Below are 109030 nucleotides of genomic sequence, written 5' to 3'. Positions count from 1 at the left end.
GGGTCGCGAGGCCGGGAAAGGTCGCGAGGCCCGGGAAGGTCGCGGGGGCCGGGGGAAGGCCGCCGGGCCGTCCGGGGTCGGGGACTCGCTGTGGGGGCATCCCCGATGGTCAGGGTTGTGGGGGTGGGAAGGGTGGGGTTGGGGGTTGGGGGGTGGGAGGGGGGCGGGGCTGCGAGAATGGGCGGGTGCGCGTACTCGTTATTGGTTCCGGAGGGCGGGAGCACGCCCTCTGCCGTTCGCTAGGGCTGGATCCGCAGGTCGCCGAGGTGCATTGCGCGCCGGGCAATCCCGGCATCGGGCAGGTCGCCGAGCTGCATCCCGTCGATCCGGTCGATCCGGGGGCGGTCGCCGGGCTGGCGAAGCGGCTGGGGGTGGATCTCGTGGTCGTGGGGCCGGAGGCGCCGCTGGTCGCGGGGGTGGCCGACGCGGTGCGGGAGGCGGGCATCGCCTGTTTCGGCCCGTCCCGGCAGGCGGCCATGATCGAGGGGTCCAAGGCGTTCGCCAAGGAGATCATGCGGGCCGCGGGGGTGCCGACGGCGGAGGCGCGGGTGTGCGAGGCCGCCGACGCGGCCGAGGCGGCGTGCGCCGAGTTCGGCGCCCCGTACGTGGTCAAGGACGACGGGCTGGCGGCCGGCAAGGGGGTCGTGGTCACCGACGACCGGGAGGCGGCGTTGCGGCACGCGCGGGCGTGCGGCCGGGTGGTGATCGAGGAGTATCTCGACGGGCCGGAGGTGTCGCTGTTCGCGCTCTGCGACGGCAGCACGGCGGTGGCGCTCCAGCCGGCTCAGGACTTCAAGCGGGCCTACGACGGCGACGCGGGCCCCAACACGGGCGGGATGGGCGCCTACACCCCGCTGCCGTGGGTCCCCGAGGGCCTGACCGAGCAGGTGATGCGGGAGGTCGTGCACCCGACGATCGCGGAGCTGGGCCGGCGCGGGATGCCCTACCAGGGGGTGCTCTACGTGGGGCTGGCGCTGACCGCCAAGGGGCCGAAGGTGGTGGAGTTCAACGCCCGGTTCGGCGACCCGGAGACGCAGGTGGTGCTCGACCGGCTGGAGACGCCGCTGGGCGGGCTGCTGATGGCGTGCGCGACGGGTGAGCTGGGTCCTGACCCGGTGTTCAGGCCGGGTTCGGCGGTGACGGTGGTGGTGGCCGCCGAGGGCTACCCCGTCGCCCCGGTCAAGGGCGACGCGATCACCGGTGTGGAGCCCACGGACGACGCCTACGTGCTGCACGCGGGCACGACGCTGGCCGACGGCGAGCTGGTCTCCGCCGGCGGCCGGGTGCTCAACGTCGTCGGCACCGGCCCCGACCAGGAGAGCGCCCGCCGGCACGCCTACGAGCTGGCCGGGCGGATCCGGATGCGCGGCGCTCACTACCGGACGGACATCGCCCGATGAAGCACCTCCACTCCGGCAAGGTCCGCGACCTGTACGAGACGGACGAGGGCCTGCTGCTGATGGTGGCCTCCGACCGGATCTCGGCCTTCGACCATGTGCTGGAGCCGGAGATCCCCGGCAAGGGCGCGATCCTGACCCAGCTCTCGCTGTGGTGGTTCGGCCAGTTGCGCGACGTGGTGCCCGACCATGTGGTGTCCCGCGGGCCCGACGCGCGCAGCGTGCTGGTGAAGCCGCTGGAGATGGTCCCGATCGAGTGCGTGGCCAGGGGCTACCTGACCGGCGGCGGGCTGAGCGAATACCGCGCCACCGGTGCGGTGTCGGGCGTCGCGCTGCCGCCGGGCCTGGAGGACGGGTCGCGGCTGCCCGAGCCGATCTTCACGCCGTCCACGAAGGCGCCCGTGGGGCAGCACGACGAGCCGATCCCGTACGAGCGCGTGGTCGCGGAGGTCGGCGAGGAGACGGCGGCGGAGCTGCGCCGCATCACGCTCGCGGTCTACACGCGGGGCGCGGAGATCGCCCGGGAGCGGGGCATCATCGTCGCCGACACCAAGATCGAGCTCGGCCGCGACTCCGACGGCGTGCTGACGCTGGGCGACGAGGTGCTCACCCCCGATTCCTCGCGATTCTGGCCGGCCGACCCATGGGAGCCGGGCCGTTCACAGCCGTCCTTCGACAAGCAATATGTCCGCGATTGGCTTACTTCGCCGGAATCCGGATGGGACAAAAACTCCGGAACTCCCCCACCGCGTCTGCCTGACGCCGTGGTGGAGCGAACAGCCCAGCGATACCGAGAAGCTTATGAGCGCATCACCGGGGTTGCCTTTACAGGATGATTCGGCAGGGTCAAGGGGTGTTACCGGCTACTGTTGGCCGGGCCGAGCCTCACGTTGAAACTGTCAAGGAGCCGCCCGAATGGTCCGTTACCGCGTGCGCGGTGGCAACTCCCTGCATGGAACCGCTTTCATCCAGGGCGCCAAGAACGCCGTGCTGCCCATGATCGGTGCGGCGCTCCTCACGGCCGAGGGCCGCACCGTCCTGCGCAACGTGCCGATCATCGAGGACGTGCGCCGCGCCGTCGAGCTCGCGGAGGCCGTGGGCGCGTACGTCGAGCTGCACGAGTCCGAGCGCACGCTGGTCATCGACGCCTCCCGGCTGACCAGCCCGGTGCTGCCCGCCGAGATCGCCCGCAGGTTCAGGGGCTCGGTGCTGTTCACCCCCGCCCTGCTCCACCGGCTGGGCGAGGCGATCGTGGAGGGGGTCGGCGGCTGCAACCTCGGCAGCCGCAACCTCGACTTCCACTATCTCGGCTACAAGCGCCTGGGCGCGGTGGTCGACGAGGGCGAGACCGTCATCCACGTCAAGGCCTCGGGCCTGACCGGCGCCACCCTCTATCTCGACACCCCCTCCCACACCGGCACCGAGAACCTCATCATGGCCGCCGCCCTGGCCAAGGGCACCACGGTCATCGAGAACGCGGCGCTGGAGCCCGAGGTCCTCGACGTGATCGACATGCTCACCAAGATGGGGGCGCGGATCAGCGGCGGCGGCACCGGCTTCATCACCGTCGAGGGCGTGGAGGAGCTGCACGCCGTCGAGCACACCGTGATGCCCGACCGGCTCGACGCGGGCGTGTTCGCCATGGCGGCGGCCATCACGCAGGGCGAGGTGAGCCTCGTCGGCACCGGCCTCGACCTGGGCGTGGTGCGCTACAAGCTGGAGCAGATGGGCGTCGACTTCGCCCGGCAGGGCGCGGTGCTGCAGGTGCGCTGCGACCGGCCGCTGCGGCCGATCAACATCATCACCGACACCTACCCCGGCTTCGCCACCGACCTGCAGTCGCCGATGATGACGGTGGCCGCGCTGGCGGGCGGCACGAGCTACATCCACGAGCGCATCTTCGACGGCCGCTTCGCGCTGGCCGCCGAGCTCAACAAGATGGGCGCCAACGTGGAGGTCGAGGGCAGCCGGGCGATCGTGCGCGGCGCGACGCCGTTGACGGGAACTCACGTAACCGCTCACGATCTGCGTTCGGGTATAGCGCTGGTGCTCGCCGGACTGGCCGCCAAAGGCGAGACCGTCATCGACTCCGGATACCTCATCGATCGCGGACACGCACATCTCGCGCCGCGAATGCGCGCGCTCGGCGCGGACATTACACGAGAGATTTCTGAAACCTGAAAAGACTTGAGAATCCCCCGTTGAGCTGCTGAGATACCTTCTCGGGCGGTCAACCAGAACGTCTTTCCGGAAAAGTCGGGCGTGACATTACGGCCCCCGCGAGCGATCGTTCCAAAAGAGAGCACTGCAACGGATCGCAGGATGGGACGAACATTGGTCGAGAGGGCGGAAGAAACTTCCCGAGTGTCACGCGCGGGCGCTATGACACCGGATCTCACCATTGGCGTGGTCGGACCTCATGACCTGGTCGAGCGGGTCATGCTGATGGGTCACGCCGCAGCGCCGCTTCCGTGCCGTCTGGTGGCCGCCGCCTATCGTGACGAGCAGGAGGCGCCCGACAAGGTGACACGGCTCGGTCCCGGCGTGGACGCCTGCCTGTTCGCCAGCCCGGTGCCCTACGACCTGGCCAGGCGTTCCGGCGTGTTGACCATGCCCGCCACCTACGTGCAGGTCGGCGGGGCGGCGTTGATCGCGGCGCTGGCCAAGGCCGCGCTCGATCCGCGCTTCGACCCGCAGCGGGTGAGCGTGGACGTGGTGAGCCGGGCCGATGTCGAGGAGGCGTACACCGATCTGGGCATCCCGGCGGCGGACGTGCACAGCCGCGACGAGCCGGGCGCGACCGGCACGATCGCCGCCTACCACGAGCGGCTCGCCCGCCAAGGGACGACAACGGGGGCGCTGACGTGCCTGCCCGCCGTGGCCGAGCGGCTGCAGGCGGCCGGGGTGCCGGCCATCAGGATCAGGCCGACGTCGGCGGCCATCCGCACGGCCCTGCACACGGCGGCGCTGCTGGGCGCGCACCACAGGCTGGAGGAGTCGCAGCTCACGGTCGTGCTGGTCGAGGTGCCGACGCTGCGCGAGCCGGTGCGCCGGGCGGCCCCCCGCTACTGGCGCGACGAGCTGCGGCTGTCGCTGCACCGGCTGCTCGTCCAGGAGGCCAACCGGATCAACGCCAACGTCTGGCCCATCGACGACCACAGCTATCTGGTGACCGCCACCAGGGGCTCGGTCGCGGCCGCCACCGACGGGTTCCGGGTGCTGCCGTTCGCCGCCAGGATCCGCGACGAGCTGGGTCTGGCGGTCGAGGTGGGCGTGGGCATGGGACGCACCACCCACGACGCCGAGTCGCACGCTCGGGCCGCGCTGGCGCGCACCCAGGCGGGCAAGCAGGCGCAGGGGTTCGCCGTGGACCGCGAGGGCCGGGCGCTCATCCCGGCTCCGCGGATGCCGCCGACCGGCACGGCCGCGCTCAAGCCGAAGGGCGTGGAGGTGCTGTCGCGGCTGGCCGCCAAGCTGGAGGGCGGCGACACCGTGGTCGACGCGGAGGGCGCCGGCAAGATGCTGGGGGTGACGCCGCGGACGGCGCGGCGGCTGCTGCGCACGCTGGTTGACGAGGGACTCGCGTGGCCGCTGCCGCCGAACCGCACACCGCAGCCGGGCCGGCCGCGCCAGCTCTACCGCCTGATCGTGGAGAAGCTGGGGCCCCGCTGACGGCCGCCGACGGGCCCGCCGTCCGCCTTCCCTTCCGACGGCGGCGGGCCGCCCGCGCGATCCTGGCCACGGCTTTACGGACCCTGGGTTGACTTCCCGTCAATTCGCGGTTGGGGCGGCGAGAGGCGGGTATGAATTTCGTCGCCCCCGATCGATGGGATTCGGACGGGGGCGCCAACCGTTTCAGGGGCCCCCGTCGACTGCGGCTTCCCGCCCCCAGCCTCATCTCAGCGTCTGATACTCGCGCGCGTTCTGTCGGTCCTGGGCACTATTGTCATGAGTCATGACAGCTGACACACCTGGCAAACGGACTTCCCTGCTTGTCTGGGTGGCGCTGGGCATCGTCTACGTGGTCTGGGGCTCCACCTACCTGGGCATCGCCATCGCCATCGAGACCCTGCCCCCCATGCTGAGCGGCGCCCTGCGCTTCATCTCCGCCGCCCTCCTGCTCGGCGCGTTCCTGATGGTCAAGCGGGGCCCCGGCGTCTTCCGGATGACGCGCCGCGAGTTCTTCGGCGCGGCGCTCGTCGGCCTGCTGCTCCTGACCGGCGGCAACGGCATGGTCGCCGTCGCGGAGCAGCACATCTCCACCGGCCTCGCCGCGCTGCTCGTCGCGTCCGTGCCGCTCTGGCTGGTGGTGTTCAGGATCGCGGTACGGGACCGGCCTCAGGTGCTCACGCTGGCCGGGGTGCTGGTCGGGTTCGGCGGCGTGGCGGCGGTCTCGCTGAGCGGCGGCGGCGTGAGCGGCAGCACGACCGGGATCGTGGTCATCCTGCTCGCCGCCGCGTCCTGGTCCGTCGGCTCGTTCCTGTCGGCGCGGATCGCGATGCCGGCCAACACGTTCGCGGCCAGCACCGTCGAGATGGTGGCCGGCGGCCTCGGCATGATCCTCGTGGGCGCCGTGTCGGGCGAGCGGCTCGACCTCGCGGCCGTCTCGGGCCGGTCCTGGGCCGCGCTCGTCTACCTGATCCTGGTCGGCTCGCTGGTCGGCTTCACCGCCTACACGTGGCTGCTGGGCAACGCGCCCATCTCGCTGGTGTCGACGTACGCGTACGTGAACCCGGTCGTGGCGGTGATCCTCGGCGTGCTCGTCCTGCAGGAGCAGGTGACCGTTCAGATCCTGCTGGGCGGCCTGGTGATCCTGGTGGGCGTCGCCCTGGTCGTGTCGACCGAGCGGAAGCGACGCCCCAAGATCCCCGAGCCCGCCGAGCCGGTGACTACGACGACTTCCTGAAGGCGGCCGCGGCGGTGAGGAAGGCGTCGTTGGCCTCCGGGTCTCCGATGGAGATCCGGGCGCCCTCGCCCGCGAACGGCCGCACGGCCACGCCCTCCACCGCGCAGGCCGCGGCGAAGTCCATGGTGTCCTCGCCGAGCCGCAGCCAGACGAAGTTCGCCTCCGTCGGCGGCACCTCCCAGCCCTGGGCGATCAGCGACTCGCGGACCCGGGTGCGCTCCTTGACCACCCGCTCCACCCGCTCCAGCAGCTCGTCCTCGGCCGCCAGCGAGGCGAGGGCGGCCACCTGGGCGAGCTGGTTGACCGCGAACGGGATGATCGTCTTGCGCACGGCGGCGGCCACCGGCTCCTGCCCGATCAGATAGCCGACGCGCAGCCCCGCGAGCCCGTACGCCTTGGAGAACGTGCGCAGCACGCACACGTTGGGCCGGTCACGATAGAGGGTGAGGCCGTCGGGCACCGACTCGTCGCGGACGTACTCCCGGTAGGCCTCGTCCAGCACCACCAGCACGTCCTGCGGCACCCGGTCGAGGAACGCCACCAGCTCCCGCTCGCGGATCGCGGTGCCGGTCGGGTTGTTGGGGTTGCACACGAACACCATGCGGGTCCGGTCGGTCATGGCCTCGGCCATGGCGTCCAGGTCGTGGTCCTCCCCTGCCAGCGGCACCCGCACGGACGTCACCCCGGCCAGGTCGGCGAGGAGAGGGTAGGCCTCGAACGAGCGCCACGCGTAGACCACCTCGGCGCCCGGGTCGCCGATGCTCTCGAACAACTGCTGCGCCACCGTCACCGAACCGGCGCCCAGCGCGATGTGCTCCGCCGGCACCCCGAACCGCTCCGCGATCGCCTCGGTCAGCTTGACCGCCCCCGGATCGGGATAGCGGTGGATCAGCCGAGCCCCCTCGGCGATCGCCTCCACGACGGACGGCAACGGCTCGTAGGGCGACTCGTTGGACGACAGCTTGTAGGAGCGGCCGTCGGGCGTCATGACGGCCTTGCCCGGCTTGTAGGCCGGCATGGTGTCGAGAATCGGGCGGAAACGAGGCATGTCCATACGATAGGCCAGGCTTCCCGGCGTCACCGTCAGGCCCTCAGCTCACCGGGACGGTCATTCCTTGAGCGAGCGGAGCATCGGCGGGTGGAGCAGCTCGGCCGGGCCGCGGCGGTAGAGCTTGGCGGGGCGGCCGCCGTCGCGGGTCGTGCTCGCGCCGGTCTCCACCAGGAAGCCCTCCGCCTTGGTGACCTTGCGGTGGAAGTTGCGCGGGTCGAGCGGGCGGCCCCAGACGATCTCGTACACCCTGCGCAGGTCGGCGACCGTGAACTCCGGCGGGCAGAAGGCGGCCCCCAGCGAGGTGTACTCCAGCTTGGCCCTGGCCCGCTCGACGCCGTCGAGCATGATGCGGCGGTGGTCGAAGGCCATGACGGCGAGCGAGTCGACCGCCTGCCAGCTCATGTGCGCCTTCTCCGAGGCCGGCAGGTCGGGGGCGATGCCGAGGTAGGCGACGCTGAGCACGCGCTGGCGCGGGTCGCGGTCGGGGTAGCCGTACGTCTGGAGCTGCTCCAGGTGGATGGGGGCGCCGGGCAGGCCCGCCCGCTCGGCCAGGATGCGCTGGGCCGCGGCCGGGAGGTCCTCGTCGAGCTGGATGAACCCGCCGGACAGCGACCAGCGGCGCAGGAAGGGCGGGTTGTCCCTGCGCCACACGAGCGCGCTGAGCTCCTGGTTACGGACCGTGAGCACGACCAGGTCGACGCTGACCGGAATGCGCGGGACCATGCAGGCACGTTACACGCTGCGGCCCCGCCCGGTGACGAGCAGACCGTCCCGCATGAACTGATTCGCGCCGGAGCGACGAGTTTCCGGGCCGGCCGTGGTCCCTACAGGCATGAGCACGCGAAACGAGTTCGCCGTCCAGCCGGTCCTGAGCACCGCGGACGTCGAGCGGTTGAAGTCCTTCTACGTCGAGCTGTTCGGGGCCGAGGAGCACCTGCGGGTGCCGGGCCGCACCGGGCCGTTCATGATCGAGCTCAGGCTCGGCCGGGCCGGTCTCGCCCTGGTCGACCACAAGGCGGAGGGCCCGAGCGCCGTGAACGTGTTCGTGGCCGACGTCGACGCCCTGCTGCCGCGGGTGGAGCCCGCCGGGGGCAAGGTGCTCGGCCCGGCCAAGGACATGCCGTGGGGCCACCGGGTCGCGCACGTCACCGACCCGGACGGCAACCAGGTCAACCTCACCCAGCAGCTGTAGGCGGGCCCATCAGGTGTCGATGCGGACGTGCAGGGGTTCGGTCGTGACCTGGCCGGAGGGGAGCTTGACGGTGATGCGGATCCACTCCCCTTCGGGCACCTGGCCCCAGTCGAAGGGCACCCAGGCCGTCACCATGTGCTCGGGCAGCTCCGCCAGCGGGTCCTCGTCCAGCCAGCCCACCTCGGCGACGTTCAGCTCGGCCCGGCCGGACGACCACTCGACGCCGATGGTGCCGTCCTTGAGGTTGTAGCCGCGTACCTCCAGCCCGTCCTCGGGGGCGCGGGCGCGCCGGATGGCGTCGACCGCGATGGGCCGCTGCCAGTCGCGCGTGATCTCCGACTCGACCGACGGCGAGCCGCAGGTCATGAAGTCGCTCCACATGTACGAGACGATCTTCTGGACGTACCGGCCCGCCATGGTGACGGCCTGGTCGAGCCGCTTCTTGTCGGTCTTGCCGCGGGTGCCGTGAGCCGCGCAGGGCTCGTCGCCGGACGGCTCGAAGGCCTCGACGTTGGCCCAGAGCTGCACCTCGTGGCCGCTTTCGAGCATCTCCTCGCGGGCCGCGGCCATCTCGCGGTAGTAGTCGCGGGTCGAGCCGTGGTAGGCGGTCTTGTACGTGCTCTCGCCGACGACCGGGCGCAGCCGCTCGTCGACCTCGTCGTCGCGCTCGTCGGGCCAGTAGAGGCCGACCTTGCCGGTGCCGCGGCTGTCTTGCGGGGCGATGATGCCGACGCCGGTCCGGGCCAGCGCCTTGAACCCGTCGGCGACCTGCGCCGGGGTCTGGCCGAAGGCGACGCGCTTGCGGGCGTCGAGGTACGGGCTGATCAGGATGGGCTTGCCGGGCAGCTCCTGCTCGACGATGCGGTGCTGGTCGGCGTACACCTCAAGGGTGGGGTTGTCGGCCAGCGTGCCGGCCATCTGCACCTCGAACGGCTGGTAGACGCCGCCGAGCGACTGCCGGCCGGCGAAGCGCGCGCCGTAGTCCTGCAGGATGCGCCGGGTGACCGTGGTGAGGGTGCCGATGTGCTTGCGGTTGGCCCTGGTGGGCACGGCCGGGTCGCGCGGGGCCAGCGGCAGCGCGGGGAAGATCTGCACACCGAACTGGTCGCCGAGGTCGAGCAGCTTGGTCAGGCTGTCTTCGGCCGACCCGGCGATGAGGATCAGGTCGTACGTGGCGCCCTTGGTGAAGTTGCAGCTCGGGTCGTCGGAGCCGTCGGGCGGGGCGATGAGGCGGAAGTAGGTCCGCTTGCCGGCCCGGACCGCGTGCTCCATGGGCGCGCACCTGAACAGGCCCTCGCCGAACGACTCGTCGGTGCGGTAGACGTACACCCGGCCGATGCGGTTGTCCGGGTGGGCGTCCTTCAGGTCGCGCTCCGCGGCCGCGTGACAGGTGAGGCCGTCCTCCTGGCAGTCCTTGTAGAGCGGGTCCACCTCGCCGTCGCGCGTCCTGACGCGGCCCCGGCCGTCGACGGTGCGGTACTGCAGCCCGTACCCGATCCTGATGGCGGTGTCGCCGCCCACGTTGTGGATCTCCTGGAGCTGGTGGCGCCAGGTGCACGGGTTGGACGTGGGGGTGATCCAGTAGCCGGTGACGGCGTACGGCGCCTTCTCCCGCGTCTCGAACGTTCCACAGGGGTCGGTGAACTCGCTCACCAACGGCGTCGGCTCGGTGCGGGTGGGGGTCGGCGTCGACGTGGGCGTGGCCTGGGAGGTGGTCTTGACGGGTTCGGCGTCACCGATGGGCAGGACGACGACCACGGCCGCGACGGCGGCCAGGACCGCTGCGCCCAGGAGGACGAAGAGCCAGCGCACGTTCAGGAACCCACCGCTCTACCGCTTCACCCCGGCCCAGGCTTCGAGCTGGGCGACGAAGCGCTTGGCCGAGTTGGGCCAGTGGTGGTTGGCTCGGGCGGCGGCGTAGCCCCGCGCGCCCTGGGCGCGGCGCTCGCGCACGTCGTCCCTGAGGGTCAGCACGGCCTGCGCCACCGCCTTCGGGTCCTCCCACGGCACCACGACGCCGCTTTCGTAGCGCTCCACGAGCTCGACGGCGCGGGGCGACGGGGTGGTGACGACGGGGATGCCGTGCGCCATGTACTCAATGATCTTGGTGGGCATGGAGTGGCGGTAGTTCGGCTCGTCGCGCAGCAGCGACAGGCCGGCCAGCGCGCCGTCGAGCCGCTTGAGCGCCTCGTCGTTCGGCATGAAGTCGCGCCACTCCAGCAGGCCCTCGGTGACGGCCTGGTTGAGCACCGGACGGCTCTGCGGGTCGGCGTAGCCGATCAGCTCCACGGCCACCCGGTACGGCTGGAGCAGCCGCGCCACCTCGACCGCCTCGAGCACGCCCCGGGCCTTGGACAGCCAGCCGAGGTAGACCACCCGGTCGTCGCCGGGCGGCGTGACCGAGTCGGGCACCCACGTCTCGTTGGGCACGATCAGGTGGGCGTGCTTGAACCGGCCCGCGTACGCGGTCTCGGCCAGCAGCAGGTGGAGGTTGCTCTCGGCGGTGCTCTCCAGCATCCGGGCGAGGAACCGTACGGGCGGGCGCAGGATGGACGGCAGCCACGGCTTGAGCGAGAGCGTGGCGGGGGTGTCCTCGTGCACGTCCCAGACCACCGGCGGCCGGTTGCGCACCCCCCAGACCGCGAACAGCAGCTCGGGGTCGTGGATGAGGACCAGGTCGACCTGCCGGCGCATGCGCTTGAACAGCCGGCGCGCGGCCCACACCGCCGAGATCCGTTTACGCTGCACCGCCCTGGGCAGATCGACGCCCGTCACCCAGGGCCGGGGGACGACCCCGTGCCCGGTGTAGGAGGCGGCGTACGTGACCTCATGACCGGCATCCACGAGGGCGCGGATCTGCCGGTGCAGGATCCTCGCGTCCTCGGGGTTATGCACCACCGTCATGACGAGCACGTGCACGCGCGTTGCCTCCGGTCGCTACAGCCGCTCGACGCGTTCACCCTCGGTGAGCACACCGCGGGTGTCGAGCACGAGCCTGGCCTTCGCCTCGACCATGCCCAGGTCGAACGCGGCGTGCTGTTGTAGCAGCACCGTCACGTCGGCGCCGGCGACGGCCTCGGCCAGATCTTCCTCACGCCGCACGGGCGTGCCATCCACTGACCACTCCTTGACATGCGGGTCGGCGAACGAGAGATCGGCGCCCAGCTCCAGCAGCGCACGCGCCACAGGCAGGGCCGGGGTCTCACGCTCATCGGCGATGTCCGGCTTGTAGGTCACGCCGAGCATAACGACTCTGGCGCCGTTCACCGCCTTTTTGTGCCTGTTGAGCAGACGCTGCACGCGAGCCACCACGTAGGACGGCATCCGCTCGTTGATCTCCTGGGCCAGCTCCACGAACCTGAACGGGTAGCCGAGCTTGCGCACGGTGTAGGACAGGTACGAGGGATCGACCGGTATGCAGTGGCCGCCCACGCCGGGGCCGGGCAGGAACTTGTGGAACCCGAACGGCTTGGTGGCGGCCGCCTCGATGGCCTCCCACAGGTCGACGCCGAGCTCGTCGCAGAAGATGGCCATCTCGTTGACGAGCGCGATGTTGACGTGCCGGTAGGTGTTCTCCAGCAGCTTGGCCATCTCCGCCTCGCGGGTGCTGCTGACCGGCACCACCTGCTCGACGAAGCGCCCGTAGAACGCGGTGGCCCGGTCGCGGCAGGCGGGCGTGAAGCCGCCGACGACCTTGGGGGTGTTGCGCAGGCCGTACTTGGGGTTGCCCGGGTCGATCCGCTCCGGCGAGAAGGCCAGGTGGAACCCCTCGCCCGCGGTGAGCCCCGAGGACTCCAGCAGCGGGCGGACCAGCTCGTCGGTGGTGCCGGGCCAGGTGGTCGACTCCAGCACCACGAGCGTGCCCGCGCGGAGGTTGCGCGCGACGGTCTTGCTGGCGCCCTCCACGGCGGAGAGGTCCGGCCGGTGGTCCTCGTCCAGAGGCGTGGGCACGCAGATGACGATCGTGCTGCTCTCGGCCAGGACCGCCTCGTCGAGCGTGGCGCTGAACCCGTTGGCCAGCATGTGCTCGAGATCGGCGTCGGTCAGGTCATCGATGTAGGACTGCCCGGCCTTCAGGGCGTCGACCTTGCGGGGGTCGACGTCCAGGCCGACGACCTTCAGCCCGGCGGCCACCGCCTCTTTCGCGAGGGGCATGCCGACGTAGCCGAGGCCGATGACAGCCAAGTCGATTTCTGTCACAGCGGTGCCTTAGGGAGCCGGAAACAACACTTCATGGTCGCAAAGGTTATCTCAAGTCCACCTAGCTCACGCCTAATGCGACGGAACCCGTCAGAACAGACAGCCATAGTGAAGGTCATCGTTCCGTAAGGGTCCTGTACAGGGCTTGGTAAGTCTCGGCAACGCGGCTCCACGTGCGCTTGGCCGCCACTTCGGCCCGACCGGCCTCGCCCATCGCGGCCCGCCTCTCCGGATCGCCGGCCAGCGCGCCCAGCGCCTTGGCCAGCTCGGCCGGGTCTCCCGGCGGCACGAGCAGGCCCGCGCCGTCGCCGCCGACCAGCTCCGACAGGGCCGGCAGGTCGCTCAGCACGACCGGTTTGCCCAGCGCCATCGCCTCCACGGGCTTGAGCGGGGTGACGAGCCTGGTCACCCGCAGGTCCTCGCGCGGGCAGACGAAGATGTCGATGGCGTCCTGGGCCTGCAGGGCCTCCTCGGGCCCGACCCGGCCCGGCAGGATCGCGTCCGACAGCCCCAGCTCCTCGACGAGCTCCAGCAGGGCGTCGCGCTCGGTGCCGTCGCCGACGATGAGCACCCGCACCGGGTTGCCCTCGTCGCGCAGCAGCGCCGCGGCCCGCAGCAGGGTGGCGAAGCCCTCGTAGGCCACGATGCTGGACACCGAGCCGACGACGATCTCGCCGTCCTCGACGCCCATGGCCCGGCGGAACGAGGCTCCGTCGTAGCGGGCGGTGAGCAGCTCGTCGTCGACCGCGTTGGGCGCCAGGTAGATGTTCTCGCGCGGGACGCCGCGCTCGACGATCTCGACGGCCATGGTCTCGGCCAGCGTGACCACCGCGTCGGCCTCGCGCATGAGGAACGCCTCGCGCTCGCGCTGGAGCACGTGCCGCTGGCTGCCCACCCGCTTGGGGTCGCGCGAGGCCCAGGTCTCCTCCAGGAACCCGCGTACCTCGTACACGAACGGGGTGCCCGTGCGGTCGCGCACGGCGTGCGCGACCGAGCCGTTGCGGTGGTCGGTGGCGGCGTGCAGGACCTGCGGGCGGAGCTCGGTGACGAGCTTGGTGACGGCGTCGGCGCCCTTGACCATGCGGCCGCGCATCTCGAACGGCACCTCGCCGCGCCCGTCGGGCAGCAGGCGGTAGTAGGGGACGCCGTCCAGCTCCTCGTACGGGGGAGCGTCCGCGTGGCCCTGGAGCATGGGGAAGCCCCAGCTCGTGACCACGTGCGGATCGAGCCCCGCGGCCTTCTGGGCCGTGACGATGCGGTGGGTCCTGACCGTGTAGCCGGCCTGGGTGTAGGGCAGCGAGTTCGTGATCAGGTGGACCACGCGACCGGCGACCCGCTCCAGGATGGCCACCTTGGGGCCGGGCGGGATCGGGTCGGGGCTGATCGCCGCCAGCTCACCGCGGTAGTAGGCGGCCCTGCGCTTGACGAACGGGTATTTGGCGTAGGGCTCCAGCACTTCCGCCGCCATGGTGACGCGGCCGGAGTCCCAGTGCTCCTTGGCGTCGTTCCAGGGCGCCTTGAGCATGCGCATGCCCAGCTTGCGCACGACGAGGCGGGCGCGGCGCGCGGCGGGCCAGGCCACCTTGCCGATGACCGGGCGCAGGCGCGGCGGCATGGCGTCGGCCGCCGCCTGGGCGACCCGGACCGGGTCGGCCTTGACCTTGGTCACGACCACGCGGGAGACGATGATCGGGTGCTGGAGGAAGCCCTTCAGAAGTCCACCGACGCCGGCACGGGCAGACTTCGCGGACACCCCGGCGGAACTTTTTGAGGAGTCTTGAGGACTGGCGTCGGATGCCACGCGGTGACCGTACCATAGGCAGCGTTTTTTCCCTTCCGCTATGAAAGGCGAGGTCAATGAGGGAGAACCCCCTGGTCCTGCACGTTCTGGGCGCTCGTCCCAATTTCGTGAAAGCGGCCCCGGTGGTGCGTGCACTCGGCGAGCTCGGCGTGCGGCAGGGCATCATCCACACCGGCCAGCACTACGACGCGCTGATGTCCGACGTGTTCTTCGCCGACCTCGGCCTGCCCGACCCGGTGGCGAACCTCGGGGTGGGCTCGGGCAGCCACGCCAAGCAGACGGCGGCCCTGCTCGTGGGCCTGGAGGAGACCTTCCAGGAGCACGACCCGGACCTGGTGGTCGTCTACGGCGACGTGAACTCGACGCTGGCCGCGATCCTCGTCTGCGCCAAGCTCGGCATCAAGACGGCGCACGTCGAGGCCGGGCTGCGCTCGTTCGACCGGAGCATGCCTGAAGAGGTCAACCGGATCGTCACCGACTCGCTCTCCGACCTGCTCTTCGCCACCTCCCCCGACGCGCTGTCGCACCTGGCGGCCGAGGGCGTGCCCGCCTCGAAGGTGCACCTGGTGGGCAACCCGATGATCGACAGCCTGTTCTCCGCGCTGCCGTCGCTCGACCCCGCCCCGGTGGTGGCCCGGCTGGGCCTGCCGGAGCGGTACGCGGTCGCGACGCTGCACCGCCCGGCCAACGTGGACACCCCCGAGGCGGCCCACGAGCTGGTCTCGGCGGTGCTCGGCGTGGCCGCGCAGATCCCGGTCGTGGTGCCGATCCACCCGCGCGGCCGCACCCGCCTGGCCGAGGCGGGGCTCGTCGACGGCCCCTCGGTGCGCGTGGTCGATCCGCTGGGCTATGTGGACTTTCTCTCACTCGTCCGGGGCGCCGCGCTGGTCGTCACCGACTCGGGCGGGGTGCAGGAGGAGACGACCATGCTCAGCGTCCCCTGCCTGACCGTGCGGCCCAACACCGAACGGCCGATCACGATCACGCACGGCACGAACCGGCTGGTCACGCCGGCCCTGCTGCCGGCGGCGGCGGAGAAGGCGCTGGCCGACGGCGCGGTCACGCCGGCGGGCGAGCTGCCCCCGCTGTGGGACGGCGCCGCGGGGCCGCGCATCGCGCGGGTGATCTCCGCGTGGCTGAAGGGGGACAACCTCTCGCCTGCGGCTCAGGGGAAGCGTTCCGAGTAATCCCCAGATTTGGTACGGATCTCGCCGTACTATGACATACCTCCGCACCAGCGATAGGCGATAGCTCATGGCCGAAACCCCTGAAGAGCCCACGTTCCAGCGCCTCGGACCGGTGAACTGGCTGCCCGAGGAACGCAAGGTCGTCGAGCGCTACGACGCGGAGGTCAGAGAGCTGCGCCGCCGGCTGGAGATCGCCGAGGCCAAGGCCGCCTACGCCACCTGGAAGCTGGAGGCCACCCAGGCCAAGCGGACCTTCAAGCTGGGCGAGGCCATCGGGTCCAAGAGCCCCGGCAAGGTGCTGGAGGCGGTCCGGTCCAAGGAACGCGCGCCCAAGCCGCCGATGCCCGTCAACGAGGCCATCGAGCAGGCCGGCAACCGGCCGCCCGAGGTCAAGGTGCCGGCGGTCAAGTGGCCCGCGGGCCCGGTGAACCGCCCCGACCTCAAGGTCGCGGTCATCCTGGACGACTTCTCCAGGATGGCCTTCCGCTACGAGTGGGACCAGATCGAGTTCGGGCTCAAGGACTGGCCGGAGATCTTCGCGGAGAAGCGGCCCGACCTGCTGTTCTGCGAGTCGGCCTGGCACGGCAACCAGGGCCGCTGGCGCTACCAGATGACCGGCACCAACGCGCCCAAGGAGCCGCTGCGCGAGCTGGTCGCCTGGTGCAGGGCGGAGGGCATCCCCACGGTCTTCTGGAACAAGGAGGACCCGCCGAATTTCGACTTCTTCATCGACACGGCCAAGCTGTTCGACTACGTGTTCACGTGCGACGGCGACATGCTGCCGAAATATCGCGAGATTCTGGGGCACGACCGGGTGGACGTGCTCCAGTTCGCCGCCCAGCCGCGCGTGCACAACCCGATCCAGCAGCGCGAGGGCCGGCTGCACGATGTGGTCTTCGCCGGCATGTACTTCCGCGACAAGCACCCCGAGCGCCGCGAGCAGATGGAGACCGTGCTCGACCCGGTGCGCGAGCTGGGCCTGCACATCTTCGCCCGCAACGGCGAGGTGGACGAGAAGTACGCCTGGCCGGAGAAGTACCGCCCGCACATCGTGGGCGAGCTCCCCTACGACCAGATGCTCGCCGCGTACCGGATGTACAAGGTCTTCCTGAACGTCAACTCGGTGCTCGACTCGCCGACCATGTGCGCCCGCCGCGTGTTCGAGCTGTCGGCCTGCGCCACCCCGATGGTGACCGGCTGGTCGCGGGCCGTGGAGGAGACCTTCGGCGAGCTGATCCCGATCGCCCGCGAGCCCATCGAGTCGTACAACCAGGTGCTGCACCTGATCAACAGCCCCGAGCTGCGCGCCCGGATGGGCCACCTGGCGATGCGCGAGGTGTTCGACAAGCACCTGTTCACCCATCGGGTGGACCAGGTGCTCCAGCTGCTCGGCCGGCCGGCGACGCCGCGCTCGCGGTCGATCTCGGTGGTGCTGCCGACCAACCGGGCCTCCCAGATCGAGCACGCGATCTCGTCGGTGGCCAAGCAGATCCACCGGCCGCTCCAGCTGATCATGGTGCTGCACGGCCTGGACATCGACCCGGTCGTGGTGGCCGACAAGGCGCGGATGGCGGGCGTCACGGACGTGACGGTGCTCCCGGCCGACCCGAGCCTGTCGCTGGGCGCCTGCATGAACCTGGGCATCGACGCCGCCGAGGGCGAGCTGATCGCCAAGATGGACGACGACAACCTCTACGGCGAGCACTACCTGTCGGACCTGGCCCGCGCCTTCGACTACACCGAGGCGGAGCTGGTCGGCAAGGGCGCCCACTACGCCTACTTCGAGGGCTCCAACACGACCATGCTCCGCCTGCCCGGCCTGGAGCACCGCTACTCGTTCCTGGTGCAGGGCGGGACGTTCCTCGGCACGGCGGACATGTTCCGCGCGTACCGCTTCCCCGACCTGACCCGGGGCGAGGACACCCACCTCGTCCGCCGGCTCAAGGAGGACGGGGTCAAGATCTACTCGGCGGACCGGTTCAACTTCGTCTACTGGCGCAGCGCCGACGCCGCCATGCACACCTGGCAGGCCGACCACATCAAGCTGACCAGGAACGCCCAGTTCTCCTTCGTCGGCCGGCCCGACGACCACGTGCTGATCTAGACGTGCGGTTCTAGACGGCGGCGCGCGAGAGGTTCTGGTCGGCGAGCCGCCCCAGCTCCAGCAGGCCGGTGCGCTTCACCTCCCGGCCGACGACCATGAGGCTCATGACGAGCCCGCCTCGCCTGATGGTGACCGTGCCGATCTGGGCCTGCCGGTCGCCGCCCGAGGCGGTGGTGAGGTAGGCGCGCGACTCGTCGCCCTGCCGAGGCATGGCGAGGTCGCGGGTGTGGTAAGTCACCTCGGTGCCGCGCACCTGGGCGCGGTAGGTGTCGCACTGGCCCGGCAGCGGGCCGGGGAAGTCGGCGGCCGGCAGCGCGACCACCGCCTGGGTGATCGCCCCGCGGTCCGAGGTGAACCCGATCACCGCCGCCGGGGCCTTGGCGATCTCCGGCCGGGCGGCGTCGAGCTGGGCGGCCCCCGCGCACTCGGGGTGCTCCAGCTTGGCCTGGCGGATCGCCTCCAGCCCCTGCTTGGTGGACTTGAGCTCCCCGTACGTGCCGACCTCCGGGCCGTACGCGACCTTCATGCCCTTGGGCACCGGCAGCAGCGCGGCGCGGAGCTTGGCCGACTCGGCGGGCGAGGGCGGCGAGGGCGGGGTGGACGCGGCGGGGGCCGGTGCGGCGGCCTTCTCGGACGAGCAGCCCGCTATGACCGTCATGCTTAGAAATACGGCGGAAAATGCCTTAAGCATGAGTTCTCCATTTCACTTCAACGACATCGTTCAGACGTTAAGGGAAACGCGCCGCCCGGACCCTGCCAACGGCGTTATCCATGGGTTCGGCGGCTTCGGCTGGAAACCCTTCACAAGCCCGTCGAGCAGCAGTTACATCCTGGTACGAGCCCGCGCGCGGAGATTCGGCGGCATTTCTCCTACGGCATTCCCCGTAACAGGGAGCGCAAAGTCTCACCCACCCGCCGCGCGCCTCACGCGGGCCTTTTCCGGCGAGTCCTGATGATCGCCGCATGGGGGACATCGGCCGTTCGGCGGCGGGACGCGAACTGGGCATGGGGCGCGCCATCTCGCGCCGCGACTTCTTCGACGGGGTGGCCGTGGCGGCGGGGGCGGCCGCCCTGGCCGTGCCCGGACAGGCCGGAACGGCCTACGCGGCCGCGGCCGCGCCCGGGGCCGCCGCCTTCCGCGGGGGCACTTCCCAGGCGCTCAGCGTGCTCCACGCGCTGCGGGACGGCCGTTTCTGGCAGCACGCCGACCCGCCCGTGCCCACCGGCGAGACCTACGACCTAGTCGTGGTCGGGGCCGGGCTGAGCGGGGTGAGCGCCGCCCACGAGTGGCTGCGCCGCCACCCCGGCGCGCGGGTGCTGATCCTGGACAACCACGACACGGCCGGCGGTCACGCCCAGCGTCCGGGCTCGGGGACGACGCCGGCGCCCGCGACCTGGACCACGGAGTTCGGCGAGCTGCTCGACCGGCTGGGCGTCGCGGCCGCCCCGTGCCAGGAGTGCGGCGCGGACGACAGCGTGATGTGCGACCGCGAGACGTTCCCGGTCGAGACGCTGGTGAGCACCGACGCGCCGGCCGAGGGATGGATCGGCCGGCTGCCCGTCGCCGACGCCGCCAGGGAGGACCTGCTCCGCCTGTACGCGGGCCCGCCGGACCCGTTCCCCGGGCTCGCGGCCGAGGACAAGCAGGAGCGCCTGGCCGGCCTCACCTACTCCCGCTACCTGCTGGAGACGCTCCGGGTGCACCCGGACGCCGAGCGGTTCGTCAGGACCATGCCCAGCGCGGCCTGGGGGTACGACACGCGGGCCCTGGGCGCGGTGGACGCCTGGGGGCTCGGCTATCCGGGGTTCGCCGGGCTCGGCCTGGACGTGGGCAAGCCGTCGCGGTACAACGCGCCCACGGTCGCCAAGGAGTGGGGCACCACCGGCCGGGTCGCGCACCTGCCCGGCGGGGTGCACGGGCTCGTCAGGGCGATGCTGGCCGAGATGGGCGGCAGGGCGAGGCTCCGGCTGTCCAGCCCGGTCGTGTCGGTGCGCAACGACGGCCCGCCGGAGACCGCGACCGCCGCCACGGTCGGCTACTTCGACGGTCACGAGGTCAGGTCGGTGGGCGCCGGGGCGGTCGTCCTGGCCTGCTGGCACGCGGTCGTCCCCTACCTCGTCCCCGACCTGCCCGGCGACCAGCGCGAGGCGCTGAGCGCGGCGGTGAAGACACCGCTCGTGGAGGCCGTGGTGCGGCTGCGGAACGGGGACGCCTGGGGGCGGCTCGGCGTCGCGCGCACCCGCTGGACCGGGGCGTACTGGTGCATGAGCGAGCTGGTGCGGCACGCCGGCGACGGCGTCACGGCGCGCCTGGTGTCCGCGCCCTGCCGGTCGGAGCTGGGGCCGGTCGAGGGGGCGGCCGAGGGACGGCGGGCGCTGCTGCGCACCCCGTACGAGGCGCTGGAGTTCGGGGCGCGTGACCAGCTCGCGCGGCTGCTCGGGGCGGGCGGGTTCGACCCGGGCCGGGATGTCGAGGCGGTGACGGTCTACCGGTGGGGTCATGGTTACTCGCCCGAGTACGGCCGTCCGTGGCACGCGTTCCATCCGGACGGGCCGTCGCCGGCCGAGGCGGCGCGCCGGCGGTTCGGCCGGATCGCACTCGCGGGGTCGGACGCGGCCCCCTCGGCCAGGGCGGACGCGGCCGTCAGCGCCGCCTGGCGCGCGGTCGGGGAACTGGCGGGGTGAGGCAGGCGGTAATACCCTCGTGTCCTACTCGAAGCCTTCCTGAGGCCTGCATCGGTAATCGCGTAAAACATCCCTGTTGCTCCCACTGCAGCGGATGCTTAATCGGTGCTAGTCTCCTGTGCGATCTTCCGGAGGTGTATTCACACAGAGGTTGTGAAAATGCCCTCGACTCCGAGGTTGGGACATGGGCTCGCAAAACCGGTCAATTCGGTTCAAGATCTTCTTATTGCTGCTGTTACCCCTCCTGTCCTTGAGCGCGCTCTGGGGCTTCGTGCTCAACCTCACCGTGAGCGACGGATGGGCCCTGCTCCGCGGCGACACCCTTTACCAGACGGTCGGCGTCACCTCCACCGACCTGGGCGTCGAGCTCCAGGCCGAGCGGGAACGCTCGCTGCTCAAGCTCACGGACGGTGAGCCCAGCGCCGAGCTGGGCGAGCAGCGCGGGCGCACCGACACCGCGGTCAACGCCTTCCGCGAGGCCGTCACCGAGGCAGGCGACGAGCTCACCGACGACATGCGCACCCCGCTGAACACCCTGCAGGCCGAGCTGTCGCGGCTGAACGCCATCCGCTCGGGCATCGACGGCGGCTTCAGCACCAGGATGCTCGGCCTCAACGAGTACAACCGGCTGCTCGACGCCATGTACCGGTTCTACGACCACCTCGCGCCCGCCCCCGAGCTGGCCATCTACCAGCAGGTCGCCGCGCTGCAGACGATGAGCAACGCGCACGAGTTCCTGCTGCGGGAGCAGGCCCTCATCCGGGCCGCCCAGCTCGACGGCCGGCTCACCGAGCCCGAGGCGGCCGCGTTCACCGAGTACGCCTCGTCCAGGAAGTTCCTGCACGCGCGCGGCCAGGCGGGCCTCGACGTCGAGCTGCGCCAGCCGTACGAGGAGCTCTTCAGGAGCGAGTCGTTCCTGACCTTCGCCACCATGGAGGCCCGGATCATCAGGGCGGGCGCGCCGCCCCCCGACGCCGCCGCCTGGAACGCCGCTGCAGGCAAGGTGATCGCCGACCTCGACGCCATCAGCGGCCAGACGGCCGCCAAGCTCGGCGGCAGGGCGGCGGACGCGGCCACCGCCACCAGGATCCAGATCGGCGTCGCGGGCGGCATCGGCATGATCGCCGTGCTGGCCTCGATCGTCATCTCCGTGCGCTTCGGCCGCCGGCTCGGCGCGGAGCTGGCCGGGCTGCGCTCGGCCGCCGTCGAGCTGTCCGAGCGGCGGCTGCCCGACCTGGTCAGGCGGCTCAGCAAGGGCGAGGAGGTCGACGTCGCCGAGGCGACCAAGCCGATCCAGGTCAGCGGCTCCGCCGAGATCAGCGACGTGGCCGGCGCGTTCGGCGCGGTCCAGGAGACCGCGGTGCGCGCCGCGGTCGGCCAGGCCGCGCTGCGCCGCGGGCTCGGCCAGGTCTTCCTCAACCTGGCCAGGCGCAAGCAGGGCCTGCTGCACCGCCAGCTGTCGGTGCTCGACGGCATGCAGCGCCGCACCCACGACCCGGACCAGCTGGAGGAGCTCTTCAGGCTCGACCACCTGACCACCCGCATGCGGCGGCACGCGGAGAGCCTGATCATCCTGTCCGGCTCGGCCCCCGGGCGGGCCTGGCGCAAGCCGGTCCCGGCTATCGACATCGTCCGGGCGGCCATCGCCGAGGTGGAGGACTACACCCGGGTCGACGTGGCCAGCATGCCCGGCAGCGCGATCGACGGCTCGGCCGCCGCCGACCTCACCCACCTGATCGCCGAGCTGGTGGAGAACGCCACCATCTACTCGCCGCCCGACACCACGGTCCAGGTCCGCGGCGACCGGGTCAGCAACGGCTACTCGGTCGAGGTGGAGGACCGCGGGCTCGGGCTGCAGCAGGAGGAGTACGACGCGTACAACCACGTGCTGTCGGACCCTCCGGAGTTCGACCTGGCCGACAGCGACAGGCTCGGCCTGTTCGTGGTGGCCAAGCTGGCCCAGCGGCACGCCATCAAGGTGCTGCTGCGGCGCTCACCGTTCGGCGGCACCACCGCCATCGTGTTCGTGCCGGACAGGCTCGTCTCCGACCAGCAGGAACTGCCCGCCGCCGGGAACGACGGGCTGCCCTCGCTGCCGAGCCGGACCAGGAAGAAGGCGCTGGCGGTCGTGAGTGGCACGCACGCGGGCTTGCCAAGGCGGGTCCGGCAGGCCACATTGTCATCTCGGCTCAAGGACGGCACGCCGCCCGAGCCGGAGCCCGATCGGAAGAACGAACGCTCTCCCGACGAGGTGCGCGACCTGTTCTCCGCGTTCCAGCGGGGAACCCAGCGGGCCCGAGAAGAAGCTGATGAGGAGGGGGAGGCATGAGTGTGCCGACGACCAACACCGGTGAGCTGAACTGGCTCCTTGACGACCTGACGACCCGGGTGGGCGCCGTCAGGCAGGCGGTCATCCTGTCGACCGACGGCCTCGCCGTCGGTTACTCCAAAGGGCTGACCCGCGAGGACGCCGAGCATCTGTCCGCCGTGGCCGCCGGTTTCCAGAGCCTGGCCCGGGGCACCGGCCGCCACTTCGGCGGCGGCGACGTCCGCCAGACCATCGTGGAGATGGAGTCGGCGTTCCTGTTCGTGACGGCGGCGGGCCAGGGCACGTGCCTGGCGGTGCTCGCCGACGCCAACGTCGACGTGGGTCACATCGCTTACGAGATGGCGATGCTGGTCAAGCGGGTGGGCCAGCACATCACGACCAACCCGCGCATGTCATGAGCGAAACCCCGCAGTGGCTGGACGAGGACGCGGGGCCCATCGTGCGGCCCTACGCCCTCATCCGAGGTCGCACGAGGTCATCGGGGGCCAATCTCGACCTCGTCGCCACCGTCCGCGCCGTGGGGGACGCTCCTGATGACCTCTCCCCCGAGCAGTCGCTCATCCTGAGGGCGGCTCGCGCCCCGATCTCGGTGGCCGACGTGGCCGTCGAGATCGACCTGCCTGTCGGCGTCGTGCGGGTGCTGCTGGGCGACCTGCGTGACCAAGGCCTCATCTCGGTGTCGGCCCCCTCAGCGGCGGGATCGCGCCCGAGTGAGGGCATTCTCAAGGAAGTGATCAATGGACTCCGTGCTCTCTGAGGACCCCGTCGCGCTCAAGATCCTCATTGCCGGCGGCTTCGGCGTCGGCAAGACCACCCTGGTGGGGTCGATCAGCGAGATCAAGCCGCTGCGCACCGAAGAGGTGCTGTCAGACCGCGGGATCGGCGTCGACGACATCGACGGCGTCGAGGCCAAGACCACCACGACCGTGGCGATGGACTTCGGCCGCATCACCATCCGGGAGGGGCTGGTCGTCTACCTGTTCGGCACCCCCGGCCAGGAGCGGTTCTGGTTCATGTGGGACGAGCTGTCCTACGGCGCGCTGGGCGCGGTCGTGATCGCCGACACCCGGCGGCTGACCGACTGCTTCCCCTCCGTCGACTACTTCGAGCAGCGCGGCACCCCGTTCGTGGTGGCCGTCAACTGCTTCGACGGCGCCGAGCAGCACAGCGTGGACGACGTGCGGATCGCCCTCGACCTGGACGACGACGTGCCCGTGATGCTGTGCGACGTGCGCCGCCGCGCCTCGGCCAAGGAAGTCATGATCACGCTCGTGGAGCACTCGCTCCGCACGCTGACCACGACCGGTTAGAGCGCGCGCAACCCGCTGATCACTTCGCGCAGGAGGCTCTCCGTGGGCGTCGCGGCCTTGGACCGCGGCGCCTTCACCGTCACCAGGTCGTAGTCGATCAGGTCACCGATCAGCACCCTGACCACCGCCACCGGCAGGTCGAGCTCGCCCGCGACCTCGGCGACCGGCGTGGCGTGCCGGGCCACGCAGCTCAGCAGCCGCCGGTGCTGGACGCCCAGCTCCGCCTTCGCGGGCGCCGGCCGGCCGGTGAGCGACACGGTGGCCAGCAGGTCGAGCCCGGTGGACAGCGCCTTGGCCGCGGGCCTGGTGCGTCCGCGGGTCACCGCGTACGGGCGCACGACCGGCCCGGCCTCCTCGTCGACCCACTCGTGCTCGCGACTCACGATGGCCTCCCCCCGTCCGGGTCACTGCTGTCTTCACGTCCGCGCTGCCAGCCCGACTGGAGCGAGGAGAGCAGCGCCCTGGTCTCCTCCGGCGAACGCTCCGGCGCCGGCCGCTCCTGCTCCGCGGCGGCCGGGGCGGCGTCCTGCGGCGTCTGCTGCTTGAGCCGCTGCGGCAGGTTGGCCTGGCGCACCCGGCGGGGCAGGCCGGCGCCCGCCGACGGCTCGGGGGCGCGCTTGGTGGTCCGGACCCGGCGCGGCAGCTGGCCCGGCCCGGGACTCCTGGTCTCCAGGGGCGTGCCGTTCTCCGGCGGGGCGTCCCTGCCGACCACCGACACGGTGACGGACTCCAGCTCAGGCGGCTCCGGCGGGCGGATCGCGGGCATCGGCTGGATCAGGTGTACGGGCACCAGCACGATCGCGGTGGTGCCGCCGTACGGCGACGGCTTGAGCGTGACGCTGACCCCGTGCCTGGCCGCCAGCATGCCGGCCACCGCGAAGCCGAGCTGCTCGGTCCGCGCCGGGTCGAACTCGGGCGGGCTGGCCAGCCGCCGGTTGACGGCCTCCCTGGCCTCGTCGCTCATGCCCAGCCCGCGGTCCTCGATCTCCACCGCGAAGCCCTTGCCGACCAGGTCACCGCGGACCGACACCTCGCTGCCGGGGGCGGAGAACGTGGTCGCGTTCTCGATCAGCTCGGCGAACAGGTGCATGAGGTCGGCCACCGCCTCGCCCGCGACGCCGCACTCCGGCATCGGGTAGACGCGCACCCGGGGGTACTCCTCGACCTGGGCCGCGGCCCCGCTCAGCACGTCCTCCACGCCGATCACGCCGCGCCAGCGCCGACCGGCCGCGCCGCCGGACAGCAGCACCAGGCCCTCGGCGTGCCGGCGCATGCGGGTGGTCAGGTGGTCCAGTCTGAACAGGCGCTCCAGCGCCTCCGGCTCCTCGGTCTCGCGCTGCATCTCGTCCAGCAGCTTGAGCTGGCGCTGGACGAGCGACTGGCTGCGCCTGGCCAGGTTGCGCAGCGCCTCGGCCACGCCCTCGCGCAGCCTGGCCTGCTCCACGGCGGCGTCGACCGCGGTGTGCCGTACGGTGTCGAACGCGGCCGCCAGGTCGGCCACCTCGCCAGTGGCGCCCGCCTCCACCTGGATCGGCGGCACCTCGGCCGCCGGGTCCACCGGCTCGCCGCGGCGCAGCTTGGAGACCACGCCGGGCAGCCGCACCTCGGCCAGCTCCTGGGCGGAGCCGCGGAGCGCCGCCAGCTCACGGGAGAGCCGCCGGCCGACCCGTACGGAGATGACGATGGAGAGGACGACGGCGATCAGGCCGAGCACGCCCGCGATGACGGCGTTGACGATGATGAGCATGCCGGCGGGCTCCATCCGCCCCAGCAGCACGTCACCGGACCTGTAGAGGCCCTGGGTGTACTCCTCCAGCACCGGCTCGACCATGCCCCGCCACAGCTGCATGTCGACCGGCTGGCCCCCGACGTAAGAGTGCAGCGCCCGTTCCATGGAGCCGTAGGCGCCGGAGGCGGCCATCTTCTCGAACGGCGCCCGCATCTCCTCGTCCAGGTTGGCCATGGCCTTGGGGAAGAGGTACGTGCGCGCGCCGTCGATGCCGGACAGCAGGTGGACCTCCGCCATGGTCCACCCGTCGCCGCCCCCGACGGAGTTGCCGGCGACGATCAGGGCGTGCTCGCGGCTGAGGAGCTCGCGCACCTGCGAGGCCATGATCAGGCCCTGCGCCTGGCGGGCGAGCTCCACGTCGGTGCTGACCGTGAAGGCCGAGTAGAGGCGGTCGAGGGTGTCCGGGATGGTGGCGTACTCGGTGATCAGGGCGTGCGGGGTGAGCGCCCGGTCGTCGACCTTGCTCCTGATCGCCGACAGCCGGTCGATGGCGGTGAAGACCTCGGCGAGCCGGGCCTTCATGGTGTCGTCGAGCGCCGCCTGGGTGTCCTCGGCCATGGCGCCGTCGGTCAGGTTCTTCCTGACGCGGTCGACCTTGGCGCGGGCGTCGGTCAGTTTCTTGCCGTCGGTCGCGGCGCCTGACAGCATCTCGGCGGAGGCCAGGCGCTCCGCCTGCAGATTGACCACCAGGAAGTCGGCGTGATCGATGATCCCGGTCCAGAAGGTCTCGACCTTGAGAAGGTTGAGCGCGTCCCTCGACGTCGTGCTGGCGGCGAATCCCCAGAGCGCGACCAGGGAGACCAGCGGGATGACGAGCAGCGTCGAGATCTTGAATCGGATGGATCTGCCCGATGCCATGACACCTGCTCCCGGATAGAAGATCGCGGGAGAGAATAGCACTCATCGAGGCCGAGATAAGATCAACTAGCGATAAATCTGTGATATGTCGGAAATTTGAGGACGCTACCGCTCCAGGCCACCCGCAGCAGCCAGACCGCCAGCACGGCCAGCAAGGCCACCTCCGCGCCCAGCAGCGCCCGCTCCACCAGCCCGATCAGGACCCGCTCCCCCGGCAGCGCCACATACGTGATCGCCAGCACCCCGAGACCGCCCGCCAGGGTCACCCACTCGACCGTCCTGGCCACCGGCTTCCACGTCGCGTCACGGGCCAGCCGGGGCACCAGCAGCGCCCCCGCCACCGGCAGGCTGACGAACGCCGCGATCGACACGTACCGGTGGATCTGGGCCGCGAGCGTCAGGTCCTCGCCGAACGGCGAGGTCGGGATCGCCGCCGCCACCAGCAGCGCGCCCGACCACACCAGGAGCAGCCGCTCCGGCATCCCCCTCACCGGAGCCCCCACCGACCGCAGCCCCGCCAGCAGCGCCAGCGAGCCGAGGGCGACCACCGCCATCGCGGCCTCCGTGACGCCCCCGCGGTCGGCCACGGCGAACTCGCTCACGGTCACGTTCAGCGGGTCCAGGTACGGGTCGGGGTCGAACTGCCCGACGACGATCCCGGACACGCCGACCGCGAGCGCGGCGAGCGCGACGATCGGATAGGCCCTCGGGCCCAAGGGGACCCGGACGCTCCGGGACGTCTCCCTGATCACTGCGGTCATGGCATCGAGTCTTCCCGGGGCGCGGCCCGGGGACATCCGGCGTCGTCCCCTACGTCACCCTGATCGATCCCTGAGTTGCCGGGCCGCGCTGTCGAGGAGCATGTCCAGGGCCGCCGGGTAGCCGCTGTCGTTCATCCTGGCCACCAGGTAGGGGGCCGTGGCGGCGATGTGCGGGTGCGTCTCGGCCGGGAGGCGGGCGTAGGTCTCCTGCCAGACCTGCTCGTCGGCCTCCCTGACCGCCTCGGGCAGCGCCAGCGACGCGGCGTCGAGGACCGCGAAGGCCAGGCTCTGGTCGATGAACGCCTGATAGACCCGCACCGCGTCGGGGTCGGCGAAGCCCGCGGTGCGCAGGATGCCGAGGATCGTCTCGTCCACCGCCACCTCGTGCGGACGCCCCGCCACCCGGCTGGCGGTGAGCACGGCCGCCTGCGGGTGGGCCAGATAGGCCCGGTAGATGCTCAGCCCCAGCGCCCGCAGGTCGGCCCGCCAGTCGCCGGCCGCGCGCCAGCCGTCCAGCGCCGCGGCGAACAGCGCGTCGGCGATGGCCAGGGTCAGGTCGTCCATGCCGCGGAAGTAGCGGTAGATCGTGCTGGCGTCGGCGCCCAGCGCCAGCCCGAGCCGTCTGGCCGTCAGACCGGCCGCGCCGTGCTCCCTGAGCATGCGCAGCGCGGTCTCGATGATCAGGTCATGGCTGAGCACCTGGCCCTGGCGGGTGGGCCGGCGCCGCCGCCGGGCCGCGTCGGGCACTACGCGCTTCGGCATCCCTCTCCTTATGCCAACACCATTGACGTTGATGAGCTTAATGGCATTTCCTGGACGCGCACCCCCCTCTACCAGGAGAGATCATGCGTATTCTGCTCGTGGGCGCCGGCGGTGTGGGCACCGCCGTCACCCGCATCGCCAGTCGCCGGGAGTTCTTCGACCATATGGTGGTCGCTGACTACGACCTGTCCAGGGCGCAAGCGGCGGTCGCCGCGCTCGACCCCCGCGAGACCCGCTTCACCGCGGCCCGGGTCGACGCCTCCGACCGGTCCGCCGTCATCGACCTGCTCCTCGACCACCGGTGCGACGTCCTGCTCAACGCCACCGACCCCCGCTTCGTGATGCCGCTGTTCGAGGCTGCGCTCGCGGGCGGGGCCCACTATCTGGACATGGCGATGTCGATGTCCAGGCCGCACCCCGAGCAGCCGTACGAAAAGGTCGGCGTGATGCTCGGGGACGAGCAGTTCGCCCGCGACGACGACTGGCGGCGGGCCGGCCGGATCGCGCTCGTCGGCATGGGCGTCGAGCCCGGCCTGTCCGACGTGTTCGCCCGCTACGCCGCCGACGAGCTGTTCGACGAGATCGAGGAGATCGGCGTCCGCGACGGCGGCAACCTCACCGTCGACGGCTACGAGTTCGCCCCGTCGTTCTCCATCTGGACCACGATCGAGGAGTGCCTCAACCCGCCGCTCGTCTACGAGCGTGACCGCGGCTGGTTCACCACCGAGCCGTTCAGCGAGCCCGAGGTGTTCGACTTCCCCGAGGGCATCGGCCCCATCGAGTGCGTGAACGTCGAGCACGAGGAGGTCCTGCTGGTGCCCCGCTGGGTGGACGCCGGACGGGTCACCTTCAAGTACGGGCTCGGCGAGGAGTTCATCTCCCGGCTCAAGACCCTGCACGAGCTCGGCCTGGACGGCACCCGCCCGGTCACCGTGCGGACCGACCGCGGCCCCGCCCAGGTCTCGCCGCGCGACGTGGTGGCCGCCGTGCTGCCCGACCCGGCCGAGCTGGGCGAGCTGATGCACGGCAAGACCTGCGCCGGCACCTGGGTGAAGGGCGTGAAGGACGGCCGGCCGCGCGAGGTGTACCTCTACCACGTGGTGGACAACCAGTGGTCGATGCGCGAGTACGGCTCGCAGGCCGTGGTCTGGCAGACCGCCGTCAACCCCGTGGCCGCCCTGGAACTGGTCGCCACCGGCGTGTGGACGGGCGAGGGCGTGCTGGGCCCTGAGGCGTTCCCGCCGCGCCCGTTCCTGGACCTGCTGGAGGCGTACGGGTCGCCCTGGGGCATGCGCGAGCAGTGATCGGCGGACCCGGGAGGCGTTCAGCGCCTCCCGGGGTCCGTCGTCACAGACCCGAGGGGTCGCGGCCCACGCTGATCTCCTCGGCGATGCGCCGGATGTCGTCGCCGGTGATGCCGGGGGCCGGAGGGAGCTGCCGCGTCAGCGCGTCGATCACCACGGGCACGGGCTGGCCCGCCAGTCTGCCCGCGATGCCGTGGACCGTGCGGAACAGCGCCTCTTCGTCGTGCATCCCCGTCTCCTCATACGACTACCCGGGCCACGGTACGACGGGGCACCGACAATTTCCGGCCGACGCTCCAGGAGCGGTTCCAGAGTGTCCATCCCGGCCTGACAGAACCGGGCGCAGTCGGGTTACGGTGGTCTTATTCCGATTTCTCCCCTGGAGAACGTCATGCCGAGGGATCCAGACCACGTGCTCGACGCCATCGACGGCGTCGTCGACGAGTGGGAGACGCTGAGCGCCGACGCCATGCGCTGGTCGCCTCCCGAAGACAAGGGCGACGACCTGCTGCGCGAGGTGACCGAGATCTTCGGGCCGCTGGCGAACGCGCTCACCCAGGCGTTCCGCCCGCTCGGCGACGCGGTGAACCGCGTCCTGGAAGACCTGCTGCCCGACGACCAGGGACCCGCCTACGACCCGGACGACGACGAGCGCTAGCCCGTCCGGCGCCGGCGGGCTACGACGACGAGCGCTAGCCCGTCCGACGCCGGCGGGCCCGCCGCGGGTAGGCCTTCGCGGTCTCGGCCAGCCTGGCGGCGTGCTCGGCCTGCTTGCGCCAGTGGCCGTAGGCGTCGCCCCGCTGGGCCAGCCGGTCGAGCTCGCGCACCGTGGCCAGCGGGATGAACGCGGGCTCGGCGTCACGCCACGGCGTGCCCGGCAACGGCATGAACGTGTGGGTGTGGATCCGGGCGCCCAGGTCGGCCAGATCGGCGGCCAGCCGGAGCGAGGCCTCCTGGTCGGCCGCCTCCTCGCCCGGCATGCCGAAGATGAAGTCGACGTTCGGCCGGAAGCCGTGCTCGGCCGCGATCCGCACCGCGTCCCGTACCGGGGAGGTGTCGTGACCGCGCCCCGAGGCCGCCAGCACGCGGTCGGAGCCCGACTGCGCGCCGATGATCAGGTTGTCGTTGGCCACGTAGCGCCTGAGCAGCCGCATGGCCTCGGGCGTGACGTGCTCGGGCCGCACCTCGGAGGGGAAGCTGCCGAAGAACACCCGGCCGTGCGACGGCAGCTCCTCCTTGACCCCGGACAGCAGCTCCTCCACCGCGTCCAGGTCGGGATCGGGGCCGGGCGACCCGTACGACAGCGAGGTCGGCGTGATGAACCGGACGTCGCGCAGCCCGTGCGCGGCCATCGCCCGCACGTGCTCGCGCACGCTCGCCACCGACCGGTGGCGGAACTGGCCGCCGAACATGAAGGGTGTCTGACAGAAGCGGCACGTATAGCGGCAGCCTCGCGTGATCTCGATCGGGCCGAACCGGCCGCGCCGCGCCGGGAACGACGGGAACGCGTCCAGCGGGAGCTGCGGCGCCGCCGGGGTGCGCAGCGCGACCCCGTCGGCGTCCTTGAGCGCGAGCCCCGGCACGCCGGTGAGCGGGTCGCCGCGGCGCAGCGCGCCGACGAGCGCGACGATCGTCGACTCGCCCTCGCCGATGCCGGCCAGGTCCCACCCGGCGTCGATGACCTGCTGCGGCTCGGCGGTGGCGTGCACGCCGCCCGCGATGTGCAGGACGCCGTCACGGTCGGCCAGCGCCCGCACGGCGGCCAGCTCGGCGGCCATCGCCTCGGCGTCGGGCGAGTAGAACGACCACAGCACCAGCACCCGATCGGCCTCGCTGGCCGCGATGTGCGCCGCCGTCTCCTCCACGGTGGTGCCGAGGCCGAGCCCGTGCTCGACTCCCCCGGTCTCCAGCGCGGCCAGCAGGGCGTGCACGCCGTAGGTCACGGCTTTGCGATATCGGACCACCACGTCAACAGCGAGCGCCACGCCGTGCAGCGTAACCGACCCCCGTCGCTAGCGGGCGAACCGCCTGACCGCCGCCTTCAGGGCGTCTCGCATGCCCGGCTGTCCGGCGCTGTGGCCCGCCTCCTCCACGACCACCAGCTCGCAACCCGGCCACGCCTTCGCCAGCTCCCACGCCGTACGCAACGGAGTGCTCAGGTCGATCCGGCCGTGCACCAGCACCCCCGGCACGTCGCCCAGCTTCTCCACCCCGGCCAGGATCTCGCCGTCGTCCAGCCAGGCATGATGGCTCCAGTAGTGGGTGACCAGCCGCGCGAACCGCATCCTGAACCCGGGGTCCTCGTAGCGCGGGTCAGGCTGCTGACCGGCGCTCACCCGTACGTGCGAGTCCTCCCAGTCGCACCAGTCGCGGGCCGCCCGCCCACGGACGGCGGGATCGGGGTCGGCGAGCAGCCGGGCATAGGCGTCGACGAGCCGCTCGCCCCGCAGGTCCGCCGGAACGGCGTCGCGGAACCGTTCCCACTCGCGGGGGAAGTAACGGCCGACGCCCTCGGTGATCCACTCCACCTCGGCCCGGGTGGTGGTCGCGATGCCCGACATGACGATCTCGCTGACCCGGCCGGGGTGACGGATCGCGTAGGCCAGGCCGAGCGTGGTGCCCCAGGAGCCGCCGAACAGCATCCAGCGGTCGATCCCCAGGTGCTCGCGGAGCAGCTCCATGTCGGCGACCAGGTGGTGAGTGGTGTTCACGGACAGGTCGGTGTCGTGGTCGGCCGCGTCAGGCGTGCTCCGGCCGCAGCCGCGCTGGTCGAACAGGACCACCCGGTACGTCTCCAGATCGAAGTAGCGCAGCCAGCCCGGCCCCGCCCCGGAGCCCGGCCCGCCGTGCACCACCACGGCGGGCTTGCCGTCCGGCACGCCGTGGACCTCCCAGTGGACGTGGTTCCCGTCGCCTACGTCGAGCATCCCGCCGTCACCCGTCACCGCGCCGTCGTCCTTCCCGTCTCGCGCCTTCACCAGAGGCATTCTCACCGGCGGGCGGGCTCGGCGCGCGGGTCGTTCTCACCGGGCGAACCCGCTCCGCGCGTCGGGTCGTTCTCAGCGGCGAACCCGCTCAGCGCGTCGGGTCGTTCCCGCCGGCGGCTCCACCCAGCACGTCGAGTCGCCCCCACCCGCGAACCCGCCCAGCACGTCAAGTCGCCCCCACCCGCGAACCCGCCCAGCACGTCATGTCGCCCCCACCCGCGAACCCGCTCCGCGTGAGAGGCGTTCTCGGCGGCGGGTCGCGTGCGCGGAAATTCGACTGATCTTGTCGGTGGTGGCTGCGATAGTGAGGGGGTGTTCCAGACCGCCCCTTTGATTCCCTGCCACGTCCGTGACCTCCCCGACGGCGCGATCGAGCTGATGCCGATCGTGCTGCCCATGGTCCTCACGGCCGCCCAGCGCCGCAGCCTGGCCGCCGTCCTGCTGGAGGGCCTCGACGACGACACCACGCCGGCCGGCGCCGGCCTCATCCTGGCCTAGTCGCCGCCCAGCCTCGCGCGATAGACCCGCCGCGCGCGGTCGTAGAGCGCCACGTGGTCCTCGTACTGGTCCTCGGTGGCGAAGACGCCCGACTCCCGCAGCACCTCCTCCAGCCGGTCCAGCCAGTCCAGGCACCACCGCACGTCCTCGGGCCGGGCCACGTGCCTGCCCGCGACGTTCAGATAGACCGGGCTCGTGTGCGCGTACGCGCCCTTTCTATGGAAGGTCCGCGGATGCGGCCCTCCGGTGGCGACCGCGACCACGTACGTCGGCTCGCCCGCGGTCAGCGTGGCCGTGAGGCGGGCGGGCGGCCCCTGCGCCAGCACGCCGTCGGCGGTGCGGATCTCCAGGGTCTCCACCTCGGGCCCGACCGAGGTGACGGTGATCCCCACCCGCTCACCGGGCGCCAGGTCGAGCGTGTCGCCGGGTCCGCGGCCGTTCACGCTCAGCCCGAGCCACGGGCCGGTGGTGGCGAACGTACGGCCCATGAGGATCGCCTCGGCGAACGACTCGGCGGTGAGCGGGCCGTCCACCCGCGCGTACACCCGCTCCCACCCGGGCGGCCCCGACGAGGTGCCGCGGTGGCAGAACGACAGCACCGCATCGGTGCCGGCGGTCACCGTCAGCCGGTTGCCGGCCCCGATCAGGCGCCGGTAGACCGTGGCGGTGGCGCCGATCGACGAGTGGTTGAGCACGTCCAGCGTGTCGATCAGGCCGAGCGCGGCGTCCGCGACGATCTCCCTGGCCGAGCAGTTGCGCCCGCGCTGCACGGCCACCTCAGGAGGGTCCGTGTCGGAGACCGGCAGGTGGAACGGGTGCCCGTAACCGAGCACCGCGCCCATCCGGTGCAGTTCCTCGCAGGCGACCGCGTTCGGCGGCCAGTCGACGTCACCGGCGAACCCGGTGTGGAAGCGCTCGGGCAGCCCTCGCAGCCCGAACGCGCCCACGTGGCCGACCAGGTCGTTGCGGTACTCCACGCCGATCCTGGCCAGATGGCGCCCGTCGGACCACGGCAGGTCGCGGCCCAGCCAGTGTTCGAGCGCCTCGCGGTCGTAGACCCGGGCGCTCGCCACGTTCCCGGCCACCAGATTGAGCACGTGCAGGTCCTCGCCGTGCTGGGCGGCCGCGGCCAGCGCGGGCGCGGCCGGTTCCTCGCCCATCCAGTTGAGGTGGACGTGCATGTCGCCGCCGTACCAGCCGTGCGCCGCCGCGTCGTACAACCGCTCGGGGGTCAGCTCGACCAGCGTCTCGGCGCCCGCGGCCGGGGTCAGCTCGACCTCGGACTCGGCGTACTCCATGCCCCTGGTGACCGTCACCGTGACCGGCTCCGCGGGCACGGCCACCACCACGTCGTCGCCGTGGAAGTACGGTCTGCCGCGCCCGTCGACCTTGGGCGGGGCGCCGTCTGGGTACCAGCCCTGCCCGTCGGCCGACGTCACGCTCCACCGGCAGGGGAATCCGGCCCGCAGCCGCACCGCCGCCGCCTCCGCCCGCCTGCTCAGCGGCGTCAGATCCACCGGCGCCCCGTCGGCGACGACCTCCCGCCGCACACCGACGATCTTCGCGCCGCGTGGCGGGAGCTCGTACGCGTCCCCGTCCACGACCACCGTGACGGGCTCGTCCCGGCTCGAATCCAGCAGCAACCACGTACCGCCCGATCCGCCGCCGAGCACCGCCCCCGCACCGGCCTCCGGCGCAACGTCGCCGGGCACGACCCCCGCGCGGACCTCCGGCGCCACACCGTCGAGCACCACTCGCGGGCGGGCCTCCAGCGTGACGCCGTCGGGCCGCAGCCGCAGCGCGGGCAGGGAGGCGAGCAGTTCGCCGCCGAGGGCGTCGCGGACCAACCGGTCGACGTCCACCTCGCCCATCCGGTCGTCGATCTCGTGCTCCGACGCCCCGGGCAGGCGCTCCGCGAGCTGCCGCATCCCGGTGCCCCAGTAATCGTGGCGGCCGTCGAGGAAGACGGTGGCCCATGCCTGGACCACGTACGACAGAGGTTCCTCGCCCCAGCACACGCCGTGCCGGTCGCGCAGGTCTCGATAGTCGGCCAGGGCACGGGCGACGGACTCGGGAAGCAGCGGATCGTCACACATCGGACACTCCTCGCAGTCACCTGCATCGTGTCACGAAACGCTGGGCCCGTCAGTCCGTTACCACCCACCGCCCGACTGAACGGCCGACACGACCACGGCCAGCCCGCTCATCCCGACCATCCCGATGATGATCAGCAGGGCGACGATGCGACGGTTCACACGGCGGATGCTACCCGGCGCGGCGCGCCATAGTGCCATGTCAGCTTTGAGGCGGAAATAACGGTGCGCCGAGCCCGGTTACCCCTCGTGCACCCGCTGACGAAAGGTAACTCCCATGGCTCTGCCTCTCTCCATTCTCGATCTCGCGTACATCGGCAAGGGAGAGACCGCCGCCGACAGCCTCGCCGCCAGCGTGGAACTGGCGCGGCGCGCCGAGCAATGGGGCTACAGCCGCGTCTGGTACGCCGAACACCACAACATGCCGACGATCGCGTCCTCCGCCACCAGCGTGCTGATCGCGCACGTGGCCGCGCACACCAGCACCATCCGGCTCGGCGCGGGCGGCGTCATGCTGCCGAACCACTCCCCGCTCACCATCGCCGAGCAGTACGGCACGCTCGCCACCCTGCACCCCGGCCGGATCGACCTGGGTCTCGGGCGGGCGCCCGGCAGCGACCAGAAGACCATGCGGGCGCTGCGCCGCACCCCCGCCTCGGCCGACGGCTTCCCGCAGGACGTGCTGGAGCTCCAGGGCTACCTGACCGGCGACTCCCGCATCCCCGGCGTGGACGCCACCCCGGGCAAGGGCACCGACGTGCCGCTCTACATCCTCGGATCCTCGCTGTTCGGCGCCCAGCTCGCCGCCATGCTCGGGCTGCCGTACGCGTTCGCCTCGCACTTCGCGCCCGCGGCCCTGGAGGAGGCGGTCTCGCTCTACCGGCGCGAGTTCAAGCCGTCCGCACAGCTCACCGAGCCGTACGTGATCGCCGGCGTGAACGTGATCACCGCCGACACGAAGGAGAAGGCGGAGCAGCAGTTCCTCGCCGCCAAGCGCAACCGGGTCAGCCTGCTGCTGGGCCGAGACCGCGAGTTCACCCCCGAAGAGGCGGACCTGATCCTGGAGTCCCCCGCCGGGCAGCAGATCCTCCAGATGACCAAGTACTCGGCCATCGGCACGCCCGGCGAGGTCAAGGAGTATCTGGACCGGTTCGCCGAGCGTGCCCAGGCGGATGAGCTCATCGCGGTCTCGGCCGCCCCCGACCGCGAGGCCTGGCTACGCTCCTTCGAGCTCCTCGCCGACGTCCGCGGCCTCGTCGCCGCCTGACGGCACCCGCTCCAGGATCACCAGCGGGATCTCCCGGTCCGTCTTGGATTGGTACGAGTCGTACGTCGGGAAAATGGCCGCCATGCGCGGCCACAGTTCCTTCTTCTCCTCCTCGGTGGCAGTGCGGGCGCGGGCGGCGAACTTGTCGGCCCGGACCTGCACGGCGACGTCCGGCTCGGCCACCAGGTTGAGATACCAGGCCGGGTGCCCCGCGGACCCGCCGTTCGAGGCGACGAGCAGGTAGCGCCCTCCGTCCTCCCCGTAGATCAGCGCCGTACGACGCAACTGCCCAGACTTCCTGCCCCGGGTCGTGAGCAGCAGCGTGGGCAGCCCTTGATACAGGTGCCCGCTCTCGCCGTCGGTCTCCACATACCGGCGAATATGCTTCGCCACCCAGCCTGTCGGGCTGTCGATTACCTCGTCCATGCGGGCAAGTCTGGGACGTCGACCTAGGTTCAGGTCAAATCGGTAGATCTCCGTCTCGTTCTTCACCTTCGGTGACGGGCCCCGGGCCACGTGGCGACGCCCAGCCGCGTAACAAGGCCCAGCCGCGCCCAGACGGAGGAACGGGACCGGCGACCACACCTACCCCCACCATGCCCACGTCGAGGGATCCCGTCGGAGGAACAGAACCGGTAACCACGCCCACCCCCACCAGGCCGACTCAAAGAACCCCCACCCGAGGAACAAGACCGGTGACCGCATCCACCCAGGTCAGAGGAACCCCGCGTCGCGGATCTTCATGGCTACCTGGACCCGGTTGTCGGTGTCCAGCTTGGCGAAGATGCGGGTGATGTTGGCCTTGACCGTCGCCACGCTCATGTAGAGGCGCTCACCGATCTCCGCGTTGGAGCTGCCCTTGGCCACCTCGACGGCGACCTCAAGCTCCCGGTCCGTCAGCTTGGCCAGCTCCCGTCGCGCCTCCTCGCTGCGAGGCTCGTGGCCGCCGGTGGCCGCGGCGATCACTTGGTGGGTGACGCTGGGCGACAGCACCGGCTCGCCCGCCGCGACGGTGCGTACGGCCTCGATCATCTTGGCCGGTGGCGTGTCCTTGAGCAGGAACCCCGCGGCGCCGAGGCGGAGCGCGCGCAGCACCATGTCATCGGCGTCGAAGGCCGTCAGCACGAGGATCCGCGGCGCGTCCGGCTGCGACACCAGCAGCTCGGTGGTGACCAGACCGTCTTGGCCGGGCATGCGGATGTCCATCAGCACCACGTCGGGCCGCTGGTCGCGGACCATGGCCACGGCTTCATGACCGTCGCCCGCCTCACCGACGATCTCAAGGTCGGGCTCGCCGCCCAGGATGAGACGCAGCCCGGTGCGTACCATCGGGTCGTCGTCGACGATCAGGACGCGCGTCACAGCCTCAAGCCTCCCACGGCAACCGGACATCAAGGACGAACCGCCCGTCCTGCTGGGCGTGCGCGATCGTGCCGCCCGCCATCCGCACCCGCTCCGCCAGGCCGACGAGCCCGAGCTTGCCACCCGGGCCGGACGACGCGCCGTAAGGCGTCGGGTTGGCCACGTGGATGCGCAGCGCGTCGCCGGGACTGCCGCCCAGCTCCACCGTGACGCCGCTGCCCGGCGCGTGCTTGCGCGCGTTGGTCAACGCCTCCTGGACGATCCGGTACGCGTTGCGCCCGGTCTGGCTGGGCAGCCGGTCGCGCCGCTCGATGGAGTCGGTGACCTGGAGCTTCTGCCCGGCGGTGCGGACCTCGTGGAACAGCTCGTCCAAGTCGGCGAGGGTCGGTTGCGGAGCAGCCAGCGCGCCGTCGGAGCGGAGCGTGCCGAGCACGGTGCGCAGCTCGTTGAGCGACTGGTGGGCGTTTTCCTGGATGGCCCGCGCAGTCTCACGGGTCTCTTCGGGGCCGAGGTCGACGCGGTAGGCCAGACCGCCGGCGAGCATCGCCAGCAGGGACATGCGGTGAGCCAGCGCGTCGTGCATCTCCTGGGCGATCTTGGTCCGCTCGGCGAGCTTGGCCTGTTCGATGCGCTGCAGCTCGGCCTGCTCCGCGGCCAGCGTGGCGTCGCGTTGGGAGCGCAGGTAGAGGCCGAAGACGGTCAGCCCGCCGAGGATCGCGGTGCCCGTGACGAGGCTGACCATGCCTTGCTGGGTGATGCCGCCCGCGACCGAGTAGAGCCCCAGACAGACCCAGAACAGCACCGCCACCGGCACGATCTGCCGCCAGCCACGGTGGGTGCACAGAGATACATAGGCCACCTGCGCGGGCCCGGTCGCCGTGGTCGACAGGGCGGTCAGCAGCGCGGTCGCGGCGGCGATCTGCCACGGCCACCGTCGCCGCCAGCGCATGAGGACCAACCCGAGCAGGCCCAGCGCCACGTCGAGCAGGGCGTGCGGCAGCCGCGCCGGATCATGACCGACGACCCAGGCCCAGACCACGCCGTAGAACAGCATGGGCGCCAGCGCCAGGAGATAGCGCAGCGCACTGCCCCACCGGTCGAGGGGCGGCTGGTGGCCGGAGCGGTCGTTCACGCCCCCAAGCCTAGGAACTTCGCCGCGTTGCCCTTAGCGACCTGGGTCGATCGCTGGGCCACCCTGGGTCTATCCCATCGTCGACCTGGATCCGATGAGCGGCCCGGCCCTTCCGCGATGAACTGGGTCCCGTGATCGAGTTCAAGCATGTGACCAAGACCTACAGAGACGTGAGAGCGCTCGACGACGTGTCCTTCACCGTCGAGGCGGGCGGCGTCACCGGCTTCGTCGGCCCCAACGGGGCAGGCAAGTCGACGGCGCTGCGCATCCTGGTCGGACTCTGCCGCGCCACCTCCGGTTCGGCCACCGTGCTCGGCGTCCCCTATCCAGACCTGGAGGATCCCGGCCACCAGGTCGGCACACTCCTCGACGCGAGCGCCTTCCACCCCGGCCGCAGCGGCCGCGAGACCCTGATGCTGGGCGCGATCACCCTCGGGCTCCCCCGCTCACGGGTCGACGAGGTGCTCGACCTGGTCGGGCTGACACGCAAGGAGTCACACCGCGCCGTCGGCGCCTACTCGCTGGGCATGCGGCAGCGGCTCGGCATCGCCCACGCGCTGCTCGGCAGGCCGCGCGCGCTCGTCCTCGACGAGCCCGCCAACGGCCTCGACCCGCAGGGCATCCGCTGGATGCGCTCCCTCCTGCGCGACCTGGCCGACTCGGGCTGCGCCGTCCTGCTCAGCTCCCACCTGCTGCACGAAGTCGAACGCGTCGCCGACCACGTCGTGATCATCGGCCGCGGCCGCGTGCTCGTCCAGGGCACCATCACCGAGCTCAACCAGGTCGGCGACCTGGAGCAGACCTTCTTCCACCTGACCTCCGACGCCGACCGAAGCACCGTGTGACATCGAGCCCGTCGGAGCACCGTGCGACATCGAGCCCGTCGGAGCACCGTGTGGATCGGGGCTTACTCGACCTGACCGCCGCGTCGCCGAACATCACGTGACCACCCCGTCCACCACCTGACCGTTCACACCAACGGAGTGCCGGATGACCATCCCCTTTCACCGCCTGCTGGTCGTCGAGACCCGCAAGCTCTTCGACACCCGCAGTGCCAAGCTGATCACCGCGATCCTGCTCGTCCTGACCGTGGCGGCCATCTTCAGTCGCGGTCTCTACGCCGGCCCCGACCTGCGGCGGCTCATCTGGACGGCGGGCATCGGGTACGGCACGCTCCTGCCCGTGCTGGGCATCCTCACGGTCACGAGTGAGTGGAGCCATCGCACGGCGCTGACGACGTTCGCCCTTGAGCCCCGCCGGTGGCGCGTGATGGCGGCCAAGTCCGTGCCGCCGATGCTCGCGGCGGCGGTGGCGAGCCTGTTCGCGATGCTGGTCGCGTTGCCTGCCACCGCGGTCACGGGGGCCCTGCAAGGCGTCCCCGCCGAGTGGAACGCGACGCCCGCGGCCCTGGCGGGCTGGGCGGCGACGAACATTCTTTTCGTCACGTCGGGGGTGGCTGTCGGCGCTCTCCTGCTCAACGGCCCGGCGGCAATCGTCATCTGCCTGGCGAGCACCATGCTGTGGAACATCATCGCCTTGCTCGGCACCACCGGCGAGACCTTGGCCACGTGGCTCGACCTCAACCGCACCACCACGCCCCTGATCACCGGCGAGCTGACCGGCGCTGACGCCGCCCGCCTCGCCACCTCGGCCGCCTTCTGGATCGCGATCCCCCTGGCGGGCATCGCCCGCGTCTCCCGTAGAGAGATCAAGTAGGCGTGATGGAGGGCGGGGAAGGTCCCGACGTGTACGACTCCTGGGCTCGCTGGTGCCGAGCCGCCGCTCGGTCAGGAAGATTGCATCTAGGGCATCGGAACTCCCCTCGGTGCTGGTCCAGGACGCTCCGCCTCTGCCAGGACGCTCCGCCTCGTTGATCGCCGAAGCTCGTTCCGATGTCGGTCGTCGAACGCCACGCCTCTGGTGATCATCCTCGCCTGTCCCGATGCTGATCGCGGAAAGCGTGCTCGGCTGTTTGGGATCTTCCTGAACGGCTGATGGTGGGGGCGCCAGGTTAATGTTGTGGGCATGTTCACCTGCAGTCAGTGTGGTACGGCGGTGACGCTGGATCTGGTGGAAACCGGCTATGAGCCCTTTCGTAGGCCGCCTCGGCGTGAACTCCATGAGGACGCCCCGCAGCTGATCCCGCGTGGTCGGTTCGCCGTCGATCCCGAGCCCTTTCCCGTCCTAGTGTTCGTTCCCGGCATAGAGCGCACTGTGGCCGATAAGGGGCCGCGTGGCACGATCGTGGTGAATGTGGAGGATCTCATCGCGGTGGAGCCTCATCCGGATCCATCGAGCATGGGCTTCGGGTGCTGCGGATTGGACCCGCATGGCCCCAACCTGATGTGTGCGGGGTGTGGTCAGGGGATTGCCGCCAAGGCGAACGACTGCGGCATGCCGTGGCACTGGGTGCGGCTCTTCCCTGATGCGGTGCTTGGCGCGCCTCCTCCTCCAAAGCAGTCCACCGTCCACCGCAGGCACGACAAGCATCGTCGAGGCCGTTGACAGGGGTGCCCAAGGGGCCGAGTGGTGATCGCCGATGTCGGCCGGACCCGTGCCCTCCAGGCGGGGATCAGGCAGGCGGACACCCAGACAGTCGAGGGCCCGGCAGGTGGGGCCGCCAACGTGGGGGCCGTGCCGGTGAAGCGTGCCGGTGAAGCGTGCCGGTGAAGCGTGCCGGTGAAGCGTGCCGGTGAAGCGTGCCGGTGAAGCGTGCCGGTGAAGCGTGCCGGTGAGGGGCCGTGCACGTGAGGTCTTGCTCGCGGAGTCCGGTTTGCGCGGTCCGGCTTGCGGTGTGTGGTTTGTGGTGTGCGGCTTGGCCGGGGTGACTGTACGGGTGGAACGAGGCGCGCGGCGGGAGCAGCAGCCGCTGTCCCGCCGCAGCCCTTACGCCGAGTGGGTGGCGTAGTAGCGGCGGGATTTGTCGCGGCTGCCGCAGGTGGTCATGCTGCACCAGCGGCGCCGCCGGTTCTTGCTGGTGTCGAGGAACAGCCACACGCATGACGGGCAGGCGCCGAGCCGGTCCAGCGGCCCGTGGGTGAGGAGTTCGACCGCCGAGGCGGCCACCTCCCACAGCAGCACGCGCACCGTACGAGGGGCTTCCCAGTGCAGGCCGTACGTCTCCCCGGACGCCTTCAGCCGGGCCCGGCCGACTCCTTCGGCGTGGGTGGCCAGCACCGCGTCGAGGTCCTCCGCCAACGGGGACCCGGAGCGGGCGAGCGCCTCGAACACCCGGAACACCGCCTCGCGCAGCTCCCGCGCCGCCGGCAGGGTTTCGGCGAGCCCGGTCGGGTCCTCGATGGGCAGGCCGATGGCGTCTGCCCAGGTTCGAGCCTCTTCGGGTGTCGCCAGCCAGTCCCGTCGGGCGACGGGGCGGGCGTTGACGGTGTTGGCGAAGTCCAGGCAGAGCGCGTTCCCGACCAGTTCCACCTCGGTCATGCCTCCATTATCTCACCGTTCAAGCCGGATTGACAGGTAGGACAGGGCGGTCTTACCGTTCAACAAGCTTTGAGAGGTGTGAGTCATGCGTGTCCTTCCCACGTCGCTGGGCCGGTCGTTCAACGGGCTGTGGTTCGGCACCGGGGCGGCGAATCTCGGCGACGGTCTGGCCTTGTTCGTGCTCCCGCTGCTGGCGCTCGCGATCGGCACCTCGCCCGGCGGGGTGGCTGCCGTGACGACCGCGCTCACCCTGGCCTGGCCGGTCTTCGGCCTGCACGCGGGATGGATCGTCGACCGCGTCGACCGGCGCGCCCTGCTCACCGGCGTCAATCTCGCCCGCGCCGTGGTGCTGGCCGGCCTGACCGCCGCCTATATGACGGGCGCGCTCTCGCTCGTGCTGATCCTCGTCGCCGCCGTCCTGCTCGGCGTCGCGGAGACCCTGGTCGACACGGCGCTGACCTCGACCATCCCGCGGGTCGTCGCCCCCGCCCTACGCACCCGGGCCAACGCGCGCATCGAGGCCACGATCAACATCACCAACCAGCTCGCCGGCCCGCCCCTCGCCGGCCTCCTGGCCGCGACCACCCTCGCCCTGGCCACGGGCGCGGGCGCGGCTCTGTACGTCCTCGCGGTCGCGGGCATCCTGGTGATGACGCTCTCGCCCGTACCGGTAACTCCCGTACCGGTAACTCCCGCACCGGTCGAGGCTCCCGAGCCCGGCACCCCCCAGAGAACGGATGGCGTGGTCGCGGGGATCCGCTACCTGTGGCGGCAGCCGGTGGTGCGCACGCTCACCCTCTACACCGCTCTGATGAACGTCGTCTGGGCCGCCCACGGCGCCCTCTTCGTCGTGTACGCGGTCGCGCCGGGCCCGCTCGGCCTGTCCACCACCCAGTACGGGCTCCTGCTGACCGCGATGGCGGTCGGCGGCCTGGTCGCGTCCATGGTGGTGGAGCCGCTGCGTCGTCGGTTCGGTGTGACCACCCTGCTCGTCGCCGACGCCGCGGGCACCGTGCTCCTGGTCCTGCCGGTCGCCATGGAGGCCTCCGCCTGGGTGGTCGCGGCCGGCGCGGTGGTGGCGGGCGCGGGGTCGAGCATCTGGCGCATCCTCGTGGCCACCATCCGCCAGAACCTCTCCCCGCCCGAGTTGCTGGGCCGGATCTACGCGGCCTCACGCGTCATCAGCTGGGGCATCCTTCCCCCGAGCGCGGCCGTGGCCGGCGTGATCGCGGAGGTGTGGGGGGTGCGCGCGGCGTTCGTCGCCGCCACGGTGCTCGCACTGGCGGTGATGGCGGCTTTCATCCGGTACGCGCTCCGTACCGATCTGTCGTCCGCCATCGACGCGACCCCCGCCCCCTCTGTGAGCGCATGAACCGGACGCCCCCCGGACGTCCCTCGGACGCCCCCGGACGTCCCTCGGACGTCCCCGAGCGCCCCTCGGACGTCCCCCGGACGTCCCCCGGACGCCCCTCGGACGTTCCCGAGCGCCCCTCGGACGTCCCTCGGACCCTCTAACGCCCCTCGGACGCCCCCGAGCGCCCATCGACGGATAAAGTCGGACGTCGATCGATCGATGGGGCCGCATGGGGATCGAAGGGTCGTTCTGGCGGGCGATCGCGGTCTACCGCGTCGCCTCCCTGGGCTACGCCGCGCTGCTGCTGGCGGCGGCCGACGGCTACCAGCGTCCCCTCGCAGGCTGGCTCGTCATCGGCGTGATGGCGGTCTGGACGGCGTTCACCACCGTCGCCTACTCGACCGCGCGCAGCCGCGCCCTGCTGGTGGTGGACGTCCTCGTCACCCTCGGGTGCATGCTGGCCTCGCCGTACGTCCAGGGGACCGGGGCCGAACAACCAGGTCTGATGCCCATCACGGCGACCTGGGTCGCGGGGCCCGTGCTCGCCTGGGCCGTCCACGGCGGGCGGCGGGCGGGCGCGCTCGCGGCGGTGGTCCTGTCGCTCGGCGACCTGTGGCTACGCGGCCTGCACGAGTTCAACCTGTCCGCTCCGGTGAACGGATCCGTCCTGATGATCCTCGCCGGTACGGTCGTCGGCCACGTCGCCCGGCTGACCAAGGACGCGGAGGAACGGCTGCAACGGGCCGTCGAGATCGAGGCGGCCAACCGGGAGCGCGAGCGGCTCGCCCGCGGCATCCACGACTCGGTCCTCCAGATCCTGGCGCTGGTGCAGCGCCGGGGGCTGGAGATCGGCGGGGAGGCGGCCGAGCTGGGACGGCTCGCCGGGGAGCAGGAGGCGGCGGTGCGCGAGCTGATCCGCAGCGGACCCGCAGCGGCGGAGCGGGACAGCGCGGGCCTCGTCGACGTCGGGGCCCGGTTGCGCCGCTTCACCACGCCGTCGGTCACCGTCTCGGCGCCCGCCACTCCGCTGCCGCTCCCCGCGGGCCAGGCCGAGGAGCTGATCGCCGCCGTGGGCGCCGCGCTCGACAACGTCCGCCGGCACTGCGGCGAGGACGCGCGGGCCTGGATCCTCGCCGAGCACGACGGTGACTCGATCACCGTCACCGTCCGCGACGAGGGGCCCGGCATCCCCGCCGGACGCCTCCGGGAGGCGGAGGCGGAGGGCAGGCTCGGCATCGCCCAGTCCATCAAGGGCCGGATCGCCGGCCTGGGCGGCACCGTGGGTCTCACGTCCGTGCCCGGCCAGGGCACCGAGATCGAGCTCGTCATCCCCGTCCACGGATAGCACCTCGGTCTACAGTTACGGCATGACCAGCGCTCTGCGGGTGATGGTGGTGGACGACCATCCGATGTGGCGGGACGCGGTCGCCCGCGACCTGGAGAACGCCGGATACGACGTGGTGGCGACCTTGGGCGAGGGCCGCCAGGCGCTCCGCGTTGCCGGCGCCGTACACCCTGAGGTGGTGGTCCTCGACCTGCGGTTACCCGACCTGCCTGGCGTGGAGGTGGCCAGAGGTCTGGCCGCCACCGACCGTCCGCCCCGTGTCCTGGTGCTGTCGGCCAGCGGCGAGCACGAGGACGTGCTGGAGGCCGTCAAGGCCGGCGCCTCCGGCTATCTGGTCAAGTCGGCCGGCCGGGAGGAGTTCCTCGACGCCGTCCGGCGCACGGCCGAGGGCGAACCGGTCTTCACCCCCGGCCTGGCCGGCCTGGTGCTCGGCGAGTACCGCCGCCTCGCCACCCAGCGGCCCGCGGACGACGGCCCCCGCCTCACCGACCGCGAAACCGAGGTGCTCCGCCTGGTCGCCAAGGGTCTGTCGTACCGGCAGATCGCCGAACGGCTGGTCCTCAGCCACCGGACCGTGCAGAACCACGTGCAGAACACCCTCAACAAGCTCCATCTCCACAATCGAGTCGAACTCGTCCGCTACGCGATCGAACGGGGACTCGACACGGCGTAGACCGGTTCAGAGCTTGTCGACCTTGAACGGATCGTGCTCGGAGAGCAGCTTGTCCAGGCGCGCCTGGTCGACGCGGTTGGCCATGTTGGCGACCTCCTGCCGATCGCGTACGCACTTGGCCAGGCCGAACGCGGACGTCACCGAGTAGAGCACGGCGATCCCGAGGAACGCCCGGACCCAGGGGCTGACCGGCATGAAGATGAGACCGAGCGCCACGCTGCCGAGGGCCACGGCGAAGGAGATGACACACTGCGCGTAATAGGCGGCTGTCATGGTGGGCTGGACTGGTTTGGTCATGCCCTCAGGGTCCGGCACGGGCCGGGCGTCCGCCTGAGTACGCGTACCTAATCCGCCTGAGTGAAACGACCCGGGGCGAGGCGGGCCTGCTCTTCCTTGACGATCCGCTCGGCCAGCGATTCGTCCGAGACGTCGATGGCGTCGGGCGTCGACTCGGCGAGGTGGCTGCGCCGGGCGTAGGCGTCGAACAGCGTGGACTTGGCCTGCATGATCTCCAGCAGCCGTTCGTCCATGCTGTCGGGCGTGAGGAGCCGGTGCACCTGCACGCGCCGCACCTGGCCCATCCGGTACGCGCGGGCCACGGCCTGGCTCTCCAGGGTCGGCTTGACCTGGGGCTCGCAGATGATCACGACGGACGCGGCCTGGAGGTTGAGCCCGACCCCGCCCGCCTGGATCTGGGCGAGCAGCACCGCATGGCCCCGGGCCGCGGTGAAGGCGTCGACCACCTCCTGACGGCGTTCCGGCGCCAGGCTCCCGTCGATGGGCCCGTGCGCCGGCGCCCTGACGGCCTGACCGGCGGCGGCGAGCACGTCGCGGAAGTAGGAGAACACCACGACCTTGAGCCCGGCGCGGGCGGCCTCGTCGACCAGCTCGCGCAGCCGTTCCAGCTTGGCGGACTTCTCCGGCACCGCGTAGGCGGCGCGGCGCATCGCCATGAACTTCCCCGACTCCACCGCGTCGCGGTAAGCGGCGGCGTCGGACACGCTGAACTCCTCCCACTCGTCCATGTGGACCAGGTCGGGCAGCTCGGTGACCACGTCCTTCTGGTTGCGGCGCAGGTAGACGGGCGCGACGGCCCGGCGGAACGCCTGCGCCCGATCGCTTCCGTGAACCAGCTCGACCTTGCCGGGCAGCAGCCCCGGCTGCAGGTAGCCGACGAGCGTGCGGAACTCCTCAAGACGGTTCTCCATCGGCGTGCCGGTCATGAACAGCACCGTGCCGACCCGGTCGCACCAGCGGGCGACGGCCTTGGACCGGCGGGCCTGCGGGTTCTTCACGTAGTGCGCCTCGTCCACGACGAGCATCCCGACCCGCGGCTCGGGGTTCAGCGCGCGGAGCCCGTCGTACGTGGTGACCGCGACCCCGCCGCGTTCCAGCCACGCGCCCTGGGCCAGCCGGCGATCGTCGCCGTGCAGCCGGTAGGCCTTGAGCGAACTGCGGGTCTCGATCTCGCGCTGCCAGTTGACCAGCACGCTCGCCGGGCAGACCACCAGGGAATGCGTCGTCCCCCGCGCGTGCAGATGAGCGAGTACGGCGATCGCCTGGATCGTCTTGCCCAGGCCCATGTCGTCGCCGAGGATCACCCTGCGCTGCGCCAGCGCGAACTGCGCCCCGAACGCCTGATAGCCGCGGAGCGACACCCGCCGCAGCGTGTCGTCGAGCTCCTGCCGCCTGACGCGCTCGGCCAGGTCGCCGGGCAGGAAGCCCTCGGCTGCGGCCTGGTCCGACGGCGCCACGGCCGAGAGCTCCGCCAGCAGGTTGTAGTAGTCGGCCGCGCGGATCTCGAAGTCGATCCACGCCAGGGCCCCGTCGGGCGGCGGGCGCAGCAGGTCCGTGGTGGTCTGGGCCAGCAGCAGCCGGAGCTCGGTCTCGTCGGCGAGCAGCTCGGCGATCCGCTCCGCGGCCTCCGCCGCGCGGGCCCGGCGACGGGTTCCCGAGAGCAGCCTGCGGAACCAGTTGCTGAGCGGACGGACCTGCGGCAGCGCCTCGTTCAGCCGCCGTCCGACCGCGTTCGCCGCGCGGCGGGCGCGGACCAGCTCGGGCCCGACGGCGACCAGCCGGTACAGCGCGACGAGCAGGCGGGTGGTCTCGGCGTCGCGGTTGTCGACGTCGATGTGGGCCGTGCAGGACTCTTTCGCGACCCGCGCGATGCTCTCGGCCGCCTTCTGCGCCTGCCACCTGGTCTGCTGGCCCACTCCTGGCAGCTGTTGCAGCTCGTACGGGGTAGCTTCAAGGACGCTGAGCACGGTGGTGTAGCCGGCGTCCTGCAGCGCCCCGAACCGCAGCCGGCCGCTGGTGACGTCCTTCAGCCGGGACACCGGCATGGCCCCGAGCTCCGCCCTGGCCTGCCGCACCCGCAGCGGTTCGAGGGCGGCGCGGACCTCTGCGACCGCCCGCTCATGCTCGACGACCAGCCCGCGCGCGTCGGCCAGCAGCCGCCGCGCGCGCCTTAACAGGCCCCGAACCTCCCCGGCAGACGGCGATTCCATGGATAGACGCTATCCCCAGGCTCGCGCCGAACAGTACCCGGACGAACGGATCGAGACGGCTTGAGCGGGTGGCGGCCGGGTAGCGAGACTAGATTTGGACGTACACGAAAGGATCCGATCATCGGCAGCGACGACACCTTGCCCCCTTGGGAGGACCGGCCCCGGCCGGCGCCCCGCCGCGTCACCGAATCGGCGATGCTGAACGCGCGTGAGCAGAGCCGGGCCGACGTCGCCCAGTGGACGTGCCCGCACGACCAGCACGCCGGGCAAGGCTGCGTCACCTGCTATCACGCCACCGCCGACGTCGATCCTGCCCTGCCGCTGTGGGACGTCGCCGCGTGGTTCACCACCGAGCGGCCGATCCCGATCAGAGCACTCCAGGACGTGCACCGCCACGACCGCGCACTCACACTCACCCAGCCGTCGACCCCGCTGGTCTACCTGCTGAGCGCCCAGGTGGGAGCCGCCTCGGCGGCGGAGGCGGTGGCGGGCGTGGTCGGCTTCCTGGTGCAGAACCGGCACATCGTCGACGCGTTCACCGTGACGGAGATCCGCGCCGCCCACTCCTGACCTCGTCGCGCCAGGGCGACAGGTCGAGACCCGGATAGCGAAGCGCCATGGCGGCGAGCGTCTCGGGCGTCCAGAAGGGATGCCCGGGTGGCGGGAAGCCGAAGAGTTCGAGCTGCCGCCGCGAGGCCCGCTCGACGAACCGGTACCACGCCGGCTCGTGGCTGCGATCGGCCCAGGCCTGGCGCTGGCCCCACTCGGCACCGGCCGACCGGTAGTTCAGATGCATGCTGTAGCGGGCGCCGCGCGCGGCGGTCAGCGTCGTCCCCCGGTGGAAGGTGTCGAGCCGGAAAGCCACCACCGTCCCTGCCGGTCCGGCGGCCGACACCTCCTCCTCGTACAACTCAGGGCTGCCGCTCGGAGACACGAACCCGCCCTCGCCGCCCGCGCCGTCGACGCGCGGATACCAGTTCGGCCTGGCAGGCAGATCGGCCGTACGGGTGCGCGAGACGAGATGCGGCGGCCCGAGCTCCTCGGGGACGTCCGCCAGATAAACGAACATCTCCAGCTGCCGGAAGCCGGGAGCGTCACTGGGCACGAGGACGGTGTGGTTGAGATAGTCGCGGTGCATGACCTGGTCATAGTCCGCGGCGCCGGTGTACTTCGCCCAGGCCTCCGCGGAGTAGATCCGGATGTCGTGGTCCTCCAGCAGGGCTTCGGCCAGCCGCGTCAGCCGAGGATGCACGGCCAGGAGGCTGAGCTCGGCACTCGCGAAAGGAAAGGCGTCGATGCCGGCGAACTCGTCTCCCAGGAACCGTTCGTACCGCGCGTCGCCTTGGTCGTGGAACCCCTCAGGTGAGGGGAAGAGCAGCCCCAGCTCACGAACGGCCGGAGCCAGCTCGTCGGCCGGGATGAACCCGGGAAGAACCACGAATCCATGGGTCCGCCATGCCCGCCTCGCGTCGTCAAGGTCCACCGGCCCACCAGGCACGAACCCGCTCGCCCTGCGCACTCCATTTGTCGGTGATGCGACCTCGCCCCTCTCAACCTTGACGTGCGGAAACCGGCTCAGGGGGCGGAAAAAGGCGGAGAAAGCGCTCCGCGGTGGCCCGCGGCCCGGTCAGCGCCAGGTCGCCCTCGCTGAGAACGTCGTCGAGGGTGCGGGCACGGCCGAGCACGGCGGCCAGGGTCTGCGGGCTGGTCTCGATGACCAGGTCAGCCTGCGCCGGGTCGGCCTCGGCCCGGCGCAGGTGGAGGCCGTCGCGGTCGGTCCGCACCAGGAAACGGTGCTCGCCGAGCCGCAACTCGACGGTGAGGGTTTCGCCGGCGGCAGGCGCGAACAGTGCCTTCAGCGACAGGGCGGCGGAGTCGGCGCTGAGCGGGACGTCGCGAGGCAGCGCGGGAGAGCGGCTGCTCCAGCGGGCGAGGTCGGTGACGACGGGCTCCAGAAGGGAGGTTGGACATGGACGACCACAGAAGACCGCGCGCATTCGCCACGTTCCTCCGCGTCTACGGCGTCCTGCTGCTGGTGATCTTCGTGCCGCTCCTCATCGGGTTCATCGTGCGGACACCCCTGCTGGCGGAGGCCGGCGGCCCGCTGAACTGGATGATCTGGAACGACGTCGGCTCCGGCCATGAGCACGCACACGTCCCGCCCATGCTGTTCACGGTCTACATCGTCTGGGGCGTGTTTCTCCTGCGGGCTGCCCGCGACCCGCTCGCCCACAGGTCGTTCCTGTCCTTCACGATGTGGGCCAACGCGGCCCACGCCCTCCTCATGGCCGCCCAGGCGACCACGGACCTGGACCGCTACTGGAGCAAGTTCCTGAACGACGTCCCCGTCATCCTGATCCTGGCCCTCGGCATCCTCTTCCTCAGGCCCCCGGTCGAGCCAGGGGTGTAGGCGGACGGTTTGCCGTCCACGGCGAAGGCCATCGACCCGATTCGAGGAAGATTCGCCGCATAAAATGAATAGGAAAGGCGTGACCGGCCAGGCCGGCTTCGCCGGCGAAATGCGGGTTGTTCGGATGGGTGGGTTGGTGTGGGCCATGGGCGCAGTCCTGCAAGCCGTTGGATACTTCCGCTGCTTGTCGCCGCAATCGCCACCTTTCTGCTCTGGATCGGCCTGACCGTTTTCGACAAGGGATTGGACGCGGGCAGCCATGTCGCGGGAATCGCTTCCGCGGTCTTCGCCGCGACGGCCTTGTTCCTTCAAATTCGGTCGTCACAGTCACGTCCGGAACCGGCTGACACGGATATCCGGGTCGAGTCCGCGGCCCGCGCGCTCGCCCGGCGCGTGCAGGAAATCAGCCGGCAAGAGGAACGCAACGGGCGCATCGGCGACCCATGGGCGCTGCGGGTGCGCTGGCACGCCGCCTCTGACGACGTGGTCGACGGCGGTGACAGGCCTCCGCCGCAGAGCGGCGACCTCCCCGGCTTCTACCGGAGGCTTCGCACCGGCCGCCTGGTCATCATCGGCCGGGCCGGGGCGGGGAAGACCGTGCTCGCCCACCGGCTGATCCTGGAGTGTTTCGACCACCCGGGGGATGTGCTCCGCGTGCCGGTGCTGTTCAGCCTCGGCGGCTGGGACCCGAGCCGCACCGGCCTGCACGACTGGCTGGCCGACCGGCTCGTCGGCGACCACGCCTTCCTGCAGGGCGCCGAGGCCATCGGGACCACGCTGGCCGGAGCGCTGCTGGAGAGCGGGCGGATCCTGCCGGTGCTCGACGGCTTCGACGAGATCCAGCACCATCACCGCGATGCGGCCATCAGCGAGCTCAGCCGTTTCGACGGGCCGCTGATCCTCACCACCCGGCCTGACGAGTACGCGGCCGCGGCCGATGCCACGAGACCTCTCAGCAGGGCCGCCGCCGTCGAGCTCGACGACCTCTCTCTCGACGACGTCCAGCGCTACCTCCAGGCTGTCAGCGGCAAGACCCGCACCGCCCAGTGGGATGCGGTCTTCTCACACGTACGCACCCGTCCCGACGACGTCGTCAGCCGGAATCTCGCCGCGGCGCTGAGCACGCCGCTTCTCGTCATGCTCGCCCGTACCATCTACAGCGACACACCCCACGGAAACCCCACGGACCTCCTCGACGCCGGCCGGTTCCGCACCCGGGACGCGCTCGAGGAACACCTCTTCAGCGCTTACCTCACCGCCCTCTACGACCCGCGCCGCACCGTCCGGTCCGGTGCCGGGAAGGCGCGCTGGACCGACCACCAAGCCCGGCGCTGGCTCGGCCACCTCGCCGGCCATCTCGCCCGGCTCGACACGCAGGACCTCACCTGGTGGCGGCTCGACGCCACCCTCCGCCGCCGCACCCGCGTCCTCGTCACCGGCCTCGTGGCCATGCTCGCGGGCGGGATCGTGGGCGTCCTGAGCTATGTCGCCGCCGTTCGCCTGTCCGGGGCGCCGGTCGGCGGGTCCCAGGTCCGTGAAGGACTGCTGGAGATGGGCACCGGCCTCGTGGCGGGCCTCGCCGCCGGGCTCCTGAACGAGAGAAGGACCGGCCGGAACCCCGAACGGCTGCGCCTGGGCCCTTCCCGGCACCCCGTCCCCGCACGACCGCGGGCCTGGCGCGGGATCGGCGCCGAACTCGTCATCGGGCTCTCGGCCGCTCTCCTGTTCTCGCTGGCCTCGTGGCTGATCTGGGGCTTCGCGCACACCGACTTCTCCAACCCCTCCGCCGGACGTTTCGTGCGGGCCTTCGCGCCGTGGCTGGACGCGACAGGCCCACTCAGCTACGTGGCGGCCGGCCTCGTCCTCGGGTTCCTGGTCGGGATCTCGTACGCGGTCGTGAACGCGGTCGTGTACGTGTTCAGCGGGTCGAACGACCGGAGTTCCGCGGTGAGTCCCTGGGACCTGCTGTCCACGGACCGCGCGGTGACGCTCTTCCGCGTCGGCATGGTCGGATGCGGGGTCTTCCTGGTGAACTTCGTCCTGGTGGGCCGGCAGTACGGCGACTTCGCGAGTGAGGCGTTCGTGCGTCAGGGCCTCCTCTACGGCTTGCTGTACGGATCCTTCGCCGCGCTGACCCGGCTCGTCCTCTCGGCGTGGGGAGGCTGGCTGCTCTTCGCACGCGTGTGGCTTCCCCTCCGCGGCCGGCTGCCGTGGCGGCCGAAGCTCTTCCTCGACGACGCGTACGACCGAGGTGTGCTGCGGCAGTCCGGCGCTGTTTACCAGTTCCGGCACGTCAGGCTCCGGGACCATCTCGCCGGCCCGGCAGTGCCGGATGATACCCCCGTGGGTGTGGGTGCGGTTCTGAGGCGCTCGTTCGATAATGAGGGCCGGGGGATGACCGCCGCTGATACGGAGTTGCCGTGATGGGCTATGTAGTTGTCTTTGGTCAGTTGCTGGTGCTGGGGATCTTCCTGGTCTCGCTGGTCGGCAAGGTTCGCAGCCGTCAGGCGTACCGGGAGTTCATCACGGCGACCGGCAGGCTGCTGGCCGTGGGCCCGGGACGGGCACGATGGCTCGGCCTGCTCGCGGTGGCGGCGGAGGCGGCGATCGTGGTCCTCGTCGCCGTGCCGGTCACCGCGTCCGTGGGGTTCGTCCTGGCGGTGGTCACGCTCGGCGGGTTCGGTTACGCGCTGGTCCGTGCCCTGAGGCGGGAGGAGAAGGCGGCACCCTGTCACTGTTTCGGCGCGTCGGAGACGCCCGTCGGGAGGCGTCACGTCATCCGCAACCTGGTGCTGATCGTGGCGGCCCTGGCGGCGCTGGGCGCGGCCTTCACCGGGACGCCGGGTGGCGTCGAGATCCCGGGAGTGGTGATCGCCGCGGCCGCGGCGGCGATGTGCGTGCTGGTCGTCGTGCGCCTCGACGACATCGCCGAGCTCTTCCGTCCGGTCGACGTCAGGCGTTGACGGGTCCGCCCGGCGTGCGCCGGAACCGCTGCCCCGGGTACTCCACCCTCACCTCGGGAGGAACCGGAAACGCCCGGCGGTCATCCGTCAGCCTATAGCCCGAGTGATCATCTCCGCGGTGCCGTATGCCGGGAAACACCGGCTCTGGAGCGAGCGACAAGGCGGGGACGTCCTCGCTCGTTCGATCAGCGATCAGGAACCCGGTGTCAGCGGGCCTGCGGCAACCTCCGGAAAGTGTCCCGGCAAACAAGAAGGCCCGCTCCGGGAGGTGCCTGGTAGCGGGCCTTTCGCTAGCACTTCCGTTAGCAAGGTCACGCGCAGCGCCAAGGCTCTGTCGGACCCGGTCGCTACTCTCCTGCCCATGGCAGTCCCCGAGATCATCCCCATCGGCTACGAACCCGAATACCACACCGGTGACATCGGCCACTGGGAGGGCGGCCAATTCCTCGGCTCCGTCGTCGCTGCCTTCCCCCAGAACTACACGCACACCGACGACTGGCAGGCGCACAAGCGCTGGCATGCCGTTCTGCACACCTTCGACGCCGCCGGCCACCGCCTCGACGCGCGCGTCGAGTGCACCGGAACCGACGACGATCACTGGGCCGCCGTCACCGCCGCACGCAACCGGTTGAACGCCTGGCTCGGCGAACTCCCCGGCCTCCACTTCGGCGACATCGCCATCCGCCCCTTCCGCCACGACGTCGAAGGAGTGCTGTTCGGCCTCGTCATCGAGACCTTCGAAGACACCGAACACGCCGAGCTCTACCCGAACACCATCGGCTTCTACGAACCTTGGGACGGCTCATACGACACGTGACCACCTGATCCGTAAGGAAAGGCAGACGCCCTGTCAGCGGCGTCCCGCCCTGGTCAAGCGGTGCATGCTGATCGATAGCACGCGGTCGCGTATGGCGGTGTTGCTGTATGGCGCTGCTGTACAGCACTTTACCCAGCATGCTTCGGCGCTGTTGCCACCCAATTCCGCCGCTGGGGAACAGCCACGTCGTCCTTCCAGCTTGTCAGCCGGCAACGGACGGATACCGGGCTGCCGCAAGGTCGTCGGCGAGGTCCTCCACGGCAAGATCAGCGTTCAGCGCTGTGACCACCGCCTGCGTCAGCGGACGAAGGGCATAGACGTGCCGCACCGCATCAAGATCCACGGATACCTCGTAGTAGTCCTCCGCGAACCGCCGGAACACCTCCGGAGACGAATCGACGAGCCGCGCGAACAGGTAAATCGCCCCATCGGGATCGCTCACGCCGTCCGGGTAGCCAATCTCACCCACCCGCCAACGACCATCGCCAACCTCCCGCCATAGGCAGACAGTCACGACCGGCATTCCGTCCTCATCACAGAACGCCGGCTCCTCCACACAATGGCGGAAGACCTCGGGGACAAAGTCGAGCACGCCCGGCCACGGCCCGTCGTTGCCGTACGGGCTCATCACCGCCTCGTGGCCGAAGCCACGGACATACGCACCCGCCGCGGAGAAGACGATGGAGTACTCATCTCCCGAGCCGTTACGCATCGAGGCCATCTCCTCCCCAGGGCCCCAGCCCGCATCGAAAGAGTGGTAGCGACTGGACCATTCCGGACTCAAGATGGCCTCCAGCACCGCCATGGATCGGCACAGATCGCGAAGCACCGGGACATCAGGCAGCAACCGGGCCACATCGTGAGCAGTCATGAGCCTCATCCAATCGGATGCCGGCGACATCCTCGGTGTCCTCCCGACCAGCATGGGACGACCAGCACTTCAGCAAGGGCGGCGGCTGAGAGCTGGGCCGGTTCCACCGGTATAGCTCTGACCTGCAGTTCTGTCTCTCGCCGGTTCTCAACGTATCGGGGTGTCTCACGTCCTTATGTGCCCTCGTTGTGCCCTGTGCAGGAGCACTTCCATCGCCTGAAGCACGTCCGTGACAACGGCTAACGACGAGTGCCATTGGGGTAGTAGTTCTCCCAAAACTGATCAGCGTGTTCGGAGCAGTAGCCGTAGGAGGCCCCATCCTCGCTGGATTCACTGGTGCTCGGGTCGCCTATGTCGAGCTCAAGGCCCCCGGCCGTGGCGTGCCAACTGTCTGGACCCCCAACAAACACGAGAAGACACAGTGGGAGAAGCTGCGCCTCCTGCCGAACGTGCTCTACACCGACGGCGCTCTGTGGGCAGTGTTCCGCGACGGGGAGTTGGTCGGGCAGATCGCCCGGCTCAACGGCGACATCCGGAAAGCCAGCGACAAGCTCGCTCCTCTCGATGGCGAGTTCGCCCGTGTCCTCTCCGACTTCCTGCTCTGGAAGCCGAATTCGCCCCGCAACATCCACCAGCTAGTGCGCGCGGTGGCCGGGCTGTGCAAGCTGCTGCGCAGCGAGGTGATCGAGACTATCGGCCGTGAACACCGGGGAGAGGAGAAGCCGAAGATCTTCACCAAGCTGAGCGCCGATTGGCGCAAACTGCTATTCACCGGGCTGACGTATGAGGACCGCGGAGCAGCTCAAGGCGTTCCTTCAGTACGCCCGCAATCATCGCCTCTGGCCCTTCTTTCACCTGGCCGCCTACACCGGCGCTCGTCGTGGTGAACTCCTCCACCTCCGCTGGTCGGATGTGGACCTTGACGCCAAGCAGATCCTCGTCAGAGGCTCAGCGTCGTTCATCGCCGGTGAGCGCGTGGAGGGGACCACCAAGAGCGGCCGGAAGCGCATCGTCAGCCTCGACGACGGCACCGTCGCGGTTCTCCGCAGCCAACGCACGATGCAGGCAGCCGACAAACTCAAGGTCGGCCCTGAGCGGCGGGGCGGCGACGACTACGTGTTCACCACGGGTTGGGGCGAGCCCGTCCACCCGGACACGCTCAGCTCACTCTTCTCGATTCTTATCAAGCGCTGCAACAAGACCCACCAGGACGAGCCACTACCGCACGCCCGGCTTCACGATCTGCGCCATATCCACGCGACCACGCTCCTCCTGGCCGGCGTTCCCGTCCACGTCGTCGCGGCCCGGCTCGGTCACGCCGACCCGTCGATCACGCTCCGGGTCTACGCCCACGTGATCCGTTCAGCGGAAGCCTCCGCGGCGGACACCTTCGCCCGCTCGCTCAGCCATCAGGAGCCTGGTGTTAGCAGCCCCGTTAGCAAGATCCCGAGATTGTCCTGACAAACAAGAAGGCCCGCTCCAGGATGTGCCTGGTAGCGGGCCTTTCGCATGTGCGCGGCCGAGAGGACTCGAACCCCTAACCTTCTGATCCGTAGTCAGATGCTCTATCCATTGAGCTACGGCCGCTCGCTGCGTAAGCAAGCATAGCGGGTCTTGAGCCGTGCCTCGAACCAGTTACCGCAATCATGACCCCGTCGGTTCGGTCTTCTTGGGCCAGAAGGTGTAGCTGACCGGCCAGATCAGGGCGATCAGGGGCACTTTGGCCGCCTGGCCGAGGAACGCGTACAGCGGGCCCATGCGCTCCGGCTCGCCGACGAGCCAGCCCAGGGCCAGCACGATCGCCCACGAGATTCCGTACGCGAGGACGATGCGCAGCCAGAAGACCCACTCGTAGCGGGTCCGGGCCGCGCCGCCCGTGGGTGGGCCCGAGGGCGGGGGGCCGCCGGCGAAGCGGTGGTGGAACTTGGCGTCGGCCCATTTGAGGGTGCTGTGGCCGAACACGATCGAGTAGGCGAGGTACGCGGCGGCGAGGCCGTGCCTGAAGTCGGCGGTGGCGCCGCCGCGCATGTCGATGACGGCCGCCGCGAGCAGGATCACGTCCAGCAGGGGGACGCTGATCAGGAGGGCGGTGCTGAGGGAGCGGCGGTTCCACAGGTAGCGGCAGGCGAGGCCGAGACCGAGCAGCACCCAGAAGCCGACCTCGCACGCGATGATGACGGCGATAATCACCCTTCCAGCTTGGCGGTTGTCCGTGGGGAGAACCTCCCCACCGGGAAGGGCCTGTGGATACATCGAAGTGTGTATCCACAGGCGGCCTCGCGAAGGATCGAAACGGCCTCGCGAGGTGGTGGGATGTGGGCATGAACCGCGTGCCGTTGTGGGCGGGCCTGGCCTTCGTCGTGGGGGTGGTCCTGATCGGGGCCGGGGCCCGCATCGAGCGTGGGGTGCCCGACTGGGTGCTCGTCATCCCACTGGCGATCACGTGCGTGGCGGTGCTGCTCCGTTACCGGTCGCCGCTCGGCTCGCTCGGGCTGGGCACGGTGGGCCTGGTCATGGACGTGTTCGTGGGGCCGTCCCTGGGGACGATGCTCGTCTACACCGACAATCTGTACGCGGCGGCGCTCTACGGGCCGGCCCGGTTCTCGCGCTGGCTGCTGGTGATCACCACGGTGGGGGCGATCGGGTCCGGAGCGGTGACGTGGTTCCTCTGGTACGACTGGCGGACGCTCGCTCTGACCGTGGTCCAGGTGGGGTTGATCCTGGTCACGCCGGTGACCACGGCTCACATCCTGCGCCAGCACCGCGATCAGGCGGCGGCCGAGCGGGCCAGGGCCGAGCAGGTGGCGCGGCTGGCGGAGCTCGATCGTGAGGCGGCCATCACGGCGGAGCGGACGCGGATGGCCCGCGAGCTGCACGACATGATCGCCAACCATTTCAGCGCCATCGCCATCCAGTCCACCGCCGCGCTGTCCCGTAAGGACCTCGACCCGGCGACCGTGCGAACGATCATGGAGACCGTACGGGAGAACAGCGTGAAGGGCATGGCCGAGATGCGTTCCATGATCGGGCTGCTCCGGCAGGAAGGTGACGAGGGCGAGGCCATGAGACCTCGGCTGCGCGACGCCGAGAGCCTGGTGGAGCGGTCACGGCAGTCCGGGCTGGTCACCGAGCTGCACGTCGACGGCACGCCCCGGGACCTGCCCGCGCCGGTCGACCTGGCGGCCTACCGGATCCTCCAGGAGGCGTTGACCAACGCGCTCAAACACGGCGACCCCCCGGCCAGGGTGCGTCTGGCGTACGAGCGAGCCCAGGTGTCGATCACCGTGGACAACCCGATGAGCAGCCGGGACAAGCGGCTGCCGGGCGCCGGGGCGGGGCTGATCGGGATGAAGGAGCGGGCCAACCTGGTGGGCGGGACGTTCGAGGCGGGGCCGCACGAGAACGGGTGGCGGGTCGCGGTCACGCTTCCGGCGCCGAGAGAGGAGCCCGCGTGACGTCGGTCCGTCGACGGGGGGAGGCCGGGCGTGGCGGATGACGGGGACGGTGGATGGGCGGGACGTCTCGTGGATGGGCGGGCCAGGCCTCCGGAAGAGCGAACACGGCCCGCGGGCGAATGGGGCCGGGCCGTGGATGAAGGGTGAGGTGGGCCGAGTGGGCATCAGGGTGCTGGTGGCTGATGATCATGCTGCCGTACGGACCGGGATCGTGTTGATCCTCGACGGGACCGATGACATCGAGGTGGTCGGGGAGGCGGCCGACGGGGTGGAGGCGGTCGCCATGGCGCGTGAGCTGCGGCCCGATGTGGTGCTGATGGACATCCGGATGCCTCGGATGGACGGCATCTCCGCTACTGCCGAGCTGGCGGGGATCACGGATGTACTGATCCTGACGACGTTCGACGTGGACGAGTACGTGTTCGGCGCGCTGCGGGCCGGGGCCGCGGGGTTCCTGTTGAAGAACACCGACGCCGACGCGCTGGTCGACGCGGTGCGGCTGGTGGCCGGCGGCGACGGGCTGATCTCGCCGGGGGTGACGCGTAAGTTGATCAGGGCGTTCGCGGAGCAGGCGCCGGTCCGGCGTGAGCCGTTGGATCCGAAGGCGTTGACCCCCCGGGAACGGGAGGTGCTGGCGTGCATCGGGCGCGGGCTGTCCAATGCGGAGATCGCCAAGGAGCTCGACATGGCGGAGGCGACGACGAAGACGCACGTCAGCCGGGTGCTCAACAAGCTGGGTCTGAAGAGCCGGGTGCAGGCGGCCATCTACTACTCAGAAGGGACATAGCGCCGTAAGGTGAGCGCCGTGAGCATGCCATCGACCCGATTGCCCCGGTCTGCCGGGTGTGGTCGCGGGGTCGGGTGGCGTTGGCCGCGCGCCGCGTACCCCGGGAGGCTGGGGTTGATGGTCGGCTGAGGGTTGCTGCCCGTCGTCCTGGCGGGGCGGCGCAGAGGGCGCGGCTCGGAGAGGTACGCCTGAACGTGAGCGGCAAGCGGGCGTCTACCGGCGAGTTCTAGCGTGCTCGCCGGTCGAGAGGGAGAGACATGACGACACCACCGGACGACCCCGACAAGCACGACCCGGGATCCGGCGACCCGGGCCACGCCAGGCCTGGGTCCGGCGATGCGGGTCACGCCAGGCCTGGGTCCGGCGATGCGGGTCAAGCCGGCTCTGGGGGCGGAGATTCGGGTCAGGGTCGGGAGGTGGTGCCGGGATCCGGCGACCCGGGCCAGGAGGGGCCGACCCGGAATTTCCGCAACGACCCACCCGGATGGGTCCCGCCCCAGGAGGGGCAAGGGCAGCCGGGGCCAACGCCTCCGCCTGGACCACCTCAGGGCTCCCCCAGGCCGGGCGCCAACCAAGGTCCACCCCAAGGGCCGCCGCCGGGCTCGCCGTGGCAGGGACCGCCGTACGGACCGCCGCCCGGGATGGGTGGACCGAGTGGAGTGGGTGGACCTCCCGGATCGCCTGGGGCGGGCGGGCCACAAAGCCCACCCAGGATGGGTGGCCCGCAAGGACCGCAAGGACCGCAAGGACCACCCGGACCGCCGCCCGGGGTGGGTGGCTGGGCACCACCCCCGCCCCCTCCCCCCTCCAAGGGCGAGAACGTCGGCATCACCGTCGGGATGGCGTTCGCCGGGTTGTCGATCTACAGCGTCATCAACCTCGTGCTCGCCTTCTTCATCTTCTTCGCGGCCATGAACAGCCCCGCCCAGAGCACTCCCCTGGTGATCGTCGGGACGGTCGCGCTGGTGGTCTGCGGGCTGGGGGCGGGCATCGGGCTGGTGCTGGTGCGTAAGCCGTGGACGCGGGGGCTCGGGATGGGGCTGATGATCGGCTGGGCGCTCTGGTCGATCTGCACGGCGGGCTTGTGCACCGGCCTGAACCCGGCCCTGTACGGCGCGTGACATGCCGCTGCACGAGATCTTCGTCGGCCTTGGCGTAGCGGTCGCCTCGGTGGTGTTCTTCCGGGAGGCCCGCCGCAGGGGCGCGCTCAGCGAGCAGTCGCTGGTGGCCGTCACCGGCGCGCTGGTCGGCGGCGCCATCGGCATGCGCCTGGCGGGCTGGCTGGAGACGCTGGACCTGCGGCATCTGTGGCTGTACGGGTCGCGCAGCGTGCTGGGCGGGCTGACCGGCGCGTACCTCGGGGTCCTGATCGCGAAGCGGATCATCGGCTACAAGGAGCGGACGGGTGACCTGTTCGCGCCGGCGGTGGCGCTGGGCATGGCCGTGGGCCGGATCGGCTGCCACCTGACCGAGGCGCCGGGCCGGCCGACCGGGCTGCCGTGGGGCGTCCACGCCCCGGCGAGCACGCCCGACTGTCCGGGGTGTCTGGCGGGCCAGGCGATGCATCCGTCGTTCCTGTACGAGATCGCCTTCCATCTGGCGGCGTTCGCGGCGCTGGTGTGGGCGCGCGAGCGGCTGACCCGGCCGGGTGAGCTGTTCACGCTGTATGTGGCGGGGTACGCGGGCTTCCGGTTCCTGGTGGAGTTCACCCGGGCGAACGACATCCTGTGGCTGGGGCTGACCGGTCCGCAGTGGTTCCTCCTGCCGGGGATGCTGCTGCTCGGGCTGAGGCTCGGCTATGGGTGGCGGCGCGGCTACTACCGAGCGCTCTTCGGACGAACGGTCACTACGATGCCCTCTTCAGGAGAAAGGCCATGACATGAGCACGGGGATGGGCCTCAGAGGCGACCGCATCGTCCGTTACGTGAACGCGTTCTGCCCCCACTGCCACGGCCGGGACCTCGACCGGGTCGAGCGGCTGAGCGGCTATCTGGCGGTGCGCGACGAACGGGTGTGGCTGGAGCGCGGCTGCCGGGAGCACGGGCTGGTGCGCACCCTCTACGACGAGGACCCGGAGATCCTGGCCTACCTGGAGGAGTGGACCGCTCCGACCAAGCAGCACGTGCCGGACGTGGCGGGCAACTTCGATCCGGTCCCTGCCGCGTACCTGAAGGGGTTGCCCGAGCTGCAGACGCAGCACACGTGCATCCTGCTGGAGGACATCGCGGAGGCGTGCAACCTGCGCTGCCCCACGTGCTTCGCCGACAGCTCGCCGGAGCTGAGCGGCGTGGTGCCGGTCGCCGAGGTGCTGGCGAACGTGGATCAGCGGCTGGCCAGGGAGAACGGCAAGCTTGACGTGCTCATGCTGAGCGGCGGCGAGCCGACGCTGCATCCGGAGCTGAAGACGCTGCTGCACGAACTGGCCCAGCGCCCGGTCACCCGCATCCTGATCAACACCAACGGCGTGCTGATCGCCCGCGACGACTCCCTGCTCGACCTGCTCACCGAGCATCGTGAGCGGGTGGAGGTCTACCTGCAGTACGACGGCTCCTCGGCGGAGGCGTCGCGCCACCACCGCGGCGGCGACCTGCGCAGGCTCAAGCAGCAGGCCGTGGAGCGGCTGTCGGAGCGGGAGATCTTCACCACGCTGGTGATGACGGCGGCGCTCGGCGTGAACGACGGCGAGATCGGCGACGTCGTCAAGCTGGCGCTCGACACCCCGTTCGTGGGCGGCGTGTCGTTGCAGCCGCAGTTCGGTTCGGGCAGGTCGGCGGCGATCGACCCGATGGACCGGCTGACCCACACGGGCGTGCTCAAGCGGCTCGGCCCGCAGACGGGCGGGCTGGTGACGTGGCGCGACCTGACCGCGCTGCCGTGCTCGCACCCGCACTGCTGCTCGGTCGGCTACCTCATCCGCGACGACTCCCAGCGGTGGCGTTCGCTGGTGGCGCTGATCGGCCACGACCGGCTCAAGGAGAACCTGGGCCTGGTCTCCAACCGCATCGCCGACACCGAGATCCCCCGCGAACTGCGCCTGGCGGTGCAGGAGTCGCTGCTCGGCCTGCTGTCGGAGCAGTCGTCGCTGTCGCACCCGCAGATCGGCGACCTGTGGCGCGACATCTGCGAGAACTGCGACCTGGGCGTCTCCACCCTGCTCACGCTGGCGTCGTCGGCGCTGCCCGGCCGGCGCAGGAAGCTGCGCCGGATGATGGGCGAGCGGGTGGTCCGGATCACGATCAAGCCGTTCATGGACATCTCGACGATGATCGAGGAGCGGCTCACGCAGTGCTGCGTGCACGTCGGCACGCGTGCGGACCAGGACCAGTGCGCGCCGTTCTGCGCCGTGCAGGCGTGGCCGCAGCTGTCGGCGCAGCGGCTGTCCGCGGTGGCGTCCGAGCCGCGGCTGCGGCTCCCGCTGGAGGTGATCACGTGATGGCGGAGAGCGCGCCGTACGATCCGCTCCGGTTGTGCGTGTACGCGACGATCGCGCTGCTCGCCTGGCTGTTCGGCCCGTGGGCACTGCTGGCCTTCGCCGGGCTCGGCTTCGCTGGCTACTGGAAGGCGCGGCGGGCCGGGTTGACCCGGAGCAAGTGCCTGCTCCGGGACACCCGGCTGGTCCTCGCCTATCTGGGGCTGCTGGGGGCGGTCGCGGTGGCGGCGATCGTGCTGTCGTTCACCTGACGGCGAGCAGGTTCAGCACGGTGAGCTCCCCACGGTCGCCCCAGTGGAAGACCGTGGGGCGAGGGACGCCGAACCCGAGCTCGGACCCGCCGCCGCTGAGCCCCGCGAACTTCCCGGTGTCCAGGTCGTAGACCGCGGTGGTGATCGTTCCCGAGGACAGCCGGCCGAACACGAACCGGTCGGCGAGCAGGCCGCGGAACGCCAGGAGCTCCAGTCCGGCCGGGAGCGGCCGCCGGTCCGACCCGTCGAGCCGCTGACGGAACGCGCCGTCGTCCGAGGTGCCCGCGCACCACCGGCTGCCGCAGACGAAGGCTTGCGCCCCGGAGGGCGCCGACGCCTCCACCGACCGGCCGGTCTCCAGATCGACCGTCCGCTCCTGTGCGTGCGGTTCGCCGGTCGGGTACGCGGCGGCCAGGGGCCACGACGTGAGGTGGAGGCCGTCGGTGCCGTCGATCTTCCGCGGTTCGCCACCGGTCAGCGGGAGCCGGTAGACACCGCCCTGCTCGATCGAGAACACGATGTGATCCCCGACGATGTCGAAGCCGTCCACCTGAGCGAATTCGCCGGTCAGGTGGGCGATGTGCTGCGTTTCGCCGCCGGTTCGCGGTACGTGCCAGAAATTGGCGAACGCGTCGTCGCCGGCGTCGGGTGACTCGCCCCACCAGACGATGTGCTTCTCCCCCGCTTTGACGTCCCGGAAGCCGTAGCCCGGCACCTTCGGCTTGGGCATGTCGCCGATCGTGCGGAACGTCCTGGTGCCGGTGTCGAACGCCTCCAGGCGGTCCAGCCCTCCGGCGGGCGCCGGTGCGCCCACCAGGATCTCGGTCGGGCCGAGCGCGGTGATCGGGAGGTAGTCGCGGCCGTCCACGGCCGTGCCGGGCATCGTGAACACCGCCTCCGGCCACACCTCGGCGACCGGCACGGCGACCGGCTCGGCGCTCCGGGTGACGGCCGGTCGCGCCTGCTCGTCCCTGTCGGACAGGACCGCCGTCGTACCCCCCGCCACCAGCACCACCGCCGCCGCCGCGGCCAGCGCCACCCGCAGCCGCTGCCCGCGCCGGCGCGCCCGGCGGCGGGCCGCCACCGCGGCCGCGAGCGTGGGCGCCGGCTCGGCGTGCTCCGCGGCGGTGCGCAGGGTGCGGATCAGGTCCTCTTGGCTTCTCATCGTGCCTCCTCCAGCGAGCGCATGACGCGGAGCTTGTCCAGCGCGCGGGCCGCCTGACTGCGTACGGTGCCGCGGGAGACACCGAGGATCTCCGCGATCTCCTCATCGGGAAGGTCCTCGTAGTAGCGCAGCACGAGCACGGCGCGCATCCGGCGGGGCAGCCGGGCCAGCTCGGCCCAGAGGTCGGCGTCGTCGTACCGGTCGAAGTCACCGCGTTCCGGCACCGCCGCCACCAGGTCCTCGCGGCGGCGGCGACGCCAGGCGTTGATGTGCTGCCGCACCATGATCGTGCGCACGTAGCCCTCGGGGCTGTCTTTCTTGCGTACGCGCGACCAGGCGTCGCCCAGCCGGGCCAGCGCCTCCTGCACGAGGTCGGCGGCGTCCTCGTTGCTGCCTGTCAGGACATAGCCGTACCGGAGGAGGGCGTCACCTCTGGCCCGGACGAACGCGTCGAACGAAGGGTCCACGAATCCAAGGACCGCCGGAGGGGCGGTCCTGTTGCATCACTCGGCGGGCACGTACAGGGAGAGGGTCTCGGCGACGCAGGCGGGGCGGCGTTCGCCCTCGACCTCGACCGTCATCTTGAGCGCGGCGAGATAGCCCGCGGGGGTGCCCTTGACGCTGGTCAGCTCGGCGACGGCGCGGACGCGCGAGCCGACCGGGACGGGGCGCGGGAAGCGGACCTTGTTGAGTCCGAAGTTGACGCCCATCTGGATGCCGTCGACGCGGATCAGCTCGAACATGAACGACGGCAGCAGCGACAGGCTCAGGTAGCCGTGCGCGATCGTGCCGCCGAACGGGCCCTCCTTGGCCCGCTCGACGTCGACGTGGATCCACTGGTGGTCGTCGGTGGCGTCGGCGAACGTGTCCACCCGGTCCTGGGTGATCGTGCGCCACTCGGTCGGGCCGAACGTCTCGCCGACGCCGTCCTTGAGCTCCTGGATGTTCGCGAAGGTCCGCATGAGGCCGAACGCTATTGGGCGGGCGGGACGGCTGCCAAGTTGAGCACCCGGTACTCGTCCGGCTTGTCATCGGGGGTGGTTCCCCAGTACAGGACCGTGGTGGGTTCGGACGAGGTGCCTCGGCCGTACCAGCTTCCTGAGCCGTCGAGCCTGCCCAGCTTGTCCGAGGCCAGGTCGTACACGCCGGAGGAGACGAGGAAGCGGTCGAGCGCTGGATAGGCGTGCATCCCGGGGGCGCCGGTCTTCCGCAGCCTCGGCGGGTCCGTGCCGTCGGCGCGGTGGATCAGCAGTCCGCCGTCGTCGTCGTGACCGTGACACCAGACGGGGCCGCACCTCCAGCCGCGGACGCCGGGTGGCGCGGCCGTGACCCGGGTCGTGCCGTCGGCGAGGTTCACCAGCCGGGTCTGGTTGCGCTCAATAGCCTCGGGACCTTTCGCGACATCGGAGGCCCACGGCCAGGCGATCAGATGGAGGTCGTCGCCGCCGGGGACGCGCTCCGGCTCGCCGCCTGTGAGCGGGACGCGCCACACGCCGCCGCCGCTCTCCGACCAGAGCACGTGGCCGTCGCCGATGGCGATCGCGTCGACGTCGGCGTCCCGGCCGGTGCGGGTGACGAGGAGCCTGGCCTCGCCCCCGGCCAGCGGCGCCGTCCAGATCTCGCGTACCCGGGTGCCGTCGGGTCTCTGACCGATGCCGGACCAGGCGACGTCGTCGGGACCCACGGTCGCGGACTGGGGGAAGTACTTCTTCAGGCCCTCGCCCTGGGGCACCCGGGTGACCACCCTGGTCGTCCTGGTCTTGCTGTCGTAGATCTCGAACGTGCCGGCCTTCTCGAACGAGGACTCGGCGGCGAGCAGCACCTCCGTGGCGTTGAGCGCGGTGACCGGGCGGTAGCGCCAACCGTCGGCGTTGGCTGCCGGCATCGTGAACAGCGCCTGCGGCCACAGTTCGGTCACCGTCGCCTGGTCGGGACTCAGCGGCTCCTGCTCGGTGGCCGGGGTGATGGTGACCGTGGTGGTGGCCGCGGGCCTCAGCGGCTCCTGCTCGGTGGCCGGGGTCATGGTGACCATGGTGGTTGCCGCGGGCCTCAGCCCGTCTTTGCTGTCGGGGCCGGAGCCCCTGGCCACCGCCGTGCCCGCGATCACCGTGATCACCGCCGCGGCGGCGAGGGCCGTGGCGCGCCGCCTGGTGCGCCGGCTGCGCAGCCGTGCGACGCCCGCCAGCAGGTCCATGTCGGGCGCGCCCGACGCGCCTTCGCGCAGAGCCGTGGTCAGCTCTTCCTCGGTTCGCATCCGTGCCTCCCTTCGAAGACGGCCGGTCGTACCCGGAGTGTTTTGAGCGCGCGGAACGCCTGGCTGCGGACGGTTCCGCGGGAGATGCCGAGGATGTCGGCGATCTCCTGGTCTGTCAGGTCCTCGTAGTAGCGGAGCACCAGCACGGTGCGCTGTCTGCGGGGCAGCGTGGCCAGCTCTTTCCACAGCTCACCGGTGGAGTGCGCGTCCGTGTGGGCGCGCTCGGGGATCTCACCGGTCAGCTGCTCGCGCCGCCGTCTGCGCCACCAGCTCACGTGCTGGCGCGCCATGATCATGCGGACGTACGCCTCAGGATTGTCCTTGTTGCGTACGCGCCGCCAGGCGTCGCCCAGCTTGAGCAGCGACTCCTGTACGAGATCGGCGGCGTCGTCGGCGTTGCCGGTGAGCACGTGGCCGTAGCGCAGCAGGGCCGGCCCGCGGGCACGGACGAATTCCTCGAACTCCACACTTCCATGACGCACGGGAAAGCCGGGCTGTTGCGAAGATCTTTACCTGAAATCATCGCCCACGTGTTCGAGTCCGCGCTACAGTCGTAGCAGCGGCAATCGAACAGAGGTTCGGCCTGATGAGAGGGGGTGTGTCCGGTGACAGTGCTCGCAATGCCCCCTGCGCGGACACGCCGTTGCACTTTCTTCCCGAATCTAAGACGGCCGCTATATGGCCCAATAAAGTCGGAGAGCGTGGACCCTGTGCGCAATCCCTACGCCCCCGGAGCCGGTCAGCGTCCGCCGGAGCTCGCCGGGCGCGACCGTGAGCTGCAGCAGTTCGAGGTCGTGCTGGAGCGGGTGGCCCGCGGGCGGCCCGAGCGCAGCATGGTCGTCACCGGCCTGCGCGGGGTGGGCAAGACCGTGCTGCTCAACACGTTCCGTTCGATGGCCATCCAGCGGCTGTGGGGCACCGGCAAGATCGAGGCCAGGCCCGAGCAGTCGATCCGCAGGCCCGTCGCCGCCGCCCTCCACATGGCGATCCGCGAGCTGGCGCCGCGCCACCGCGCCCCCGAGCGCATCGAGGAGTTCCTCGGCGTGCTGAAGGCGTTCGCGATGCGCGACCCGTCCGCGGCCAAGGGCACGTCCCACTGGTCCCCCGGCATCGAGGTGCCGGCCGCTCGCGGCCGCGCAGACTCCGGCGACCTGGAGATCGACCTCACCGAGCTGTTCGTCGACGCCGCCGGCGTGGCGACCGACCTGGGCGTGGGCATCGCGCTGTTCATCGACGAGATGCAGGACGTCCAGCCCGCCGACATCTCCGCCCTGTGCGCCGCCTGCCACGAGCTGTCCCAGACCGGCGGTCCGCTGATCGTGGTCGGGGCCGGGCTGCCGCATCTGCCGAGCGTGCTGTCGGCCAGCAAGAGCTATTCCGAGCGGCTGTTCCGCTACGCGCGCATCGACAAGCTCGACCGCGAGGCCGCCGACCTGGCGCTCATCCTCCCGGCCCGCGAGGAGGACGTGGAGTTCACCCGGGAGGCGCTCGACGCCCTCTACGACGCGGCCGACGGCTATCCCTACTTCGTGCAGGCCTACGGCAAGGTCGCGTGGGACCTCGCGCCGCGCAGCCCGATCACGCTCGACGACGTCCGGGTCTCGGCGCCCGAGGCCGAGGAGGAGCTGGCCGTGGGCTTCTTCGGCAGCCGCTACGAACGCGCGACCCCCGCCGAGCGCGACTACATGCGGGCCATGGCCGAGATCGGCGACGAGCCCGTGGCCACCGCCGAGGTGGCGGAGGCGCTGGGCCGCAAGCCGTCGAGCCTGTCTCCGGCCCGCGACAGCCTGATCAAGAAGGGTCTGATCTACAGCGCCGAACGCGGGCTGATCGCGTTCACCGTGCCGCATTTCGGGAGGTTCCTGCGTGCCCAACCCATCTAGACGGCACCCCTAGTCCTCTATTGGGTTGTCTAGAGGGGAAGCTAGATAGCCCAATAGAGTTAAATCGTCATGCCCGTCGAGGGAAATCTAGCCCTCTCTAGCGTCAGGCCGATACTGGCGTATACGAGGGCAGAGGCTCGCTGTCCGCCTCCACCACCGCCATCCTCACGGCGGGGCGGCGGCCGGCCATGAAGACGGCGAACACCACGTCGTCCTGCGCGTGGTTCTTGAAGACGAAGAACCGCCAGCACAGCTCGCGCCAGCTGTCGTAGGGCTCGGGCGAGACCAGCTGCGCCCGTTGGGCGCGCCAGGTGCCGCTCGCCCGCAGCCGCGCCAGCACGACCCCCTCGGCGGGCCCGCGGCGCTGCTCGCACGGCGCCCGGTGCCGGGCCCGCTCGATCAGCTCGTCGATCTCGGGCGAGAGCACGGCCAGCAGCACCAGCCCGGCCAGCACGAACTCCCACGACGGCCGGGTGAACGCCACCCAGCCGGGCACCGGCGCCCACACCGTGAGCCCGGCCATGCCGGTCAGCACCATGGTCCTGGCGATCGACCGTACGCCGACCGGAGCCGAGCTGACCTCGCCGAAGCACCCGCATCCCGCGTCCGGCCGGCGCCTGCGCAGCTCCAGCAGCACGTACGTGGACATGGCGAAGAACGCGACCGTCGCCCAGCGGAAGATCGGGTGCGTGGTGAGCAGCAGCCCGCCCGCGAGCACCAGCTCACCGGCGGCGCACACGAGCAGCGCCGGGACCCGGAACCTGCCGGGCACCAGCACGGCCGGTCCGAGGTTGGCCAGCGCGTTCGGCTCCCTGCCGGACCGTATGACCATGACCTTCGCCGCCGTGCCGAGGCACAGCAGGACGATCAGGACCGGCAGCTGCGATGCCAGCACGTCCCTCACCCCAATCCGATCTGCGCGTTGAAACAGCCCTTGACCAAGTCTCCGCCGAGTTCCACGTACGTGAGCGGCGACAGTTCGGCGATGCGGCCGCGCGGCGAGGTGTCGCACTCGACGCAGCGGTCGCAGAAGCGCCCGGCCACGCAGCCGCACGCGACGATCGGCACGTTCGCCGAGCGGCCGGTGCACACGTTGTGCACCTGCAGCAGCGACCCGATCGCGAGGTACGGCAGGCCCGCGCACGACACCCCGGCGTCCGGGCAGCCGGCGTCCGACCGCTCCACCATGGGGTAGGCCGCGCCCCGCTCGTCCTCGTCGAAGGCGTCGGCCCAGGTGACGGTGCCGGAGATGCGGGCGGTCGTGCCGCCGTAGGAGGGCGGCGGCGCCGGGACCGACCGGGCCGGATACCCGGGCTGGGAGGTGGCGGGCAGCATGGCCAGCGTCGTCCCGTCCTTCCTGACCCCGATCGCGTCGAACAGGTAGCCCGGCTCGAACTGGGGATGGCGCACCCGTAGCCGGCCGGTGGCGCGGTACGGGATGAGGATGGTCCGGCGGCCCCGGTGCGGCCCGCAGTCGAGCTCGACGGACACGTCCTTGCGGCCTTCGACGGCCACGATCGTGCCGGTGACGCGGATCGTGTCGGCCCAGATGTGCTCGACGACGCGGCCCTCGCGCGTACGCATGACGACCCTGGCCCCGACGGGCAGGTCGGCGGGCGCGACGTCGCCGCCGTGCCAGGCCTTCGCCCACGGCGCGATGACCAGCCGCTCTCCCGTGCCCTCGGGTGTCTCGACGAGGATGAGGTGCGGGCTGACGTCGCGGATCTGGCCGGTGACCGCGCGGATCGGCTCACCCTCGGGTCCCGGCCCGGGGACTCCCGGCTCGCGGCCCAGCACGGCGGCGGCCAGCACCCGCCGGCGGTCAACGCTCGGATACGCCATGGCTAATAGGGTCACACGGCCGGATGAGAGGTCGCGCCGTATGCCGCAGACAAGAGCAAAATACGCATCCCCCGGTGAAGGAGATGACATCCGGCGTCGAACAATCCGCCACCGCTCTTGACGGATCTTTATCGTCGGTGGGCCGAAACCTGAATTGCGGTTCAGCCTGATCGGCCCTCTGGCCTGCGATTCTGACCACAATGCAGACGGCCGGGGTGGAAGAGGAGTTCCGTGCGTACGTGCGAGCGCGCGGTCCGGCGCTGCTCCGTGCCGCCAAACAGCTCACCGGACACCCGCTCGACGCGGAGGATCTGCTGCAGAGCGCGCTGACCAAGACATATCTGGCCTGGGACCGCATCCAGGACAGGGCCGCACTAGACGGGTACGTGCGGCGAGCCATGGTCAACATCAACATCTCGCAGTGGCGACGGCGGAAGCTGGAAGAATACCCCTCGGACGAGCTGCCCGAGGTGGCCTGCGCGGCAGAGGCGGCCTGCGGCGAGGTGCACGAGCGGCTGGAGCAGGCGCTCCAGGGGCTGCCCGACCGCATGCGTGCCGCGATCGTGCTGCGTTACTACGAGGACATGACCGAGCCGGAGATCGCCACGAGACTGGGCATCAGCGTGGGCACGGTGAAGAGCACGGTGTCGCGGGCGATGGCCAAGCTCAGGACCGAACTGACGTCACTTCGGCACCCGCTGTAGCACACGGCCGCACGACGCTCCTGATCTTGCGGAGCGTGGTCAGGAACGCCTCCAGCTCGTCCGAGCCGAGCAGGCCGGTGAACACCTCGTCGACGTCGGCCAGATGCTGGGGCAGCACCTCGTCCAGCTTGTCGAGCCCGGCCGGGGTGAGGGTGGCGTACGAGGCGCGGCGATCGGTGGCACACGCCTCGCGGATGACCAGGCCGTCACGTTCCAAACGGTCGACGACGCGGGTCACCCCACTGGTGGACAGGCCGGTCTGAGCGGCCAGGTCGGTCATGCGCAGCGCGTGCCGGGGCGAACGACCGAGCCTGATCAGCGTCTCGAAGTCGATCTCCGACAGCCCGGCGGCGTTGAACACCGGTTGCATCCGGGCCGTCAGTCCCGCGTACACCTCCGACAGCAGCCCTATGGCCGTCAGCCGGGGGTCGTTCATGTTGGTCACGTCCATACTGTAGATGACGTTAGTTGACGACGGGAATATTCCTCGTGTAGATGTTTGTTGTCGCAACTGTCCGCACAACAAACACTCTTCCTGAGGGAACTCTGATGACCACTCGTACCTGGAACGGCCTGACCATCCCCACCCCGGGCACCTACGCCCTCGACGTCGCCCACACCACCCTCGGGTTCGTCGTCAAGCACATGATGGTCAGCAAGGTCCGCGGCAACTTCTCCGACTTCTCCGGCACCATCACGGTTGCCGAGGACCTCCTCCAGTCGGCCGCCGAGCTCACGATCAAGACCGAGAGCATCAGCACCGGCGTCGCCGACCGTGACGGCCACCTGCGCAGCGACGACTTCCTGTCCGTAGAGAAGTTCCCCGAGATCACCTTCAAGAGCAAGAGCGTCGTGGCGGCCGGCGGCGACGAGTTCACCGTGGTCGGCGACCTCACCATCCGCGACATCACCAAGGAAGTCGAGCTCAAGGTCGAGTACGGCGGCGCCGGCACCAACCCGTGGGGCCAGCCCGTGTGGGGCTTCTCGATCACCACCGAGTTCGACCGCGAGGACTTCGGCCTGACCTGGAACCAGGCCCTGGAGACCGGCGGCGTCCTGGTCGGCAAGACCGTCAAGATCGAGATCGAGGGCGAGGCCAACCCGGCCGCCTGACGATCCACAGTTATCCACAGCCTTGAGCCCGCCCCCCACCAGGGGCGGGCCCTTTTCCACAGCCCGTTACCCACAGGCTGTGGATGACTTGCCGGTGGCACGCAGGGCAATCGCTTTGCCGCCTGGGCCGAAGGCCGGTACGCTAACCCTGGCCACCCGGCTACCAGGAGGATTCGCCTAGTCAGGTCTATGGCGCCGCACTGCTAATGCGGTTTGGGTTTACCGCCCATCCGGGGTTCAAATCCCCGATCCTCCGCACGTCAAAGGCCCTTTTCCCAAGTACGGGGAGAGGGCCTTTTTGATCTCTGTAGGCGTCAGGGTTGCAGTTTGGGTTGCAGTTGGCCTCAGGGTGATCCCCAGAGGGCGGCACCCATGCGTTCGCTGGCGTCCTTCATCTGGAGGGTCGCCACGTGGGTGTAGCGCTCGGTGGTGGTGACCCGAGTGTGGCCGAGAATCTCCTGTACGACGCGGATGTGGACGCCCTGCTCTATCAACAGGGTCGCCGCGGTGTGCCTCGCGTCGTGGACCCTTGCGTCCCGAACGCCGGCCTGCTTGAGCATGGACTTCCACTGCTTCCAATCCTCCGTACGCTCGATCGGGCCGCCGAGCTTCGTTGTGAAGACCAGATCGTGATCGGTCCACCTGTCTCCAGCCCTAAGCCGTTCCGCGGCCTGGAGCTTCTTGTGTGCGCGTAGGAGGGCGAGAAGAGCCGGAGGGCACTGGAGCGTGAGCCTGCTCTTGCCCTTGCGCTGCCGAAAGACGAGACCTCCGCCGGTGCGCTTCGGGCACTTGTCGGCGTGGCTCGTGCAGTCCTTCGGGCAGGGGCGCTTGCAGCAGCGGTGAGCACGCTTCTTACACGTTGGCGTGCAGTCGCTTTCGTGCCGGTGTTCCTTGCAATTCTTCCTGCACGCCTTGCGGTGCCACTTCTCTCCGCAGGCGTGCGGATCGCCGCAGCCGTGCTGCCATTCTGACCGCTGGATCTGGAACCACGCCCGCACCTCTCCGGTTTCCAGGTTGATGTACGACCAGCGGAGTCCAAGAGCCTCGCCCTGACGAATGCCGAGAGCGAGGGCGACCGACCACCGCGCGCCGTTCCTCTTGGTCTTGGCGATGTCGAGGATGCGCCGTGCCTCTTCCCCGGTCAGCGGTTCGATCTCCGTCGTGGTGGCGGACGGAGCGTCGACCAGCGTGGCCACATTGCGAGCGATGCGGCCCCGCCGAACGGCGATCGTGAGAGCACGGGACAAGATCCGGTGTACCTTGAGCACGCTGCTGGAGGAGAGGCCCTCTTCCAGCATCGTCGTGTACGCGGTATCGAGGTGCTCGGGCGTGAGCCGGTCCAGGCGGTGCTTCCCGAGGAGCGGCACGATCCAATTCCTTGTCTTGGATCGGTAGTCCGTCAGCGTGCGAGGCGCCATCTTGTCCGAGAGGACCAGGCGCTCACAGATCACGTCGAGGAACTCCGCCATCCACTCGGCGACGGTCGGAGCGCGGCCCGCCTTGCTCACCCGGCCTGACTCTCGCTGGTTCTCCAAGTCACGAACCTTGCGCGTCACCTCCGCCTCAGTCTTGCCCTTGCGGTGGCGGCGATCAGGCGACCCATCCGGCTTGATGCCGACCGTCACCCAGCCGTGCCACAGGCCGTCCTTGCCGAGGAAGATGGACGAGCGGCCGTTCGGCTTTCTACCGGTCATCACGCCACCTCCATGGACGCCTGAGCCTCAAGGGCGTGGGCGTAGTCCACGAGAGCGGCGGCCGGGATCAGCCGATAGCCGTTGTGCTTGATCGATCGGAGTTCACCCGACTTGATCAGCCGGAACACGGCCGTGCGGCTCATACCGAGGACAGCCGCCGCGTCCTTGGGGCGGTAGAACAAGGGATCCATCAGGCCGCCTCCTCCCGAGTTGCCGAATGATCTTGTCCGGTGGCTCTGGCCTCCAGGTCTCTGAGGTGTGCTCGCCAGCGTTGGCGTTCGGCCACGGTGCGCAGGAGACGTACGGCGAGGGGAGGCACGTTGGCGTCTCCGGCCGGGACGGGCCGCCAGATGTAGCGGTGTGACTCGGTCGGTTCGTCGGCCTGGCCGAGGGCCTCCATGACCCAGGTGCGGCGGTCCTGCCTGTGCTCGGCGAGGGTCTTGTTGCTCCACTTACGGGACACCAGGACGCGACGCCCGGCGTAGCCGAGGTGTTCGGGCTTGTGCGCCTTGGAGCGGCACCGGCCGGGAGCCATCCCGGCCTTGGCGTTCTTGGGCTGGACGCCGTAGCGGAGCCAGTTCGGGCAGGTCGGCGAGCAGGGCTCGTACCGCAGGGCATCGACCATGCGGGCGGCATGGTCGCGCTGGGCCTGGCCTCCGTCGAGGCTCTCGCCGATGGACTTGGTCAGGTACTTGGACAGGTACCGGATGCACTGGTCGGCGTCCGGGGTTCCGGCGAGGACACCTTGCACGTCCACCTGTTCGCCGAAGCGCAGCACGTGGAGAGGTTCGGCGTCCTCGTCCAGGGCGTCGAGGGCCTCGTCCCAGGTGGGCAGGACCTCGCCGGTGGTCGGGTCGAGGTAGCCGGCCTGCTCGTCCCAGACGGGCAGGTGGTCACCGTCGAAGCGCACCTCGTCAGCCGGTGGCCACCACACCTGGTGATAGGTGGCCGCGGCTATCTGCTTGATCTCCGCACGCGGGAGGGTGCCCCGGATGGCCATGTGCAGGTGCGGGGCGAGCCGCTTCTGAGGCTCCACAGCCGCGAAGTACTGCACGTCATAGCCCGCGACCCGGCGAAGGTTCTGCACGAAGCGGTCCACGAGCTTGGAGAAGTGCAGCGCGTCCCGAGCGGCGCGCCGGTAGTCGTAGGCGTCGGGGTCGAGTGGTACGCCGTCGCGGACCTTGCCGTAGCTGGGCAGAGTGAGCGTGACGAACAGCGACGGCCGGTAGACCTTGCCGTCCGGGCTGGTGAACGTCCGGCCGAGCGTCGTGTTGGCCATCTTCCGCTTGGGAAGGTCCGGGGCATCCTGCCGCCGCCGGGTCGATCGGGTGCGCTTGGGAACCGCGGATCCAGTGACGCTGCCCCGCATACCTGCGGCGTTGATCTCGTCATCCAGGCCGGACAGGACAGCGTCCAGGTCGGTCGTGTCGTCGCCAGCCTGCTCGGCGGCGTCGCGCTTGGCCTGCATATCGGCGCGGAACTCGACCAGCCAGCGCTGTTCCTCGTTCGGGTCGTCCGGCGTGATGGCCGGTTCGGCGTCGAGGTGCCAGCCCTCGCGGCATTGAGCCATGCGGAGCTGGCGATTGCGCTTGGCGCAGGATGGACACTTGCTGTCCAGGGTGGAGCCGCACGGTACATCGATGATCTCGGATTTGCCAGTGACGATGTCGAGTCGCCGCAGCGGGATGGGGCTGATGCAGACCCCGTGCTGCTTGGCGACCTCTACGAGCACGTCCCGGGCCATCGGCATGGCCTGGCGGACGGCCCGGGGCAGTGCACGGTCGTGCGGATGGGTCATGCGGTACTCCCTTCGTCGGTGGTCTCGGTCATCGCGGCGCAGAGCCGGTAGTGCTTTTGGGCGGAGTAGGCGTGGATGCGGGGGTGGTGGAGCTCGAAGACTCGCATTCGTGGCAGGTCACGGGCGGTCAGCAGGACCAGCAGCGGACGGCCTGCGACCAGGCTGATTTCGTCGGCGGTGCCGTGAAAGCAGATTTTCACGCGGCCTCCCCATGCGGCGCGTAGGCGTCGACCATGGCGCGGATGTCGTGATCGGAGACGTAGGCGGCGCGGACCCGGACAGGTTCGGGGCTGGCTTCCAGCCGGACGTAGCCGACGCCCGCGCCCAGCTCCGGAACCGGTGAGATGTGGTCGGCGAGCGCGCCGCGATCACGTGCACCGTCGCCGAGGACCATGTCCACCTGTTCCGACTCGTCCAGCCGCAGGGCGATCTTGTCGGGGAACAGGTTGCGGATGTTCATGACCTCTTTGCGCGGGTCCTGAAGCGCGGCCAGGACGCCGACGCCCACCGCGCGGCCTTGCGTGGTCAGCGTGGCCAGTGCGGCGGAGACGCGCTGCCGGAGCTGCCGGTCCGACTGGTAGGCGGTCAGGAACGCCACCTCGTCCACCACGACCAGGATGAACGGATCATCGATGGTGGGTATGTGGGAGCGCTGGAGACCGGCGAAACGAGCCGCACGCTTCTGCATGACGCAGACTGCCTCCTCCAGCAGGTCGGCGCACTCTTCCGGAGTCGCCGCGTACCGGGGGCCGAACAGGGCGCGCCCGTAGGACAGCTCCATCAGCTTGGGGTCCAGAGCCCACAGCTCGACCAGTCCGGCACGGACGGCGGGGAGGAGGGAGCGGATGACGGACCAGATGATCGACCCCTTGCCGGCCCCGGTCGCACCCGCGACGAGGACATGCGTGCCGTGCACCTTGAGCCGCCACGGCTGCCCGTCCTCACCCCGGCCGATCTCGACCGGTCCCACGGTCGGCTCCTCCGGTACGGCGAGCGCGGACAGGGGCGAGGCGAGTGGATCGCTGCGTGGGAAGGTCAGCGTCAGCCGACCGGCCCGGGACAGCGCCACCCGGCACGACTTCGCACCGAAGCCCTGGGCCAGGTGGTCGAGGCGATCGGACCAGTCCTTGACCGCTTGGCCCTTGAGCATGCGCACGGTGACCAGGTCGGCCCACGAGGTGCAGGTGACCTTGCCGAGGATGGGCAGGTAGTCGCGGCCCCGTACGTGGCGGCCGAGACCGGAGACGATCATGACGGGTTGCCAGTGACGGCGGTAGATCCAGACGAGTCGCCACCAGGCCAGCAGCCGGTAGCCGACCAGGCGGGCGAAGGACGGGCGGTCGAGGAACGCCCACGAGATCAGGGCCAGAACGACTGTCCCGGACAGAGAGGCCGCCAACGGCCAGCCGTAGACGTACCAGAGAGCGCCGAAGGCCACCGGGACGGCGGCCGCGATGGGGTGACGCCAGACCGTACGGACGAGCCCGGCGAGCATGCGCCCGGCGAGGATGACGATGGTGAGGATGGCAGGAGTGGTGACCACGGCCGGACGGAAGACAACGGCCGTGTCGGGCGTGGTGGAGACGAGGTTACGCGCCTCGTCGCCAGGCAGCCGCTTGAACATAAGCTGGGAACCTCTCGTGATTGAGCAAGTCGTGGGAGAACCGAGGGGCCGCCGGAAGTTGCCGCTTCCAGCGGCCCCGCCTCATGTGTCAGGCCGCCGGGTCGGTGGCGTCCTTGTCGGCCTGCTCGGCGTGCAGGCACTCGCAATCGGCCAGGTAGCGAGCGGCGGCGTTGAAGATCTCGCGGGCCAGGGTCAGATCGGCGTCGGTGACCGACCCGGCTCCGGTGGTGGAGATGTGGACGTGCGCTTCGTCGGAGCTGAACTCCAGGTACGGGCGCGGGTTGCTGAGCAGGATTCCGGCGCGGACCCGCAGGTCCGGTGTGTAGAAGGAGACGCCGAGGTGCGGCGTGGACTCCGGTCTTAGGGAGCAGGTGAGGTAGGTGTAGGGCCGGTGCTCGTTCACGCCGCGACCCCCTGTCCGTCGAGCAGGCCGTGGAAGCTGCGCTCCAGCGAGCGGGCGAAGCGGTGGGCCTCGCGGGCGAGCTGGCGGGCGAAGTCCAGGTCATCCTTGGTCACGGGTCCGCTGGTGGTGACCAGGACGGAGGTGGCACCGAAGTCGAGCGCCAGGACGGGCTCACGGCGGGTGAACGGGTGGTTGAGGGTGCGGGCGGCGTGTCCGGTAGTCAGCCGGATCACGCTGTTGCGCGGGGTACGGCGTCGGGTCATCAGGCGGCGTCCTTTCCGGCCTTGCCCTGGGCGGGCTGGGTGGTCTGGTGGGGAGCCCGCATTTCGCGGACTTTGATCGAGTAGGCGAGCCGGCCGTTGCCGTTGACGTACGGCGTGACCGTGATGCCGTCGAACTCGACGGGTGTGAACGGAAGCCCCTGGATCGGGGCGGGCGGCACCGGCTGAACCGGGGCCAGGATCTTGACCGCTACCGTCTTCTGGGCGGGCTTGAGGGTCGGGTCACCGTCCATGACCGCGACCTGCCAGACCAGCTCTCCGGTCTGCTTGTCGCGGGCCTGCACGAAGCGGCCGTTGGTCGAGGCGTCGAAGTCCTTGACGGGTTCGACCGTGCCGACGACGTAGCAGCCGTGTGGGAAGACCATGGCGTAGGTGACGGGGATGGGGCCTTGCAGAGCCATAACGGCTCTCCTCTCTTGACTGACTGACACTTGACCTATCAAGTGATGCTCTGAGAGTAAGAGGCTTAAACTTGCTACGTCAAGTGACCCGGCTGAAGTGACGAACCTCTTACCAATGCGGCAGGTGCAGGTTCTACGCGGGCAGCTCGAAACCCTGGGGGCCGGAAGGCATCAGCCAGCCGGCCCACCGTGCCAAGTACGTGAGTTACGAAACCGGGTAGGCGTCTTCCAACTCGTGCCGGTCCGCCGGGAGTAGTACCTCAACCACGACCAAGGGCCGGCCGGAGGCGTCTCGGACGGCGCCGAACACAGCGAGAAGCGGCACATTCTTGGGCATGCCGAGTTGCTTGGCCTCTTGGGTGGTGGGCATGCGTGCGGTGATCTGCTCCACTATGTGATCGAAGCGCACGCCCTTGCGGGACCTCAGATGCTCACGGATGCCCTCCCGCAACGGCTCACCACTCGTCAGGTCGGTCCCCTCCGACAACTCCAGAGGCAACCAGAGCGACACTTGCCCAGTTGGCTCGCCATCACGGATCACCAGTCGACGACGCAGAAACGCCTTGCTCTTGGGCTGAGCGTCCAGCAACACCGCCACCCGATTGGGCAGCGCGACGGCCCCGGCCTCGATCAACTCACCGGGGGCGTCGGTCTCCGGGTTGGTCAGGTAAGCCTGTCCCGGACGGTTGGGCTCCACGGCCGCCATCGCGGGACGTCCGCGTACGAAACGGCCCTTGCCCTGCTGAGACTCGATCCACCCCTGTTCGCGCAGCACTCGCAGCGCGGCGACCACGGTAGGCCGGGACACGCTGAACTCTCGGATGAGCTGGTGTTCGCTTGGGAGGAGAGAACCGGGCGGATAGGTTCCCGACTCGATACGCCGCTGAAGGGCCTGCACAAGCTGTGCATACTTCGGCGGCACGGACTCTAGCGACATTTTGACCGTCCAACACCCGACAGGTTGTTTTACCAAGTTTGAGCGTAACCTGGGCTCAGCCCACTCGTCCACACTTTCCACAGGGGTGCAGGAGAACACCCGACAGGCAGCCGACGGAGGGAACGGGGGCACCCTCCTATGAGTATGGGCTGGACTGCCTGTCGGGCGATGAGACACGGCAAGGTTGGGAAGGACCGGCCCCGATCCCCTCCGAACAGGGCTGACACCACCTTGCCGCGCCCGTCTGCTACTTGGCGACGTACTCCGCCAAGACGTCCGCCGCCCCCTCGACATCATCGATCGGATGCCGCTTCTCGGCGCTCTGCCAGGAGTAGTAGGCGCCGCCGTATCCGACGAACACCCACACCGGCAGACCCGGCTCCCGCTTGTGCACCATGAGCGCGCAGTTGTTGTCCCGCAGTTCGGCGTTGACGCCCCGGCTCACGAGCCGGTCACGCAGCCGGATCAGGGCGTTCGCCTCGTCCATCTGCCCGAAGCCGTGCAAGACCGCTTGCGTGATCGAATTCATTTCCCGTTCCCTCCGGCCTGGCCGCTTGCGAGGCAGTCGAGACACGTCCGCTCTCCCATCCGTTCCGCCTCCTCCCCGCCGACGCCGATCAGGAGAGCGTGGCGCGAGCTCTTGAGCTTGTAACCACGCCCACGGCACGCGGGACAGGGGCTGGTCTCGCAGTTCTCGTCTGGCCGGGTCACCGTCGCCATCTCCTCGCGAGTCGTTTTCGGTGCTCCCTGCGGCGGAAGCCCGCTTCGCTTACCTTGTTGGTTGATGGCAAGTCCACCGGCAAAGCAGAATGAGGGGACCCGCCGATAGGCCCCCCTCATAACCCCTTTTCGATCTCCGCTCGGAAAGAAGGCCAGATATGCCCGACGCCGCACCTAATGAGCGACTTCGGAACTGGCGACAGCAGGCCGGTTTGACTCGTGCCGAAATGGCCAAAATGGTCAACCTCAGCAAGAGCGGGATCAAGCACCGCCTGAGCTGCGACGAGGAACGGATACGCCGGTGGGAAGCCGGAGAGGTCACCTGGCCACGGGAGCCATACCGACTGGCTCTGGCCGAGGTCACGCACCTTGACCCCGAAGACCTAGGCTTCGCCCCCACCAGACGCGGACGTACTCCTGAAAAGCCCGTCACAACGGTCGATAGCATCAGCAATGCGCCGCGCGCTGTAACTCTCCCCGAGCTTGGTGGCGAAGAAAGAGACGTACGACGCCGTGAATTCGTCGGTCTCACCGGGGCCGCCCTCTTCAGCGCCGTACTCGGAAAACCAGCTCAGGGCGCGGACACGGACATCGAGAAGCTAGCCGCCGTGCTGATCGACTACGCCAGCCCCGCCAAAGGACCCGCCAGCCTCGATTCCCTGGCCAAAGCGGTCGCCGTCGCCAAACGCAACTACCAGGCATGCCGGTACACCGAGGTGACCGCGAAACTCCCCGCTCTTCTCCACGAACTTCGCGCCGCCTGCGCCTTCTTGGAGGGGGACGAGCGCCTACGGGCACAAGCGCTGTCCGCCGAGGCGTACCACGTCACCGCCTCCATCCTGCTCAAACAGGAAGACAAGGGCCTGGCCTGGCTCGCAGCCGACCGCAGCGTCCAAGCCGCCCACGCCAGCCAGAACCCGCTCATGATCGGCTCAAGCTCTCGCATCATCACCCACGCCCTGATGGACGGCGGCCATCACCACGCGGCCACCGGCGCGGCCCGCACCGCGGCCGAACGCATGGCGGCCGACCTCACCGAGCCCACCCCCAATGATCTGTCGATCTACGGATCTCTGCTGCTCCGCGGAGCCATCGCAGCCGCGGACACGGGCAGCCGTCACAACACTGCCGAACTCCTGGACGAGGCAGCCGAGGCCGGCAGTCGGCTCGGTCAAGACGCCAACCACATGTGGACCGCGTTCGGCCCGAACAACGTCCTGTGCCACCGGATCAACGTCGCCCTCCGGTTCGGCGACGCGGGCACCGCCATCGACTACGCCCGCCAAGTCGACCTGGACCAGCTCCCCATCAACGAACGCAAGGCGACCCTCCTGCTCGACACCTCCCGCGCCTTCCTCATGTGGAACCGACACGACAAGGCCCTACACATCCTGCGCGCCGCAGGCGAGATCGCCCCAGAGGAGATCTCCGGCCGCCCCGCGGCCCTCCGGCTGGTACGTGACATCCTGGCAACCGCCCCGATCAGCGTCCGCCGCGAAGCCCGCGACTACGCGGCAACCCTGGGAGTCATCGCGTGACCCAACCCGGCCAAGTCCTGTACATCATCGTCTGCGCCGCAGGACCAGCCCCCGACGTCGGGCGCCTCGTCACCCTCGCCCAAGACGCCGGCTGGACCGTCCAGATCATCGCCACCCCGTCGGCACTCGACTTCATCGACACTGCCGAACTGGAGAAGCGGACCGGCCGCCCCGTCCGAAGCCAGTACCGCAAACCGCACGAGCCCAAATCGCCCCGTGCCGACGCCATCATCGTCGCCCCGGCCACGTACAACACGATCAACAAGTTCGCCCAAGGCATCGCCGACACTTACGCACTCGGCGTCCTGTCCGAAGCCCCAGGTCTCGGCATCCCCGTCGTCATCCTGCCCTTCGTCAACACCGCCCTGGCAGCACGCGCCCCCTTCCAACGCAGCGTCGACCAGCTCCGAGCCGAAGGCGTACGTGTCCTGCTCGGCCCCGGCCAGTTCGAGCCACACCCGCCAAGCTCCGGAGCGGAACGCATTGAGAACTATCCGTGGTCGCTGACCTTGGAGAACTTGCCGAATTAATCTCTTATGGATCAAGCGGCGGCGCGGCGCGCCGCCGTACCCCCGGCCCTCCGCCCGCCCGCCGTCCGGGCGTGCGGCCTGGAGGCCGGTCCCGGACGGCGGCGGGACACCGGGCCGGGCACCGCACGCCGGCCCCGCCGTACCAACCGAACGCGCCAACCGGGGTTGCCACGCCGCCGCACAGATGCGGCCCTACGATCGCCACGGCATGGCTGGCCGTCGTTAATGGCTGGGGGCGATCGACGATCCGTGCTTCGTCCCTCAGCACGGCTCACCGAACAAGATCGTGGCGGTCCGTCAAGTGGAGCGCGCGTCAGAACAGCGCGCTCTCACCCTCACCGTCCCCGTTGTCTTGATCACCCACGTCGCCTTCTTCGGTCTGCTTCGTCCGGGGGATAGCGTCCGCCACGGTGCCGTCGGATCGGTAGTAACGAAAAGCGCTGGGATAACTACGAGTGTTGTCCGGATACATGATCGTCCAGCCCACGAGGGCGCTGATCTTCCATGCCTCGTCCAGGTGCTCGGCGATGAGCCGGAAGACCTCGTCCACACTCATGTTCGCGTGGGGGACGACGACCTGCTTGTCCTTGAAGCTGGCAGAGCGCTGATAGCGGAAGGTGTAGGGGACCCCCGACTTGACCGTTTGAAGTAAATCGCTTAGAGACTGAGAGCCCGCCCGAAGGCCGGAGACCTCTCGGCCGAGGTCGATGCGATACTCAAGATCGAAATGAGTGTTCTTGAGGACGGTCCCGTCTCGGTTCCGTCCTGGATCATTGATGCCGAAACCCCGGTTGTTCCAGACGATGGTGCTGGTCTCCTGATGCCTTTTGATGAGCATCTTTTCCGGAGAGACGGCGGACAGGTCCTCTTCCACGAAGAGGCACTTGAACGAGATCTCATCGATCGAGATGCCCACCCTTCCCGACAGCTTGAAGAGGTGCTCGCCTAGACGTTTGGGCAGGGGCTGGTCGGCCTTGCCGACGTAGGTGAGTTCGTGTCCACCCGGCCTCTGGCGGTAGAGCTGATACACCCCCGCCAGACTGTCCAAGCCAAGCTTGGCGGCCTGATCATTGAGAGCGTCCAGGTTTCTCATGGTCAGAGGTGCCGGTTCGAGTGCCTCAAGGGCCGCGTAGAGCTGCGTACTCAGCGCCTTGGTGATGCTGAGGCGAAACCCATCACTGAACTGCCCACTCATGTGGGACGCCCTGCAAGGTCTGGGGCCTTGTTGCCGTCCGTCCTCATGTGCCACTCCCACTGTCGTACTCAGCCACGTCTCGATCGACTCTCGCAAGTCTAGGTACTGGCGAGGTGTCCTAGATCACTTTGTCTGGTGCGACCGAAGGGTGCGTGTTTGCACGTGCGTTCGAAGAGACCCCAGCGATGGGGGTGCAAGATCGCTAACTCCGCGGTACGCTTTCGCCATGGTTGAACAGTCGAATCACGCCCCGAAGGACCGTACGAGCGTGGAGCTCTTCGCGGGCGGTGGCGGCCTAGCCATGGCGGTCGCCAGCGCTGGCTTCAGACCCCTCCTGTTCAACGAGTTCAACAAGCGTGCCTGCGAGACGCTGGAGGCGAACAAGGCCCATCCGTATGAGGTGGGCGTTACACCGCCCATACCGGAACCAGGCGAGAACCCCCCGCTACTCGTGGGGGACGTCGCCGAGGTTGACTTCGAGTACCTCAAAGGCCGCGTGGACGTTCTCGCTGGCGGGCCACCATGCCAACCCTTCAGCCTCGGAGGCGTGGCGAAGGGCGACGAGGATAAGCGCAACGGTTTTCCACACATGTTCAAGGCGATCAGACAAATGGAGCCCAAGGCGGTCATTTGCGAGAATGTGCGGGGGCTCCTGCGTCCATCGTTCATGCCCTACTTCGAATACATCAAGCGCGAGCTGTCCCTTCCATTCGAAGTGCGAACGGAAGATAGTGGATGGCAGGATCACGATGAGGTTTTGCGCCACCTCCTCGAGACAGCCACAATAGATGATCACGAGCGGTACGATGTGAGGCATTACCCCGTAAACGCGGCTGACTACGGCGTCCCACAGATCAGGAACCGTGTGATCATGATCGCGTTCCGACGGGACCTTGGGGTTGACTGGGATCGGTTCGAGCAGCTGGTGCGACCACAGTTTTCTGAGGAGAGCCTTCACGATGACATGCGAAACGGCTCGTACTGGGAACGACACCCGGAAGTACCGAAGAGGGTTCGCGAGCGAGTGATGGCGCGGATTCCACAGCGCCCGCTGCCGTTGCTCGATGGAGAACGTCTCCGACCGTGGCGCACTCTCCGCGACGCGATCAAGGGCATCGACGGACAACGTCCTCTGCCTCCGATCGAGAAACTCGACCGCGAAGAGTACCACCTGGGCGGCTTCACGGATCACATCGGCTGGCCGGGCGCTCGAATTTATCCCGGACATACACCAAACGAACTGGATCGACCAGCCAAGACCGTCAAGGCTGGTGTCCACGGAGTCCCGGGAGGCGAGTCCGTGATGCTTCTTGATAATGACGAGCACCGATACATGACCGTCCGCGAAACCGCTCGGGTGATGACCTTCCCCGACGACTGGGTTCTTGCGGGGCCTCGTGGGGAGAAGATGCGGCAGCTCGGTAACGCCGTGCCCGTTCTTCTTGGCCAGGTCTTCGCCCGCGCGGTCGCGACGGTCCTGGACGAGGCCGAAGCATCGACATGATTGACTCGTCTGTCGCCGAGCCCATGCGGTGGAAGGATAAGCCACCGCCCGACCGAGCGTGGAAAGGCAAGCCCGGCCTCAGCCGTTCCGCCCGGACCGCAGAACAAGATCGTGCGGCTGGCGGACGCGATCGGCGTTACATCCGTCTCGGAGAAGGCCGGCAGGCGTTGGCGTCCGTAGAGCTCAAACTGCTTCCGAACACCCGCCGGATCCGGGCCTACCTTCGCTGGTCCGACAGAGGCAAGACCGGGACGGCCTATCTCGGTGAGGTCACTGAGACGACTCGTGCCCGCAATCTAGCGGCCGCATGGCGCCTTGCGTTCGAGCAAGAGCGATTGATCGTTCCGGAGCTAGCAGAGGACTCATGGGCCAGCACCCCCGCTTCACGGAAGGTCATGAAGGCCAACCGCAGCCGCGACACCAAGCCCGAACTCGCCCTCAGGTCAGCGATCCACGCGCTCGGTCTCCGTTACCGCGTGGACACGCCCCCGGTCGAGGGGCTACGGAGACGAGCGGACGTCGTGTTCCCGAGAGCAAAAGTGGCGGTGTTCTCAGACGGCTGCTATTGGCATGGCTGCGCAGAGCATTACCGGCCAGCTCAGCGCAATGACGAGTTCTGGAACGAAAAGATCGAAAAGAACAGAATCCGGGACCGTGACACGGACGCCAAGCTCGAAGCGGCCGGTTGGCTTGTCATCAGAGTCTGGGAGCACGAGGACCCGGTCGAAGCTGCCTCGCGGATAGAAGAGGCCGTTCGGAGCCGTTAGGCCTTGCGCTCAGAGGTGCGGTTCTGTCGCACGACGGAGCGCTCGGTACGGGTTGCAGTTTGGGTTGCAGTTCCGCGCGGTACCACCAAGTTCCAGGGCGTCCATCCAGCCGCGTTGGTCCACGTTGAACGGCCTGGAACAGTCAGGCTCCGAGCTGCTAATGCGGTTTGGGTTTACCGCCCATCCGGGGTTCAAATCCCCGATCCTCCGCCCTTCGAAAGCCCTTCCCGAGTCACCCGGGAAGGGCTTTCTCGATGCTCGGACGGGTCCCACCTCCCGCAGGGATCGTGCTCCTACAGGACAGGAGGAACCCCTATCCTCCGAGTCGCGTCCGTACGGCGGTGAATCGCTTGCGGGCGTCCCTCAGATCGCCGATTGCCGAGTACGCCTTGAACACCGGCCCCACCAATCCACCGGCGAAGTCAGCCACGTCCCCCACCGTGCCGCCTACCGCCTCCGCGGCCACCGCTGTTCCCTCCAGGTGTCCGACCATGACCGCGAGCTCGCTTTCCTGGGCCGGGATCTGTGGCGCGCCTTCCACAGGAGAGCCGAAGTACAGGCGAAAAGAGCGTCCCGAGATCCTGATGTCGCATCCCGATCGGACGGGGAGCCAGGTCACATCGAGCTCATCGCGGGTCGCCTCGAAGACCAGCCCATCTTCGCTTGCGTAAGCGATGGAGGTGGCGTCCATCACCAGCATGCCCATGACGATCGTCGTGGGATTGAAGATCATCCTCCGTGCTTTCGGGTCCCACCATGCGGGCACCGCGAACAGATCACCAGCTGACGATTCCATCACGGTCTTCCCTCCTCCTGGACCGCAGTGATGCGTGTGACCACAGGCTGCCTTGCGCCTGGACTTCTCACACCAGGGGACAGCCCAGGGAAATCCCTGTCCTCGGCAGCAATGTCTGAAATCCGCCAGCGTGCTCGCGGCCGGCCGGTGAGAATCCGCTGGTGATCGCTGCAGCGCGGGGAATCCGCATCCGGCACCGCGGGCATGAACCGCAGGTCCATCCCACCGCCTATGTCGCCCCGACGGCCACGCTCGTGGGTGATGTGCGCGTGGGGCCGAGGGCGCGGGTGATGTACGGTGCGGTGCTCGATGCCGAGGGGTCCCGGATCGAGGTCGGGGAGGCGGCGGTGATCTGCGAGAACGCCGTGCTGCGCGGGTCCGCGGTCGCGGGCGATCAGCCGGTGCTCGTCGGCGACCACGTCTTCGTGGGGCCGCAGGCCACGCTGCTGGGGTGCGAGGTCGGCAGGTGCTCCTATGTGGCGACCGCGGCGACGGTCCTGCAGTGCGCCCGGTTGGGGGCCGGCTCGGTCGTCGCCGTCGGCGCGCTCGTCCATGCGCGCACTGTCGTGCCGGACGAGTTCTTCGTGCCGCCGCACACCGTGGCGCTGGACGCGCCGGTGTGGCTGCTGGCCCCCGGCGATCCGGATCTCGCCGAGGCCATCAGACAGGTGGGCTTCGCGCAGGTGGCCTTCGGCGTCGACGCGGAGTGGACCGACCGGATCAGCCGGTACGAGCACATCGCGGAGGTGCGCGTCGCCGAGTTCGGCGCGCACGCGGACGACAAGGTGCTGAAGCCCGACTAGCTCACGCCGCACCGGCGGCGGCGCCCGAAAGGGTGCCGCGGCCGAGCGACGAAGGTTCGGCGTCGCGTCAGCTTGGACTGGTGAACTGGTAGAACACCCAGCCGTCGACCTTCCAGCCGGGCTCGTCGGCGACGATTCTCTCCTTGTGCTCGTCGATCGCCAGCCGCCAGCGGCCGTTGCTCGACAGACGCCAGGCTCGCACGTCGCCGCCGGCCGCGCGGCTCTCCGGCGCGTAGCCGAGAATGCCGTCGTAGCGGAAGTCGCCGGTGGCGATCAGGCGGTCGCGTTCGGCCACGGTGGTCGAGACGATGTAGGAGGTCTTCTTCTTCCAGCGCAGCCGGTAGAGGGGCTTGCCGCCGGTGAAGGGCGTGCCGGAGAGGTAGTACAGGGGCGTCTTCGTCGTACGCCAGCCGTACCGGAGGGCTGTCTGCTTCTCCTGCTCGTTGGCCGTGTAGAAGAAGCCGCCGTCCTTGGTGACGAACTCCTGGACCTTGACGCGTGGTGCCGGCGCGCTCGGCGTGGAGGCCCACGCCTGGACTGCGGTGCCGGTGGACAGTGCGGCGCTCACGGCCAGCACGAGTCCGAGGACCGCCGAACGGCGCGACCGCGCGATTGGTGACGTCATGTGTCGATGTCCCTCTCGATGTGAAGGCAACGCGTCGAGGCGGGCGGGGATCCCGCTCGCCGGACGTATGAGTCGCACCAGCCTCTGCCACCGGACACCGCGACGACCAGGTCACGGACCGGTCATTTAGCGGGTCACGGCCTCGTACACCTCGAAGGTCTGGTCGACGGCGGCCGTCAGGCCCGTCACGTCGCCGATCACTTCCCAGAGGAAGTCCTCGTCGGGGCCCCACTCCGGGATCCGGACGCGGGCCTCCACCGGCAGCGGCTCCCCCAGGTCGACCACGGGCTCGCCGTTCTCGAGCACCGACCCCCGGACCAGCTCGCCGTCGTCGTAGAGCCAGAACCCGTAGACGCTCGACACCCCGGCGAACACCACCGCCAGGACCCGCGTGCCTTTCAGGAAGCTCTCGATCTCGAACGGGATCCGCTGGTCGGGGTCCCACAGCTGACACCAGCCGCCCGACTCGGCGAGGTAGAGGCGTCGCCCGGGACGGCCGCTCCACGCCTGGTCAGCGCTCGCCCGGTCATGGCCCGGCGCGTACGCGGCGTCGGCCAGGCAGCCGGCGACCTCCTCGATCGACCGGTCCCGCACGAACAACGCCGACGTGTTCCATCCCACGCCGGGCCATCTTCGTGTCGCCCCGCTGATGCGTCAAGGCCGATGCCGGGTTTTCTGGACACGGGAAGTCAAGATCGGATAGGGAGGTACGGCCCGCTTTCTGCCCGGATCGGAGTCCCGCGTGCCGACATCACGCCGATTATCCCTGCCGCGCCCGGTGACGGCGGTCGCCGCCGTGGTGCTCCTGCTCGCGACGGTGGTCCAGGACCATCCGCCGGAGAAGGTCACCTCGGCCGCGTCGAAGGAGTGTGCGCCGTGGCGGATGTCGGTGTACCTGAACAAGCAGCCCGCGCCCTGGGAGAGGGAGACCGCGTTCGTCTGCACGAACAGGCAGCGCCTGGCCTTCAACGGCCGCTACGCCCACATACCTGACGTCCATCTGGTGAAGCTCGGCCGGGGCCTGTGCGAGGTGTCCCTGCGCGCCGACTCGCGGGAGATGCACGCGGTCATGGAGACCCGCGGTTTCGTGGTCGACACGGAGGAGAACGCCAAGGCGCTCGGATACCTGTGTCCGTCGCTCAACCGGCGCCGGTTCGACGAGGAGGCGGCGGAGCGGAAGCGGGAGCGCGACGTCATCGCGACCGCGGAGCGGCGGTGCGCGGCCCGTTCGGAGCACCGGCCGCGGGTGCGTCCCGCGCTGCGCGGCAGCGCCGTGGTCTGGGTGGGGGCCATGGGCATGCTCGAGATCATGGAGGACGGAGCGGACATCGAGGGAGCGTCCTCCGTGGACCGGGCGCTCGCCAACGAGGTCGTGGGCGCCGCCCCCGGTGACCTCACCATCCTCACCGCCGACACCGACCAGCACGTCTGTGTCTCCGTCGAGGCGTACGACCGGCGTCCTCCGGTCAGGGTCGCCGGCTGGGACAAGGTCGTCGAGGTCGGATATCGGAGCACCGACGGGGAGATGGTGTTCACCGACGACGAGGGTGAGGCGCTGATGGGACTTCCCGATCTCGCGATCCGCGACGCCGGTCACTACGGGGTGCGCGTGCACATGCGGGGGGCGAAGGCGGCCTTGGCGGACGACGGGGACGCCAGGCAGGCGTTCCTCGTCATGGTCTATCCCGGGGTCTCCCAGCGCACCCGGGTGCTCAAGTAGCCACGAAGCGCGAAACAAACGACATGCGACCGTGATCGTCTTCGGGCACCATGACCAGACATGAAACTCGTGATCACCATGGTGGCCGGCGCTGCCGTGCTGCTGGCGCCGTTACCCGCGCAGGCGGGCGCCGCGACGGCGGAGAGCGGCGTCAAGAACCCCGTCGCCGCGCTCAAGGCGCAGCTCAAGACCGGGCGCGGAGTCCGGTTCACCGACGCCAGCGCGTTCGTCGGCAGCATCAACAACGACCCGCTGGTACGCCGTACCGGGGTCGTCAGGTTCGGCAAGAAGGGCATCGTCGCCTCCGACGTGCGGGGCACGTTCGCCTCGCCGCTGTTCGACGGGCACACCACCAAGCCCGAACGGACGATCATCATCGGCAAGGACGCCTGGCGCTCGGGCGGGGTCCTGGCCGAGAGCCTCCCCAAGGGCAAGACCTGGTACAAGACCTTCAGCCTGTTCAACACGGGGACCGTCAGCAGCTGGTTCGGCCAGCTGGTGAGCCCGCTCGAACCGGCCACGCTGGCGGAGCTGGTGAAGCGCGGCAAGCGCAGCGGCTCCACCTACCGCGGCACGATCGGCCTGGAGCGGCTGTACAACATCTCTCCGTGGTTCGGGCAGACGCTGGGAATGATCCGTGCGACCGACGCGACGATCACCTACACCCTCACGGTCGACCGCAAGGGCCTGCCCAGCAGGCTGAAGACCACGTGGCTGGCCAAGGATCTCGCGAACCTCCCCACCTGGGAAGAGAAGACGATCGAGACCGAGACCCGCTACACCGGCTGGGGCACCAAGGTCTCGATCAAGCCGCCGCCCAGGAGCCAGGTCACCAGCAAGCTGGAGGACTGACGCCGGGCGGGCCGCACTCCAGAGCCCTTCCCGCCGTCCGGGAGCGGCTCTGGTTCAGGGCGGGTACGAGTCAGGCCGTCCGGGCGGCCACGAAGCGGTCGAACTCGGCCTGCTGGTCGCCGGTGAAAGCCCGTCTGGGGAGGAAGCCGGTGAACTGCTTGTTCACGTAGAACAGCCAGAACTCGGGCCCCGTCACGATCCGGCCGAAGGTCGCCCAGCGCATCCGCATCAGGGACGCCTCGGTCTCGGCCTCGTAGCCGTCGTCGGTCAGCCGCAGGGTGGTGGGCACGCAGAGATGGGCGAACTGCCGCCTGCCGGTACGCCGGATCGACCAGGTCATCGCGAGCGGGAAGACGGCGGCTCCCGCGAGCAGGGCGACGCCGGCGCCGGTGCCGCCCAGCAGGAGGCAGACGAGTCCGGCCACGACCAGAAAAGACGACGCCACGACGACCATGACCCTCAGCTGGTGTCTGACGCCCTGGTCGAGCGCTCGTGCCACCTCGTCGGGCGTGGGTTCGTACGTGACCGTGATGTCCACCGGGCCGCCTTCGTCCGTGAGACGAGCCATCATTCAAGATCTTCCCGCCGTCTGGCAAGGCTGCTGTACGGTGCGGTAAAGGAGGCGGCGCCATGGCGGACGAGCAGATGAGCACGATCGGCCGATGTCACCTGTGCAAGCAGACCTTCGGCTTCACGCCCGCGACGGTCATGACGATCATGATGGACCCCGGGACCAATCTTCCGCTGGGCATGACGATCTCGGGCGCCTTCCGTGAGCCGACGCCGGAAGCCGCCGCCAGGGCGGTCGAGGCACGCGTCTGCCCCGGCTGCGTCGACCGGGTGAAGCGGCTCATGGAGTCCATGGACCGGCCCGTCCCCACGTTCGACACCTGGCGGAAGCCCTGACAGGCGAAGGCCCCGCCGACGAGCGCGGCGGGGCCTGCGGTGCCCGTCACTCGACGCGCAACGTCGTCCAGTGCGGCGGGGTGCCCTCGTACATGACATCGTTGCAGTCACAGCTTCCGCAGCCGGGGATCATTCCGATGCTCCTCCTCGCCTGAGAGTTGGGGTCGTCGTACCCGCAGTGACCGGTCGGCACGCTTACGTGACGGTGACGGTCACCGATCGGCGGGGATGCTGAGGGGATGGATGCCGAGACGGCGCGGCGGAGGTTCGCGGGCGGGCGGGTGGCCCGGCTCGCGACGGTGGGCGCCGAGGGGCGGCCGCGCCTCGTGCCGGTGACGTTCGCCGTGGTGGGCGACCGGGTCGTGACCGCCGTCGACCACAAGCCGAAGCGCACCGCCGACCTGCGGCGGCTGCGCGACATCCGGGCCAATCCGTGCGTCTCGCTGCTGGTCGATCATTACGAGGACGACTGGGCGCGGCTGTGGTGGGCGCGGGCCGACGGGACGGCCGCGGTGGCCGAGGACGGTCCGGACCGGGCCGCCGCGCTGGACGCGCTCGTCGAGAAGTACGGCCAGTACCGCGAACACCGCCCGGCCGGGCCGGTGATCCTGGTGGAGATCAGCCGCTGGTCGGGATGGCGCTACGCCGGGTGACGTCGCCGGGGATGGCCGGCGCGGTGGTTCAGATGGTCAGCGGCACGGAGTGGATCTCGTCGGCCGGGTGGCCGGCGCGCTCGTGGATGCGCTGGACCGCCTCCGCGTCGGGCGCCTCGGAAAGGCAGTAGAGGACTCCTTCTTCCGGGTCCGCCCAGGCGTGCTCGAAGGTCACCCCTTCCTCGTCCTGGATCGCGATGTCGGCGCTGTGCGCCTGTTCGAGCTGCTCTCCGGTGATGCCCATCATGCCGCGATGGACGTCCATGAACTTCGCCATCACTGCCTCCCCCTGGCAGGCTCTTTCGTTCAGCGTAAGTTCGCCTCCCCCGACGACGCACCCAAGCGAGCGCCAAGAGTATCGCCGGGACTATTCCTGGAGCACGGACAGGACGTTGCCGGCCGGGTCGGTGAACCAGGCGATCGGCGGGCCGTCCTCCCGGTGGATGCCCTTCTCGTCCGCCTGGAGCCGCTCGTACCGTTCGAACCGCACGCCGCGCCGCGTCAGCTCGTCCACGGCCTGGTCGATGTCGTCGACCGGGAAGTTGAGGATGGTGTACGTGGCCGGGGTGTGGTCCGGCTTCGGGTAGACGAGGATGTCCCGGCCGCCCGCGATGTGCAGGGTGAGCATGCCGTGCTCCTCCGACACGTTCAGGCCGAGAGTCTCGCCGTAGAACCGCTTGGCCGCGGCGATGTCGTCCACCGCGAAGCCGCTGTAGGCCTTGGTCCGCGCGAACATGTCGCTGTCGAGAACGGGCCGCTTCATGGGTCCTCCTCAGCTGGATGGGTGGGTCATCCATGAGGACTGCCCGCGTGCCGGAAACTCATCGCCAACGCGGCGTGCCCGGCCGCTCCGGGCCGGGCACGCCAGGTCAGGTGAGGGTCAGCCGGTTCTCAAGGTGAGGCCGTACCTCGAAAGGATCTCGTTGACGGGCTGGTGGTACGTGGTCCCGCCGATGCTGCAGTTGCCGGAGCCGCCCGAGGTGACGCCCTGGGCCTGGCTGCCGGAGATGAACGAGCCGCCCGAGTCGCCCGGCTGGGCGCAGGCGCTGGTGCGGGTCAGGCCGGAGACCGTGCCCTGCGCGTACCGGACGGTGGCGTTGTGCTGCTGGATGGTGCCGCAGCGCCAGCCGGTGGTGGAGCCGGAGCGGCAGATGGAGGAGCCGACCGACGCCTGCGTGGAGCCGCGCACGGTGACGAGCGCGCCGCCGGAGCCGCGCACGTACGGGGTGGGGTTGTTGCCGGGGGCGGCGACCCAGGCGTAGTCGTTGCCGGGGAAGGACGAACCCTGGAAGGTGCCGGTCGGGTTGCTCGTCCGCGAGCCGGCGCGGCCGCAGTGCCCGGCGGTGACGAAGCCGGGGGTGCTGCCCTGGGTGACGGCGAAGCCGACGCTGCACCGGCTGGAGCCGATGTAGAACGCGGAGCCGCCGATGATGTCGATGAACGGCTGCGGGCTCTCGGTCGAGACGGCGACCTTGACGGCGCCCTTGTCGGCGCCCGCCGCGGCGGCGAGGGCCTCGCCGGCCTCCTGGGTGGCGGCCAGGATGACGACGCTGTTGGTGGTCACGTCCACGTACCAGAGCGAGGCGCCGGTCTTGCCTTGCTGGGCGACCTGGTCGAGCTGGTCCTTGACCGAGGTGAGCTGGGCCAGCGTGCGGGAGACGACGACCGGGGTGGCGCCCTTGGCCTCGATGACCGCGGCCTCGGCGGCGTCGGTGGTGGCGACCATGAGCTTGGAGGCGTCGGCGGTGAGCCAGGCGCCGCCGTAGGAGTCGCCTAACGAGGCGGTGAGGGTGGCTTCGGTGGCGGCGGCGCGTTGCTCGTTGGCCAGCCGGGTGACGACCTGCTGCTCGGTGAGGCCCAGGTCGCGCTCGAGCGCGTCGATGACGGACGGCGGGGTTGCCGGGTCCGCCGAGGGCGCGGGTTCGGCGAGGGCGGGGGTGGAGGGGAATGCCAGGCAGGCCACGATGGTGGCTCCTGCCAGCGCACAGCGTTTACCCAACATGCGCACTCCTTGAGGGGGGGTGCTGTCAAGTTAACGGCTGCGGGGGGAAGCGACACGTACTCAAAAAGCTCGTATTTCGGTCTTATGGTCCATGTCCAGAAATATCGAGACAGACGGTGAACATGGCCGTCAGCCGGTCCACGTCGCCCGGCGTGGGCGGCTCGGGGCCGAGCGCGCGGCGGACGTTGCTGATGCCGGTGAGGAGCGCCGACGCGGCGCGGGCCTTGGCCATCGCGTCGGGATCGTCGCCCAGGAACTCGGCGAGCGGCGCGATGAACGCCGTCCGCAGGCGTTCCCGTACGAGCTCCTGGATCTCCGGGTCGTCGGCGGAGTGCGCGAGGGCGCGCAGGATGCGGCTCTTGGGGTCGGCGTGCATGCGGCGGGCGGCGAACTCCGCGAGCCGGCGCGGCAGCCCCTCCCGCTCGCCCTCCAGGATGACCCGGATCGTCGGCTCGCCGCGCAGGACCTCGCCGAACAGCCCCGCCTTCGACCCGAAGTAGCGGCCCACCAGCGCGATGTTGGCGTCGGCCGCCGAGGCGATCATGCGCACGGTGACGCGTTCGTAGCCGTGCTCGGCGAACAGCGCCCTGGCGGCGTCCAGCAGCCGCTGCCGGGTGGCCTCACGGTCTCTCGGGCGGGCCTCAGCTCTCATGCCCGGGAATATATCGGCTTGCCGATCCGCTAGTAAACGAGCGTATACTTCTGTCCGGAATATGAGGGGATGTGGTGACTTGGCAGGCCAAGCAACGGCCGCAGGCCCCCAGAAGCAGTACACCCACCGCGAGATCCTCGAAGTCATGGCCGGGCTCATGCTCGCCCTGCTCACCTCGATGCTCTCGACCTCGGTGGTGGGAACCGCGCTGCCGACGATCGTGGGAGAGCTCGGCGGCCAGGACCAGTACTCGTGGGTGGCCTCGGCGACCATCTTGACGATGACGGTGTCCACACCGCTGTGGGGCAAGCTGTCCGACCTGTTCGGGCGCAAGCGGCTGTTCCAGGTCGCGCTCGGGGTCTTCGTCGCGGCCTCGCTCGCCGCCGGGCTCTCGCAGAACATGGGCCAGCTCATCGCCGGGCGCGCCCTGCAGGGCATCGGCGCCGGCGGCCTGTCGGCACTGGCCCAGGTCATCCTGGGCGACATCGTCTCCCCCCGCGAGCGTGGCCGCTACTCCGGCTACATCGGCGCCGTCTTCGGCGTCTCCACCGTCGCCGGGCCGCTGCTCGGCGGCTTCATCGTGGACGCCTCGTGGCTGGGCTGGCGCTGGTGCTTCTACGTGGGCGTGCCGCTCGCGATCATCGCCGCCGTGGTCATCCAGAAGGTGCTCAAGCTTCCGCGCGTCAAGCGCGACACCCGCGTCGACATCTGGGGCGCCACCACCATCACGACCAGCGCGACCGCGCTCATGCTGCTGCTGACGCTGGGCGGCACCGAGTTCGCGTGGAACTCCCCCTGGACCTACTTCCTCGCCGCGATCAGCCTCTTCTCCCTGGCCATGGCCGTGCTGGCCGAGCGCACCGCGGGCAACCCGATCCTGCCGCCCCGGCTGTTCCGCAACCGCACCTTCGTCCTGACCAGCGTCGCCTCCCTCTTCGTCGGCGTGGCGATGTTCGGCGCGATGATCTACATGCCGCAGTTCCTGCAGGTCGTTCAGGGTATGAGCCCGACGGACTCGGGACTGATGACGCTGCCCATGGTGGTCACGCTGTTCCTGTCCAGCGTCGTCTCCGGCAAGATCGTCACGCGGACCGGCCGGTGGAAGATCTTCCCGGTCGCCGGGCTGCTGCTCGTCGCTGTCGGGCTGTTCCTGCTGTCGCGGCTGCACGTCGACTCCGGCCCGGTGCTCATCGGCGTCGACCTGGCCGTGCTCGGCGTCGGCCTCGGCCTCAGCATGCAGATGCTGATCCTGGCCGCGCAGAACGGCGCCGAGATCCGCGACATGGCCTCCACCACCTCCGGCGTGTCGTTCTTCCGCTCGCTCGGCGGCGCCGTGGGCGTGGCCGGGTTCGGCGCGATCCTGACCAACCGGCTCAACTCCGAGCTGCCCGCGACGGGCGGACCCGCGCTCGGCAGCCCCGACGCCATCCAGGCGCTGCCGGAGCCGGTCAAGCACGTCGTGCTGGAGGCGTTCACCCGCGGCATGGAGACCGTCTTCCTGGTGGGCGTCCCCATCGCCCTGCTCGGCTTCCTCGCCGTGGTCTTCCTGAAGGAGCTGCCGCTGCGCGGCGGCGCCACTCCCCCGCCCGCCGCCCCGCCGCCGGGCAAGGACGACCTCGTGCTGGCGGGCCTGTTGCTCGAACTCGTCGCCCAGCGCGTCGAGCGGGCCGACGGCCGGCCCTCGGCGCTGCTCGCGGCCGTGGCCAGGATGGCGCCGCCGGACGACCGTACCGAGAGCGAACGTGCCAGGGCCGTGGCACGGGACGTGCTGCGCCCCACCTCACGCGCCCTCATCGCGCAGGCCGCGCCGGCTCCGCCCGCGAAAGAGCTCGTAACGGAAGGGATCCCGCAGTGATTCGCAAGTTCGCCGGCGCCGTGCTGGCCGCCCTCGCGGCCCTGGCGGGCCTCTGGCTGATGGTCGCGCCGTTCGCGCTCGGCACCCAGCCCGAGGGCGCGGCCTGGAACGACGCCACCGTGACGGAGTTCTGGACCGGGCTCGGGGTGACCGTCGTGGGGCTCGCCGGCGCCGCCGCCTTCGCCGCCGCCATCCACGCCGACCTCGTCGCACGGGGGCTGGTGACGGTACGCGAACGCAAGCGGGAGCCTGAACCCCAGCCCGCCCCGGCCGCGCCGCAGACCTCGTCCGCCGAGCTGGCCGCCCTGCTGGCGCCGCTGGTGGAGGCGCTGCGCGAGGACCTCAACGGGCGCGAACAGCGGCAGAACGGCGCCACGCCCCTCGTCGGAGCGGAGGACAAGCGTTGAGGACCAGGCTGGGCGTGACCGCGCTCGCGCTGCTGTTCCTGGCCGGGATCTGGCTCGTCGCCGCCCCGTTCGCGGTCGGCTACCAGCCCAGGGACGCGGCCTTCACCCCCGCGACGGTGAACGACCTGTGGATCGGCGGCGGGCTCGCCGCAGTGTCGTTCCTCGGCCTCGTCTGGTACGCGGCCGACCTGCTGCGCGAGCTGACCGCCCGGGGCAGGCACGCCGCCGAGGACTGAGTCGTACCGGCTGACCTGCTGGAACGTGACGTATCGTGGCGGGATGAAGCGTGCCGCCACTCTGGCGGTCGTGGTGCTCGCATCCGTGGCGTGCGGCGGACAGGACCCGGTCGCGTCCAGCGGGCCCGTGCCGCCGCCCACGACACAAGCCACGACACCCGCCACGTCCGCCCCGCCCGCGTCGCCGACGGCCACCGAGCCGCCCGAGTTCACCGCCGAGGTGAGCCGGCTGAACCGCGACCAGCTGCGCTACTCGTGGCGCGAGGGCTGCCCGGTGCACTACCGCGACCTGCGCCTGATCACCATGACCTACTGGGGCTTCGACGACCGGCCGCACACCGGCGAGCTGGTCGTGCGGAAGACGGTCACCGACGACGTGATCACGGTCTTCCGCAAACTGTACGACTGGCGCTGGCCGATCAGGCGGATGGAGCTGGTCGACGTCTACAAGGGCGACGACTTCGACTCCATCGACGCCGACAACACCTCGGCCTTCAACTGCCGCCGGGCCACCGGGTCGAGCAACTGGTCCAACCACGCCTACGGCGAGGCCATCGACCTCAACCCTCGGGAGAACCCGTACGTGACGGCGAGCGGCGACACCGCCCACGCCAACGCGGAGAAGTACACCGAGCGTCCGATGAAGGGCAAAGGCGTGATCAACCCCGGCGACAAGGTGGTCCGCGCCTTCCAGCAGGTGGGCTGGGAGTGGGGCGGCGACTGGTCGGGCACGAAGGACTACCAGCACTTCTCCAAGGGCGGCGGCTGAGCCGGCGCGCCCTCGTCAGGGTTGGAGTTGTGTTACCGCAGGTCAGCAGGGCCTAGGCGGATGATGATATTTGAGCGGACGCGGCGGCTGAGAGAATCGTGACATGGCTGACAAGGACGGCGACGGCTGGACCGAGTGCGGGCGAGGGCATCGCCACTGGGGGCTGCACGGGGCCTCGGGGCTGCTCGCGGTGCACCACGACGACAGCGGGGTGCCGCATGTGCTGATGCAGAAGCGTTCCGCGTGGAGCCACCACGGCGGCACGTGGGGGCTGCCCGGCGGGGCGCGTGACAGCCACGAGGACGCCGTGGCCACCGCGCTGCGCGAGGCCAGGGAGGAGGCGGCGCTGGCCGGCGAGCGTCTGCGGGTGCAGGGCGTCTACCGCGACGACCACGGCGGGTGGGCGTTCGAGACGGTGATCGCGGAGTCGTCCGAGCGGCTGGCGGCGGTCTGCGCCAACGGCGAGAGCGACGAGCTGGTCTGGCTGCCGCTGGGCGAGGTGGCCGCCAGGACGCTGCACCCCGGGTTCGCCGAGACGTGGGGCGCGCTCAGCGGCGCGATCAGCCCCGAGACGCTGGTGCTGGACGTCGCCAACATCGTGGGCGCGCAGGCGGAGCGCGGCTGGTGGAACGACCGGCTGGGGGCCGCGACCCGGCTGCTGGAGTCGGTGTCGGTGCTGCGGCTGTCGCACCCGGTGCTGGCGCAGTGGTATCCGCGCATGGTGGCGGTGGTCGAGGGGGCGGCCAGGGGCACGCCCGACATCCCGGGCATCCAGGTGGTCGCGGCGGCCGGCAGCGGCGACGACGCGATCGTCGACGTGGTGCGTCGGGCCAAGCCGTGGGAGCGGGTGCTCGTCGTCACCGCCGATCGGGGGCTGAAGGAGCGCGTCGCCGAGCTAGGGGCCGAGACGACCGGACCGAAGTGGCTGCTGTCACAGCTGCGCGGGTAAGACGTCGTCGAAGACGGCCTTGAGCCCGGTCACCTCCAGCACCCGCTGGAGAACCCCGTGGACACCGCTGAGCCGGAGCGTGCCACCACGAGCGGCGATGGTGCGCTGGTGCTCGACCAGCACCCACAGACCGCTCGAGTCGCAGAACTCCAGCCCGGTCGCGTCGATCACCACGTCGACCCGGCCCTGGACGGCCAGCTCGTCGAGCCGGGCCTTGAAGTCGGGAGCCGTGAGCTTGTCCAGGTCACCCCGGAGGCGCACGGTGGTCGCGCTGCCCGCCCGAGCCACCTCGATCTTGAGATCCGCCACCACCTGAACGTACACCGGCGTCACGGCAGCCGCTATCGTGGTGTCGGCACTGGAGGGTTCGCATAGTGGACGAGTGCAGCCGCCTTGAAAGCGGCCAGGTCAGCGATGGCCTCGTGGGTTCGAATCCCACACCCTCCGCTCAGTGGCCGGGGGCGGCGAAACCGTCCCCGACGCAGGCCGCCAGCTGCAGGTAGGCGTCTCTGGTGGCCTCCTGCAACCGGTCCAGATCGATCTCCGCGCCCTCCTCCAGATGCGGGTCGTACGGCACCCGCACCACCGCCCGGCACCGGGCGGCGAAGTGGCCCTCCAGCTTGTTGATGTCGACGGCCGACTTCGACCGCGGCCTGACGCTGCAGAGCACCACGGTGGCCTCGCGGACGAGGTTCTCGTAGTGGTGGGCCTCCAGCCAGTCGAGCGTGGCCGAGGCCGCCCGCGCGCCGTCGACCGACGGTGAGCTGACCAGCACGATCTGGTCGGCCAGGCCGAGCACCCCGCCCATCGCGGAGTGCAGCAGGCCGGTGCCGCAGTCGGTGATGCAGATGGAGTAGAAGTTCTCCAGCACCTGGGAGACGGCCTGGTAGTCGGCCCCGCTGAACGCCTCGGAGACCGAGGGATCGCGGTCGGAGGCCAGCACCTCCAGCCTGGACGGCGCCTGCGAGGTGAAGGCCCTGATGTCGACATACCTCTTGACCTGGTCGCGCTCGGTCAGCAGGTCGCGGACCGTGGCCGAGGTCTCCAGCTTCAGCTTGTCGGAGAGCGTTCCACGATCGGGGTTGGCGTCGACGGCGATCACGCGGTCGCCGCGGATCTGGGCCAGCGTGGCGCCCAGGCCGACGGTGGTCGTGGTCTTGCCGACGCCGCCCTTGAGGCTGAGCACGGCGACCCGGTGGTGGCCGGTGGCGACGGGGGTGCGCGCCCTGGCCATCAGCGCCCGGCGGCGCCTGACCTCCGGCGGCTCGCCCGGCTTGATCCAGCCGCCGGACGCCTTGTAGACCAGCCGGCGCCAGCCCTTCGACGGGGCGTTGCGGCGGCCGCGCAGCAGCGTGTCGGGGTCGAGGCTGTCGGCGCTGGGCCTGCCGGTCGCCGGGGGCCTCGGCGGGGCGTTGAAGACGGGCACCGGGGCCGGGCGGTGGCGCGGCCGGGGCTGCGGAGGCTCTTCGGTGGGGATGCGGGGCTCCTGGAACCTGAGGTGCTCGTCGAACGTGCGGGGTTCCGGCCCGCCGCGCGACTCGTCGACGGCGCGCTCGGGCTGCTCGGCGAAGGCGCGCTGGGACGGCTCGGCGAACGGCGGGCTGGGCGCCTCGAAGGCGCGCTGCGGCGGCTCGGGGAAGACCGGGCGCTCGGGCTGCTCGGCGACGGCCGGACGCCGGGGCGGCTCCTCCGGGGACGTGTCAGAGGGGCGCTCCGGCTCGTCGGCGGGCTCGTCCCTGGCCCAGGCGGGGGGAACGGGCCAGGGGAGGTTCTCCTCGGTCTGCTCCTCCGGCCTCTCGGGCTCGGGGAAACGCTCGGGCTGGGGGAAGGACGCCAGCGCGTAGCTGTCGGTGTCGTCAGGCCGGGGCAGCGGCTTGAGCGGCGCCAGGAACGCGTCGTCGATCGCCGGCCTGGTGTCGGCGCTGTCGTCACCGGGCGGGTCGTCCCTGGGGGAGGCCTTGTCGAGCCACTCGGCCGCCTCGCTCTCCGACTCAGGCGCCTCGTCCGCCCCGTACACCGAGTCGACCGCCGCGCGGAACAGCGGCGGGGTCGGCGTGTCGTGCTGCGGCACCGACGCCCACGGGTCCTGGGGGTAGGGCGAGACGACGGCGGTCTCGTCGGCGGGGACGCCTGGACCGGTCTTGGCGCTCACCTTGACCGGCGCCTCCTCGGACTCCTTGATGGCGTCCAGCCAGGCGAGTTGCTCCTCGAGAGATTCTTCCCGATCGTGTCGTGCCACCGTGTTCCCCCTCGGGCGGGTCTAAAGGGGCAGTAAATATCTCTGCAGATTAACGCCAAGCGCTGCGGGGAACGCCGGCAACCCACAACTTCCCTGCCCCGTTACCGTGGTGCGCATGCGAGCCATCGAGATCACCCGCAGCGGCGGGCCAGAGGTGCTGGAGTGGCGGGAGGTCCCCGACCCCCGTCCTGAGCGCGGCGACGTGCTCATCGACGTGGCCGCCTCGGCGGTCAACCGGGCGGACGTCCTGCAGCGTCAGGGCAACTACCAGCCTCCGCAGGGCGCCTCGCCCTACCCGGGGCTGGAGGTCTCCGGCGTGGTGGCGGAGGTCGGCGCGGACGTCGAGCACTTCAAGGCGGGCGACGAGGTCTGCGCGCTGCTCTCCGGCGGCGGCTACGCCGAGCGGGTGGCCGTGCCGTGGCAGCAGGTGATGCCGGTGCCCCGCGGCGTCCGGCTGGTGGAGGCCGCCGGGCTGCCCGAGGTGGCGTGCACGGTCTGGTCCAACGTCTTCATGCTGGGCCGGCTCCGCAAGGGCGAGACGCTGCTGGTGCACGGCGGCGCGAGCGGGATCGGCACGTTCGCGGTGCAGCTCGCCAAGGCGTTCGGGGCCGAGGTGGTGGTCACGGTCGGCTCGGCCGAGAAGGGCGAGCGGGTCAAGGCGCTCGGCGCCGACGCGTACGTGAACTACCGCGAGGAGGACTTCGCCGAGAAGGTCAAGGCCGACGTGATCCTCGACATCATGGGAGCAAAATATCTCGCGGGCAACGTGCGGGCGCTGAAGACCGGCGGCCGGCTGGTGGTCATCGGCATGCAGGGCGGCCGCAAGGCCGAGCTCGACCTGGGCCTGCTGCTGGCCAAGCGCGCCTCGGTGCACGGCACCACGCTGCGCGCCCGGCCGGTCGACGACAAGGGCGCGATCGTCCGCAGCGTCGAGGAGAACGTCTGGCCGCTGGTCGACGCGGGCGCGGTGCGGCCGGTGGTGTTCGCCGAGGTGCCGATGTCCGATGCGGCCGAGGCGCACCGCATGTTGGATTCCGGTAGTCACGTCGGGAAGATCCTGCTAGTACGGTGAGACCTATGAATGCTGAGGACAACAACTCCCCTCACATCGTGGTGGTGGGCCCCGACTTCCAGGGTCAGGGTGATAGCGGCGAGGAAGAGCGTTCAGTCGCCAGCCTGGTCGAGCAGCCCGCGAAGGTGATGCGCATCGGCAGCATGATCCGCCAGCTGCTCGAAGAGGTCCGGGCCGCCCCGCTCGACGAGGCGAGCCGCAAGCGGTTGAAGGACATCCACCAGTCCTCCATCAAGGAGCTCGAGGACGGCCTGGCGCCCGAGCTGGTGGAGGAGCTGGAGCGGCTGTCGCTGCCCTTCACCGAGGACACCGGCACCGCGCCCAGCGACGCCGAGCTGCGGGTGGCGCACGCCCAGCTGGTGGGCTGGCTCGAAGGGCTGTTCCACGGCATCCAGACGACGCTGTTCGCCCAGCAGATGGCGGCCCGCGCCCAGCTGGAGCAGATGCGCAGGGCGCTGCCCGGCGGCCGGCCCGACGACAACGCCCGTCCGCCCGGCGGCTCGGGGCCCTACCTGTAGAGCTCCTCCAGCACCAGCGCGACGCCGTCCTCGTCGTTGGCCGCGGTCACGTGGTCGACCGCGGCCAGCACGCCGGGGTGCGCGTTGGCGACCGCGTAGGACGTGCCTGCCCAGGTCAGCATGGGCAGGTCGTTCGGCATGTCCCCGAACGCCACGACCTCCGACGGCTTGATGGCGTGCCGCTCGGCCAGCGTGGCCAGGGCCGTGGCCTTGGTGACGCCGTGCGCGCTCATCTCGATGAGGCCGCGGCCGCTGGAGTGGGTGGCGGTCACCAGGTGGCCGACCAGCTCGTGCACGGCGATGTGGAGCTCGTCGGGGTCCATCTCGGGGTGCAGGGCGAGCAGCTTGACGCAGGCGCGCGAGGTGAGCGAGTCGCCGCCGACGGGCTCACCGTCGGTGGTCTTGCGGTCCCAGGTGCCCAGCCGGAAGTCCGACTCGTGCGCGTAGCCGCCTTCGTACTCGACCGAGAACGACAGATCGGGCACGTTCGCTCGTAGCTGAGCGACGACTTCGTCGAGCACCTCCGGATCGATGAGGTGAGACTTCACTATCCGCTCGGTGTGGAGGTCGTAGATCAGCGCCCCGTTCGCGCACACGGCCAGGCCGCGGTGCCGCACGGCGCCCGCCACAGGGTGCATCCACCGAGGCGGGCGGCCGGTCACGAACACGAGCATGGCCCCTGCCTCCTCGACCCTGGCGAAGGCGGCGGCGGTACGGGGAGACACGGTTCCGTCAGTACGCAGGGCGGTGCCGTCCAGGTCGGTGGCCACCAGACGGGGTGCGCGAAGGGTGTGCATAACACGTTCCAGTTTGCCCGGTGATGCGCCCAGCCAGAAATCTTCGTTCGACGGGAACACCAACGCGCCAGAATGGTGTTAGATGTGGAGGCGTTGTATTAGCTATCCCGTAGTGAAAACCAGCATGACTTTGTCTGAGCCACCCCGGGTGCTTGCTGTACGACACACCGGGACCCACGAGGTGTGGGTCCCATAGATTCACATCCTGAGGGAGAGCTTTTATGGCTCAGGGAACCGTCAAGTGGTTCAATGCCGAGAAGGGCTTCGGCTTCATCGCCCCGGACGGCGGCGCGCCGGACGTGTTCGTGCACTTCTCCGAGATCGTCGGCAACGGCTACCGCAGCCTTGAAGACGGCCAGCGGGTCGAGTTCGAGATCACGCAGGGCCAGAAGGGGCCGCAGGCCTCCCAGGTCCGCTCCATCTGACCTGTAGCAGCGAGACAGGCCGGGGTTCGCTTCCAGCGGACTCCGGCCTTTCGCGTTTGGTCAAGCCCTTGACGGAACGTTGTTACGGCTGTGACTCGATTCACAGGCCAGGCGAACCTCGACACCTTTCTTCACATCAAGAGATATATGAGGTACGCCTGGTTATGCCACCCCGCAACTGTCACCTCCGTGATCGTCCTGTTACTCAACGATCACATCCTCAAGCACGCCTGGCCCGGATTCGTCACGGGCAAGCTCAGTGACGTCGCGGGACTCGTCGTCGCGCCGCCTCTGGTGGCCCTCTTGCTGCCGCGCCGCGCCGATCTCGCGGCGACCATCCTGACCGGCGCGCTCTTCACGGTCGTGAAGACCACGGAGACGGGCGCGGAGGCCGCCTCCCAGATCTGGACCACCCTGGCGGGTTCATCGCGCGTCCTGGCCGATCCTACGGACCTCCTGGCCCTCCCGGCGCTCGCTCTGGCCTGGTGGGTACGGCAGCGCAGCCGGGAACGGGTGGCCGCCCGATGGCACGTGATCACCGCCGTGCCGCTCGCCGTCCTCGCCGTCACCGCCACCGCCGCCCACCCCGGGATGCCCACCGCCGAGATCCTCTACCTCCAGCACGGCGCCATCGTGCTCGACGGCCGGTACGCCTCCCGCGACGGCGGCGCGACCTGGGAGTCGTACGAACCCCCCGCCTCCATCACCGAGCACGCCCCGTCCATGGGCTCCCGGGCGGCCTGCCTGCGCGAACACTGCTACCGGCTGGTCAGGGACCAGGTGAAGGTGCTGCGCTCCGGCGACGGGGGCCGCACCTGGGCGCCCGAGTGGGAGATCCCCCGCGAACGAGTGGTCATGCTCGAACGCGAGCTGATCGGCGACCGGCAGTACGAGACCGGCATCGCCTCGGCGTCGCTCGTGGTCGTGGACCGGCCGGGCGGGCACGTCGTGGTCGTCGCCAACCGGCGCGACGGCGTCGCCGTCAGGGATGTCGGCGGGACGTGGCGGCGGTTCGGCTTCACCCAGGACGGCGGCCTGCTGGAGTCGGCCGCGATCCCGCTCGACCGGCCCGCGGACGACGGCGCCGAGATGCTGGTCGCCGGGCTCGCCGCCGCCTGGGCCGCGCTGCTCGGCCTCGCGGTCCAGGCCCGTCGGTCACGCCGCGTCCGCGCCTGGCTGACGCCCGTGCTGGGCGGCCTCGGCGCCCTGCTGACCGCGCCGATCCCGTACGAGCAGAAACTGGGCGGCGGGCCGCCCGTCCTCGATCTGCTGGGCGTGACCCTGATGATCTGCGCGGTCGTCCTGGCCTGGTCGCTGGCGGCCGACGGCGGCGCCCGGGGCACGGTCGATGCGCTGGCGCTGGGCGTGGCCGTCGGGCTCAGCGTGGCGGCGCCGTTCAAGGCGTGGAGCGTGGGCTGGCTGGACCACGGCGTCGCGCTCGCCGTCGTCGCGGTGGCCGCGCCGGTCGTGTGCCTGACCGGCGCGGCCTACCTGCGTTACTTGACCGGCTCCAGGACGTCCAGCCCCACGTAGGGGCGGAGCGCCTCGGGAACCACCACCGAGCCGTCGGCCCGCTGGTGGTTCTCCAGGATGGCCACCATCCACCGGGTCGTGGCCAGCGTGCCGTTGAGCGTCGCGGCGAACTGCGGCTTGCCGTCCTTGTCGCGGAAGCGCACGCCCAGCCGGCGGGCCTGGAACTCGGTGCAGTTGGAGGTCGAGGTCAGCTCGCGGTAGCGGCCCTGGGTCGGGATCCAGGCCTCGCAGTCGAACTTGCGGGCCGCCGACATGCCGAGGTCGCCCGCCGCCGTGTCGATCACGCGGTAGGGGACCTCGATCTTGGCGAGCATCTCCCGCTCGTACTGCAGCAGCCTCAGGTGCTCGGCGGCCGCGTCTTCGGGCCGGACGTAGGAGAACATCTCGACCTTGTCGAACTGGTGGACCCGGATGATGCCCCGGGTGTCCTTGCCGTAGGAGCCGGCCTCGCGGCGGAAGCACGACGACCAGCCCGCGTAGCGCAGCGGCAGCTGGTCGGCGGGCAGGATCTCCTGCGCGTGGTAGCCGGCCAGCGACACCTCGGAAGTGCCCACGAGGTAGAGGTCGTCCTCCGGCAGGCGGTAGATCTCCTTGTCGTGGGCCACGTGGAAGCCGGTGCCCTGCATGGTCTCCGGCTTGACCAGGACCGGGGTGATCATCGGCACGAAGCCGGCCTCGATCGCGTGCTGCATGGCCATGTTGAGCAGGCCGAGCTGCAGCCTGGCGCCCAGGCCCTTGAGGAAGAAGAACCGCGAGCCGGACACCTTCGCGCCCCGCTCCATGTCGATCGCGTCGAGCCGCTCCCCCAGCTCCAGGTGGTCCTTCGGCTCGAAGTCGAAGACGCGCGGCTCGCCGTGGGTCTCGAGCACGACGTAGTCGTCCTCGCCGCCGGCGGGCGCCTCGGGCTGGACGATGTTGGGCACCGCCTGGATCAGCCCGTCGAGCTCGGCGCCGAGCTTCTCGGCCTCCGCCTCGGCCGACTTCACCTGGGCCGCGAGGTCCTTGGCCCGCTGGAGCAGCGCGGCCTTCTCCTCGCCCTGCGCCTTGGAGACCTGCTTGCCGAGACTCTTCTGCTCGGCGCGCGTGGACTCGAACGAGGTCAGCGCGGAGCGGCGGCGCTCGTCCAGGTCGAGCAGCGCGTCGACGACCGAGTCGTCCTCGCCGCGGGCGCGCTGCGACGCCCGGAGCCGGTCAGGGTCCTCACGAAGGGTACGCAGGTCGATCACAAGGAAAGGCTACCGGCGCGCGGAGAGCACCCGCTCCCCGATTTTCAGACCCGCCCGGCGCGGATCCTGGCGAGCCAGTCTTCGGCCTCGGCGAACTCGGCGTCGCCCGTGCCGCGCTTGATCGGCGGGGTCACCCCGTCGGCGCGCGGATAGCTGCCCAGGAAGCGCACCTCGCCGCAGATGCGGTGCAGGCCCGCGATCGCCTCGCCCACCCGGGCGTCGGCCACGTGGCCCTCGAAGTCGAAGTGGAAGAAGTAGCGGCCGATGCCCTGGCCGGTGGGCCGCGACTCGATGCGGCTCAGGTTGACGCCGCGCACCGAGAACTCGGTCAGCATCTCCAGCAGCGCGCCCGGGTGGTCGTCGGCCAGGAACACGACCAGGGTGGTGCGGTCGCTCCCGGTCGGCTCGGGCAGCGGGCCCGGCCTGCTCACCCGTACGAACCTCGTCACGGTGTCGGACCGGTCGCCGATGTCGTCCAGCAGCTCGACCAGGCCGTAGTGCTCGCCCGCGATGCGGGCGGCGATCGCGGCGTCGTACGGCGAGCCGGGCAGCGACACCTCCTGGGCCGCCGCCGCCGTCGACGGGGCGGCCACCACCACCGCGTCGGCCAGCTCGCGGTTGAGGAACCCGCGGCACTGCGTGATCGCGGCCGGATGGGTGTAGACCCGCTTGATGTGCACGATCTCGGTGTCGGGCCGGGCCAGCAGCGAGAACCGCACCGGCAGCAGCAGCTCGGCGGTGATCAGCAGCGGCTCGCCCCAGGCGAACTCGTCCAGCGTCGTCGTGATGCCGCCCTCGAGCGAGTTCTCCAGCGGGACGACCGCGCCGTCGGCCTCACCGGCGCGCACGGCGTTGAGCGCGGCGGTGACGGTGGCGCTGGGCAGCCGCTCGGCCGTGGGCTCCAGAAGCCTCAGGGCCTCTTCGGTGAAGGTGCCCTCGGGGCCGAGGTACGCGATTCTGGACATGCTTACAGGGTATCCGCAGGTTGACGTGCACCGTAGGACATTTGACCCGGCTGCGCGGCCCGTCTTTTCGGCAGCCGATATGCCAGCAGCCAGACGAGGACGAGCGCGCCGAGACCGAAGCCGTTCTGCACGATCTTGCCCAGCACGGGGCTGACGACCGGGATCTCGGCCGCCTTGATCGCCACGCCCCACCAGGGAACCGGCAGCACGTAGTACAGCCACACCCCCACCGCCACCCGCACCCGCACCGGGTCGCGCCCGTCACCCACGATCGCGCCCAGCACCACGACCACCCAGGCCAGATGGTGGATCCACGCCACCGGCGACAGCAGCACCGCCATCAGCCCCACCAGCGCCACCGCCGTGACCGGGTCGCCGTCGCGGTAGGCGTCGCGGGCGCCGCGGAACCCGTACCAGCCGACCACCGCCACCGCCGCCAGCCAGATCACGGTCGTCAGGGCGTCGGGCAGATAGAGGCGGATGAGCATGCCGCGCATCGACTGGTTGGTGGTGGCCGCGTTCGCGCCCAGCCGCTCGGAGTCCAGCAGCGCGCCGAACCAGAAGTCGACCGCGTCCTGCGGCACCACCGCGAACGGCAGCAGCGTCAGCAGCGCCGTCACGAACACCGCCATGGACAGCGTGCGCCACTGCCGCGTCACCAGCAGATAGACGAGGAACACCCCGGGCGTCAGCTTGACCGCCGTGGCCAGCCCGATCAGGAACCCGCGCGGCCACCACGGCCGCCGCGCCACGCAGTCGGCCAGGCAGAGCGCCACCAGCAGGATGTCGACCTGCCCGAACCGCACCTGGTCGCGGATCGGCATCAAGAACGTGCAGGCCACCATCAGGAACGCGAACACCCACGGCGCGTGCCGCCCCAGCGCCTCACGGAACGCGAAACCGACCGCCACCCCCAGCGCCGCGAAGATCCCCGCCGTCCACACCCACTGGGCGGTCACCCACGACATCGCCGCCAGCCCGCTCGCCAGCAGCGCCGCGATCGGCGGATAGGTGAACGGCAGCAGCTGCGGCGCCGGCGTGAAGAACCCGTAGACCGGGCGGCCCTCCAGCACCATCTGACCGCCGGTACGGTAGACGTCGAGATCGACGAGGCGCTGATCGCCGGGGTTGGTCAGCCAGTGCTCGACCAGGGGCCACACCCCCAGGGCGACGACCACCGCCGCCAGGGCCCACGCCCACCATTGCCGCCGCATCGGCGCCTCGACACCCGTCACGCTGTGGCAGGCTACCGTGACGGTGACCGAAGGGCGCGCCGACTCAGGGGGTACAGCACCATGCCGCACTGGCGCATCCCGACGGGACGTCCGGTCCGTTCCCGACGCGCCGGGGTTTTGTGGCTGGTCGTCGTAGGCCTCCTGACGACCCTGTGGACCGCCCCTG

General features: G+C 70.2%; 116 protein-coding genes and 3 tRNA genes (1 of these 119 cut by a window edge). 60 read left to right on the top strand and 59 right to left on the bottom strand.

Going from position 1 to position 109030, the window contains the following annotated elements; genetic code table 11:
* The first annotated feature begins 185 nt into the window (after positions 1 to 185).
* From purD to ACGFI7_RS31345, 5 genes are all read left to right on the top strand, one after another.
* A complete protein-coding gene (purD, locus tag ACGFI7_RS31365; protein WP_393410868.1) occupies positions 186 to 1400 on the top strand; it encodes a phosphoribosylamine--glycine ligase in 1215 nt (404 codons plus the stop codon).
* Positions 1397 to 2233, top strand: a complete 837-nt coding sequence (locus tag ACGFI7_RS31360; protein WP_393410866.1) for a phosphoribosylaminoimidazolesuccinocarboxamide synthase — start codon at positions 1397 to 1399, stop codon at positions 2231 to 2233. The genes purD and ACGFI7_RS31360 overlap by 4 nt, the downstream gene beginning before the upstream one ends.
* A 79-nt stretch (positions 2234 to 2312) precedes the next feature.
* Positions 2313 to 3578 carry a UDP-N-acetylglucosamine 1-carboxyvinyltransferase gene (gene murA / locus ACGFI7_RS31355; protein ID WP_393410864.1) on the top strand — a complete coding sequence of 422 codons (1266 nt, stop codon included), beginning with the start codon at positions 2313 to 2315 and terminating at the stop codon, positions 3576 to 3578.
* Positions 3579 to 3779: 201 nt separating this feature from the next.
* Entirely contained in the window at positions 3780 to 5069 is a 1290-nt protein-coding gene (locus tag ACGFI7_RS31350; RefSeq protein ID WP_393410862.1) for a GTP cyclohydrolase IIa, read from the top strand.
* Positions 5070 to 5352: 283 nt separating this feature from the next.
* Positions 5353 to 6303, top strand: a complete 951-nt coding sequence (locus tag ACGFI7_RS31345; protein WP_393410860.1) for an EamA family transporter — start codon at positions 5353 to 5355, stop codon at positions 6301 to 6303.
* On the opposite strand, the gene hisC is transcribed toward ACGFI7_RS31345, so the two are convergent.
* Together hisC and ACGFI7_RS31335 are read right to left on the bottom strand one after the other, a co-directional pair.
* Entirely contained in the window at positions 6287 to 7351 is a 1065-nt protein-coding gene (hisC, locus tag ACGFI7_RS31340; protein ID WP_393410858.1) for a histidinol-phosphate transaminase, read from the bottom strand. The two genes, ACGFI7_RS31345 and hisC, sit on opposite strands and share 17 nt — an antisense overlap.
* A 60-nt stretch (positions 7352 to 7411) precedes the next feature.
* Positions 7412 to 8077, bottom strand: coding sequence for an NUDIX domain-containing protein (locus tag ACGFI7_RS31335; RefSeq protein WP_393410856.1), 666 nt, complete (start codon positions 8075 to 8077; stop codon positions 7412 to 7414).
* Positions 8078 to 8186: 109 nt separating this feature from the next.
* Between ACGFI7_RS31335 and ACGFI7_RS31330 the strand changes: the two genes are divergently transcribed.
* A complete protein-coding gene (locus ACGFI7_RS31330; RefSeq protein ID WP_393410854.1) occupies positions 8187 to 8546 on the top strand; it encodes a VOC family protein in 360 nt (119 codons plus the stop codon).
* Positions 8547 to 8555: 9 nt separating this feature from the next.
* Here ACGFI7_RS31330 and ACGFI7_RS31325 read toward each other — a convergent pair whose 3' ends face one another.
* The 4 genes from ACGFI7_RS31325 to ACGFI7_RS31310 all read right to left on the bottom strand — a co-directional run bounded on the left by ACGFI7_RS31325 (position 8556) and on the right by ACGFI7_RS31310 (position 14421).
* Entirely contained in the window at positions 8556 to 10358 is a 1803-nt protein-coding gene (locus ACGFI7_RS31325) for a DUF4434 domain-containing protein (protein WP_393410852.1), read from the bottom strand.
* Between the two features lie 18 nt (positions 10359 to 10376).
* Positions 10377 to 11465, bottom strand: a complete 1089-nt coding sequence (locus ACGFI7_RS31320; RefSeq protein ID WP_393410850.1) for a glycosyltransferase — start codon at positions 11463 to 11465, stop codon at positions 10377 to 10379.
* A gap of 18 nt (positions 11466 to 11483) precedes the next feature.
* On the bottom strand, positions 11484 to 12731 hold the full coding sequence (locus ACGFI7_RS31315; protein WP_393410848.1) for a nucleotide sugar dehydrogenase: 1248 nt from the start codon (positions 12729 to 12731) through the stop codon (positions 11484 to 11486).
* 130 nt (positions 12732 to 12861) lie between these two features.
* Positions 12862 to 14421, bottom strand: coding sequence for a glycosyltransferase family 4 protein (locus ACGFI7_RS31310; RefSeq protein ID WP_393410846.1), 1560 nt, complete (start codon positions 14419 to 14421; stop codon positions 12862 to 12864).
* A gap of 182 nt (positions 14422 to 14603) precedes the next feature.
* On the opposite strand from ACGFI7_RS31310, the gene wecB reads away from it, so the two are divergent.
* Both wecB and ACGFI7_RS31300 read left to right on the top strand, forming a co-directional pair.
* The gene (gene wecB / locus ACGFI7_RS31305) at positions 14604 to 15734 is read left to right on the top strand and encodes a non-hydrolyzing UDP-N-acetylglucosamine 2-epimerase (RefSeq protein ID WP_393410844.1); all 1131 of its coding nucleotides are present in this window, start codon (positions 14604 to 14606) and stop codon (positions 15732 to 15734) included.
* A gap of 67 nt (positions 15735 to 15801) precedes the next feature.
* Complete coding sequence (locus ACGFI7_RS31300; RefSeq protein ID WP_393410842.1) at positions 15802 to 17838, top strand: glycosyltransferase; 2037 nt, start codon at positions 15802 to 15804, stop codon at positions 17836 to 17838.
* Between the two features lie 10 nt (positions 17839 to 17848).
* Here ACGFI7_RS31300 and ACGFI7_RS31295 read toward each other — a convergent pair whose 3' ends face one another.
* Positions 17849 to 18496: a hypothetical protein gene (locus ACGFI7_RS31295; protein ID WP_393410840.1), complete on the bottom strand. Its 648-nt coding sequence runs from the start codon at positions 18494 to 18496 to the stop codon at positions 17849 to 17851.
* Positions 18497 to 18801: 305 nt separating this feature from the next.
* Between ACGFI7_RS31295 and ACGFI7_RS31290 the strand changes: the two genes are divergently transcribed.
* From ACGFI7_RS31290 to ACGFI7_RS31270, 5 genes are all read left to right on the top strand, one after another.
* Positions 18802 to 20523, top strand: a complete 1722-nt coding sequence (locus tag ACGFI7_RS31290) for an NAD(P)-binding protein (protein ID WP_393410838.1) — start codon at positions 18802 to 18804, stop codon at positions 20521 to 20523.
* A gap of 226 nt (positions 20524 to 20749) precedes the next feature.
* Positions 20750 to 22852, top strand: coding sequence for a nitrate- and nitrite sensing domain-containing protein (locus ACGFI7_RS31285; protein ID WP_393410836.1), 2103 nt, complete (start codon positions 20750 to 20752; stop codon positions 22850 to 22852).
* The gene (locus ACGFI7_RS31280) at positions 22849 to 23250 is read left to right on the top strand and encodes a roadblock/LC7 domain-containing protein (RefSeq protein WP_393410834.1); all 402 of its coding nucleotides are present in this window, start codon (positions 22849 to 22851) and stop codon (positions 23248 to 23250) included. The genes ACGFI7_RS31285 and ACGFI7_RS31280 overlap by 4 nt, the downstream gene beginning before the upstream one ends.
* Positions 23247 to 23609 (top strand): DUF742 domain-containing protein, encoded by a 363-nt coding sequence (locus ACGFI7_RS31275; protein ID WP_393410832.1) that lies wholly within the window; start codon positions 23247 to 23249, stop codon positions 23607 to 23609. Before ACGFI7_RS31280 ends, ACGFI7_RS31275 begins: the two co-directional genes overlap by 4 nt.
* Entirely contained in the window at positions 23590 to 24162 is a 573-nt protein-coding gene (locus ACGFI7_RS31270; RefSeq protein ID WP_393410830.1) for an ATP/GTP-binding protein, read from the top strand. Before ACGFI7_RS31275 ends, ACGFI7_RS31270 begins: the two co-directional genes overlap by 20 nt.
* Here the strand turns inward: ACGFI7_RS31270 and ACGFI7_RS31265 are convergent.
* The 4 genes from ACGFI7_RS31265 to ACGFI7_RS31250 all read right to left on the bottom strand — a co-directional run bounded on the left by ACGFI7_RS31265 (position 24159) and on the right by ACGFI7_RS31250 (position 28332).
* Positions 24159 to 24545, bottom strand: a complete 387-nt coding sequence (locus ACGFI7_RS31265) for a DUF742 domain-containing protein (RefSeq protein WP_393410828.1) — start codon at positions 24543 to 24545, stop codon at positions 24159 to 24161. The two genes, ACGFI7_RS31270 and ACGFI7_RS31265, sit on opposite strands and share 4 nt — an antisense overlap.
* Entirely contained in the window at positions 24542 to 26809 is a 2268-nt protein-coding gene (locus ACGFI7_RS31260; protein WP_393410826.1) for a nitrate- and nitrite sensing domain-containing protein, read from the bottom strand. Before ACGFI7_RS31260 ends, ACGFI7_RS31265 begins: the two co-directional genes overlap by 4 nt.
* 62 nt (positions 26810 to 26871) lie before the next feature.
* Entirely contained in the window at positions 26872 to 27570 is a 699-nt protein-coding gene (locus ACGFI7_RS31255) for a DUF998 domain-containing protein (RefSeq protein ID WP_393410824.1), read from the bottom strand.
* A 54-nt stretch (positions 27571 to 27624) separates the two neighbouring features.
* Entirely contained in the window at positions 27625 to 28332 is a 708-nt protein-coding gene (locus ACGFI7_RS31250; RefSeq protein WP_393410822.1) for a TetR/AcrR family transcriptional regulator, read from the bottom strand.
* A gap of 83 nt (positions 28333 to 28415) precedes the next feature.
* Between ACGFI7_RS31250 and ACGFI7_RS31245 the strand changes: the two genes are divergently transcribed.
* A complete protein-coding gene (locus tag ACGFI7_RS31245; protein ID WP_393410820.1) occupies positions 28416 to 29636 on the top strand; it encodes a saccharopine dehydrogenase family protein in 1221 nt (406 codons plus the stop codon).
* A gap of 43 nt (positions 29637 to 29679) precedes the next feature.
* Here ACGFI7_RS31245 and ACGFI7_RS31240 read toward each other — a convergent pair whose 3' ends face one another.
* Positions 29680 to 29865 (bottom strand): hypothetical protein, encoded by a 186-nt coding sequence (locus ACGFI7_RS31240; protein WP_393410818.1) that lies wholly within the window; start codon positions 29863 to 29865, stop codon positions 29680 to 29682.
* A gap of 162 nt (positions 29866 to 30027) precedes the next feature.
* Here ACGFI7_RS31240 and ACGFI7_RS31235 point away from each other — a divergent pair, with 162 nt between their 5' ends.
* Complete coding sequence (locus ACGFI7_RS31235; protein WP_393410816.1) at positions 30028 to 30294, top strand: hypothetical protein; 267 nt, start codon at positions 30028 to 30030, stop codon at positions 30292 to 30294.
* 34 nt (positions 30295 to 30328) lie between these two features.
* Here the strand turns inward: ACGFI7_RS31235 and ACGFI7_RS31230 are convergent, their stop codons facing one another.
* Positions 30329 to 31621 (bottom strand): TIGR04013 family B12-binding domain/radical SAM domain-containing protein, encoded by a 1293-nt coding sequence (locus ACGFI7_RS31230; RefSeq protein ID WP_393410814.1) that lies wholly within the window; start codon positions 31619 to 31621, stop codon positions 30329 to 30331.
* Between the two features lie 27 nt (positions 31622 to 31648).
* Positions 31649 to 32614, bottom strand: coding sequence for a prolyl aminopeptidase (pip, locus tag ACGFI7_RS31225; protein ID WP_393410812.1), 966 nt, complete (start codon positions 32612 to 32614; stop codon positions 31649 to 31651).
* A 321-nt stretch (positions 32615 to 32935) separates the two neighbouring features.
* On the opposite strand from pip, the gene ACGFI7_RS31220 reads away from it, so the two are divergent.
* The gene (locus tag ACGFI7_RS31220) at positions 32936 to 33121 is read left to right on the top strand and encodes a hypothetical protein (RefSeq protein ID WP_393410810.1); all 186 of its coding nucleotides are present in this window, start codon (positions 32936 to 32938) and stop codon (positions 33119 to 33121) included.
* On the opposite strand, the gene ACGFI7_RS31215 is transcribed toward ACGFI7_RS31220, so the two are convergent.
* The gene (locus ACGFI7_RS31215; protein WP_393410808.1) at positions 33118 to 35217 is read right to left on the bottom strand and encodes a CehA/McbA family metallohydrolase; all 2100 of its coding nucleotides are present in this window, start codon (positions 35215 to 35217) and stop codon (positions 33118 to 33120) included. The two genes, ACGFI7_RS31220 and ACGFI7_RS31215, sit on opposite strands and share 4 nt — an antisense overlap.
* 274 nt (positions 35218 to 35491) lie before the next feature.
* Here ACGFI7_RS31215 and ACGFI7_RS31210 point away from each other — a divergent pair, with 274 nt between their 5' ends.
* A complete protein-coding gene (locus ACGFI7_RS31210; RefSeq protein WP_393410806.1) occupies positions 35492 to 36481 on the top strand; it encodes an LLM class flavin-dependent oxidoreductase in 990 nt (329 codons plus the stop codon).
* On the opposite strand, the gene ACGFI7_RS31205 is transcribed toward ACGFI7_RS31210, so the two are convergent.
* The 3 genes from ACGFI7_RS31205 to ACGFI7_RS31195 form a co-directional block, all read right to left on the bottom strand.
* A complete protein-coding gene (locus ACGFI7_RS31205; RefSeq protein WP_393410804.1) occupies positions 36431 to 36907 on the bottom strand; it encodes a nitroreductase family deazaflavin-dependent oxidoreductase in 477 nt (158 codons plus the stop codon). The two genes, ACGFI7_RS31210 and ACGFI7_RS31205, sit on opposite strands and share 51 nt — an antisense overlap.
* A 288-nt stretch (positions 36908 to 37195) precedes the next feature.
* Entirely contained in the window at positions 37196 to 37843 is a 648-nt protein-coding gene (locus ACGFI7_RS31200; protein ID WP_393410802.1) for a response regulator, read from the bottom strand.
* A gap of 4 nt (positions 37844 to 37847) precedes the next feature.
* On the bottom strand, positions 37848 to 38975 hold the full coding sequence (locus tag ACGFI7_RS31195) for a sensor histidine kinase (protein WP_393410800.1): 1128 nt from the start codon (positions 38973 to 38975) through the stop codon (positions 37848 to 37850).
* A gap of 131 nt (positions 38976 to 39106) precedes the next feature.
* Between ACGFI7_RS31195 and ACGFI7_RS31190 the strand changes: the two genes are divergently transcribed.
* The 3 genes from ACGFI7_RS31190 to ACGFI7_RS31180 all read left to right on the top strand — a co-directional run bounded on the left by ACGFI7_RS31190 (position 39107) and on the right by ACGFI7_RS31180 (position 41480).
* Entirely contained in the window at positions 39107 to 39820 is a 714-nt protein-coding gene (locus tag ACGFI7_RS31190) for an ABC transporter ATP-binding protein (RefSeq protein WP_393410798.1), read from the top strand.
* A gap of 145 nt (positions 39821 to 39965) precedes the next feature.
* Positions 39966 to 40691 carry an ABC transporter permease gene (locus tag ACGFI7_RS31185; protein WP_393410796.1) on the top strand — a complete coding sequence of 242 codons (726 nt, stop codon included), beginning with the start codon at positions 39966 to 39968 and terminating at the stop codon, positions 40689 to 40691.
* Positions 40692 to 41030: 339 nt separating this feature from the next.
* Positions 41031 to 41480 (top strand): hypothetical protein, encoded by a 450-nt coding sequence (locus tag ACGFI7_RS31180; RefSeq protein ID WP_393410794.1) that lies wholly within the window; start codon positions 41031 to 41033, stop codon positions 41478 to 41480.
* Positions 41481 to 41861: 381 nt separating this feature from the next.
* On the opposite strand, the gene ACGFI7_RS31175 is transcribed toward ACGFI7_RS31180, so the two are convergent.
* The gene (locus ACGFI7_RS31175) at positions 41862 to 42413 is read right to left on the bottom strand and encodes a CGNR zinc finger domain-containing protein (RefSeq protein ID WP_393410792.1); all 552 of its coding nucleotides are present in this window, start codon (positions 42411 to 42413) and stop codon (positions 41862 to 41864) included.
* Positions 42414 to 42498: 85 nt separating this feature from the next.
* Between ACGFI7_RS31175 and ACGFI7_RS31170 the strand changes: the two genes are divergently transcribed.
* The 3 genes from ACGFI7_RS31170 to ACGFI7_RS31160 all read left to right on the top strand — a co-directional run bounded on the left by ACGFI7_RS31170 (position 42499) and on the right by ACGFI7_RS31160 (position 45785).
* The gene (locus ACGFI7_RS31170) at positions 42499 to 43785 is read left to right on the top strand and encodes an MFS transporter (protein WP_393410790.1); all 1287 of its coding nucleotides are present in this window, start codon (positions 42499 to 42501) and stop codon (positions 43783 to 43785) included.
* A gap of 211 nt (positions 43786 to 43996) precedes the next feature.
* Entirely contained in the window at positions 43997 to 45112 is a 1116-nt protein-coding gene (gene macS, locus ACGFI7_RS31165; RefSeq protein ID WP_393410788.1) for a MacS family sensor histidine kinase, read from the top strand.
* A gap of 22 nt (positions 45113 to 45134) precedes the next feature.
* Positions 45135 to 45785, top strand: coding sequence for a response regulator (locus ACGFI7_RS31160; RefSeq protein WP_393410786.1), 651 nt, complete (start codon positions 45135 to 45137; stop codon positions 45783 to 45785).
* 6 nt (positions 45786 to 45791) lie between these two features.
* Here the strand turns inward: ACGFI7_RS31160 and ACGFI7_RS31155 are convergent, their stop codons facing one another.
* Positions 45792 to 46082 carry a YiaA/YiaB family inner membrane protein gene (locus ACGFI7_RS31155; RefSeq protein WP_393410784.1) on the bottom strand — a complete coding sequence of 97 codons (291 nt, stop codon included), beginning with the start codon at positions 46080 to 46082 and terminating at the stop codon, positions 45792 to 45794.
* Positions 46083 to 46129: 47 nt separating this feature from the next.
* The gene (locus ACGFI7_RS31150) at positions 46130 to 48292 is read right to left on the bottom strand and encodes a DEAD/DEAH box helicase (protein WP_393410782.1); all 2163 of its coding nucleotides are present in this window, start codon (positions 48290 to 48292) and stop codon (positions 46130 to 46132) included.
* A gap of 195 nt (positions 48293 to 48487) precedes the next feature.
* Here ACGFI7_RS31150 and ACGFI7_RS31145 point away from each other — a divergent pair, with 195 nt between their 5' ends.
* Entirely contained in the window at positions 48488 to 48862 is a 375-nt protein-coding gene (locus tag ACGFI7_RS31145; RefSeq protein WP_393410780.1) for a hypothetical protein, read from the top strand.
* On the opposite strand, the gene ACGFI7_RS31140 is transcribed toward ACGFI7_RS31145, so the two are convergent.
* Complete coding sequence (locus ACGFI7_RS31140; RefSeq protein WP_393410778.1) at positions 48828 to 49775, bottom strand: phytanoyl-CoA dioxygenase family protein; 948 nt, start codon at positions 49773 to 49775, stop codon at positions 48828 to 48830. The genes ACGFI7_RS31145 and ACGFI7_RS31140 overlap by 35 nt on opposite strands.
* Positions 49776 to 49842: 67 nt before the next feature.
* Entirely contained in the window at positions 49843 to 50289 is a 447-nt protein-coding gene (locus ACGFI7_RS31135; protein ID WP_393410776.1) for a hypothetical protein, read from the bottom strand.
* On the opposite strand from ACGFI7_RS31135, the gene ACGFI7_RS31130 reads away from it, so the two are divergent.
* From ACGFI7_RS31130 to ACGFI7_RS31115, 4 genes are all read left to right on the top strand, one after another.
* Positions 50262 to 50702: a DUF6632 domain-containing protein gene (locus ACGFI7_RS31130; RefSeq protein WP_393410774.1), complete on the top strand. Its 441-nt coding sequence runs from the start codon at positions 50262 to 50264 to the stop codon at positions 50700 to 50702. The genes ACGFI7_RS31135 and ACGFI7_RS31130 overlap by 28 nt on opposite strands.
* 393 nt (positions 50703 to 51095) lie before the next feature.
* A complete protein-coding gene (locus ACGFI7_RS31125; RefSeq protein ID WP_393410772.1) occupies positions 51096 to 53126 on the top strand; it encodes an NACHT domain-containing protein in 2031 nt (676 codons plus the stop codon).
* Positions 53126 to 53665, top strand: coding sequence for a MauE/DoxX family redox-associated membrane protein (locus tag ACGFI7_RS31120; protein ID WP_393410770.1), 540 nt, complete (start codon positions 53126 to 53128; stop codon positions 53663 to 53665). Before ACGFI7_RS31125 ends, ACGFI7_RS31120 begins: the two co-directional genes overlap by 1 nt.
* Before the next feature lie 361 nt (positions 53666 to 54026).
* A complete protein-coding gene (locus ACGFI7_RS31115) occupies positions 54027 to 54482 on the top strand; it encodes a hypothetical protein (RefSeq protein WP_393410768.1) in 456 nt (151 codons plus the stop codon).
* Positions 54483 to 54684: 202 nt separating this feature from the next.
* Here ACGFI7_RS31115 and ACGFI7_RS31110 read toward each other — a convergent pair whose 3' ends face one another.
* Positions 54685 to 55353 carry a hypothetical protein gene (locus ACGFI7_RS31110; RefSeq protein WP_393410766.1) on the bottom strand — a complete coding sequence of 223 codons (669 nt, stop codon included), beginning with the start codon at positions 55351 to 55353 and terminating at the stop codon, positions 54685 to 54687.
* A 287-nt stretch (positions 55354 to 55640) separates the two neighbouring features.
* Here ACGFI7_RS31110 and ACGFI7_RS31105 point away from each other — a divergent pair, with 287 nt between their 5' ends.
* Both ACGFI7_RS31105 and ACGFI7_RS31100 read left to right on the top strand, forming a co-directional pair.
* Positions 55641 to 56240 carry a hypothetical protein gene (locus tag ACGFI7_RS31105; protein WP_393410764.1) on the top strand — a complete coding sequence of 200 codons (600 nt, stop codon included), beginning with the start codon at positions 55641 to 55643 and terminating at the stop codon, positions 56238 to 56240.
* Positions 56137 to 56814 carry a site-specific integrase gene (locus ACGFI7_RS31100; RefSeq protein WP_393410762.1) on the top strand — a complete coding sequence of 226 codons (678 nt, stop codon included), beginning with the start codon at positions 56137 to 56139 and terminating at the stop codon, positions 56812 to 56814. The genes ACGFI7_RS31105 and ACGFI7_RS31100 overlap by 104 nt, the downstream gene beginning before the upstream one ends.
* Before the next feature lie 53 nt (positions 56815 to 56867).
* On the opposite strand, the gene ACGFI7_RS31095 is transcribed toward ACGFI7_RS31100, so the two are convergent.
* Both ACGFI7_RS31095 and ACGFI7_RS31090 read right to left on the bottom strand, forming a co-directional pair.
* Positions 56868 to 56940: transfer RNA gene (locus tag ACGFI7_RS31095), tRNA-Arg, on the bottom strand.
* A 57-nt stretch (positions 56941 to 56997) separates the two neighbouring features.
* Positions 56998 to 57543 carry a hypothetical protein gene (locus tag ACGFI7_RS31090; RefSeq protein ID WP_393410760.1) on the bottom strand — a complete coding sequence of 182 codons (546 nt, stop codon included), beginning with the start codon at positions 57541 to 57543 and terminating at the stop codon, positions 56998 to 57000.
* A 131-nt stretch (positions 57544 to 57674) separates the two neighbouring features.
* On the opposite strand from ACGFI7_RS31090, the gene ACGFI7_RS31085 reads away from it, so the two are divergent.
* The 6 genes from ACGFI7_RS31085 to ACGFI7_RS31060 all read left to right on the top strand — a co-directional run bounded on the left by ACGFI7_RS31085 (position 57675) and on the right by ACGFI7_RS31060 (position 63276).
* Positions 57675 to 58808 (top strand): sensor histidine kinase, encoded by a 1134-nt coding sequence (locus ACGFI7_RS31085; protein WP_393410758.1) that lies wholly within the window; start codon positions 57675 to 57677, stop codon positions 58806 to 58808.
* Positions 58809 to 58944: 136 nt separating this feature from the next.
* The gene (locus ACGFI7_RS31080; RefSeq protein ID WP_393410756.1) at positions 58945 to 59595 is read left to right on the top strand and encodes a response regulator; all 651 of its coding nucleotides are present in this window, start codon (positions 58945 to 58947) and stop codon (positions 59593 to 59595) included.
* Between the two features lie 839 nt (positions 59596 to 60434).
* Positions 60435 to 60716: a hypothetical protein gene (locus tag ACGFI7_RS31075; RefSeq protein WP_393410754.1), complete on the top strand. Its 282-nt coding sequence runs from the start codon at positions 60435 to 60437 to the stop codon at positions 60714 to 60716.
* Between the two features lies 1 nt (position 60717).
* Entirely contained in the window at positions 60718 to 61473 is a 756-nt protein-coding gene (locus ACGFI7_RS31070) for a prolipoprotein diacylglyceryl transferase (protein WP_393410752.1), read from the top strand.
* 1 nt (position 61474) lies between these two features.
* On the top strand, positions 61475 to 63028 hold the full coding sequence (locus tag ACGFI7_RS31065) for a radical SAM protein (protein ID WP_393410750.1): 1554 nt from the start codon (positions 61475 to 61477) through the stop codon (positions 63026 to 63028).
* A complete protein-coding gene (locus ACGFI7_RS31060) occupies positions 63028 to 63276 on the top strand; it encodes a hypothetical protein (RefSeq protein WP_393410748.1) in 249 nt (82 codons plus the stop codon). The genes ACGFI7_RS31065 and ACGFI7_RS31060 overlap by 1 nt, the downstream gene beginning before the upstream one ends.
* Here the strand turns inward: ACGFI7_RS31060 and ACGFI7_RS31055 are convergent.
* Genes ACGFI7_RS31055 through ACGFI7_RS31035 form a run of 5 tightly spaced genes read right to left on the bottom strand, consistent with a single transcriptional unit; the run spans position 63269 to position 67162 of the window.
* Complete coding sequence (locus tag ACGFI7_RS31055; protein ID WP_393410746.1) at positions 63269 to 64441, bottom strand: hypothetical protein; 1173 nt, start codon at positions 64439 to 64441, stop codon at positions 63269 to 63271. The two genes, ACGFI7_RS31060 and ACGFI7_RS31055, sit on opposite strands and share 8 nt — an antisense overlap.
* Entirely contained in the window at positions 64438 to 64908 is a 471-nt protein-coding gene (locus ACGFI7_RS31050; RefSeq protein ID WP_393410744.1) for a SigE family RNA polymerase sigma factor, read from the bottom strand. Before ACGFI7_RS31050 ends, ACGFI7_RS31055 begins: the two co-directional genes overlap by 4 nt.
* Positions 64909 to 64944: 36 nt before the next feature.
* Positions 64945 to 65403 (bottom strand): MaoC family dehydratase, encoded by a 459-nt coding sequence (locus ACGFI7_RS31045; protein WP_393410742.1) that lies wholly within the window; start codon positions 65401 to 65403, stop codon positions 64945 to 64947.
* Positions 65404 to 65414: 11 nt separating this feature from the next.
* On the bottom strand, positions 65415 to 66695 hold the full coding sequence (locus ACGFI7_RS31040; RefSeq protein ID WP_393410740.1) for a hypothetical protein: 1281 nt from the start codon (positions 66693 to 66695) through the stop codon (positions 65415 to 65417).
* Positions 66674 to 67162, bottom strand: coding sequence for a SigE family RNA polymerase sigma factor (locus tag ACGFI7_RS31035; protein ID WP_393410738.1), 489 nt, complete (start codon positions 67160 to 67162; stop codon positions 66674 to 66676). The genes ACGFI7_RS31040 and ACGFI7_RS31035 overlap by 22 nt, the downstream gene beginning before the upstream one ends.
* A gap of 234 nt (positions 67163 to 67396) precedes the next feature.
* Here ACGFI7_RS31035 and ACGFI7_RS31030 point away from each other — a divergent pair, with 234 nt between their 5' ends.
* The gene (locus ACGFI7_RS31030; protein ID WP_393410736.1) at positions 67397 to 68578 is read left to right on the top strand and encodes an AAA family ATPase; all 1182 of its coding nucleotides are present in this window, start codon (positions 67397 to 67399) and stop codon (positions 68576 to 68578) included.
* A 103-nt stretch (positions 68579 to 68681) separates the two neighbouring features.
* Here ACGFI7_RS31030 and ACGFI7_RS31025 read toward each other — a convergent pair whose 3' ends face one another.
* Together ACGFI7_RS31025 and ACGFI7_RS31020 are read right to left on the bottom strand one after the other, a co-directional pair.
* Positions 68682 to 69473 carry a MauE/DoxX family redox-associated membrane protein gene (locus tag ACGFI7_RS31025; RefSeq protein ID WP_393410734.1) on the bottom strand — a complete coding sequence of 264 codons (792 nt, stop codon included), beginning with the start codon at positions 69471 to 69473 and terminating at the stop codon, positions 68682 to 68684.
* Positions 69474 to 69478: 5 nt separating this feature from the next.
* Positions 69479 to 70420, bottom strand: coding sequence for a hypothetical protein (locus tag ACGFI7_RS31020; RefSeq protein WP_393410732.1), 942 nt, complete (start codon positions 70418 to 70420; stop codon positions 69479 to 69481).
* 200 nt (positions 70421 to 70620) lie between these two features.
* Between ACGFI7_RS31020 and ACGFI7_RS31015 the strand changes: the two genes are divergently transcribed.
* Positions 70621 to 71124 (top strand): SigE family RNA polymerase sigma factor, encoded by a 504-nt coding sequence (locus ACGFI7_RS31015; RefSeq protein ID WP_393410730.1) that lies wholly within the window; start codon positions 70621 to 70623, stop codon positions 71122 to 71124.
* Here ACGFI7_RS31015 and ACGFI7_RS31010 read toward each other — a convergent pair.
* The gene (locus tag ACGFI7_RS31010; protein ID WP_393410728.1) at positions 71087 to 71575 is read right to left on the bottom strand and encodes a MarR family winged helix-turn-helix transcriptional regulator; all 489 of its coding nucleotides are present in this window, start codon (positions 71573 to 71575) and stop codon (positions 71087 to 71089) included. The two genes, ACGFI7_RS31015 and ACGFI7_RS31010, sit on opposite strands and share 38 nt — an antisense overlap.
* A 98-nt stretch (positions 71576 to 71673) precedes the next feature.
* Between ACGFI7_RS31010 and ACGFI7_RS31005 the strand changes: the two genes are divergently transcribed.
* Both ACGFI7_RS31005 and ACGFI7_RS31000 read left to right on the top strand, forming a co-directional pair.
* The gene (locus tag ACGFI7_RS31005) at positions 71674 to 72237 is read left to right on the top strand and encodes a YceI family protein (protein WP_393410726.1); all 564 of its coding nucleotides are present in this window, start codon (positions 71674 to 71676) and stop codon (positions 72235 to 72237) included.
* 166 nt (positions 72238 to 72403) lie between these two features.
* Positions 72404 to 72493 (top strand) — tRNA-Ser (locus ACGFI7_RS31000).
* Between the two features lie 88 nt (positions 72494 to 72581).
* Here the strand turns inward: ACGFI7_RS31000 and ACGFI7_RS30995 are convergent.
* From ACGFI7_RS30995 to ACGFI7_RS30950, 10 genes are all read right to left on the bottom strand, one after another.
* Positions 72582 to 73931 carry a tyrosine-type recombinase/integrase gene (locus ACGFI7_RS30995; protein WP_393410724.1) on the bottom strand — a complete coding sequence of 450 codons (1350 nt, stop codon included), beginning with the start codon at positions 73929 to 73931 and terminating at the stop codon, positions 72582 to 72584.
* A complete protein-coding gene (locus tag ACGFI7_RS30990) occupies positions 73931 to 74122 on the bottom strand; it encodes a helix-turn-helix domain-containing protein (RefSeq protein ID WP_393410722.1) in 192 nt (63 codons plus the stop codon). The genes ACGFI7_RS30995 and ACGFI7_RS30990 overlap by 1 nt, the downstream gene beginning before the upstream one ends.
* Entirely contained in the window at positions 74122 to 75729 is a 1608-nt protein-coding gene (locus ACGFI7_RS30985; protein WP_393410720.1) for a replication initiator, read from the bottom strand. The genes ACGFI7_RS30990 and ACGFI7_RS30985 overlap by 1 nt, the downstream gene beginning before the upstream one ends.
* Positions 75726 to 75929 (bottom strand): hypothetical protein, encoded by a 204-nt coding sequence (locus tag ACGFI7_RS30980; protein ID WP_393410718.1) that lies wholly within the window; start codon positions 75927 to 75929, stop codon positions 75726 to 75728. Before ACGFI7_RS30980 ends, ACGFI7_RS30985 begins: the two co-directional genes overlap by 4 nt.
* Positions 75926 to 77353 carry an FtsK/SpoIIIE domain-containing protein gene (locus ACGFI7_RS30975; RefSeq protein WP_393410716.1) on the bottom strand — a complete coding sequence of 476 codons (1428 nt, stop codon included), beginning with the start codon at positions 77351 to 77353 and terminating at the stop codon, positions 75926 to 75928. The genes ACGFI7_RS30980 and ACGFI7_RS30975 overlap by 4 nt, the downstream gene beginning before the upstream one ends.
* Before the next feature lie 88 nt (positions 77354 to 77441).
* Positions 77442 to 77756, bottom strand: a complete 315-nt coding sequence (locus ACGFI7_RS30970) for a hypothetical protein (RefSeq protein ID WP_393410714.1) — start codon at positions 77754 to 77756, stop codon at positions 77442 to 77444.
* Entirely contained in the window at positions 77753 to 78019 is a 267-nt protein-coding gene (locus ACGFI7_RS30965) for a hypothetical protein (protein WP_393410712.1), read from the bottom strand. The genes ACGFI7_RS30970 and ACGFI7_RS30965 overlap by 4 nt, the downstream gene beginning before the upstream one ends.
* A complete protein-coding gene (locus ACGFI7_RS30960) occupies positions 78019 to 78438 on the bottom strand; it encodes a plasmid replication, integration and excision activator (protein ID WP_271278413.1) in 420 nt (139 codons plus the stop codon). The genes ACGFI7_RS30965 and ACGFI7_RS30960 overlap by 1 nt, the downstream gene beginning before the upstream one ends.
* A gap of 205 nt (positions 78439 to 78643) precedes the next feature.
* Positions 78644 to 79375, bottom strand: coding sequence for a GntR family transcriptional regulator (locus ACGFI7_RS30955; protein ID WP_393410709.1), 732 nt, complete (start codon positions 79373 to 79375; stop codon positions 78644 to 78646).
* A gap of 247 nt (positions 79376 to 79622) precedes the next feature.
* On the bottom strand, positions 79623 to 79904 hold the full coding sequence (locus ACGFI7_RS30950; RefSeq protein WP_393410707.1) for a hypothetical protein: 282 nt from the start codon (positions 79902 to 79904) through the stop codon (positions 79623 to 79625).
* A 349-nt stretch (positions 79905 to 80253) separates the two neighbouring features.
* Between ACGFI7_RS30950 and ACGFI7_RS30945 the strand changes: the two genes are divergently transcribed.
* The gene (locus tag ACGFI7_RS30945; protein WP_393410705.1) at positions 80254 to 81633 is read left to right on the top strand and encodes a helix-turn-helix domain-containing protein; all 1380 of its coding nucleotides are present in this window, start codon (positions 80254 to 80256) and stop codon (positions 81631 to 81633) included.
* Complete coding sequence (locus ACGFI7_RS30940) at positions 81630 to 82163, top strand: flavoprotein (RefSeq protein WP_393410703.1); 534 nt, start codon at positions 81630 to 81632, stop codon at positions 82161 to 82163. The genes ACGFI7_RS30945 and ACGFI7_RS30940 overlap by 4 nt, the downstream gene beginning before the upstream one ends.
* A 313-nt stretch (positions 82164 to 82476) precedes the next feature.
* On the opposite strand, the gene ACGFI7_RS30935 is transcribed toward ACGFI7_RS30940, so the two are convergent.
* Complete coding sequence (locus tag ACGFI7_RS30935; RefSeq protein WP_393410701.1) at positions 82477 to 83358, bottom strand: hypothetical protein; 882 nt, start codon at positions 83356 to 83358, stop codon at positions 82477 to 82479.
* Positions 83359 to 83584: 226 nt separating this feature from the next.
* Between ACGFI7_RS30935 and ACGFI7_RS30930 the strand changes: the two genes are divergently transcribed.
* Positions 83585 to 84862, top strand: coding sequence for a DNA cytosine methyltransferase (locus tag ACGFI7_RS30930; protein WP_393410699.1), 1278 nt, complete (start codon positions 83585 to 83587; stop codon positions 84860 to 84862).
* Positions 84863 to 85197: 335 nt separating this feature from the next.
* Positions 85198 to 85629 carry a very short patch repair endonuclease gene (locus ACGFI7_RS30925; protein ID WP_393411399.1) on the top strand — a complete coding sequence of 144 codons (432 nt, stop codon included), beginning with the start codon at positions 85198 to 85200 and terminating at the stop codon, positions 85627 to 85629.
* A gap of 313 nt (positions 85630 to 85942) precedes the next feature.
* On the opposite strand, the gene ACGFI7_RS30920 is transcribed toward ACGFI7_RS30925, so the two are convergent.
* Positions 85943 to 86428, bottom strand: a complete 486-nt coding sequence (locus ACGFI7_RS30920) for a hypothetical protein (RefSeq protein ID WP_393410697.1) — start codon at positions 86426 to 86428, stop codon at positions 85943 to 85945.
* A 158-nt stretch (positions 86429 to 86586) separates the two neighbouring features.
* Here ACGFI7_RS30920 and ACGFI7_RS30915 point away from each other — a divergent pair, with 158 nt between their 5' ends.
* A complete protein-coding gene (locus ACGFI7_RS30915; RefSeq protein ID WP_393410695.1) occupies positions 86587 to 87228 on the top strand; it encodes a gamma carbonic anhydrase family protein in 642 nt (213 codons plus the stop codon).
* A 67-nt stretch (positions 87229 to 87295) separates the two neighbouring features.
* Here ACGFI7_RS30915 and ACGFI7_RS30910 read toward each other — a convergent pair whose 3' ends face one another.
* Together ACGFI7_RS30910 and ACGFI7_RS30905 are read right to left on the bottom strand one after the other, a co-directional pair.
* Complete coding sequence (locus tag ACGFI7_RS30910) at positions 87296 to 87853, bottom strand: hypothetical protein (RefSeq protein ID WP_393410693.1); 558 nt, start codon at positions 87851 to 87853, stop codon at positions 87296 to 87298.
* Between the two features lie 126 nt (positions 87854 to 87979).
* Positions 87980 to 88474, bottom strand: coding sequence for a hypothetical protein (locus ACGFI7_RS30905; RefSeq protein WP_393410691.1), 495 nt, complete (start codon positions 88472 to 88474; stop codon positions 87980 to 87982).
* 121 nt (positions 88475 to 88595) lie between these two features.
* On the opposite strand from ACGFI7_RS30905, the gene ACGFI7_RS30900 reads away from it, so the two are divergent.
* On the top strand, positions 88596 to 89573 hold the full coding sequence (locus ACGFI7_RS30900; protein WP_393410689.1) for a hypothetical protein: 978 nt from the start codon (positions 88596 to 88598) through the stop codon (positions 89571 to 89573).
* A gap of 60 nt (positions 89574 to 89633) precedes the next feature.
* Positions 89634 to 90425, top strand: a complete 792-nt coding sequence (locus ACGFI7_RS30895) for a hypothetical protein (RefSeq protein WP_393410687.1) — start codon at positions 89634 to 89636, stop codon at positions 90423 to 90425.
* 70 nt (positions 90426 to 90495) lie between these two features.
* Here ACGFI7_RS30895 and ACGFI7_RS30890 read toward each other — a convergent pair whose 3' ends face one another.
* Positions 90496 to 90996 (bottom strand): YcxB family protein, encoded by a 501-nt coding sequence (locus tag ACGFI7_RS30890; protein ID WP_393410685.1) that lies wholly within the window; start codon positions 90994 to 90996, stop codon positions 90496 to 90498.
* 59 nt (positions 90997 to 91055) lie between these two features.
* Here ACGFI7_RS30890 and ACGFI7_RS30885 point away from each other — a divergent pair, with 59 nt between their 5' ends.
* On the top strand, positions 91056 to 91331 hold the full coding sequence (locus ACGFI7_RS30885) for a hypothetical protein (RefSeq protein ID WP_393410683.1): 276 nt from the start codon (positions 91056 to 91058) through the stop codon (positions 91329 to 91331).
* Positions 91332 to 91570: 239 nt separating this feature from the next.
* Positions 91571 to 91984, top strand: coding sequence for a TIGR03668 family PPOX class F420-dependent oxidoreductase (locus tag ACGFI7_RS30880; RefSeq protein WP_393410681.1), 414 nt, complete (start codon positions 91571 to 91573; stop codon positions 91982 to 91984).
* 28 nt (positions 91985 to 92012) lie between these two features.
* On the opposite strand, the gene ACGFI7_RS30875 is transcribed toward ACGFI7_RS30880, so the two are convergent.
* From ACGFI7_RS30875 to ACGFI7_RS30860, 4 genes are all read right to left on the bottom strand, one after another.
* Positions 92013 to 92261, bottom strand: coding sequence for an SCO4226 family nickel-binding protein (locus ACGFI7_RS30875; RefSeq protein ID WP_393410679.1), 249 nt, complete (start codon positions 92259 to 92261; stop codon positions 92013 to 92015).
* A 90-nt stretch (positions 92262 to 92351) separates the two neighbouring features.
* Positions 92352 to 92720: a VOC family protein gene (locus ACGFI7_RS30870; protein ID WP_393411397.1), complete on the bottom strand. Its 369-nt coding sequence runs from the start codon at positions 92718 to 92720 to the stop codon at positions 92352 to 92354.
* A 144-nt stretch (positions 92721 to 92864) separates the two neighbouring features.
* Entirely contained in the window at positions 92865 to 93986 is a 1122-nt protein-coding gene (locus ACGFI7_RS30865) for a S1 family peptidase (protein WP_393410677.1), read from the bottom strand.
* An 82-nt stretch (positions 93987 to 94068) separates the two neighbouring features.
* Entirely contained in the window at positions 94069 to 94638 is a 570-nt protein-coding gene (locus ACGFI7_RS30860; RefSeq protein ID WP_393410675.1) for a TetR/AcrR family transcriptional regulator, read from the bottom strand.
* Between the two features lie 79 nt (positions 94639 to 94717).
* Between ACGFI7_RS30860 and ACGFI7_RS30855 the strand changes: the two genes are divergently transcribed.
* The 5 genes from ACGFI7_RS30855 to ACGFI7_RS30835 all read left to right on the top strand — a co-directional run bounded on the left by ACGFI7_RS30855 (position 94718) and on the right by ACGFI7_RS30835 (position 98854).
* Complete coding sequence (locus ACGFI7_RS30855) at positions 94718 to 96493, top strand: MDR family MFS transporter (protein ID WP_393410673.1); 1776 nt, start codon at positions 94718 to 94720, stop codon at positions 96491 to 96493.
* The gene (locus ACGFI7_RS30850; protein ID WP_393410671.1) at positions 96490 to 96900 is read left to right on the top strand and encodes a hypothetical protein; all 411 of its coding nucleotides are present in this window, start codon (positions 96490 to 96492) and stop codon (positions 96898 to 96900) included. Before ACGFI7_RS30855 ends, ACGFI7_RS30850 begins: the two co-directional genes overlap by 4 nt.
* A complete protein-coding gene (locus ACGFI7_RS30845) occupies positions 96897 to 97136 on the top strand; it encodes a hypothetical protein (RefSeq protein WP_393410669.1) in 240 nt (79 codons plus the stop codon). Before ACGFI7_RS30850 ends, ACGFI7_RS30845 begins: the two co-directional genes overlap by 4 nt.
* A gap of 43 nt (positions 97137 to 97179) precedes the next feature.
* A complete protein-coding gene (locus ACGFI7_RS30840; protein WP_393410667.1) occupies positions 97180 to 97905 on the top strand; it encodes a M15 family metallopeptidase in 726 nt (241 codons plus the stop codon).
* A gap of 103 nt (positions 97906 to 98008) precedes the next feature.
* Positions 98009 to 98854, top strand: coding sequence for an NUDIX domain-containing protein (locus tag ACGFI7_RS30835; RefSeq protein WP_393410665.1), 846 nt, complete (start codon positions 98009 to 98011; stop codon positions 98852 to 98854).
* Here the strand turns inward: ACGFI7_RS30835 and ACGFI7_RS30830 are convergent.
* On the bottom strand, positions 98837 to 99163 hold the full coding sequence (locus ACGFI7_RS30830; protein ID WP_393410663.1) for an STAS domain-containing protein: 327 nt from the start codon (positions 99161 to 99163) through the stop codon (positions 98837 to 98839). The two genes, ACGFI7_RS30835 and ACGFI7_RS30830, sit on opposite strands and share 18 nt — an antisense overlap.
* A gap of 51 nt (positions 99164 to 99214) precedes the next feature.
* On the opposite strand from ACGFI7_RS30830, the gene ACGFI7_RS30825 reads away from it, so the two are divergent.
* Positions 99215 to 99301, top strand: a tRNA-Ser gene (locus ACGFI7_RS30825).
* Position 99302: 1 nt separating this feature from the next.
* Here the strand turns inward: ACGFI7_RS30825 and ACGFI7_RS30820 are convergent.
* Complete coding sequence (locus tag ACGFI7_RS30820) at positions 99303 to 101093, bottom strand: AAA family ATPase (RefSeq protein ID WP_393410661.1); 1791 nt, start codon at positions 101091 to 101093, stop codon at positions 99303 to 99305.
* A 115-nt stretch (positions 101094 to 101208) separates the two neighbouring features.
* On the opposite strand from ACGFI7_RS30820, the gene ACGFI7_RS30815 reads away from it, so the two are divergent.
* Both ACGFI7_RS30815 and ACGFI7_RS30810 read left to right on the top strand, forming a co-directional pair.
* Positions 101209 to 102165 carry an NAD(P)H-quinone oxidoreductase gene (locus ACGFI7_RS30815; protein WP_393410659.1) on the top strand — a complete coding sequence of 319 codons (957 nt, stop codon included), beginning with the start codon at positions 101209 to 101211 and terminating at the stop codon, positions 102163 to 102165.
* 5 nt (positions 102166 to 102170) lie between these two features.
* Positions 102171 to 102683 carry a bacterial proteasome activator family protein gene (locus tag ACGFI7_RS30810; protein WP_393410657.1) on the top strand — a complete coding sequence of 171 codons (513 nt, stop codon included), beginning with the start codon at positions 102171 to 102173 and terminating at the stop codon, positions 102681 to 102683.
* On the opposite strand, the gene ACGFI7_RS30805 is transcribed toward ACGFI7_RS30810, so the two are convergent.
* On the bottom strand, positions 102674 to 103480 hold the full coding sequence (locus ACGFI7_RS30805; protein WP_393410655.1) for an HAD family hydrolase: 807 nt from the start codon (positions 103478 to 103480) through the stop codon (positions 102674 to 102676). The two genes, ACGFI7_RS30810 and ACGFI7_RS30805, sit on opposite strands and share 10 nt — an antisense overlap.
* A 221-nt stretch (positions 103481 to 103701) precedes the next feature.
* Here ACGFI7_RS30805 and ACGFI7_RS30800 point away from each other — a divergent pair, with 221 nt between their 5' ends.
* Complete coding sequence (locus ACGFI7_RS30800) at positions 103702 to 103905, top strand: cold-shock protein (protein ID WP_101787411.1); 204 nt, start codon at positions 103702 to 103704, stop codon at positions 103903 to 103905.
* A gap of 189 nt (positions 103906 to 104094) precedes the next feature.
* Positions 104095 to 105438, top strand: a complete 1344-nt coding sequence (locus ACGFI7_RS30795; RefSeq protein ID WP_393410652.1) for a hypothetical protein — start codon at positions 104095 to 104097, stop codon at positions 105436 to 105438.
* Here the strand turns inward: ACGFI7_RS30795 and serS are convergent.
* Genes serS through ACGFI7_RS30780 form a run of 3 tightly spaced genes read right to left on the bottom strand, consistent with a single transcriptional unit; the run spans position 105402 to position 108864 of the window.
* Entirely contained in the window at positions 105402 to 106664 is a 1263-nt protein-coding gene (serS, locus tag ACGFI7_RS30790) for a serine--tRNA ligase (RefSeq protein WP_393410650.1), read from the bottom strand. The genes ACGFI7_RS30795 and serS overlap by 37 nt on opposite strands.
* Positions 106665 to 106708: 44 nt before the next feature.
* Positions 106709 to 107629, bottom strand: coding sequence for a prephenate dehydratase (gene pheA / locus ACGFI7_RS30785; RefSeq protein WP_393410648.1), 921 nt, complete (start codon positions 107627 to 107629; stop codon positions 106709 to 106711).
* A gap of 2 nt (positions 107630 to 107631) precedes the next feature.
* Complete coding sequence (locus ACGFI7_RS30780; protein ID WP_393410646.1) at positions 107632 to 108864, bottom strand: glycosyltransferase 87 family protein; 1233 nt, start codon at positions 108862 to 108864, stop codon at positions 107632 to 107634.
* A gap of 60 nt (positions 108865 to 108924) precedes the next feature.
* Here ACGFI7_RS30780 and ACGFI7_RS30775 point away from each other — a divergent pair, with 60 nt between their 5' ends.
* Positions 108925 to 109030, top strand: partial view of a hypothetical protein gene (locus ACGFI7_RS30775; RefSeq protein ID WP_393410644.1) — the 5' portion only. 2348 nt of this gene lie beyond the right edge of the window; only the first 106 of its 2454 coding nucleotides appear in the window; its start codon is at positions 108925 to 108927; the stop codon falls past the right edge of the window.

The sequence above is a fragment of the Nonomuraea sp. NPDC048826 genome (assembly GCF_043198225.1).
In the GTDB taxonomy this organism is placed as follows: Bacteria; Actinomycetota; Actinomycetes; order Streptosporangiales; family Streptosporangiaceae; genus Nonomuraea.
This window is presented reverse-complemented; position numbering and strand designations above follow the sequence as displayed.

Bases quoted from the DNA above. Each gene is read 5' to 3' on its own strand.
- ACGFI7_RS31360 (WP_393410866.1), top strand. From the start codon at position 1,397: ATGAAGCACCTCCACTCCGGCAAGGTCCGCGACCTGTACGAGACGGAC.
- murA (WP_393410864.1), top strand. From the start codon at position 2,313: ATGGTCCGTTACCGCGTGCGCGGTGGCAACTCCCTGCATGGAACCGCT.
- ACGFI7_RS31350 (WP_393410862.1), top strand. From the start codon at position 3,780: ATGACACCGGATCTCACCATTGGCGTGGTCGGACCTCATGACCTGGTC.
- ACGFI7_RS31345 (WP_393410860.1), top strand. From the start codon at position 5,353: ATGACAGCTGACACACCTGGCAAACGGACTTCCCTGCTTGTCTGGGTG.
- hisC (WP_393410858.1), bottom strand. From the start codon at position 7,351: ATGCCTCGTTTCCGCCCGATTCTCGACACCATGCCGGCCTACAAGCCG.
- ACGFI7_RS31335 (WP_393410856.1), bottom strand. From the start codon at position 8,077: ATGGTCCCGCGCATTCCGGTCAGCGTCGACCTGGTCGTGCTCACGGTC.
- ACGFI7_RS31330 (WP_393410854.1), top strand. From the start codon at position 8,187: ATGAGCACGCGAAACGAGTTCGCCGTCCAGCCGGTCCTGAGCACCGCG.
- wecB (WP_393410844.1), top strand. From the start codon at position 14,604: ATGAGGGAGAACCCCCTGGTCCTGCACGTTCTGGGCGCTCGTCCCAAT.
- ACGFI7_RS31300 (WP_393410842.1), top strand. From the start codon at position 15,802: ATGGCCGAAACCCCTGAAGAGCCCACGTTCCAGCGCCTCGGACCGGTG.
- ACGFI7_RS31295 (WP_393410840.1), bottom strand. From the start codon at position 18,496: ATGACGGTCATAGCGGGCTGCTCGTCCGAGAAGGCCGCCGCACCGGCC.
- ACGFI7_RS31290 (WP_393410838.1), top strand. From the start codon at position 18,802: ATGGGGGACATCGGCCGTTCGGCGGCGGGACGCGAACTGGGCATGGGG.
- ACGFI7_RS31280 (WP_393410834.1), top strand. From the start codon at position 22,849: ATGAGTGTGCCGACGACCAACACCGGTGAGCTGAACTGGCTCCTTGAC.
- ACGFI7_RS31275 (WP_393410832.1), top strand. From the start codon at position 23,247: ATGAGCGAAACCCCGCAGTGGCTGGACGAGGACGCGGGGCCCATCGTG.
- ACGFI7_RS31270 (WP_393410830.1), top strand. From the start codon at position 23,590: ATGGACTCCGTGCTCTCTGAGGACCCCGTCGCGCTCAAGATCCTCATT.
- ACGFI7_RS31260 (WP_393410826.1), bottom strand. From the start codon at position 26,809: ATGGCATCGGGCAGATCCATCCGATTCAAGATCTCGACGCTGCTCGTC.
- ACGFI7_RS31255 (WP_393410824.1), bottom strand. From the start codon at position 27,570: ATGACCGCAGTGATCAGGGAGACGTCCCGGAGCGTCCGGGTCCCCTTG.
- ACGFI7_RS31250 (WP_393410822.1), bottom strand. From the start codon at position 28,332: ATGCCGAAGCGCGTAGTGCCCGACGCGGCCCGGCGGCGGCGCCGGCCC.
- ACGFI7_RS31245 (WP_393410820.1), top strand. From the start codon at position 28,416: ATGCGTATTCTGCTCGTGGGCGCCGGCGGTGTGGGCACCGCCGTCACC.
- ACGFI7_RS31240 (WP_393410818.1), bottom strand. From the start codon at position 29,865: ATGCACGACGAAGAGGCGCTGTTCCGCACGGTCCACGGCATCGCGGGC.
- ACGFI7_RS31235 (WP_393410816.1), top strand. From the start codon at position 30,028: ATGCCGAGGGATCCAGACCACGTGCTCGACGCCATCGACGGCGTCGTC.
- ACGFI7_RS31215 (WP_393410808.1), bottom strand. From the start codon at position 35,217: ATGTGTGACGATCCGCTGCTTCCCGAGTCCGTCGCCCGTGCCCTGGCC.
- ACGFI7_RS31210 (WP_393410806.1), top strand. From the start codon at position 35,492: ATGGCTCTGCCTCTCTCCATTCTCGATCTCGCGTACATCGGCAAGGGA.
- ACGFI7_RS31205 (WP_393410804.1), bottom strand. From the start codon at position 36,907: ATGGACGAGGTAATCGACAGCCCGACAGGCTGGGTGGCGAAGCATATT.
- ACGFI7_RS31185 (WP_393410796.1), top strand. From the start codon at position 39,966: ATGACCATCCCCTTTCACCGCCTGCTGGTCGTCGAGACCCGCAAGCTC.
- ACGFI7_RS31175 (WP_393410792.1), bottom strand. From the start codon at position 42,413: ATGACCGAGGTGGAACTGGTCGGGAACGCGCTCTGCCTGGACTTCGCC.
- ACGFI7_RS31170 (WP_393410790.1), top strand. From the start codon at position 42,499: ATGCGTGTCCTTCCCACGTCGCTGGGCCGGTCGTTCAACGGGCTGTGG.
- macS (WP_393410788.1), top strand. From the start codon at position 43,997: ATGGGGATCGAAGGGTCGTTCTGGCGGGCGATCGCGGTCTACCGCGTC.
- ACGFI7_RS31160 (WP_393410786.1), top strand. From the start codon at position 45,135: ATGACCAGCGCTCTGCGGGTGATGGTGGTGGACGACCATCCGATGTGG.
- ACGFI7_RS31155 (WP_393410784.1), bottom strand. From the start codon at position 46,082: ATGACCAAACCAGTCCAGCCCACCATGACAGCCGCCTATTACGCGCAG.
- ACGFI7_RS31150 (WP_393410782.1), bottom strand. From the start codon at position 48,292: ATGGAATCGCCGTCTGCCGGGGAGGTTCGGGGCCTGTTAAGGCGCGCG.
- ACGFI7_RS31145 (WP_393410780.1), top strand. From the start codon at position 48,488: ATGCTGAACGCGCGTGAGCAGAGCCGGGCCGACGTCGCCCAGTGGACG.
- ACGFI7_RS31130 (WP_393410774.1), top strand. From the start codon at position 50,262: ATGGACGACCACAGAAGACCGCGCGCATTCGCCACGTTCCTCCGCGTC.
- ACGFI7_RS31135 (WP_393410776.1), bottom strand. From the start codon at position 50,289: ATGCGCGCGGTCTTCTGTGGTCGTCCATGTCCAACCTCCCTTCTGGAG.
- ACGFI7_RS31120 (WP_393410770.1), top strand. From the start codon at position 53,126: ATGGGCTATGTAGTTGTCTTTGGTCAGTTGCTGGTGCTGGGGATCTTC.
- ACGFI7_RS31115 (WP_393410768.1), top strand. From the start codon at position 54,027: ATGGCAGTCCCCGAGATCATCCCCATCGGCTACGAACCCGAATACCAC.
- ACGFI7_RS31110 (WP_393410766.1), bottom strand. From the start codon at position 55,353: ATGACTGCTCACGATGTGGCCCGGTTGCTGCCTGATGTCCCGGTGCTT.
- ACGFI7_RS31100 (WP_393410762.1), top strand. From the start codon at position 56,137: ATGAGGACCGCGGAGCAGCTCAAGGCGTTCCTTCAGTACGCCCGCAAT.
- ACGFI7_RS31085 (WP_393410758.1), top strand. From the start codon at position 57,675: ATGAACCGCGTGCCGTTGTGGGCGGGCCTGGCCTTCGTCGTGGGGGTG.
- ACGFI7_RS31080 (WP_393410756.1), top strand. From the start codon at position 58,945: ATGAAGGGTGAGGTGGGCCGAGTGGGCATCAGGGTGCTGGTGGCTGAT.
- ACGFI7_RS31075 (WP_393410754.1), top strand. From the start codon at position 60,435: ATGGCGTTCGCCGGGTTGTCGATCTACAGCGTCATCAACCTCGTGCTC.
- ACGFI7_RS31070 (WP_393410752.1), top strand. From the start codon at position 60,718: ATGCCGCTGCACGAGATCTTCGTCGGCCTTGGCGTAGCGGTCGCCTCG.
- ACGFI7_RS31065 (WP_393410750.1), top strand. From the start codon at position 61,475: ATGAGCACGGGGATGGGCCTCAGAGGCGACCGCATCGTCCGTTACGTG.
- ACGFI7_RS31060 (WP_393410748.1), top strand. From the start codon at position 63,028: ATGGCGGAGAGCGCGCCGTACGATCCGCTCCGGTTGTGCGTGTACGCG.
- ACGFI7_RS31055 (WP_393410746.1), bottom strand. From the start codon at position 64,441: ATGAGAAGCCAAGAGGACCTGATCCGCACCCTGCGCACCGCCGCGGAG.
- ACGFI7_RS31045 (WP_393410742.1), bottom strand. From the start codon at position 65,403: ATGCGGACCTTCGCGAACATCCAGGAGCTCAAGGACGGCGTCGGCGAG.
- ACGFI7_RS31040 (WP_393410740.1), bottom strand. From the start codon at position 66,695: ATGCGAACCGAGGAAGAGCTGACCACGGCTCTGCGCGAAGGCGCGTCG.
- ACGFI7_RS31020 (WP_393410732.1), bottom strand. From the start codon at position 70,420: ATGGCGTATCCGAGCGTTGACCGCCGGCGGGTGCTGGCCGCCGCCGTG.
- ACGFI7_RS31015 (WP_393410730.1), top strand. From the start codon at position 70,621: ATGCAGACGGCCGGGGTGGAAGAGGAGTTCCGTGCGTACGTGCGAGCG.
- ACGFI7_RS31010 (WP_393410728.1), bottom strand. From the start codon at position 71,575: ATGGACGTGACCAACATGAACGACCCCCGGCTGACGGCCATAGGGCTG.
- ACGFI7_RS31005 (WP_393410726.1), top strand. From the start codon at position 71,674: ATGACCACTCGTACCTGGAACGGCCTGACCATCCCCACCCCGGGCACC.
- ACGFI7_RS30995 (WP_393410724.1), bottom strand. From the start codon at position 73,931: ATGACCGGTAGAAAGCCGAACGGCCGCTCGTCCATCTTCCTCGGCAAG.
- ACGFI7_RS30990 (WP_393410722.1), bottom strand. From the start codon at position 74,122: ATGGATCCCTTGTTCTACCGCCCCAAGGACGCGGCGGCTGTCCTCGGT.
- ACGFI7_RS30985 (WP_393410720.1), bottom strand. From the start codon at position 75,729: ATGACCCATCCGCACGACCGTGCACTGCCCCGGGCCGTCCGCCAGGCC.
- ACGFI7_RS30975 (WP_393410716.1), bottom strand. From the start codon at position 77,353: ATGTTCAAGCGGCTGCCTGGCGACGAGGCGCGTAACCTCGTCTCCACC.
- ACGFI7_RS30965 (WP_393410712.1), bottom strand. From the start codon at position 78,019: ATGACCCGACGCCGTACCCCGCGCAACAGCGTGATCCGGCTGACTACC.
- ACGFI7_RS30960 (WP_271278413.1), bottom strand. From the start codon at position 78,438: ATGGCTCTGCAAGGCCCCATCCCCGTCACCTACGCCATGGTCTTCCCA.
- ACGFI7_RS30955 (WP_393410709.1), bottom strand. From the start codon at position 79,375: ATGTCGCTAGAGTCCGTGCCGCCGAAGTATGCACAGCTTGTGCAGGCC.
- ACGFI7_RS30950 (WP_393410707.1), bottom strand. From the start codon at position 79,904: ATGAATTCGATCACGCAAGCGGTCTTGCACGGCTTCGGGCAGATGGAC.
- ACGFI7_RS30945 (WP_393410705.1), top strand. From the start codon at position 80,254: ATGCCCGACGCCGCACCTAATGAGCGACTTCGGAACTGGCGACAGCAG.
- ACGFI7_RS30935 (WP_393410701.1), bottom strand. From the start codon at position 83,358: ATGAGTGGGCAGTTCAGTGATGGGTTTCGCCTCAGCATCACCAAGGCG.
- ACGFI7_RS30930 (WP_393410699.1), top strand. From the start codon at position 83,585: ATGGTTGAACAGTCGAATCACGCCCCGAAGGACCGTACGAGCGTGGAG.
- ACGFI7_RS30910 (WP_393410693.1), bottom strand. From the start codon at position 87,853: ATGACGTCACCAATCGCGCGGTCGCGCCGTTCGGCGGTCCTCGGACTC.
- ACGFI7_RS30895 (WP_393410687.1), top strand. From the start codon at position 89,634: ATGAAACTCGTGATCACCATGGTGGCCGGCGCTGCCGTGCTGCTGGCG.
- ACGFI7_RS30890 (WP_393410685.1), bottom strand. From the start codon at position 90,996: ATGATGGCTCGTCTCACGGACGAAGGCGGCCCGGTGGACATCACGGTC.
- ACGFI7_RS30885 (WP_393410683.1), top strand. From the start codon at position 91,056: ATGGCGGACGAGCAGATGAGCACGATCGGCCGATGTCACCTGTGCAAG.
- ACGFI7_RS30880 (WP_393410681.1), top strand. From the start codon at position 91,571: ATGGATGCCGAGACGGCGCGGCGGAGGTTCGCGGGCGGGCGGGTGGCC.
- ACGFI7_RS30875 (WP_393410679.1), bottom strand. From the start codon at position 92,261: ATGGCGAAGTTCATGGACGTCCATCGCGGCATGATGGGCATCACCGGA.
- ACGFI7_RS30870 (WP_393411397.1), bottom strand. From the start codon at position 92,720: ATGTTCGCGCGGACCAAGGCCTACAGCGGCTTCGCGGTGGACGACATC.
- ACGFI7_RS30865 (WP_393410677.1), bottom strand. From the start codon at position 93,986: ATGTTGGGTAAACGCTGTGCGCTGGCAGGAGCCACCATCGTGGCCTGC.
- ACGFI7_RS30860 (WP_393410675.1), bottom strand. From the start codon at position 94,638: ATGAGAGCTGAGGCCCGCCCGAGAGACCGTGAGGCCACCCGGCAGCGG.
- ACGFI7_RS30840 (WP_393410667.1), top strand. From the start codon at position 97,180: ATGAAGCGTGCCGCCACTCTGGCGGTCGTGGTGCTCGCATCCGTGGCG.
- ACGFI7_RS30835 (WP_393410665.1), top strand. From the start codon at position 98,009: ATGGCTGACAAGGACGGCGACGGCTGGACCGAGTGCGGGCGAGGGCAT.
- ACGFI7_RS30815 (WP_393410659.1), top strand. From the start codon at position 101,209: ATGCGAGCCATCGAGATCACCCGCAGCGGCGGGCCAGAGGTGCTGGAG.
- ACGFI7_RS30810 (WP_393410657.1), top strand. From the start codon at position 102,171: ATGAATGCTGAGGACAACAACTCCCCTCACATCGTGGTGGTGGGCCCC.
- ACGFI7_RS30805 (WP_393410655.1), bottom strand. From the start codon at position 103,480: ATGCACACCCTTCGCGCACCCCGTCTGGTGGCCACCGACCTGGACGGC.
- ACGFI7_RS30800 (WP_101787411.1), top strand. From the start codon at position 103,702: ATGGCTCAGGGAACCGTCAAGTGGTTCAATGCCGAGAAGGGCTTCGGC.
- pheA (WP_393410648.1), bottom strand. From the start codon at position 107,629: ATGTCCAGAATCGCGTACCTCGGCCCCGAGGGCACCTTCACCGAAGAG.